102 protein-coding genes, 4 tRNA genes, 1 pseudogene and 1 riboswitch (1 of these 108 running past the window's edge) are annotated in these 114,085 nt (G+C 70.8%); of the genes and pseudogenes, 60 read left to right on the forward strand and 47 right to left on the reverse strand.

What is annotated here, in order from left to right:
* On the forward strand, positions 1-34 hold the end of the coding sequence (locus ACIRR8_RS03145; RefSeq protein WP_404058299.1) for a hypothetical protein. It extends 542 nt beyond the left edge of the window; 34 of the gene's 576 nt are visible here — the last part of the coding sequence; its start codon lies off the left edge, out of view; it ends in the stop codon at positions 32-34.
* A 9-nt stretch (positions 35-43) separates the two neighbouring features.
* Here the strand turns inward: ACIRR8_RS03145 and ACIRR8_RS03150 are convergent, their stop codons facing one another.
* Both ACIRR8_RS03150 and ACIRR8_RS03155 read right to left on the reverse strand, forming a co-directional pair.
* The gene (locus ACIRR8_RS03150) at positions 44-940 is read right to left on the reverse strand and encodes a spermidine synthase (protein ID WP_404058301.1); all 897 of its coding nucleotides are present in this window, start codon (positions 938-940) and stop codon (positions 44-46) included.
* Between the two features lie 95 nt (positions 941-1,035).
* On the reverse strand, positions 1,036-1,491 hold the full coding sequence (locus tag ACIRR8_RS03155) for a hypothetical protein (protein ID WP_404058303.1): 456 nt from the start codon (positions 1,489-1,491) through the stop codon (positions 1,036-1,038).
* A 278-nt stretch (positions 1,492-1,769) separates the two neighbouring features.
* On the opposite strand from ACIRR8_RS03155, the gene ACIRR8_RS03160 reads away from it, so the two are divergent.
* Positions 1,770-3,128: a tetratricopeptide repeat protein gene (locus ACIRR8_RS03160; RefSeq protein WP_404058305.1), complete on the forward strand. Its 1,359-nt coding sequence runs from the start codon at positions 1,770-1,772 to the stop codon at positions 3,126-3,128.
* Between the two features lie 241 nt (positions 3,129-3,369).
* Here ACIRR8_RS03160 and ACIRR8_RS03165 read toward each other — a convergent pair whose 3' ends face one another.
* Positions 3,370-3,969, reverse strand: a complete 600-nt coding sequence (locus tag ACIRR8_RS03165; RefSeq protein WP_404058307.1) for a histidine phosphatase family protein — start codon at positions 3,967-3,969, stop codon at positions 3,370-3,372.
* Positions 3,970-4,208: 239 nt separating this feature from the next.
* On the opposite strand from ACIRR8_RS03165, the gene ACIRR8_RS03170 reads away from it, so the two are divergent.
* The 7 genes from ACIRR8_RS03170 (at position 4,209) to ACIRR8_RS03200 (ending at position 10,706) form a co-directional block, all read left to right on the forward strand.
* Entirely contained in the window at positions 4,209-5,198 is a 990-nt protein-coding gene (locus ACIRR8_RS03170; RefSeq protein WP_404058309.1) for a phosphatase PAP2 family protein, read from the forward strand.
* A complete protein-coding gene (locus ACIRR8_RS03175) occupies positions 5,086-6,342 on the forward strand; it encodes a hypothetical protein (protein ID WP_404058719.1) in 1,257 nt (418 codons plus the stop codon). Before ACIRR8_RS03170 ends, ACIRR8_RS03175 begins: the two co-directional genes overlap by 113 nt.
* Complete coding sequence (locus ACIRR8_RS03180) at positions 6,333-7,949, forward strand: hypothetical protein (protein WP_404058311.1); 1,617 nt, start codon at positions 6,333-6,335, stop codon at positions 7,947-7,949. Before ACIRR8_RS03175 ends, ACIRR8_RS03180 begins: the two co-directional genes overlap by 10 nt.
* Positions 7,950-7,992: 43 nt before the next feature.
* Entirely contained in the window at positions 7,993-9,327 is a 1,335-nt protein-coding gene (locus tag ACIRR8_RS03185; RefSeq protein ID WP_404058313.1) for an AAA domain-containing protein, read from the forward strand.
* A gap of 109 nt (positions 9,328-9,436) precedes the next feature.
* Positions 9,437-9,781 (forward strand): hypothetical protein, encoded by a 345-nt coding sequence (locus tag ACIRR8_RS03190; protein ID WP_404058315.1) that lies wholly within the window; start codon positions 9,437-9,439, stop codon positions 9,779-9,781.
* A 186-nt stretch (positions 9,782-9,967) separates the two neighbouring features.
* Complete coding sequence (locus ACIRR8_RS03195; protein ID WP_404058317.1) at positions 9,968-10,642, forward strand: bifunctional DNA primase/polymerase; 675 nt, start codon at positions 9,968-9,970, stop codon at positions 10,640-10,642.
* A tRNA-Lys gene (locus ACIRR8_RS03200) sits at positions 10,633-10,706 on the forward strand. The genes ACIRR8_RS03195 and ACIRR8_RS03200 overlap by 10 nt, the downstream gene beginning before the upstream one ends.
* Positions 10,707-10,768: 62 nt before the next feature.
* Here ACIRR8_RS03200 and ACIRR8_RS03205 read toward each other — a convergent pair.
* The gene (locus tag ACIRR8_RS03205) at positions 10,769-12,010 is read right to left on the reverse strand and encodes a M6 family metalloprotease domain-containing protein (RefSeq protein ID WP_404058319.1); all 1,242 of its coding nucleotides are present in this window, start codon (positions 12,008-12,010) and stop codon (positions 10,769-10,771) included.
* Positions 12,011-12,414: 404 nt separating this feature from the next.
* Between ACIRR8_RS03205 and ACIRR8_RS03210 the strand changes: the two genes are divergently transcribed.
* A complete protein-coding gene (locus ACIRR8_RS03210) occupies positions 12,415-14,328 on the forward strand; it encodes a putative bifunctional diguanylate cyclase/phosphodiesterase (RefSeq protein WP_404058321.1) in 1,914 nt (637 codons plus the stop codon).
* A gap of 28 nt (positions 14,329-14,356) precedes the next feature.
* On the opposite strand, the gene ACIRR8_RS03215 is transcribed toward ACIRR8_RS03210, so the two are convergent.
* Together ACIRR8_RS03215 and ACIRR8_RS03220 are read right to left on the reverse strand one after the other, a co-directional pair.
* Positions 14,357-15,484 (reverse strand): LLM class flavin-dependent oxidoreductase, encoded by a 1,128-nt coding sequence (locus ACIRR8_RS03215; protein WP_404058323.1) that lies wholly within the window; start codon positions 15,482-15,484, stop codon positions 14,357-14,359.
* Positions 15,485-15,644: 160 nt separating this feature from the next.
* Positions 15,645-16,412, reverse strand: a complete 768-nt coding sequence (locus ACIRR8_RS03220; protein ID WP_404058325.1) for a decarboxylase — start codon at positions 16,410-16,412, stop codon at positions 15,645-15,647.
* 237 nt (positions 16,413-16,649) lie between these two features.
* Between ACIRR8_RS03220 and ACIRR8_RS03225 the strand changes: the two genes are divergently transcribed.
* From ACIRR8_RS03225 to ACIRR8_RS03255, 7 genes are all read left to right on the forward strand, one after another.
* Positions 16,650-17,633 (forward strand): D-2-hydroxyacid dehydrogenase, encoded by a 984-nt coding sequence (locus ACIRR8_RS03225; protein WP_404058327.1) that lies wholly within the window; start codon positions 16,650-16,652, stop codon positions 17,631-17,633.
* A 148-nt stretch (positions 17,634-17,781) separates the two neighbouring features.
* Positions 17,782-18,684 carry an ectoine/hydroxyectoine ABC transporter substrate-binding protein EhuB gene (gene ehuB, locus ACIRR8_RS03230; protein ID WP_404058329.1) on the forward strand — a complete coding sequence of 301 codons (903 nt, stop codon included), beginning with the start codon at positions 17,782-17,784 and terminating at the stop codon, positions 18,682-18,684.
* A gap of 18 nt (positions 18,685-18,702) precedes the next feature.
* Positions 18,703-19,434 carry an ectoine/hydroxyectoine ABC transporter permease subunit EhuC gene (ehuC, locus tag ACIRR8_RS03235; protein WP_404058331.1) on the forward strand — a complete coding sequence of 244 codons (732 nt, stop codon included), beginning with the start codon at positions 18,703-18,705 and terminating at the stop codon, positions 19,432-19,434.
* The gene (gene ehuD, locus ACIRR8_RS03240) at positions 19,431-20,072 is read left to right on the forward strand and encodes an ectoine/hydroxyectoine ABC transporter permease subunit EhuD (RefSeq protein ID WP_404058333.1); all 642 of its coding nucleotides are present in this window, start codon (positions 19,431-19,433) and stop codon (positions 20,070-20,072) included. Before ehuC ends, ehuD begins: the two co-directional genes overlap by 4 nt.
* A complete protein-coding gene (gene ehuA / locus ACIRR8_RS03245; RefSeq protein WP_404058335.1) occupies positions 20,062-20,907 on the forward strand; it encodes an ectoine/hydroxyectoine ABC transporter ATP-binding protein EhuA in 846 nt (281 codons plus the stop codon). Before ehuD ends, ehuA begins: the two co-directional genes overlap by 11 nt.
* A 167-nt stretch (positions 20,908-21,074) precedes the next feature.
* Positions 21,075-21,833 carry an IclR family transcriptional regulator gene (locus tag ACIRR8_RS03250; protein ID WP_404058338.1) on the forward strand — a complete coding sequence of 253 codons (759 nt, stop codon included), beginning with the start codon at positions 21,075-21,077 and terminating at the stop codon, positions 21,831-21,833.
* A gap of 62 nt (positions 21,834-21,895) precedes the next feature.
* A tRNA-Lys gene (locus tag ACIRR8_RS03255) sits at positions 21,896-21,969 on the forward strand.
* A 160-nt stretch (positions 21,970-22,129) separates the two neighbouring features.
* Here the strand turns inward: ACIRR8_RS03255 and ACIRR8_RS03260 are convergent.
* The 3 genes from ACIRR8_RS03260 to ACIRR8_RS03270 form a co-directional block, all read right to left on the reverse strand.
* Positions 22,130-22,720 carry a lytic polysaccharide monooxygenase gene (locus ACIRR8_RS03260; protein ID WP_404058340.1) on the reverse strand — a complete coding sequence of 197 codons (591 nt, stop codon included), beginning with the start codon at positions 22,718-22,720 and terminating at the stop codon, positions 22,130-22,132.
* A 223-nt stretch (positions 22,721-22,943) separates the two neighbouring features.
* On the reverse strand, positions 22,944-24,782 hold the full coding sequence (locus tag ACIRR8_RS03265; protein WP_404058342.1) for an SPFH domain-containing protein: 1,839 nt from the start codon (positions 24,780-24,782) through the stop codon (positions 22,944-22,946).
* Positions 24,783-24,869: 87 nt separating this feature from the next.
* A complete protein-coding gene (locus ACIRR8_RS03270; RefSeq protein WP_404058344.1) occupies positions 24,870-26,162 on the reverse strand; it encodes a peptidoglycan-binding protein in 1,293 nt (430 codons plus the stop codon).
* A gap of 219 nt (positions 26,163-26,381) precedes the next feature.
* Between ACIRR8_RS03270 and ACIRR8_RS03275 the strand changes: the two genes are divergently transcribed.
* From ACIRR8_RS03275 to ACIRR8_RS03285, 3 genes are all read left to right on the forward strand, one after another.
* A tRNA-Lys gene (locus tag ACIRR8_RS03275) sits at positions 26,382-26,455 on the forward strand.
* 402 nt (positions 26,456-26,857) lie between these two features.
* Positions 26,858-28,759, forward strand: coding sequence for a glycosyltransferase (locus ACIRR8_RS03280; RefSeq protein ID WP_404058346.1), 1,902 nt, complete (start codon positions 26,858-26,860; stop codon positions 28,757-28,759).
* Complete coding sequence (locus ACIRR8_RS03285) at positions 28,756-30,783, forward strand: galactose oxidase-like domain-containing protein (protein ID WP_404058348.1); 2,028 nt, start codon at positions 28,756-28,758, stop codon at positions 30,781-30,783. Before ACIRR8_RS03280 ends, ACIRR8_RS03285 begins: the two co-directional genes overlap by 4 nt.
* Before the next feature lie 43 nt (positions 30,784-30,826).
* Here ACIRR8_RS03285 and ACIRR8_RS03290 read toward each other — a convergent pair whose 3' ends face one another.
* The 11 genes from ACIRR8_RS03290 to ACIRR8_RS03340 form a co-directional block, all read right to left on the reverse strand.
* Positions 30,827-31,876, reverse strand: a complete 1,050-nt coding sequence (locus ACIRR8_RS03290; protein ID WP_404058350.1) for a glycoside hydrolase family 6 protein — start codon at positions 31,874-31,876, stop codon at positions 30,827-30,829.
* A 337-nt stretch (positions 31,877-32,213) separates the two neighbouring features.
* Complete coding sequence (locus tag ACIRR8_RS03295) at positions 32,214-32,873, reverse strand: class F sortase (RefSeq protein WP_404058352.1); 660 nt, start codon at positions 32,871-32,873, stop codon at positions 32,214-32,216.
* Position 32,874: 1 nt separating this feature from the next.
* The gene (locus tag ACIRR8_RS03300) at positions 32,875-33,441 is read right to left on the reverse strand and encodes a hypothetical protein (RefSeq protein WP_404058354.1); all 567 of its coding nucleotides are present in this window, start codon (positions 33,439-33,441) and stop codon (positions 32,875-32,877) included.
* 150 nt (positions 33,442-33,591) lie between these two features.
* Positions 33,592-34,398, reverse strand: a complete 807-nt coding sequence (locus ACIRR8_RS03305) for an HAD-IIA family hydrolase (RefSeq protein WP_404058356.1) — start codon at positions 34,396-34,398, stop codon at positions 33,592-33,594.
* A gap of 74 nt (positions 34,399-34,472) precedes the next feature.
* Positions 34,473-36,017 (reverse strand): alkaline phosphatase family protein, encoded by a 1,545-nt coding sequence (locus tag ACIRR8_RS03310; protein WP_404058358.1) that lies wholly within the window; start codon positions 36,015-36,017, stop codon positions 34,473-34,475.
* Positions 36,018-36,185: 168 nt separating this feature from the next.
* The gene (locus ACIRR8_RS03315) at positions 36,186-37,250 is read right to left on the reverse strand and encodes a 2-aminoethylphosphonate ABC transporter substrate-binding protein (protein WP_404058360.1); all 1,065 of its coding nucleotides are present in this window, start codon (positions 37,248-37,250) and stop codon (positions 36,186-36,188) included.
* Positions 37,251-37,295: 45 nt separating this feature from the next.
* Positions 37,296-38,093, reverse strand: a complete 798-nt coding sequence (locus tag ACIRR8_RS03320) for an ABC transporter permease (protein ID WP_404058362.1) — start codon at positions 38,091-38,093, stop codon at positions 37,296-37,298.
* The gene (locus ACIRR8_RS03325) at positions 38,080-38,961 is read right to left on the reverse strand and encodes a 2-aminoethylphosphonate ABC transporter permease subunit (protein WP_404058364.1); all 882 of its coding nucleotides are present in this window, start codon (positions 38,959-38,961) and stop codon (positions 38,080-38,082) included. The genes ACIRR8_RS03320 and ACIRR8_RS03325 overlap by 14 nt, the downstream gene beginning before the upstream one ends.
* Positions 38,954-40,051, reverse strand: a complete 1,098-nt coding sequence (locus tag ACIRR8_RS03330; protein WP_404058366.1) for an ABC transporter ATP-binding protein — start codon at positions 40,049-40,051, stop codon at positions 38,954-38,956. Before ACIRR8_RS03330 ends, ACIRR8_RS03325 begins: the two co-directional genes overlap by 8 nt.
* The gene (locus ACIRR8_RS03335) at positions 40,048-40,761 is read right to left on the reverse strand and encodes a phosphonatase-like hydrolase (RefSeq protein ID WP_404058368.1); all 714 of its coding nucleotides are present in this window, start codon (positions 40,759-40,761) and stop codon (positions 40,048-40,050) included. The genes ACIRR8_RS03330 and ACIRR8_RS03335 overlap by 4 nt, the downstream gene beginning before the upstream one ends.
* Positions 40,762-40,766: 5 nt before the next feature.
* Complete coding sequence (locus ACIRR8_RS03340) at positions 40,767-41,891, reverse strand: TIGR03364 family FAD-dependent oxidoreductase (protein WP_404058370.1); 1,125 nt, start codon at positions 41,889-41,891, stop codon at positions 40,767-40,769.
* Positions 41,892-42,176: 285 nt separating this feature from the next.
* On the opposite strand from ACIRR8_RS03340, the gene ACIRR8_RS03345 reads away from it, so the two are divergent.
* Together ACIRR8_RS03345 and ACIRR8_RS03350 are read left to right on the forward strand one after the other, a co-directional pair.
* The gene (locus ACIRR8_RS03345) at positions 42,177-43,169 is read left to right on the forward strand and encodes a dihydroxyacetone kinase subunit DhaK (protein ID WP_404058372.1); all 993 of its coding nucleotides are present in this window, start codon (positions 42,177-42,179) and stop codon (positions 43,167-43,169) included.
* Between the two features lie 43 nt (positions 43,170-43,212).
* Positions 43,213-43,890, forward strand: a complete 678-nt coding sequence (locus tag ACIRR8_RS03350; RefSeq protein ID WP_404058374.1) for a DAK2 domain-containing protein — start codon at positions 43,213-43,215, stop codon at positions 43,888-43,890.
* An 18-nt stretch (positions 43,891-43,908) separates the two neighbouring features.
* Here ACIRR8_RS03350 and ACIRR8_RS03355 read toward each other — a convergent pair whose 3' ends face one another.
* The 4 genes from ACIRR8_RS03355 to ACIRR8_RS03370 form a co-directional block, all read right to left on the reverse strand.
* A complete protein-coding gene (locus ACIRR8_RS03355) occupies positions 43,909-44,637 on the reverse strand; it encodes an HAD family hydrolase (protein ID WP_404058376.1) in 729 nt (242 codons plus the stop codon).
* 638 nt (positions 44,638-45,275) lie between these two features.
* Positions 45,276-46,055 (reverse strand): GntR family transcriptional regulator, encoded by a 780-nt coding sequence (locus ACIRR8_RS03360; RefSeq protein WP_404058378.1) that lies wholly within the window; start codon positions 46,053-46,055, stop codon positions 45,276-45,278.
* Between the two features lie 64 nt (positions 46,056-46,119).
* Entirely contained in the window at positions 46,120-47,241 is a 1,122-nt protein-coding gene (locus ACIRR8_RS03365) for a peptidase (protein ID WP_404058380.1), read from the reverse strand.
* A gap of 150 nt (positions 47,242-47,391) precedes the next feature.
* Positions 47,392-48,009: a TetR/AcrR family transcriptional regulator gene (locus ACIRR8_RS03370; RefSeq protein ID WP_404058382.1), complete on the reverse strand. Its 618-nt coding sequence runs from the start codon at positions 48,007-48,009 to the stop codon at positions 47,392-47,394.
* A 73-nt stretch (positions 48,010-48,082) separates the two neighbouring features.
* Here ACIRR8_RS03370 and ACIRR8_RS03375 point away from each other — a divergent pair, with 73 nt between their 5' ends.
* The 11 genes from ACIRR8_RS03375 to ACIRR8_RS03425 all read left to right on the forward strand — a co-directional run bounded on the left by ACIRR8_RS03375 (position 48,083) and on the right by ACIRR8_RS03425 (position 59,364).
* Complete coding sequence (locus ACIRR8_RS03375; protein ID WP_404058384.1) at positions 48,083-49,060, forward strand: DMT family transporter; 978 nt, start codon at positions 48,083-48,085, stop codon at positions 49,058-49,060.
* A gap of 281 nt (positions 49,061-49,341) precedes the next feature.
* Positions 49,342-50,307: a hypothetical protein gene (locus ACIRR8_RS03380; RefSeq protein WP_404058386.1), complete on the forward strand. Its 966-nt coding sequence runs from the start codon at positions 49,342-49,344 to the stop codon at positions 50,305-50,307.
* Between the two features lie 143 nt (positions 50,308-50,450).
* The gene (locus ACIRR8_RS03385) at positions 50,451-51,437 is read left to right on the forward strand and encodes a hypothetical protein (protein ID WP_404058388.1); all 987 of its coding nucleotides are present in this window, start codon (positions 50,451-50,453) and stop codon (positions 51,435-51,437) included.
* Positions 51,438-51,499: 62 nt separating this feature from the next.
* Positions 51,500-53,062, forward strand: coding sequence for an S-methyl-5-thioribose-1-phosphate isomerase (mtnA, locus tag ACIRR8_RS03390; RefSeq protein ID WP_404058390.1), 1,563 nt, complete (start codon positions 51,500-51,502; stop codon positions 53,060-53,062).
* On the forward strand, positions 53,059-53,730 hold the full coding sequence (gene mtnB / locus ACIRR8_RS03395; RefSeq protein ID WP_404058392.1) for a methylthioribulose 1-phosphate dehydratase: 672 nt from the start codon (positions 53,059-53,061) through the stop codon (positions 53,728-53,730). The genes mtnA and mtnB overlap by 4 nt, the downstream gene beginning before the upstream one ends.
* Positions 53,727-54,305 (forward strand): 1,2-dihydroxy-3-keto-5-methylthiopentene dioxygenase, encoded by a 579-nt coding sequence (locus ACIRR8_RS03400; RefSeq protein ID WP_404058394.1) that lies wholly within the window; start codon positions 53,727-53,729, stop codon positions 54,303-54,305. The genes mtnB and ACIRR8_RS03400 overlap by 4 nt, the downstream gene beginning before the upstream one ends.
* Positions 54,302-55,012 (forward strand): acireductone synthase, encoded by a 711-nt coding sequence (gene mtnC, locus ACIRR8_RS03405; protein WP_404058396.1) that lies wholly within the window; start codon positions 54,302-54,304, stop codon positions 55,010-55,012. The genes ACIRR8_RS03400 and mtnC overlap by 4 nt, the downstream gene beginning before the upstream one ends.
* Positions 55,009-56,181 carry an aminotransferase class I/II-fold pyridoxal phosphate-dependent enzyme gene (locus tag ACIRR8_RS03410; RefSeq protein WP_404058398.1) on the forward strand — a complete coding sequence of 391 codons (1,173 nt, stop codon included), beginning with the start codon at positions 55,009-55,011 and terminating at the stop codon, positions 56,179-56,181. Before mtnC ends, ACIRR8_RS03410 begins: the two co-directional genes overlap by 4 nt.
* 55 nt (positions 56,182-56,236) lie before the next feature.
* Positions 56,237-57,028, forward strand: coding sequence for an S-methyl-5'-thioadenosine phosphorylase (locus ACIRR8_RS03415; protein ID WP_404058400.1), 792 nt, complete (start codon positions 56,237-56,239; stop codon positions 57,026-57,028).
* 87 nt (positions 57,029-57,115) lie between these two features.
* Positions 57,116-58,324 carry a methionine adenosyltransferase gene (gene metK / locus ACIRR8_RS03420; RefSeq protein ID WP_404058402.1) on the forward strand — a complete coding sequence of 403 codons (1,209 nt, stop codon included), beginning with the start codon at positions 57,116-57,118 and terminating at the stop codon, positions 58,322-58,324.
* Positions 58,325-58,380: 56 nt separating this feature from the next.
* On the forward strand, positions 58,381-59,364 hold the full coding sequence (locus tag ACIRR8_RS03425; protein ID WP_404058404.1) for a carbohydrate kinase family protein: 984 nt from the start codon (positions 58,381-58,383) through the stop codon (positions 59,362-59,364).
* 106 nt (positions 59,365-59,470) lie between these two features.
* On the opposite strand, the gene ACIRR8_RS03430 is transcribed toward ACIRR8_RS03425, so the two are convergent.
* Together ACIRR8_RS03430 and ACIRR8_RS03435 are read right to left on the reverse strand one after the other, a co-directional pair.
* Positions 59,471-60,817: an AMP-binding protein gene (locus ACIRR8_RS03430; RefSeq protein ID WP_404058406.1), complete on the reverse strand. Its 1,347-nt coding sequence runs from the start codon at positions 60,815-60,817 to the stop codon at positions 59,471-59,473.
* Positions 60,818-61,498: 681 nt separating this feature from the next.
* Positions 61,499-62,131 (reverse strand): TetR/AcrR family transcriptional regulator, encoded by a 633-nt coding sequence (locus ACIRR8_RS03435; protein WP_404058408.1) that lies wholly within the window; start codon positions 62,129-62,131, stop codon positions 61,499-61,501.
* Between the two features lie 80 nt (positions 62,132-62,211).
* Here ACIRR8_RS03435 and ACIRR8_RS03440 point away from each other — a divergent pair, with 80 nt between their 5' ends.
* Positions 62,212-62,691 (forward strand): hypothetical protein, encoded by a 480-nt coding sequence (locus ACIRR8_RS03440; protein ID WP_404058410.1) that lies wholly within the window; start codon positions 62,212-62,214, stop codon positions 62,689-62,691.
* 14 nt (positions 62,692-62,705) lie between these two features.
* Here ACIRR8_RS03440 and ACIRR8_RS03445 read toward each other — a convergent pair whose 3' ends face one another.
* On the reverse strand, positions 62,706-63,812 hold the full coding sequence (locus ACIRR8_RS03445; RefSeq protein WP_404058721.1) for an ROK family protein: 1,107 nt from the start codon (positions 63,810-63,812) through the stop codon (positions 62,706-62,708).
* Between the two features lie 149 nt (positions 63,813-63,961).
* Between ACIRR8_RS03445 and ACIRR8_RS03450 the strand changes: the two genes are divergently transcribed.
* Entirely contained in the window at positions 63,962-65,092 is a 1,131-nt protein-coding gene (locus ACIRR8_RS03450; protein ID WP_404058723.1) for a Gfo/Idh/MocA family oxidoreductase, read from the forward strand.
* Positions 65,089-65,568, forward strand: coding sequence for a heme-degrading domain-containing protein (locus tag ACIRR8_RS03455; RefSeq protein ID WP_404058412.1), 480 nt, complete (start codon positions 65,089-65,091; stop codon positions 65,566-65,568). Before ACIRR8_RS03450 ends, ACIRR8_RS03455 begins: the two co-directional genes overlap by 4 nt.
* A gap of 84 nt (positions 65,569-65,652) precedes the next feature.
* Here the strand turns inward: ACIRR8_RS03455 and ACIRR8_RS03460 are convergent, their stop codons facing one another.
* The 4 genes from ACIRR8_RS03460 to ACIRR8_RS03475 all read right to left on the reverse strand — a co-directional run bounded on the left by ACIRR8_RS03460 (position 65,653) and on the right by ACIRR8_RS03475 (position 68,786).
* Positions 65,653-66,513, reverse strand: a complete 861-nt coding sequence (locus tag ACIRR8_RS03460; protein WP_404058414.1) for a fumarylacetoacetate hydrolase family protein — start codon at positions 66,511-66,513, stop codon at positions 65,653-65,655.
* A gap of 160 nt (positions 66,514-66,673) precedes the next feature.
* Positions 66,674-67,444 carry a YidC/Oxa1 family membrane protein insertase gene (locus tag ACIRR8_RS03465; RefSeq protein ID WP_404058416.1) on the reverse strand — a complete coding sequence of 257 codons (771 nt, stop codon included), beginning with the start codon at positions 67,442-67,444 and terminating at the stop codon, positions 66,674-66,676.
* A 139-nt stretch (positions 67,445-67,583) separates the two neighbouring features.
* Positions 67,584-67,919, reverse strand: coding sequence for a DUF6412 domain-containing protein (locus ACIRR8_RS03470; protein ID WP_404058418.1), 336 nt, complete (start codon positions 67,917-67,919; stop codon positions 67,584-67,586).
* Positions 67,920-67,997: 78 nt separating this feature from the next.
* Complete coding sequence (locus ACIRR8_RS03475; RefSeq protein WP_404058420.1) at positions 67,998-68,786, reverse strand: class E sortase; 789 nt, start codon at positions 68,784-68,786, stop codon at positions 67,998-68,000.
* Positions 68,787-69,000: 214 nt separating this feature from the next.
* Between ACIRR8_RS03475 and ACIRR8_RS03480 the strand changes: the two genes are divergently transcribed.
* From ACIRR8_RS03480 to ACIRR8_RS03520, 9 genes are all read left to right on the forward strand, one after another.
* Positions 69,001-70,005 carry an SEC-C domain-containing protein gene (locus ACIRR8_RS03480; protein WP_404058422.1) on the forward strand — a complete coding sequence of 335 codons (1,005 nt, stop codon included), beginning with the start codon at positions 69,001-69,003 and terminating at the stop codon, positions 70,003-70,005.
* Positions 70,006-70,111: 106 nt separating this feature from the next.
* A complete protein-coding gene (locus tag ACIRR8_RS03485; protein ID WP_404058424.1) occupies positions 70,112-70,540 on the forward strand; it encodes a very short patch repair endonuclease in 429 nt (142 codons plus the stop codon).
* Positions 70,541-70,784: 244 nt separating this feature from the next.
* The gene (locus ACIRR8_RS03490) at positions 70,785-73,337 is read left to right on the forward strand and encodes a Z1 domain-containing protein (protein WP_404058426.1); all 2,553 of its coding nucleotides are present in this window, start codon (positions 70,785-70,787) and stop codon (positions 73,335-73,337) included.
* Positions 73,334-74,359 (forward strand): PD-(D/E)XK motif protein, encoded by a 1,026-nt coding sequence (locus ACIRR8_RS03495; RefSeq protein WP_404058428.1) that lies wholly within the window; start codon positions 73,334-73,336, stop codon positions 74,357-74,359. Before ACIRR8_RS03490 ends, ACIRR8_RS03495 begins: the two co-directional genes overlap by 4 nt.
* Complete coding sequence (locus tag ACIRR8_RS03500; protein WP_404058430.1) at positions 74,356-76,350, forward strand: hypothetical protein; 1,995 nt, start codon at positions 74,356-74,358, stop codon at positions 76,348-76,350. The genes ACIRR8_RS03495 and ACIRR8_RS03500 overlap by 4 nt, the downstream gene beginning before the upstream one ends.
* 62 nt (positions 76,351-76,412) lie before the next feature.
* Positions 76,413-77,243, forward strand: coding sequence for a hypothetical protein (locus ACIRR8_RS03505; RefSeq protein ID WP_404058432.1), 831 nt, complete (start codon positions 76,413-76,415; stop codon positions 77,241-77,243).
* Positions 77,243-79,030: a DUF6339 family protein gene (locus ACIRR8_RS03510; RefSeq protein ID WP_404058434.1), complete on the forward strand. Its 1,788-nt coding sequence runs from the start codon at positions 77,243-77,245 to the stop codon at positions 79,028-79,030. Before ACIRR8_RS03505 ends, ACIRR8_RS03510 begins: the two co-directional genes overlap by 1 nt.
* 9 nt (positions 79,031-79,039) lie before the next feature.
* The gene (locus ACIRR8_RS03515; protein WP_404058436.1) at positions 79,040-80,386 is read left to right on the forward strand and encodes a DNA cytosine methyltransferase; all 1,347 of its coding nucleotides are present in this window, start codon (positions 79,040-79,042) and stop codon (positions 80,384-80,386) included.
* Between the two features lie 220 nt (positions 80,387-80,606).
* Complete coding sequence (locus tag ACIRR8_RS03520; protein WP_404058438.1) at positions 80,607-81,623, forward strand: endonuclease/exonuclease/phosphatase family protein; 1,017 nt, start codon at positions 80,607-80,609, stop codon at positions 81,621-81,623.
* Here ACIRR8_RS03520 and ACIRR8_RS03525 read toward each other — a convergent pair.
* Complete coding sequence (locus ACIRR8_RS03525; protein WP_404058440.1) at positions 81,603-82,637, reverse strand: hypothetical protein; 1,035 nt, start codon at positions 82,635-82,637, stop codon at positions 81,603-81,605. The genes ACIRR8_RS03520 and ACIRR8_RS03525 overlap by 21 nt on opposite strands.
* 514 nt (positions 82,638-83,151) lie before the next feature.
* On the opposite strand from ACIRR8_RS03525, the gene ACIRR8_RS03530 reads away from it, so the two are divergent.
* A complete protein-coding gene (locus ACIRR8_RS03530) occupies positions 83,152-83,388 on the forward strand; it encodes a hypothetical protein (protein WP_404058442.1) in 237 nt (78 codons plus the stop codon).
* 76 nt (positions 83,389-83,464) lie between these two features.
* On the opposite strand, the gene ACIRR8_RS03535 is transcribed toward ACIRR8_RS03530, so the two are convergent.
* Both ACIRR8_RS03535 and ACIRR8_RS03540 read right to left on the reverse strand, forming a co-directional pair.
* On the reverse strand, positions 83,465-85,642 hold the full coding sequence (locus ACIRR8_RS03535; RefSeq protein ID WP_404058725.1) for a discoidin domain-containing protein: 2,178 nt from the start codon (positions 85,640-85,642) through the stop codon (positions 83,465-83,467).
* Positions 85,643-85,891: 249 nt separating this feature from the next.
* Positions 85,892-88,111: a discoidin domain-containing protein gene (locus ACIRR8_RS03540; RefSeq protein WP_404058444.1), complete on the reverse strand. Its 2,220-nt coding sequence runs from the start codon at positions 88,109-88,111 to the stop codon at positions 85,892-85,894.
* A 246-nt stretch (positions 88,112-88,357) separates the two neighbouring features.
* Here ACIRR8_RS03540 and ACIRR8_RS03545 point away from each other — a divergent pair, with 246 nt between their 5' ends.
* The 5 genes and pseudogenes from ACIRR8_RS03545 (at position 88,358) to ACIRR8_RS03565 (ending at position 93,647) form a co-directional block, all read left to right on the forward strand.
* Positions 88,358-88,951, forward strand: a complete 594-nt coding sequence (locus ACIRR8_RS03545) for an ArsR/SmtB family transcription factor (RefSeq protein WP_404058446.1) — start codon at positions 88,358-88,360, stop codon at positions 88,949-88,951.
* 88 nt (positions 88,952-89,039) lie between these two features.
* Positions 89,040-90,341 carry an MFS transporter gene (locus ACIRR8_RS03550; protein WP_404058448.1) on the forward strand — a complete coding sequence of 434 codons (1,302 nt, stop codon included), beginning with the start codon at positions 89,040-89,042 and terminating at the stop codon, positions 90,339-90,341.
* 110 nt (positions 90,342-90,451) lie between these two features.
* A complete protein-coding gene (locus ACIRR8_RS03555) occupies positions 90,452-90,904 on the forward strand; it encodes a carboxymuconolactone decarboxylase family protein (protein WP_404058450.1) in 453 nt (150 codons plus the stop codon).
* Between the two features lie 103 nt (positions 90,905-91,007).
* Positions 91,008-92,225, forward strand: a complete 1,218-nt coding sequence (locus ACIRR8_RS03560) for an MFS transporter (RefSeq protein WP_404058452.1) — start codon at positions 91,008-91,010, stop codon at positions 92,223-92,225.
* Positions 92,226-92,481: 256 nt separating this feature from the next.
* Positions 92,482-93,647: pseudogene (locus ACIRR8_RS03565) on the forward strand (alanine--tRNA ligase-related protein).
* A 30-nt stretch (positions 93,648-93,677) separates the two neighbouring features.
* On the opposite strand, the gene ACIRR8_RS03570 reads toward ACIRR8_RS03565, so the two are convergent.
* On the reverse strand, positions 93,678-94,229 hold the full coding sequence (locus tag ACIRR8_RS03570) for a hypothetical protein (RefSeq protein ID WP_404058454.1): 552 nt from the start codon (positions 94,227-94,229) through the stop codon (positions 93,678-93,680).
* A gap of 281 nt (positions 94,230-94,510) precedes the next feature.
* On the opposite strand from ACIRR8_RS03570, the gene ACIRR8_RS03575 reads away from it, so the two are divergent.
* Together ACIRR8_RS03575 and ACIRR8_RS03580 are read left to right on the forward strand one after the other, a co-directional pair.
* Entirely contained in the window at positions 94,511-94,819 is a 309-nt protein-coding gene (locus ACIRR8_RS03575) for a hypothetical protein (RefSeq protein WP_404058456.1), read from the forward strand.
* A gap of 102 nt (positions 94,820-94,921) precedes the next feature.
* A complete protein-coding gene (locus ACIRR8_RS03580; RefSeq protein ID WP_404058458.1) occupies positions 94,922-95,755 on the forward strand; it encodes a hypothetical protein in 834 nt (277 codons plus the stop codon).
* Positions 95,756-95,936: 181 nt separating this feature from the next.
* Here the strand turns inward: ACIRR8_RS03580 and ACIRR8_RS03585 are convergent, their stop codons facing one another.
* Positions 95,937-97,466 carry a DUF445 domain-containing protein gene (locus ACIRR8_RS03585; RefSeq protein ID WP_404058460.1) on the reverse strand — a complete coding sequence of 510 codons (1,530 nt, stop codon included), beginning with the start codon at positions 97,464-97,466 and terminating at the stop codon, positions 95,937-95,939.
* A gap of 97 nt (positions 97,467-97,563) precedes the next feature.
* Between ACIRR8_RS03585 and ACIRR8_RS03590 the strand changes: the two genes are divergently transcribed.
* Entirely contained in the window at positions 97,564-98,805 is a 1,242-nt protein-coding gene (locus ACIRR8_RS03590; protein WP_404058462.1) for an SGNH/GDSL hydrolase family protein, read from the forward strand.
* 131 nt (positions 98,806-98,936) lie between these two features.
* Here the strand turns inward: ACIRR8_RS03590 and ACIRR8_RS03595 are convergent, their stop codons facing one another.
* The 4 genes from ACIRR8_RS03595 to ACIRR8_RS03610 form a co-directional block, all read right to left on the reverse strand.
* Positions 98,937-99,653 (reverse strand): DUF1707 domain-containing protein, encoded by a 717-nt coding sequence (locus ACIRR8_RS03595; protein ID WP_404058464.1) that lies wholly within the window; start codon positions 99,651-99,653, stop codon positions 98,937-98,939.
* A gap of 122 nt (positions 99,654-99,775) precedes the next feature.
* Entirely contained in the window at positions 99,776-100,792 is a 1,017-nt protein-coding gene (locus tag ACIRR8_RS03600) for an ATP-binding cassette domain-containing protein (protein WP_404058466.1), read from the reverse strand.
* 20 nt (positions 100,793-100,812) lie between these two features.
* Positions 100,813-101,691: an ABC transporter permease gene (locus ACIRR8_RS03605; RefSeq protein WP_404058468.1), complete on the reverse strand. Its 879-nt coding sequence runs from the start codon at positions 101,689-101,691 to the stop codon at positions 100,813-100,815.
* Positions 101,684-102,484, reverse strand: a complete 801-nt coding sequence (locus tag ACIRR8_RS03610) for an ABC transporter permease (protein WP_404058470.1) — start codon at positions 102,482-102,484, stop codon at positions 101,684-101,686. Before ACIRR8_RS03610 ends, ACIRR8_RS03605 begins: the two co-directional genes overlap by 8 nt.
* A 219-nt stretch (positions 102,485-102,703) precedes the next feature.
* Between ACIRR8_RS03610 and ACIRR8_RS03615 the strand changes: the two genes are divergently transcribed.
* Positions 102,704-105,118 carry a transglycosylase domain-containing protein gene (locus ACIRR8_RS03615; protein WP_404058472.1) on the forward strand — a complete coding sequence of 805 codons (2,415 nt, stop codon included), beginning with the start codon at positions 102,704-102,706 and terminating at the stop codon, positions 105,116-105,118.
* Between the two features lie 21 nt (positions 105,119-105,139).
* On the opposite strand, the gene ACIRR8_RS03620 is transcribed toward ACIRR8_RS03615, so the two are convergent.
* From ACIRR8_RS03620 to ACIRR8_RS03630, 3 genes are all read right to left on the reverse strand, one after another.
* Entirely contained in the window at positions 105,140-105,460 is a 321-nt protein-coding gene (locus ACIRR8_RS03620) for a DMT family transporter (RefSeq protein ID WP_404058474.1), read from the reverse strand.
* A 42-nt stretch (positions 105,461-105,502) separates the two neighbouring features.
* Positions 105,503-105,561: riboswitch (guanidine-III (ykkC-III) riboswitch) on the reverse strand.
* Between the two features lie 55 nt (positions 105,562-105,616).
* Positions 105,617-105,919: a co-chaperone GroES gene (locus ACIRR8_RS03625; protein WP_203611033.1), complete on the reverse strand. Its 303-nt coding sequence runs from the start codon at positions 105,917-105,919 to the stop codon at positions 105,617-105,619.
* Positions 105,920-106,097: 178 nt separating this feature from the next.
* A complete protein-coding gene (locus tag ACIRR8_RS03630; protein WP_404058476.1) occupies positions 106,098-106,412 on the reverse strand; it encodes a DUF3618 domain-containing protein in 315 nt (104 codons plus the stop codon).
* A gap of 143 nt (positions 106,413-106,555) precedes the next feature.
* Here ACIRR8_RS03630 and bcp point away from each other — a divergent pair, with 143 nt between their 5' ends.
* From bcp to ACIRR8_RS03650, 4 genes are all read left to right on the forward strand, one after another.
* Positions 106,556-107,023 (forward strand): thioredoxin-dependent thiol peroxidase, encoded by a 468-nt coding sequence (gene bcp / locus ACIRR8_RS03635; protein WP_404058478.1) that lies wholly within the window; start codon positions 106,556-106,558, stop codon positions 107,021-107,023.
* 223 nt (positions 107,024-107,246) lie between these two features.
* Positions 107,247-108,743: a glycine betaine/L-proline transporter ProP gene (gene proP / locus ACIRR8_RS03640; protein ID WP_404058480.1), complete on the forward strand. Its 1,497-nt coding sequence runs from the start codon at positions 107,247-107,249 to the stop codon at positions 108,741-108,743.
* A gap of 111 nt (positions 108,744-108,854) precedes the next feature.
* On the forward strand, positions 108,855-109,850 hold the full coding sequence (locus ACIRR8_RS03645; protein WP_404058482.1) for an HNH endonuclease: 996 nt from the start codon (positions 108,855-108,857) through the stop codon (positions 109,848-109,850).
* Between the two features lie 63 nt (positions 109,851-109,913).
* A tRNA-Leu gene (locus ACIRR8_RS03650) sits at positions 109,914-109,997 on the forward strand.
* A gap of 64 nt (positions 109,998-110,061) precedes the next feature.
* Here the strand turns inward: ACIRR8_RS03650 and rdgB are convergent.
* The 4 genes from rdgB to ACIRR8_RS03670 all read right to left on the reverse strand — a co-directional run bounded on the left by rdgB (position 110,062) and on the right by ACIRR8_RS03670 (position 112,406).
* Positions 110,062-110,664: an RdgB/HAM1 family non-canonical purine NTP pyrophosphatase gene (gene rdgB / locus ACIRR8_RS03655; protein ID WP_404058484.1), complete on the reverse strand. Its 603-nt coding sequence runs from the start codon at positions 110,662-110,664 to the stop codon at positions 110,062-110,064.
* 32 nt (positions 110,665-110,696) lie between these two features.
* Complete coding sequence (locus ACIRR8_RS03660) at positions 110,697-111,086, reverse strand: hypothetical protein (protein ID WP_404058486.1); 390 nt, start codon at positions 111,084-111,086, stop codon at positions 110,697-110,699.
* Positions 111,087-111,208: 122 nt separating this feature from the next.
* On the reverse strand, positions 111,209-111,946 hold the full coding sequence (rph, locus tag ACIRR8_RS03665; RefSeq protein ID WP_404058488.1) for a ribonuclease PH: 738 nt from the start codon (positions 111,944-111,946) through the stop codon (positions 111,209-111,211).
* A gap of 226 nt (positions 111,947-112,172) precedes the next feature.
* Entirely contained in the window at positions 112,173-112,406 is a 234-nt protein-coding gene (locus tag ACIRR8_RS03670; protein WP_103532506.1) for a PTS glucose/sucrose transporter subunit IIB, read from the reverse strand.
* Positions 112,407-112,627: 221 nt separating this feature from the next.
* Between ACIRR8_RS03670 and ACIRR8_RS03675 the strand changes: the two genes are divergently transcribed.
* On the forward strand, positions 112,628-113,887 hold the full coding sequence (locus ACIRR8_RS03675; protein WP_404058490.1) for a PTS transporter subunit EIIC: 1,260 nt from the start codon (positions 112,628-112,630) through the stop codon (positions 113,885-113,887).
* Positions 113,888-114,085 lie beyond the last annotated feature (198 nt).

Below are 114,085 nucleotides of genomic sequence, written 5' to 3' on the forward strand. Positions count from 1 at the left end.
GACGCCGCCGACGGTGCAGGTCGTCGAGCCGTAAGCCGTTCGCTCAGGGATTCTCGAAGACCGACGGCGGCGGTGCCGGTGACGGTTTGGCCGCCGCGTCCGTGACGACCGTCGCGCCGCCGGTGAAGTCCGTGAGCGCCCGCCCGTGTTCGACCCGGCCCGGGTGCGGGTCGCTCGCCACCCGGCGGGTGAACTCGGCGACGGGCAGCGGCAGCGCGGAGGCGAGCAGGACCCCGTTGCCGAAGCGGCGGCCGCGCCAGACCACGGGGTCGGCGGCGAGCGCCAGTTCCGGGAAGACGGCGGCTGCGGTGGCCACCTGGCCGCGCAGGTACGCGAGCGGCGGACCGTCGGCGAGGTTGGCCGCGTACTGGCCCGAGGGCTTCAGCACCCGGGTTACGTCGGTGAGGAATTCGGCGGAGGTCAGGTGCGCCGGAGTGCGGGCGCCGCTGAAGACGTCCGCGATGACCAGGTCCGCCCAGCCGTCCGGCAGCTTGGCGAGCCCCGCGCGGGCGTCCATCGCCCGGACCCGGACGCGGGCCTGCGGGTCCAGCGGGAGCCGGTCGCGGACGAGCTGGACGAGCGCCGCGTCGACCTCCACGACCTGCTGGGTGGAGCGCGGTCGGGTGGCGGCGGTGTACCGGGCGAGGGTGAAGGCGCCGCCGCCGAGGTGCAGGACGTGCAGGGGCTGGAGCGGGGGCGCGGCCAGGTCGATGATGTGGCCGAGCCGGCGCTGGTAGGCGAAGGAGAGGTGCGCCGGGTCGCCGAGGTCCACGTGGGACTGCGGGGCGCCGTCGAGCAGCAGCGACCAGCCGTCGGGGCGCTCCCGGTCGGGTATGAGCTCGGCGCGACCGCCGTCGACGGGGCCGGAGAAGGGTTCGCGCTCGCTCCGGCCCGCGCCTCGACGCTCCTTCTTGCCGCCGGCCGCTCCTCGACGTGCCACGTGCGCTGGTCCTTGCTGGTGGGGGCCCGGGATACCGGCAGCGGCGGAGGTCTCCGCCCGTCCGGCCATTATGGGCTGCGGTGGCGGATGCCGGCTCAGTTGCAGCCGTCGGCCGCCTCCAGCAGGCGGGCCGCCAGGTCGAGAGCGGCGCGGAGGGCGGCGGGGTCGGTGACCGGGGCGTCCTCGGCGGGCGGGAGCAGCCAGCCGGAACCGGCGGCGGGGGGCGGGCCCGCCGGGAGGCGCAGGCCTCGGCCGTCGGTCCGCGTACAGGCGCTGCCCGGTACGTCCCAGGCGTCGGCCGTGCCCGGAGGGACGAGGAAGCCGAGGGTGTCGCAGGCGCCGTTGTGCAGGACCGGGCCGACGGCCTCCTGGTCCCGGCCGCGGCGGAGGATGTCGACGGCCTCCAGCCCCTGGCGGGCGGGGACGGTGACGAGGTCGCAGGACTGCTCGGCCGGCGCGGGCGCCGGTGCCAGGTCCTTGGTGGGGGTCGTGGTCGTCGTCGGGTTCGTCGCGGTCGTCCGTGAGCCGGTCTCCATGCCGATGTGCAGCAAGGGAACCCCTCCTCTCATCGCCGAACGGAGCCACACTCCGTCTCCACATGGACCAACGGTGGCGGAGCGTCAAGGGCTACGGGAGCGGACCGCCGCAAAGGGTGGCAGTTCATGGCGGATCGCGGGCGATATGAACGCATATGCGAGGAATCGCCGCGTGTGTTCCCGGTCACAGCAGGTACGTTCTTGCTCCGCCGGGACGCGGAGAGCAGGGCCCGGCTCACACGACTCGCACCGCTTGCACCACGTGCACCGCTTGCACCAGAGAGGGGCCGGCCATGGTGTCGACAGGGGCAGTTCCCAACCTCGTCTTCCGCCAGCTGCGCGGACAGCGCTCCGCGGGAGAGTTCGCGGCCGCCGTCCGCAGAGCGGCGCGCGAGATCGGTGAGCAGGTCGCGTGCGACGCCCGGTACATCGGCCGCGTGGAGTCCGGCGAGATCCGCTGTCCCAACTACGCGTACGAACGGGTCTTCCTGCACATGTTCCCCGGCACCTCCCTGGCCGACCTGGGGTTCTCGGCCCGCGAGAGCGTACGGGGGCGGGGTGCGCGGGTCGTCTCGGAGCCCGCCGTGCCCCCCGCGCCTGACGCGTCCCACCACACCGACGAGGAGAGCGACGTGCTGCGTCGCGTGTTCATGATGGGCGGTACGGCCACGGTGGCCGCCGCCTCCCTGGGGCTCGGCGGAACGCCCGCCTCCGCCGCCAGGATCTCCCTGCCCGCGCAGCGCCGGGTAGGCGAGAGCGAGGTGGACGCCGTCGAGCAGGCGGTACGGCGGATCCGCGTACTGGACGACCGGCACGGCGGCGACGGGCTCTACCGGCAGGCGGCACGGCCGTTGAAGGCGGCGTACGAGCTGCTGGACGCCGGGACCACGGCGCGCCGGGCGACGGCGGACCGGCTGCACGCGGGCGCGGGTGAGCTGGCCATCTCGGTGGGGTGGCTGGCCCATGACTCCGGGCGGTTCGACGACGCCCGCTCGCACTACGCGGAGGCGCTGGCGACGGCGCGGCTGGCGGGCGACGCGGGTCTTGAGGCGCACGCCTTCTGCAACACGTCGTTCCTGGCCCGGGACGCGGGGCGGCCGCGTGAGGCGGTACGGGCGGCCGAGGCCGGACAGCGGGCGGCCCGCACGCTCGGCTCGCCCCGGCTGCTGGCGCTGCTCGCGCTGCGGGAGGCGGGTGGCCGGGCGGGGCTCGGGGACCGTACGGGGTGCGACCGGGCGATCGGGCGGGCGCGGGCGGCGTTCGAGCGGGGGCCGGCGGGTGGTGACCCGGAGTGGATGAGCTTCTTCCGGGAGGCGGAGCTGGAGCTGCTGGAGGCGCAGTGCTGGTCGGCGCTGGGCGACTGGTCGCGGGCGGCGCGGCACGGGCGGCGGGCGGCGGCGCTCCAGGACGCGCACTTCACCCGGAACCTGGCGCTGTACCGGGCACAGCTGGCGGGGGATCTGGCGCGGGCGGGGCGGGTGGAGGAGGCGGCGGCCACGGGCCACCAGGTGCTGGACCTGCTGGACCGGGTCCAGTCCTCGCGGATCCGGGGGATGGTGGCGGGGGCGGCGCGGGTGCTGGAGGCCCGGGCGGGTGGAGGGTCGGCGGCGTCGTCGTTCCTTACCCGCCACCGGGAGTCGTTGCCGGCCTGAGGGGGCACCTTCTGCCCGTACCGGGGCATCTTCAGCCCGTCCGGGGGGATCTTCAGCCCGTCCGGCGCTTGAGGACGGAACCCTTGCCTGGGTGAGTGGGCACCCTTTCGGATCCCGTGGCGCGGGAGAGCCATGCCTGCACCCGGCACGTGCTCGGCGGTTCCGTCCTCAAACGCCGGACGGGCTGGCATGGCGCACGACCTCCGCCGCGTACAGGAGCTGAAGTGGGCGCCGGACGGGCTCAGAAGCCCTCCAGGTGCCCCGTGTCGTTCCAGCGTTCCATCGCCGGCGCACCGTACGCCCACCCCAGCACCGACAGTGACGTCGGCTCCAGGCGCAGGCGGGCGCCGAAGGCGATGTCCTCGCCCAGCCAGCGCGCCCCGAGCACGCGCAGGATGTGGCCGTGGGCGAAGACCAGCACGTCACGGTCGGCCGAGCGCGCCCAGGCCACCACCTCGTCCGCCCGGGCGGTGACCTCCGCGAGGCTCTCGCCGTCCGGGACCCCGTCGCGCCAGATCAGCCAGTCCGGGCGGTCCGCCTTGATCTGCGCCGGGGTCAGCCCCTCGTACGCCCCGTAGTCCCACTCCATCAGCGCGTCCCATGCCTCCGCCCGCTCCCCGAACCCGGCCAGCTCGCAGGTCTCGGAGGCCCGGACCAGCGGGCTGGTGCGGACCTCGACGCCGGGCAGGCCGGCCCACGGCGCCCGGTGCAGCCGTTCGCCGAGCAGCTTCGCGCCCTCACGGCCGGTGTCCAGGAGCGGGATGTCCGTCCTGCCGGTGTGGTTGCCCTGGACCGACCACTGGGTCTGGCCGTGCCGAGCGAGCAGGATGCGCGGTGCCATGGAGGCTCTCCCTGGAACGGTGGTGCTGGGCCGTCCATCATCCCGTACCGGGTCGGAAGGCAACCTCCGGGGCTGTGGCGACGTCCCTCTCTGCGCAGCCCTCCGCCGCGGTACCGGAGCCATGACGGGGCAGGCTGCGTGGAGGGCGCCCTAAGGGGGCCCCGGGGGAGCGGGCGGCCGACCGCCGCCTTACGGTTGAACGTCCGCCGTCGGCCGCATGAACATGGGGGAGCCACCGGATGCCGCACGCCACCGCCCTGCCCGCGACCGGTCACCGGCCCCGCTGGTGGACGGAGCTCCCACTCATCGCGGTGGTGTACGGCCTGTACTCTCTGGGCCGCCTCCTGGTGCGCGGAGACGTGTCGACGGCCGTCGACAACGGCCTGGCGATCCTCCGCTTCGAACAGGCGCTGTATCTCAACGCCGAGCACCCGCTGAACCGTCTCTTCACCAGCACCCCGTCCATCGGCATACCCGCCGACTTCGCGTACGCGTCCCTGCACTACCTGGTCACTCCGGCGATCCTCATCTGGATGTTCCGCCGCAGGTCGGCCGCGTACCGGGCGGCCCGGGTCTGGCTGATGAACTCGACCCTGCTCGGCCTGATCGGCTTCACCCTGGTGCCGACCTGCCCGCCCCGGCTGCTGGACGCCGGTCACGGCTTCGTGGACACGATGGCGCAGTACAGCGCGTACGGGTGGTGGGGCGCCGGCGCGAGCGCCCCGCGCGGGCTGAGCGGGATGACCAACCAGTACGCGGCCATGCCGAGCCTGCACGTCGGCTGGTCCCTGTGGTGCGGCGTCCTGCTGTGGCGCCACGCCAAGCACCCGCTGCTCCGGGCCGCCGGCGTCGCGTACCCGCTGATCACCACGATCGTCGTCATGGGCACCGCCAACCACTATTTCCTGGACGCGGTGGCCGGCGCCGCCGTGATGGGGCTCGGAGCCCTGCTGACCAGGCCGGTCATCCGGCTGGCCGACCGGGTGAAGGGCCGGCTGCGGACCGCCTTCGCCACCGTCCGCACGGCCTCCGAGCCCGTGAGGTCCCCGATTGTCAGTGCCGGATGCAAGACTTCCGCGGGTGAGCGAATCCCCGGCCAGCGGACCTCCTCCGCAGATTCCCCCGACGCGGCAGCCGACGGCGCGGGTGCAGGCAGAGCGACCGGCGCAGGTCCGGGCGCAGCGACCGGCGTCTCGGCCAACGACGACGCTCCGGCAGCGGCTCGCTGAGCTGCGCGGCCCCTCCGTCGCACCGCACCCGCTCGACGCCCGCGCGCTCGCCGCTCTCGCCGCCAACCCGGGCTGCAAGCGCCGCGCCCTGCTCGACGGCGCCGGGGTCGACAAGGGCGTGCTGGCCGAGGCGCTCGGCTCTCCCGCACCCTTCGGGCAGTCGCAGTTCGCCTTCATGCGGGGCAACGCGTTCGAGGCGAAGGTCAAGGCGGACGGCGGCGCCGAGCTGCTGCGCCTGCTGTACGAGCGGCTCGGCGGCCCCTCCCCCGCTCCCGGCCCGGACGCCGCCACGCCCGATCTGAGCGCCGCGGGTCCCGAGGGCCGCGCCGCGCGCACCGCGCTCGCGCTGCGGGAGGCGACGGCGGCGGGCGGCTGGGCGCTGCTGGACCACCCGATGCTGGCCCTGGAGGTGGCGGGCTCCCCGGCCTATCTGGAGCCGGACGCGGTGGTGGTGCATCCCGACGGCCGCTGGACCGTGGTCGAGATCAAGTCGTTCCCGATGATCGACTCCTCCGCCGACGCCGCGAAGGTCGGCGCCGCCGCCCGCCAGGCCGCGGTGTACGTGCTGGCGCTGGAGCGGGTCGCCGCGATGACCGAGGGGGCCGAGGTCGGCCACCAGGTGCTGCTGGTCTGCCCGAAGGACTTCTCCAACCTGCCGACCGCCTCCGTCGTCGACGTACGCAAGCAGCGCGCCGTCACCCGCCGCCAGCTGACCCGGCTGACGCGTATCGAGGACATCGCCGATGCCCTTCCCGAGGGGACGACCTTCGACCCGGCGTGCTCGCCGCGGGAGCTGGAGTCCGCCGTCTCCTCCGTCACCGCCGCCTACGCCCCCGAGTGCCTGGCCGCCTGCGAGCTGGCCTTCCACTGCCGGGCGCGGTCCCGGGCCGAGGGTGCGGTGGAGACGCTCGGCCGGAGCGTGCGCGGCGAGCTGGGCGGGCTGACCACGGTGGCCGGGGTGCTGGCCGCCGCCGCGGGCAAGGAGGGCGACCCGGCCGACCCGACCGTGGCAGCGCTGCGCCGGGCCGCGGCGCTGCGGGCCGAGGCGCTGGAGAGCGCGGCGGCCCTGCGCGCCCACGCCCCGGACGACGCGGCGGCCGTGCGCGGACAGGCTGCGGAAGAGGCGGGCGCCGCATGTCGCTGATCACCACGCTCGCCCGGCTGGAGGCGGTCGACTCGGGTCGCGCGCAGCCGCTGGCCACCGTCCGCCACCGCCACCTCACCGACCGCCCGCTGGTGATCGTGCCGCTGACCACCGCCGGGGAGGCCGGAGCTCCGCTCGGCGCCCTGGTCGGCACGGACCGCGACCAGCCGCGCCTCCTGGCCGTCGCGCAGCCGCGCGACCGGGACCTGCGGTTCGCGTTCCTGGCCGAGCTGGCGGAGGCGGTGCTTCCGCACATCGAGGCGTACGCGGACGTGGTCGAGCCCGCCGAGCGCAACGAGACCGATCCGGCGACCGGCAAGAAGACCAAGGTCGAGGTCGAGCTGTGCACGGATGCGCCGCAGCTGATCGTGCCGAGCCGGGCGGGCATCGAGTTCGTCCGCCTCCTCGGCCGCTCGATGCGGTTCCGCCGGACCGCGGAGGACGACCCGGAGACACCGTATCCGGCCCCGGCCCGCGTCCCGCTGCTCGGCCGCTGGCTCACGCACTACGGCGAGCGGGCCCGGGTCCCCGGATCCTCGCTGCTGCTGGCCGCCACGGACCTGCTGAACCGGCACTGGGCGACCGGCCAGAGCAGCCTGGAGGACCAGCACCTGGGCGCGCTGCTCGCCTGGATCGACCCGCCGGGCGGCGCGTCCGGCGCGGAGGCCGCCCTCGCCGCCGAGCTGGGCCGCGACCAGCACGGGCAGCTGCTCTGCCCGCCCGCCGGGCCCGCCACCGACCCGGACTTCGACAACCGGCTCCTCGCCCCGGCGATCGAGCGGTACGACCGGGCCCGTCAGGCGTTCGCGGCGGCCGAGGACGGGCTCGCGGCGGACGGGCGGCTCGGCGAGCTGAGCAAGGCCGAGCGCGAGATCCGCTCCCTCCTCGCCAACGTCACGCTGCCGACCTGGGACAAGGTGTGGCAGGGCCTGGACCTGCTGCGCGAGCTGCCGGAAGGATCCCGGGCCGAGGACCGCTGGACCCGCGACCGCTGGTCCTTCACCGCCCACCGGGACCGGGTCAGCTCCGGCGAACCGCCGCAGCCGCGCCGCGACGACGCGGTGACGGCCGCGCAGAAGCTGGCCTCCCGCGAGACCGCGCAGGCACAGCTGGAGGCCCAGGAGGCGCTGGACGATCCGCTGGTGCTGGCGGGGCGGCGGCTGGCGGGCGAGGCGTTCCTGGCGGAGGTGACCGGCGTCGAGATGGCGTACACCGAGTCCAAGCGGCCCTCGCCGCGCCCGCTGGTCACCCTCCGCACGGACGAGCGGCCGCATCTCGGTGAGCGGACGAAGGTGTACCGCTCGCTGGACGGCAAGCCGCAGACGGCGGAGTTCGTACGGTCCGAGGAGGACGCGGACCGGGACGGCGAGATCCTGATCGTGCTGCGGATCATGGACCGGATGGGCCGGGGCAAGGAGCCCGCGCCCGGTTCGCTGCCGGAGTCCGGCGAGCGGATCGCCTGGACCCTGTTCGAGCATGACCAGCGCGGCGGGCCGAAGCTCCCGGACCCGGAGGAGACCCCGTGGACCCACGGCGGCCCGCCCGGCGCGGACGCGGCCCTGCGCGCCGAGCACCCCGACCCCGTGACCCCGGAGGACCTGCTGTGACCCCGACCCCCGCCTCGCCCCCGGCCACCTCAAAGGCACCGCTGTGAGGACCGGCTTCGACCCCGGTGCGGAGGCGGCGCGGGCGACCGGCGCGATCCTCGACGACACCCTGCGCGGCAGCAGCAGGGGCATCGTCGTGGACTCACCGCCCGGCGCCGGGAAGTCGACCCTGGTGGTCCGGGCGGCCCTGGAGCTGGCCGCCGCCGGGCACCCGCTGATGGTGATCGCGCAGACGAACGCGCAGGTCGACGACCTGGTGGTGCGGCTCGCGGAGAAGGACCCGGAGCTGCCGGTGGGCCGGCTGCACAGCAGCGACTCCGACCCGTACGACAAGGTGCTCGACGGGCTGGACAACGTCACGAAGTCGGCGAAAGCGGCCGATCTGGCCGGGCTGGACATCGTGATCTCGACGGCCGCCAAGTGGGCGCACGTGAAGAACGTGGAGCCGTGGGGGCACGCGATCGTCGACGAGGCGTACCAGATGCGGTCCGACGCGCTGCTGGCCGTGGCGGGGCTGTTCGAGCGGGCGCTGTTCGTCGGGGACCCGGGGCAGCTGGACCCGTTCTCGATCGTGGGCGCGGACCAGTGGGCCGGGCTGAGCTACGACCCGTCGGCGAGCGCGGTCTCCACACTGCTCGCGCACAATCCGGAGCTGCCGCAGCACCGGCTGCCGGTCTCCTGGCGGCTCCCGGCGTCGGCGGCGCCGCTGGTGTCGGACGCGTTCTACCCGTACACGCCGTTCCGCAGCGGTACGGACCACGGGGACCGGAAGCTCTCGTTCGGGGTGGCCTCGGACGGGTCGGGTCCTGACCGGGTGCTGGACGAGGCGGCGGAGGCCGGGTGGGGGCTGCTGGAGCTGCCGGCCCGGCACACCCCGCGTACGGACCCGGAGGCGGTACGGGCGGTGGCGCTGGTGGTCCGGCGGCTGCTGGACCGGGGCGGTGTGGCCACCAGCGAGCGGGCGGAGCAGCCCGTTCCGGTGACGGCGGACCGGGTGGCGGTCGGCACGGCCCACCGCGACCAGGCGGCGGCGGTGCGGGCGGCCCTCGCGGACCTCGGCGTCACCGGGGTGGCGGTGGACACGGCCAACCGCCTCCAGGGGCGCGAGTTCGACGTCACGGTGGTCCTGCACCCGCTCTCCGGCCGCCCCGACGCCACCGCCTTCCACCTGGAGACGGGCCGCCTCTGCGTGCTGGCCTCGCGCCACCGGCACGCCTGCGTCGTGGTGTGCCGGGAAGGGGTGGCGGACCTGCTGGACGAACACCCGTCGACCGAGCCGGTGCAGCTCGGCGTCACGGTGAAGTTCCCGGACGGCTGGGAGGCCAACCACGCGGTCCTGGCCCACCTCGCCGAGCACCGGGTGCGGTGGAGGCCGTAGCGGAACCCCAGGACGACAGGGTCCGGGCCCCGCAAGCCCTCCGGCCCTCTTGCGCCGGGTTGGACAATGGAGGGTGGCCGTCCGGGGCCGCCAGAGGGAGGAACAGCACATGACACAGTCCGAGCGGAACGAACGGCAGCGGCTGCGCCCCGCGCCGCTGCTCTTCGAGCCGTCGGAGGCGGTGGCCGATCCGGAGCACTTCTTCGACCTGGAGTCGATGGACGACCCGCGTGAGCTGCTGGCCCGGGCGACCGAGTTGACGCAGGCCTTCCGCGCGGCGACGGACCGCTCGGTGGAGTTCCAGGCGATGGCGGCGGCGCAGCTCGCCGATCCGCGCCGGTTCGACCGGCTGACGGCGGCGGATGTCGCGGAGCGCGCGGAGTGGACCGAGGACTACGCGAAGAAGATGATCGAGTTCGGACGGTCGCTGCTGGACTCGTCCTCCACCGCCTGAGCCCCAGGTGTACGGCCCGGGTGGATGAGCCTCCGGCGTACGGCCCGGGCGGAGGGCGCTCCCAGGCCGGAGGTCAGGTCCCGTGGCATATTCCGGGTGGGCAAGATACTCCTTCCCCTCCCACCCTGTCCCGGTTTCCCGCAACTCTCGGAATCAGCTCCGTCACTCCCGGTAGACCTTTTCTCCATGAGCGCTTGGCTGAAAGACGAAACGACCCTCCAGGCCGGCCCCGCCGCGCCCCACGCCGTCGACATCTTCGCCCTGCTGCGGGACCAGACCGGAGCGCACGCCGCGCAGGTGACCGCCGCCGGCGCCGCCTGGCTGGCGGGCGCCTCCGCCTACCCCCGCTCCACGCTCGCGCAGTGGGAGGAGCGCCCGGCCGCGCCCGGTGTGCTGCCGTGCGGCTCGCAGTTCGACGTCGTGAACGTACCGGCGGTGTTCGGGCGGCGGATGGTGGAGCGGCTCTGGGCCGAGGGCCCCGGCACCGGTCCGGTGGCGGTGCACCGGGGCCGGATGCTGCTCTTCGCCGCCCCCGGGACGGCCCAGCGGCTGCCGTCGCTGCTGGCCTGGGAGGAGTGGGGTTCGGGCAGCGGTGCGCAGCGTGGCGAGGTGCCGCCGCTGCTCTGTCACGGCACCGGCGACGCCGTCACCGTACCGCCGCTGACCTGCCCGTCCGGTGGTTCCGGGCCGCGCTGGCTGGTGGCTCCGGACACCCGCGCCCCGTGGCTGCCCGGACCGGATGTGCTGCTCTGGGCCTGTGTCCGGGTGAGCCGTTCGGCGGTGGCCCAGAGGTCCGGGCATACGATTTTTCCTCGGGCCGATCAGGGTGCTAATGTCTACGACGTCAGCAGGCGCCGTTAGCTCAGTTGGTTAGAGCAGCTGACTCTTAATCAGCGGGTCCGGGGTTCGAGTCCCTGACGGCGCACCGACGGAAGAAGCCCCTCGCGGAAGCGGGGGGCTTCTTCGTGTCTCCGTGGCGTACGCGGCTCAGACTCCGGCCGTGATCCGTACCGTCCAGGAGCCGGACGGCGTGCGGCCGGCGACCTCCACGCGGGTGCGCTCGCCCGGCACGGTGTAGGTCTCGCCCTCCAGGAGCGGGGCGTCGGCGAGCGGCGGGTAGACCGAGCGGTCCCAGCAGGAGCCGGTCTCCGGATGCGTGTCGATCACCTCGACCGGGCCGCCGCCGGAGGCCGTGGAGCCGCGGACCCGGTAGATCAGGATGCCTTCGGTGCAGGTGGAGCGGTCGTTTCCGGTGGCGCCGCGGGCCTCGATGGCCAGGACGCTGTCCTCGCCGGTCCGGACGACGGCGAGCCGCGTCCCGATCGACCCGCCGGGCACGGGCGCGGCGGCGATCGGTTCCAGGGTGAGATCGGCGGAGCCGCGTACGCAGACGACCTGCGGCCCGCCCAGCCAGCCGAGCTTCCACTTGTGCCAGCCGAACAGGTCGGGCGCCAGGCCGAACTGGCTGCCCATGACGTCCCAGTCGCCGACGTAGGTGTCCCAGTCGCCCTTGCCGTCGGTGGGGCGGTGGTAGAGGTCGGCCAGGTCGAAGACGTGCCCGGTCTCGTGGGCGAGGACGTTGCGGTCCGGCGGGTGCTGCTCGAACACGGTGACGACCCGGCGGATGTCGGTGCCGTCGGCGCGCAGCGGCCGGTCGAAGTTGACGACCTTCGTGGCGTCGGAGTCCACACCCGGCGCGTCCGGGTCGGCGACCAGGTAGACGATGTCGTACGCCGAGAAGTCGACGTCCTTGTCGGCGGCGGCGATCGCGTCGCGCAGGTAGGCGGTGCGCTTCCTGGCGTCCCAGTCGCGCTCTATGCCGTACCAGGTGGAGGCGCGGGGCATCGGGGTCCAGCTCCGCTGCGGGTGCGGGCGCAAGGTGAATCTGCCGTAGCTGGCGCGCTCGAAGAAGCGGGTGGTGGCCGGGAAGTGGTCGGCCGTGAGCACCTCGGGGGCGAGGGCGGGTTCGGCGTCCGGGAACGACAGGAAGATCATGACCGCGTCGAGGTGGCGGTCGGGCTGCGGGTAGGCGCCGTTCCAGCTGTCCAGGCCCAGCGAGTGGTGCGCCTGCGTCCTGCGGAGCTCGCACGGGGCGGCGTCCCGTACGGCGGCCGCGGCAGGTCCGGCGACGAGCGAGGTGGCGGCGAGCGCCAGAAGGGAGGTCAGAGCGGCCGCGAGACTGCGCAGCTTCAACCGCTCCGCTCCCCCGGGCTCGGGCTCACGCTGCACATCGACCTCCGGATGGGGAACGCGGTACGTGTCGTCCACCCTGTGCCGGTTCGGGCGTATGCGTCCTGTTGTGCTGCCCCACACGGGTCACAGGAGCCCCACGGGTCGCAGGTTCGACCGCTCGACGCCACCCGACCCCCGACCTTCACGGAACGTGACCATCGGTCGGATCGGCACCCGGATGCAACAGAACCGCTCAGAAACCATCAGGAGCGGGCAAAGCGGAACGGCGCAGACCGGCCGTTCGCACAACCAGTGGCCGGATGCGAGCTGGAACGCCCGACGCGCCACCCTCTATGCTTCACCACGCTTTCCCGCGTGGATCGGGCCCCTTCACGGGTTCACCACCCGGTGCCCTGTCCGACCCCACCTGTTCACGACAACCTTCACAGCGGGAGCGAGCGGTGAGCGGAACCTCCGAAGGGCCCAGGGCCCCGGCAGGCACATCCCCGGATGCCGTGGCCCCACCGGTCACGGAGCGTCATACGGCACGTCGGGCGCCGGCGCGTACGGCACCGCCCGCCGAGCCGCTCCGGGACCCGGCGGACACCGCCGCCGCCGAGCTGCGCGACCACCGGGCCGCCTTCAACGCCGCCACGCTCCCGATGGCCGTCGTGGACGGCCGGGGCGGACGGATCGTCCGGGCCAACGACGCCCTCGGCGGTCTCCTCGGTACGACGGCGGGGTCGCTGGCCGACCGGCAGGCGTGCGAGCTGGTGGACCTGGCCTCCGACGACCGCACCTGGCACGCCTACCGCGAGGTGCTCCAGGGCCGCCGCTCCCGCTTCCGCTGCACCCGCCGCCTCAAACATCCCGACGGCCGCACGCTGTGGGCCGAGGTCACCGTCGTACCGATGACGGGAACGTCGGCGGAGGAGCCCGCGCGGGTCCTGCTGACGGTGGCCGACATCAGCGACCGGCGCGAACTCCAGGACCGGCTGCGCCACCTCCAGATGCACGACCCGGTGACCCGGCTGCCCAACCGGACGCTGTTCTTCGAGCGGCTCTCGGTGGCCCTGGAGACGCCGCCGTACCAGGACGACTCGATGCTCCCGCGCCACGGCCGGATCGGCCTCTGCTATCTGGACCTGGACGGCTTCAAGGCCATCAACGACACACTCGGCCACCGGATCGGCGACCGGCTGCTGGCCGCCGTCGCCGGACGGCTCAACGACTGCGCCGAGAGCGACGCGAGCCGCAGCCCGGGCGGCAGCCGGCTGGTGGCGCGGATGGGCGGCGACGAGTTCGCGATCCTGGTGGAGGACTCCGGCGGTACGGAGGCACTCACCGAGCTGGCCCGCTCGGTGCTGGCCGCCCTCCAGCACCCGTTCGACCTTGCCGGACACCGGCTCTCCGTCTCCGCCTCGATCGGCGTGGTGGAGCGGCCGGTGGCGGGCACCTCGCCGACCGGTCTGATGCAGGCCGCCGACACCACGCTGTACTGGGCGAAGGCCGACGGCCGGGCCCGCTGGACCCTCTTCGACCCCGAGCGCAACGCCCACCGCATGACCCGCCAGGCCCTCTCCTCCACCCTCCGGCCCGCCGTGGAGCGCGGCGAGTTCACGCTGGAGTACCAGCCGCTCGTCGGCATGGCGGACGGAGTGGTGCGCGGCGTGGAGGCGCTGGTGCGCTGGAACCACCCGCAGTTCGGGGTGCTCTCGCCGAATCGGTTCGTCGGGATCGCCGAGGAGGACGGCTCGATCGTCCAGCTCGGCCGGTGGATCCTGCGCACCGCGTGCCGCCAGGCGCGCCGCTGGCAGCTGGACCACCCGGACGAGCCCGCGCTCTTCATCAGCGTCAATGTCGCCGTACGCCAGGTCTGGGACTCCGACCTGGTGGCGGACGTGGCGCAGATCCTCAACGAGACGGGCCTCGCGCCCGGCCTGCTCCAGCTGGAGCTGACCGAGTCGGCGGTGATGGGCTCCGGCGGCCGTCCGCTGCGCGCGCTCCAGGCGCTGAGCGACATGGGCGTACGGATCGCCATCGACGACTTCGGGACGGGGTATTCGAACCTCGCCTACCTCAGCCGGCTGCCCGTCTCCGTACTGAAGCTGGACGGGGCGTTCGTGAAGGGCTTCCGGTACGAGGACGGTGCGCATCCGAGCCCGGCCGACGAGACGATCGTGGAGGCGATGGTGCAGCTGGCGCACCGCCTGGGCCTGACCGTCACCGCGGAGTGCGTGGAGACGGCCGGGCAGGCGGAGCGGCTGCGCCGGATCGGCTGTGACACCGGGCAGGGGTGGCTGTACTCGCGGGCCGTGGCGCCGGAGCTGATCGCGGCGCTGATCACGGCCCGCCCGAGCGCCGAGACACCGTAGGCAGGGGGCGTCTTGTGCGGCTGACGGCTCAGGCGCCGCGCGGCAGCCCGTACGCGTCCGCGATCAGCTCGTAGCTGCGCAGCCGGGCCTCGCCGCCGTGCGCGTTGGCGGTGATCATCAGCTCGTCGGCGCCGGTGCGCTTGGCCAGGTCGTCCAGGCCGGTGCGGACCTCGTCGGGGGTGCCGTGGACGACGTTGGCGAGCCAGCCGTCGACGAACTCCCGCTCCATCGGCGAGAAGTCGTACGCGGCCGCCTCCTCCGGACTCGGGATCAGCCCGGGACGGCCGGTGCGCAGCCGGACCATGGAGAGCGCGCCGGTCAGCACCTGGCGGCGGGCCTCGCGCTCGTCGTCGGCGGCCAGCGCGGAGACGCCGATCAGGGCGTACGGGGCGTCCAGCACGGCGGAGGGCCGGAAGGAGCTGCGGTACAGGTCGAGCGCCGGGATCGTGTTCTGCGCCGAGAAGTGGTGCGCGAAGGCGAACGGCAGGCCGAGCGTGCCGGCCAGCCGGGCGCTGAAGCCGGAGGAGCCGAGCAGCCAGACCGGCGGCCGGTGCGCGGACTGCACCCCGCCGTCGGCGGTCGCCTGGACCGGACCGGGTACGGCGTGGATGCGGGCGTAGGGATGTCCGTCCGGGAAGTCGTCGTCCAGGAACCGGATCAGCTCGCTGAGCTGCTGCGGGAAGTCGTCGGCGCCCTCGTTGAGCCGGTCGCTGCGGCGCAGGGCGGCGGCCGTCGCGCCGTCGGTGCCGGGGGCCCGGCCGAGGCCGAGGTCGACGCGGCCGGGGGCCATCGCCTCCAGCGTGCCGAACTGCTCGGCGATCACCAGCGGGGCGTGGTTGGGCAGCATGACGCCGCCGGAGCCGAGCCGGATGCGGTCGGTGTGGGCGGCGATGTGGGCGAGGATCACGGCCGGCGAGGACGAGGCGACCCCCGGCATGGAGTGGTGCTCGGCGACCCAGTAGCGGTGGAAGCCACGGCTCTCGGCGAGCTTGGCGATCTCGACGCCGGTGCGCAGGGCCTGGGTCGCGGTGCGGCCCTGGCCCACGGTCACCAGGTCGAGCACGGAGAGCGGTACGGGGGCGGTGCCCGCCGCCGTACCGCGGATTCCGTCGCCGCTCGTCCCGTCGCCCGTGTTCCCGCCTCGGATCTCGTCCACGTGTCGGCCCTCTCCCGGTGGTGCTCGTCGTCCGTACGCGCCATCGGAGGCGTACGCATATCGGGGAGATCCAACAGGAGGGAGTCTCCGCTTATTCCGGGCGCTGTTCCGGGAACTCTTCCGGGCGCTGTTCCGGGAGGACCGTCAGGGGCGGGCCGGGCTACTCCCGTACCTCGATGCCCTTCGGCTCCACCGCGCCCGGTGCCGGACGGCGGGCGGCGAAGAGGGTGCCGAGCGTCGGGGCCCAGACGCGGCGGTCGGTCAGCCGCAGGCCCTCCCAGACACTCACCTGGCTCGCCGTGAGGACCGGCTTGCCGACCGCCTCCTCCAGCTCCGGGATGGACACGGCCGTGTGCAGCGCCGCGTCCGGGAGCAGCAGCACCTCGGCGTCCGGATGGTCCGCGGCGAGGGCCAGCTCCCTGACCTGCTCCGGCCCCAGCCCCGCGACCTCGGCGTCCGTGGCGAGACCCGCGCTGTGCGAGGCCACCACCTCCACGCCGCCCGCCACCAGGAACTCCGCGACGAGCACGGTGATGTCCTCCGGCCAGGCGGCGCCGACCGCGACCCGGGACGCGCCCAGCTCCCGTACGGCGTGGACGAAGCCGAAGCCGGTACTGGAGGCGGGCAGGCCCGCGCTCCGGGCGAGGGTGGCGATCTGGTTGTGGGCGCCGGCCCAGCCGTACACGAAGCTGCCACCGGGGCTCGCCCAGACGAGCGCCTCCGCGCCCGCGAGCCGCAGCTCCTCGGTGCCCTCGGCGAGCCGGTCCGGCGCACCGGACTCCAGCAGCGAGCCGCGCCGGTAGGAGTCCTCGGCCACCTCGGTGGAGAACAGCGGCAGCCTGATGTCCGTGTCGAGCGTGATCTCGATCCGCGGGAAGTCGTCCTCGGCGGCGTGGCCCGGGTAGAGAAGTCCTACGGTCGTGGTCATGTTCACCCTTCCTTCGCGTCGGACGCCGAAAGCCACTGGTGCCCCTGGCCCTGTCAATTATTCCCCCGGTGGCCCGCCGACGGCGGGTCGGCGGGACGCGCCACGGGCCGTGTTGACGGGCGCGGGGGCGGCTGCGAGCGTGGTCGGTACGGAGATCATGGTCCTGCCTGTACCTACGCCGGCCTGCGCAGTCGCGGACCGAGCCGGCCTGCGACGTTGCGGAGTGATGAGCCACCGATGCCGGAACCCGTCGTTCTCGTCCTCGACGCCGATCCCTCCCCGCGCCTCGGCCGGCTGACCGGCCGGGCCCGTGTGGTGCGCACGGACGCGGCGGGGCTCGCGGCCCGGCTGCCGGACGCCGATGTGCTGCTGGTGTGGGACTTCACCTCCGACGCGGTACGGGGGGCCTGGCCGGGTCCGGGGACGCGGCCGCGCTGGGTGCACACGGCGAGCGCCGGGGTGGACCGGCTGCTCTGCCCGGAGCTGGTGGCCTCCGACACCGTGCTGACCAATGCGCGGGGCGTCTTCGAACGACCGATCGCGGAGTACGTGGCCGGGCTCGTGCTGGCCTTCGCCAAGGACCTGCCCACCACCCTCGCCCTCCAGCGGGAGCGGCGCTGGCACCACCGGGAGGGGCAGCAGGTGGCCGGTACGCGGGCGGTGGTCGTCGGCGCGGGCCCGATCGGGCGCGAGATCACCCGGCTGCTGCACGGCCTGGGCGTCCAGGTGGCGCTGGTGGGCCGGACCGCCCGGCGCACGATCCACGGCGTCGAGGACCTGGACCCGCTGGCGGCGCGGGCGGACTGGGTGGTCTCGGCGGTGCCGCTGACGCCGTCGACGTACGGCATGTTCGACATCCGCTTCTTCGGGCTGCTCCAGCCCTCGGCCCGGTTCATCAACGTGGGGCGCGGCGCGAGCGTGGTGCAGGCGGACCTGGTGTCCGCGTTGGAGCGGCGCTGGCTGGCCGGGGCGGCGCTGGACGTGTTCGACGATGAACCGCTGGGCGAGGACAGCCCGTTGTGGGACGTTCCGGGGCTGCTGGTCTCGCCGCATCTGAGCGGGGACACGGCCGGCTGGCGGGACCGGCTGAGTGAGCAGTTCGTGGCGATGTACGGACTATGGGCGGATGGTGGCCCGTTGCCCAACGTGGTGGACAAGGAGCGGGGTTACGTGCCGTCCACCGACAACTCCGCAGAGGAAGAAGGCTCCTCACCGGAGTGACCTCGTCACCCTCCGCCCGCACCAGGCCACGGGAAGGTCACCCTCCGGCCACCGTTCGATTACATGGACCGGCTTCCTGCATAGACGTACGGGATCGGGCAGGCGCTCACCCTGTCCGGACTGTCCGACCTCCAGGAGATCGCGAACCATGGCTGACTTTCCTCACCTTTCCCGCCGGGGCTTCCTCAACCGATCGGCGGCCGTGGGAGGCCTGCTGGTCGTTCCCGGGCTCCTGACCGCCTGCAGCAAGACCGACGCGGGCGCCGCCACCGGCGCCGGAGCGCTCGACAAGCTCCGCGAGCAGGGCTTCGTACGGGTGGCGTACGCCAACGAGGCGCCGTACGGGTACATGGAGGGCAAGGAGCTGAAGGGCGAGGCGCCCACACTGCACCGGGAGATCTTCAAGGCGCTCGGCGTCGAGGAGCTGAAGCCGACGCTCTCCGAGTGGGACGGGCTGATTCCGGGGCTCCAGGCGGGTAAGTACGACGTGGTGAGCGCGGGTATGGCCATCACGCCGGAGCGCTGCGGCAACGCGATCTTCTCCGAGCCGGAGTTCATCTCGCCGACCGCGCTGATGGTGCGGAAGGGCAACCCGAAGAAGGTCACCGACCTGGAGTCCGCCAAGGAGGCCGGGATCACCATCGGCGTCATGTCCGGTGCGGTGGAAGGCGGTTACGCCAAGGGCGCGGGCATACCCGAGGGCAAGATCAAGACGTTGCAGAAGCCGCAGGACGGGGCCGACGCGGTGAAGGGCGGCCGGATCGACGCGTTCCTGCTCACCGGCATCTCGCTGCGCTGGCTGGCGAAGACCAACCCGGAGACCGAGGTGACCGAGCCGTTCGTGCCGCAGATCGACGGCAACGCGCAGTTCTCGCCCGGTGGCGCGGTGTTCCGCAAGGGCAACGAGGACCTGCGGGACTCCTTCAACCGCGAGCTGAAGAAGATCGTGTCGGACCGCTCGCGCTATGTGCAGCTGCTGGAGCCGTACGGGTTCGGGGAGTCGGAGATCCCGCCCGTCGACCTGAAGACCGCGGATCTGTGCAAGGGCTGACGGGGCGGACGCACACGCATGAGTGACTTCTTCTCGCTCCTCGCCGAGGAGTTCCCGCAGGTCCGGTCGGGCCTGTGGGTGACGCTCCAGGCCACGGTCCTGGGCGCGCTGCTGGCCGGGGTGCTGGCCTTCGCGCTGGGACTGATGGCGGGCAGCCGGCTGCTCCTGGCCCGTGGGTTCTCCCGGGTGGTCGTGGAGTTCTTCCGTGGTACCTCCCTCTACATCCAGCTCTTCTGGCTCTACTACGCGATGCCGCTCGTGACCGGCTACGAACTGACCCCGGTGGTCTGCGGAGTCGTCGCGTTCGGCCTCAACTTCGGTGCGTACGGCGCTGAAGTGGTGCGCGGCGCGATCAACTCCGTACCGCGCGCGCAGTACGAGGCGGCCATCGCGCTCAACCTGTCGCCGTCCAGGCGGCTGTGGAAGGTGATCCTGCCGCAGGCCTGGGTGCAGATGATCCCGAGCTTCACCAATCTGCTGATCCAGCTGCTGAAGGCGACGCCGCTGCTGTGGCTGATCTCGGCGGCCGATCTGATGACGGTGGTCCAGACGCTGCGCGACCGCACCGGTGAGACCCTCACCGCCTATCTGACCCTGCTGGCCGCCTACTTCGTGCTGGCCTACGCCCTGACGATGCTGATGAACCTGCTGGAGCGGAGCGCCAAGCGGCGGCTCGGCCTGGACACCGGCGCGACGAGCCTGTTCAAGAGCCGCAGCGCGACCACGGCCGCCGCGGGAGGTGCCCGGTGAACGGTTTCGACTGGAACGCGGTCCAGGATTCCCTGCCGCTGCTGCTGGAGGGGTTCCGCGTCACGCTGCTCGCCACCGTGCTCGGCACGCTGGTGGCGGCCGTGCTGGGCCTGGCCGTCGCGGTGGCGGGACGCGCGCCGAGCAGGTTCGTGACGGTCCCGGTGCGGGCCGTCACGGAGTTCGTCCGCTCCACCCCGCTGCTGGTCCAACTGGTGGGTGCGGCCGCCCTGTTCAACACGGTCGAGCCGCTGTACATCGGTATCGCGGTGCTCGGCGTCCACTACGCCGCCTACACCTCCGAGGTCTACCGGGCCGGGATCGACGGCGTACCGAAGGGCCAGTGGGAGGCGTGCCGCGCGCTGTCGCTGCCGCCCCGGCGCACCTGGCAGGCCGTGATCCTGCCCCAGGCGGTGCGCAACGTGCTGCCCGCCCTCGGGAACTACGCGGTCTCGATGTTCAAGGAGACCCCGTTCCTCGCCGTGATCACGGTGCAGGAGATGGTCTTCGAGGCCCGGAAGTACGGCGCCGACAACTTCGCGTACACCGAGGTCTTCACCCTCGCCGGCCTGATCTTCCTGGTCGCGAGCTACCCCACGTCGCTGTTGATGAGAAAGCTGGAGAAGCGCCTTGGCCACTGAACCCCTGCCCCTGCAGAAGACGGAGGCCCCGGCTCCCGAGGACGCCGTCCCGGCGGCCGGGAGCACGGGCGAGCCGCTGGTCCGCTTCGACAAGGTGGTCAAGCGGTACGGCGACCATGTGGTCCTGGACCAGCTGGACTTCACCGTGGACCGCGGCGAGCACGTCACCCTGATCGGGCCCAGCGGCTCCGGCAAGACCACGATCCTGCGGCTGCTGATGACGCTGGAGAAGGTCAGCGACGGCGTGATCTGGGTCGACGGCTCGCCGCTCTCCCACGTCCGCACCCCGGACGACGGACTGAAGCCGGCTGGTGAGAAGCAGCTGCGGGAGTCCCGGAAGAAGATCGGGATGGTCTTCCAGCAGTTCAACCTCTTCCCGAACATGAAGGTGCTCCAGAACATCACCGAGGCGCCGGTCAGCGTCCTCGGCAAGGAGCGCGAGGAGGCCGAGGCCCGGGCCCGGGAGCTGCTGGAGCTGGTGGGGCTCTCCGACAAGGTCGACGCCCACCCCTCCCAGCTCTCCGGCGGCCAGCAGCAGCGCGTGGCGATCGCGCGGGCGCTGGCGATGGAGCCGGAGATCCTGCTGCTCGACGAGGTGACCTCCGCGCTCGACCCGGAGCTGGTGGCCGGCGTGCTGGAGCTGCTCGGCGACATCGCGCGGAACACCGACATCACCATGGTCTGCGTGACCCATGAGATGAACTTCGCCCGGGACGTCTCGGAGAAGGTCCTGATGTTCGACGCGGGCCGGGTCGTGGAGTCCGGGACGCCGGAGAAAATCTTCTCCGATCCGTCGCACGAACGTACGCGCGAGTTCCTCAACGCGGTGCTGTGACCTCGGAGTTGCCTGTCCGGTCATGACGCTGGCATATGCCAGAAGGGTGCGCCCCTGCTGACAGGGCCGGGGTGCCCCCGCCGACTGGTCAACTGCCACCCCGAAAGCGCGGCCCGGCCGCTATCGTGGGGCCGAAGCTTGCGGTCACAACCTTGTAGGGGGACACCGTGGCGTTGAAGCCCGAGCCGACCGCACCGTTCCACTCGGTGCAGTACGCCCTGCGCGTGCTCGAAGCGGTCTCCCGGCACGGCGACGGTGTGACCGACGCGCAGATCTCCCGGGAGACGGGCCTGCCGGCCGGCCACCTCGCCCCGCTGCTCCTGACGCTGCGCCGCGAGGGCTACGTCGAGCAGATCAGCGACGGCGCGTACGTCATAGGGGCCTCGCTGCTGCTCCTCGGCTCCGGCGCGGCCCGCCGCCAGGCCCTGGAGGGCCGGCTCCAGCAGGCGCTGGACCAGCTGCGCGACTCGGTCGGCGCCGCCGTCTACCTCAGCCGGTACGTGGACGGCGAGATCAGCGTCACCCAGGTCGCCGACGGCCCGCTCACGCCGGCGGTCAACGAATGGGTCGACTTCCGCTCCTCCGCGCACGCCAGCGCGGTCGGCAAGTGCCTGCTGGGCCAGCTCGACCACGAGGCGCGGCGCGACCACCTCTCCCGGCACAAGATCGCCCGGCTCACCTCGCGGACGATCACCAGCGAGAAGGTGCTCCTGGCCAAGCTGGACGCGCAGCCCGCCACGGTCCCGGTGCTGGACCTCCAGGAGTACGCGGTGGGCACGGTCTGCGCGGCGGTGCCGCTGACGGCCGGGGCCACCGCCGGATGCCTGGCCCTGTCGCTGCCGGTCGAGGACGCCCACCGGCTCCGCGAGGCGGCGGACACGCTGAACCGGCGCGCGGCTCCGGTGCTGCTGTCGCTGGCGCTGTAGAGCCCCTGGTCGGGGGTGTCATCAGCACCCCTGAGGACCAGGTATTATTTTCGAGTCAGCAGGCGCCGTTAGCTCAGTTGGTTAGAGCAGCTGACTCTTAATCAGCGGGTCCGGGGTTCGAGTCCCTGACGGCGCACGACACATGCCTGTGGGCGGTCTCCTTCACGGAGACCGCCCACAGTGCTGTTCCCGGCCCGGTTCAGCAGCCGCCCACCGCAACGGCGGCCCCGGCTCAGGGCCGCCGTGTCGAGCCACAGCGGAAATCCACAGGCGCCCTACGGGCTACCCGCGGGTGATCAGAACCTCACGTCCGAGCACGCGTAGAACGCGTTGGTCGTGTCCGCGACGTTCCACACGGCGAGGATGATGTGCTTGCCGCTCTTCTGGGTGGGGATCGTGCCCTGGTGGGTCAGCGTGGCCGGCGGCTGCTGGTTCCCGTACGGCACGGTCATGAAGGGCTGCGATTCGAGCGCGGCCCGGGTGAGCGGCTTGGTGGAGTCCCAGCCGTTCTTGGTGATGTAGTAGCGGAAGTCGCTGGTGGAGTGGCGGGCGGTGAACTGCCAGCGGAAGTTGTAGCCCTGTCCGCCGGTGACCTGGGTGGCGGGCCAGTTGCCGCCACGCGGGTCGTCGAGCTGAGCGAACTGCCCGTTGCCGCCGGAGCAGATCTTGCCGTCGGCGGGACCCGAGGCCGGGAAGCCCTTGGGGCCCTCGACGCTCTGCGGCTCCCACTGGATGTTGCCGCAGCCCGTGACCGTGCCGTTGGCACAGAGTTTCTGGCGGCTGATGGGGGTGTCCGTGTAGCCGTGGCTGCTGGCACTGGTGGTCGCGAGTACGGAGACGCCCGCTATCGCCAGGCCGATCACGGCCGCGCTTGCCTTTTTCCGCATTGCTGTCGCTCCTCTAGAACGTGGGGGAGGTTCCATGAGCATTGCTCGACATGCTGCGCGCTTGGTGCGTGGTGGGTGGGTACTGCGGTCTAGACCAAGTCTTAGATTATTGACGCCGCATGAACATGTCCAGACCAATGAGCATCGGATTCGGGAGCGGCCGAAGGGGCCCGGAGTGAAGTCTCCGGGCCCCTTTGACCATTGACGCGGCGCTGATCATCCGTCAGGCGCGGTCGCCTCCGCCGGTGCGGCCGGTGTAGAAGGCAACCGTCAAGTCCTTGACCAGCGCTTTACGTTCGTAGTCGTCGAGGTCGACGATGCCGCGCGTGGTGAGCCGGTTGACGGTGTCGTCGACCGCGTCCACCACCGAAGTCAGCACGCTGTCACGGTGCCTGGCGTCGATGGCGGCGATCCGCCGCCGCTGCATAGCCGCCGCGACCTCGGGCGCGTACTCGATCCCGGTCGGCTGCGCCGAGTACACCTCCACGCCGACCGGCTCGCAGTCCGCCTTGAGCATCCGGGTCAGCGCGTCCCCGACGGCCTCCGCGTTACGGAGGGTGGGGGCGTCCTCGTGGAAGGCGTCGGCGGGCAGCTGCGAGAGGACCCGGGCCATGGCGGACTCGACCTGAGCGCTCAGATACGCCTCGTGGTCCTCGATCCCGAGGGCCGCGCGCACGGTGTCCTTGATCCGCCAGACCACCAGGACCACGACCCGCAGCGCGGTGCCGTTGGCGTCGACGGCGGGGAGCGGTTCGCTGCGCCAGTGCCGCAGGCGTACGTCGACACGGCGGCGCAGCAGCAGGGGCGAGACCCAGACCAGGCCGGTGCGGCGGACGCTGCCGCGGTAGTCGCCGAAGAGCGTGAGCACCCAGGCGTATCCGACGCGGCCGCGGCCGAGGCCGCCGAGGGCCAGGACGATCACGGTGACCAGGACGGCGAGACCGGCCCAGACGCCGGCGCCGATGCCTTCGTACGGGCGGGGGGCGAGGCCGACGGCGCTCTGCGCGGCGGCGGGGAGGGCGCCGCGCCACCAGAGGAGGGCCAGAACGCCGAGGAGTCCGGCGGCTCCGGCGAGCAGGGCGGCGTAGCCGGGGAGGGCGGGGCCGGGACGCTCGACGAGGCGCGGGTCGGCGAGGGGGGCGGGACGGGTGGGGGGCTCGACGCGGGGGTGCGGGGAGCGGGGGCGGGGGGTGGTCCTGGCGGTGGCGGGGCGGGCCACGGTGGTGGGGAGGGCGGTGGGTTCGGGCTGCTCCGGGTCGTCCCGGAAGAGGAGGTGTACGGGGATGGCGGCGGTGGACTCGGTGGCGATGACGGAGTGGCGGCGGGGAGAGGGCGGGGGCTGGGGGGCGGGTACGGAGACGGAGACCGTGGCGGAGGTGGCGCGGGCGCCGTCGGCCAGGTCCAGGACGAGGTCGAGGCCCTTGAGCGCGGCGTTGTCCGTGTTCCTGGGCTTTGCCTTGTCCGTGCCCTTGGGCTCGGCGTTCTCCGTGTCCTTGGGCTCGGCCTGGTCCACGTGTGCGGCGGGGGCCGTGTCCTCGGGCTCGGCCTGGTCCGCGTGTGCGGCGGGGGCGGGGACCGGGCGGGGGCCCGCCTCTTCGCCGTACGCCGGGAGCGGGGTCCACTCGGCCGAGAGGTCCGTCCTCGGACGGCGGACGGGCCGGGAGTGCGGGCGGGCCGGCTGAAAGTGCTGCGGGGGCGGGGTGAACTGGTCCAGGTGGAGACCGCGGCCCGGGTGGTCCAGGCTGACCAGCTTCAGCGGGGGCGGTGCGCCGGTCTCGTCCGCCGCGGCCTTGGGGGCCGGGGCTCCCGTCTCGTCCGTCGCCGCCTCCGGGGCCGGCGCAACGGTCTCGCCCGCCGCCGGGGCCAGGTCGTCACGGTCCCCCGGAACCCCCGGGCCCCCCTCCCCCGCCGGCGTCTCCTCCCTCCGGCGGAACAGGGGCGGTGGGGTGACCGGTGACGGTTGGTGCAGGGCCACGCCGTCCACCAAGGGCATCGGGGTCTCGCCGCCGGAGGGGCGGGGGTCGTGATCGGTCAGCGGGTGGGGGTTCTGGTCTGGGGTCACCGGTTCCCGGTTCCTTTCCGTCATCCGTCGAGTCCGTCGGTTCCATCGGGTCCGTCGGGTCCATCGGGTCCGTCAGGTCTTCACGCCTCAGGCGAACAGGCGGCGCCAGGTCTCCGGGCCCGGGTGGCCGTCGGCCTCGGCGCCGCGCCAGCCCTGGGCTCGCTGGAACGCCTCGACGTTGCGGCGGTCCGCCTCGGTCCAGCGGGGGTCGGGGCCCGACACGTAGTGCTTGCCGTATCCCTTCTTCACCAACTGCCTGCCGAGCCGCTCGACATGGCTGTTGGACCGACCCGGCTGGAAATAGCCGCGCCCGGGGAAGACCACCGCGGTGTTCGGGCTGCCGCCCGTGGTCGCGGCCGGGATGTCGCGGCCCGCTCCCGTGGTCAGCAGGCGCCAGGTGTCCGGGCCCGGGAGGCCGTCCGCCTGCGCCCCCTTCCACCCCTGGGCCTGCTGGAACGCCTGCGTGGCCCGCCGGTCGGCCGCGCTCCACACCGGGCCGGGGCCGACCTCGTAGAACCGTTTTCCGCCACGGGCCACCAGCATCTCGCCGAGCCGGGTGACGTTCGCGTTGTTGGCGCCGGGGCCGAACTGGCCCGCTCCGGGGAAGGCGGTGTCGGAACCCGAGCCGGGTGAGCCGCCGCTGACGCCCTTGTAGCGGTAGGCGACGTACCGGTCGGAGTTGTTCCAGTACGCCATGGGCGTCGACTGCTTCCGCGTCTTCGGGCGCGCCTGCTCGTAGGCAATGTAGTGGGTGCGCGTGTGGTCGCTCCAGCCGCCGAAGATCGTGACGTGGGAGCCTTTGGAGGGGTCGGCCGGGTTGTGGAAGAGGAGCATGTCGCCGGGCTGGAGGTCGGCGCGGGCGATCCGGGTCCCGTAGTTCGCGAGGCTGCCGGTCCATTCGTTGGTGCCGAGGTTCCAGGCCATCGAGACATAGCCGGAGCAGTCCTGCCGGTACCCGTCCGACCAGTACTTCTCCATGCTGTACGGGACCTTCGCGGCGACCCACTGCTTGGCCCGGTTGATGATCTCGGCCCGGGTGGTCTTGCGCAGGACCGCGCTGTCCGACGGCGGCCCGGAGGCACCGGACCCCTTCAGCGGGCCCTTCTCGCCCTGCGGGGTGTCCGGTACGGGGTCGGGGTCCTCGGTGATCCGGGGGGCGCCGGTGCGGTGGCCGGCGGCGGCCGCGGCTCCGGCGGCCCCGCAGGAGAGGGCCACCCCGGCGGCGGTGGCCAGGACCAGGGCGCGGCGCGCGCCGTGCGCGGCGGGGTGGCCGCCGTACCGCAGCGCGACCGCCCGCGCGGCGGTCCGCCGCCGCAGGGCGCACCCCGCACAGGTGCAGTCGATGGCGGGCTCGTACTCCTCGAAGACCGGCACAGTCATGCGATTCCCCTCCGCACTCGTCACTCGTCACTCGTCACTCGTCACTCGTCACTCGTCAAGATCTTTGGGCGCAACGCGACGGGCGTCAGTGTCTTAACTCTCCCGACATAAGGCATTTTGACTGACCAATGAGAAAAAACGACCATCTGACAAGGCGTGGCGGCAGGTAAATGGTCCGGAGCACCTGCCGGAGTCGGGTAGAGTTCTCCAGGTCAGCAGGCGCCGTTAGCTCAGTTGGTTAGAGCAGCTGACTCTTAATCAGCGGGTCCGGGGTTCGAGTCCCTGACGGCGCACGCACCATCAAGGCCCCCTCACCGAGCGTGAGGGGGCCTTGATCATTCCCTGGTTCGCGACCACCGACACCGGATCGACGGCAACACACGGCGACGACAGAGGTGCGGAGAGTTGCGGAACGGCGGCAGGGCGGCTCCGGGGCGCTCGTCGCCACTTCGTCACGCCCCTGCCACAAGGGCTGCACAAATCGTACACATCGTCGAAAAATAGCCCGTTCCGCCCTTGCGAAGGCCGTCGTAGTCGGACAATCTCTTCGGAAGCATTCAGCTCCACGGGGACGGCTCATCCATACAGTTGGATGAGCAGAGCGTGATGTTCCGTTTGTGCGCCGCGGGTCGGGAACCACCGGGCACCGAGTGACCGACCAATCACGCACCAGCGTGCGTGCGGGGGGATGGCCCATGACGTCGACGCCGTCAGGCGACCGGCAGGAGAACGATGCTTCGCGGACCACGCAGCTCCGGACCGGGCAGCAGGCCCGGCAGCCCCGCAAGGAGCTGCCGCGCTACGACTACGAGCACTACAGCCGGCTGGCCGGTCCGCTGACGCAGCCGCCCGCGGACAAGCCGTACAAGGTGCGCTACCGCTCGCTGATATCCCAGGAGCCGCACCGCGTACGCGCGGCGCTCCTGCTCGGTGCGGCTCCGCTCGTCTCGCTCGGCCTCTTCGCCTGGCTGATGCAGCCCGGCCACTGGACGGACCGCGACCCGAACCTCGACGACGATCTGCTGCTGGCCCTGGACATCGTCATGCTGGTCTCGATCGGCCTGATCGAGCTGTTCCGTACGCTGAACGTCCTCTCCAACGCGCACGCCACCCTCGTCGCCCGCGACCCGGTCCCGGTGGTGCCCGAGAGCGGCACGCGCGTCGCCTTCCTCACCTCCTTCGTGCCCGGCAAGGAGCCGCTGGCCATGGTGACCAGGACCCTGGAGGCGGCCGTGAGGATCCGCCACCGCGGTCCGATGCACGTCTGGCTGCTGGACGAGGGCGACGACCCGGCCGTCAAGGAGGTCTGCGCCCGGCTCGGCGTCCACCACTTCTCCCGCAAGGGCGTGGCCCGCTGGAACCAGGCGAAGGGCCCGCACCGCGCGAAGACCAAGCACGGCAACTACAACGCCTGGCTGGACGCGCACGGCGGCGACTACGACTTCTTCGCCTCGGTCGACACCGACCACGTCCCGCTGCCCAACTACCTGGAGCGGATGCTCGGTTACTTCCGCGACCCGGACATCGGCTTCGTCATCGGCCCGCAGGTCTACGGCAACTACGACACCTTCGTCACCAAGGCCGCCGAGTCGCAGCAGTTCCTCTTCCACGCCCTGATCCAGCGCGCCGGCAACCGCTACGGCGCGCCCATGTTCGTCGGCACGAGCAACGCGGTACGCATCTCGGCGCTCAAGCAGATCGGCGGCCTGTACGACTCGATCACCGAGGACATGGCCACCGGCTTCGAGATCCACCGCCACCGCAACCCGCACACCGGCAACAAGTGGCGCTCGGTCTACACCCCGGACGTGCTGGCCGTCGGCGAGGGCCCGACCGCGTGGACGGACTTCTTCACCCAGCAGCTGCGCTGGTCGCGCGGGACGTACGAGACGATCCTCAAGCAGTACTGGCGCGGCTTCGGCACCATGCCGGCGGGCAAGCTCTTCAACTACACGATGATGATCATCTTCTATCCGATGTCGGCGCTGAACTGGATCCTCGCGGCCCTCAGCTGCGCCCTGTTCCTCGGCATGGGCGCCTCGGGTGTCCAGATCGACCCGGCGGTCTGGATGATGCTGTACGGGAACGCCTCCGCGCTCCAGATCGGCCTCTACGTCTGGAACCGCCGCCACAACGTCTCGCCGCACGAGCCCGAGGGCTCCGGCGGACTGGCCGGCATGCTGATGTCCGCGCTCTCCGCGCCGGTCTACGCGCGCTCGCTGATGGACGCGGCGCTGCGCCGCAAGAGCTCGTTCGTGGTGACGCCCAAGGGCGACTCCTCCAGCCCGGACACCCTCTTCGGCACGTTCCGCATCCACCTGTTCTTCGTCTTCGTCTTCGGCGCCTCGGTGATCTCCTCGTTCTTCTTCGGCAACAGCCATCCGGCGATGCTGACCTGGGCCTCGCTCGCGCTGCTGATCACCGTCGCGCCGATCGTCGGCTGGCGCCACACGGTCCGCTCGGAGAAGAAGCGCCGCGGCCGGCGCCGGGCCGGGCCGCCCGGACCCCGGCCGCCGACCGGACCTGAACCGGATCCGCCCGGATCCGGCTCCGACGACCAGACCATGAAGATCATCCTGAGGGGACAGCAGTCATGACCAGCCGATCGGGCCGCGGTGCCCGCCGTGCCGCCGGACCGGGCGGCCGCCGATCAGGAGGCAGGACGGCAGGCCGCCGCTCGGGCGCCCGGGCCCGCCGCTCCGGTCTGCGCACGCGCCGGTTCGCGATCGGCACGGTCGCCGTGCTCGCGCTCGCCGGGGCCAACGGGCCGTGGCTCTACCGCTTCACCACCGAGCGCTACCACCACTACACGATCAACACGCAGTCCTACAAAGAGGCCAACGGCCACTGGGACTTCCTGGACATCCCCGCCGAGTTCCGGGTCAACGCCGTGCACGCCGCACTGCTGCGGACCGGCAAGGTGCTGCTCGTCGCGGGCTCCGGCAACAACGAGAAGAACTTCGACGCGAAGAGCTTCCGCTCGATCCTGTGGGACCCGAAGACGAACGTCTTCAAGGACATCCACACGCCGAAGGACCTGTTCTGCGCCGGCCACACCCAGCTGCCCGGTGGCAACCTCCTCATAGCCGGCGGCACCAAGCGGTACGAGAAGCTCGGCGGCGACGTGACCAAGGCGGGCGGGCTGATGATCGTCCGCAACGAGAACCCGCGCAAGCCGATCACCCTCCCGGCCGGCACCCGGTTCACCGGCAAGGAGAGCGGCAAGACCTTCATCTCGCAGGACCCGCTGCTGGTGGAGAAGGCCACCAAGGTCTTCGACAGGAAGACCGGGGAGTACCAGCGCAACGAGGCGGGCGTCGGCCGTATCTACGTGGAGGCCGAGAAGTCCGGCCGGAAGCACGAGACCGGCACCGAGGACAACTACCGCATCTCGGGCCTCTCCACCGAGGACACCCGCAACGTCTACGGGATCGCGCAGAAGCTGGCACTGGACAAGAAGGACTTCCAGGGCATCAACGACGCCTACGAGTTCGACCCCGTGGCGGAGAAGTACATCCCGGTCGACCCGATGGACAAGGCCCGCTGGTACCCCACGCTCACCACGCTGGCGGACGGCAAGGTCATGGCCGTCTCCGGGCTCGACGACATCGGCCAGATCGACGTGGGCAAGGCCGAGATCTACGACCCGGAGAAGAAGTCGTGGGCGCCCAGCGGCATCGTCCGGAAGTTCGCCACCTACCCGGCGCTCTTCCTCCTCGACGACGGCAAGCTCTTCTACTCCGGTTCCAACTCCGGCTACGGCCTCCAGAGCGAGGGCCGCACACCGGGCATCTGGGACGTGAAGACGAACGACTTCCAGGAGATCCCCGGGCTCGTCGACGCCGACCAGATGGAGACCTCGGCGACCGTACGGCTGCCTCCGGCCCAGGACGAGAAGTTCATGGTGATCGGCGGCGGCGGGGTCGGCGAGTCGGACAAGTCCACGCCGAAGTCCCGGCTGGTCGACCTCCGGCAGAAGAACCCGGAGTTCACCGAGGGCGCCTCGCTGGACAAGGGCACCCGCTACCCGAGCGCCTCGCTGCTCCCGGACGACTCGCTCCTCGTGGCGGGCGGCGCCGGCGACTACCGGGGCCGCGGCGCCTCCGATGTGCTGGAGGCACGGCTGTACGACGCGAAGAGCGACACGTACCAGCGGGTCGCCGACCCGGCGGTGGGCCGCAACTACCACTCCGGGTCCGTGCTGCTGCCGGACGGCCGGGTCATGATCTTCGGCTCCGACCCGCTCTACCTGGACAAGATCAACACCCGTCCCGGCACCTTCGAGCAGCGCATCGAGATCTACACCCCGCCCTACCTCTACCGGGACGGCCGGCCGGAGCTGACGGCCGGGCCCAGGAGCATCAGGCGCGGCGGGACCGGCATGTTCACCACGCGGCACGCCTCGAAGATCACCTCGGCGAAGCTGATGCGGCCCTCGGCGGTCACCCATGTCACCGACACCGACCAGCGGTCCGTCGCACTGGAGCTGGAGAAGTCGGCGGACGGCATCACGGTCACCGTGCCGGAGAACCGGGCGCTGGTGCCGTCGGGCTGGTACATGCTGTTCGTCACCGACGAGAAGGGCACGCCGTCCGAGGGGACGTGGGTGGAGGTGCCGTAGGCGTACGTACGTGGGGGCGGAGGCCCGCACGTACGCTCGCCGTCTACTCCGTGGCGCGGGCCAGGCCGAGTGCGTACTCCGGCCACCACTCGCCCGCCTTCGGTCCGCCCTTGCAGTCGCCGTCGGACTCGCCGGGCCGCTTGATCCACAGGTAGGCGTCGACGCTCTCGTCGCCGGTCCTCGTCGTCGGCGGCTCGCCCAGCGCGCGGCCTGGCGGGTTGCACCAGGTCTCGGCCGGGTCGCCGCCCTCGTACGGGCCGTTGCCGTTGCGGCTGGTGTCGATGACGAACGGCTTGTTCCCGACCTTCGCCGACAGCTTCTTGCCGAACTCCGTACTGACCGCCGTCGTGCGGAAGTTGGAGACGTTGAGCGAGAAGCCGTCCGCCTTCTCGACGCCCGCCCGCCACAGCGGCTCGTGCAGCGCGTCCGGCGACTGCCAGCCCGCGTTGCCCGCGTCGATGTAGACCTGGGTGGCGGGCTGCCGCTTCAGCCGCTCGACGGCACCCTTGAGCAGCTCGTACCGCTCGTCGTGGTGCTCCTGCGGCGTGCAGCCGTCGACCAGGTGGAGAAGTGCGTCCGGCTCCAGGACCACGGTCGCCTGACGGTCCCCGATGCCCTTGGCCACCCCGTCCACCCAGGTCCGGTAGGCGCCCGCGTCGGCGGCGCCGCCCTTGGAGAACTGGCCGCAGTCGCGGTGCGGGATGTTGTAGAGGACCAGCAGCGCGTACCGGTCGGCCTGGGCGGCCGCCTCGGTGACCCGCCGCGCCTCGCCCTCCGGGTCGTCCGGGCCGATCCACTCGCCGACGGGCTGCTCGGCGATCTTCCGGACCAGGTCGGCCTTCTCCCGGTCGCCGTCCTTCTCGTACGCGGCGACCTGCCGGGCCGCCGTGCCGTCCGGGTTCACCCAGTACGGGTCGTCCGCCTTGGGCCGCTGTCCGACGACCGGAGTGCCGCCGTCCGTGCCGCCGTCGCCGTCGCCGGAGCAGCCGGACAGGAGAAGGGCGGCGCAGACCGCCGCCGCCGTACCGGCCGACCTGAGGCCCGCCGCCGCGCGCCCGCGCGCCCGGGACCGGCCGGTGCAACTGCCGTACATCCACTCCCCCTTGGGTGCACCCGCCCGTACCGTTCGCACGGGTCGCACCGATGTGCTGCCGGGTCCCGGCCATCCTGGCACAGCGGACCGGCCCGTCCGGTGAGGGTGTCGACGCTCTCCACGGTCACCCGGGGGCACCGGGTTCCGGACACCCTGTTCGAAACCGGCGCCCGGGGGTACCCGTTCCCCTACAGTGGCGGCAGAGATCGACCCCGTACCGCACGGACCTCCCGTACCGCGCCGGGCAACTCCCGCGGCCCGGTGCACGCGGTCGAGGCCGGCCCGGTCGGCGCGTCCCCCGCGGGGCGGGCCGGCCGGGCCGGATGTTCTTCGCCCGTTACGTGTCGCGCACTCCCGTGAGGTAGGCCGAGACGACCACGTTCGCGGTGTACGAGCGGGACTTCTGGTCGTACTTACCGCCGCAGGTGATCAACCGCAGCTCCGCCCGGCCGTCCACGCGGGGCCCGTACGCCTTCTCGGCGTCGAAACGTTCGCGGGTGACGACCTGGACGTCGTCCACGGTGAACTCGGCGACGCTGCCGTCCTCCCGGACCACCTCGACCTTCTCGCCCGGCCGCACCGCGCTGAGCCCGTAGAAGACGGCGGGTCTGGTCTCGGTGTCGACATGGCCGACGAGCAGGGCCGCTCCTTCGGCGCCGGGCCGGATGCCCTTGCCGTACCAGCCGGCCGTCTGCGGCAGGTCGTACGGCGGTGGGTCGATGGCCCCGTCCTTGTCCAGGCCGCGCGGGACGACCGGCGCGTCGATCCCGACAGAGGCGACCTCGACGCGGCGCGGCGCGGCGCCCTGGTCCGGTTCGTGGGCCGGTGGCAGCGGGATTCCGAGCGGGCGGCCGACCGCGGCGACGTCGCCGGTGGTCGGGGCCGACAGCCCGCCGGCCACGTCACGCCCGTAGAGCCAGAGGCCGAGCAGCAGCACGGCCCAGGCCACTCCGGTGAGCAGTCGCCCGGTGCCTGCCGGGCGGGCGGGGGCGGACATGTCAGTCCGTGGCCGCGTCGCGGCGGCGGCGCGAGGTGCGCAGCGCGACGGCCACGGAGGCGACGGCGGCGAGGACGAGGCCGGTCACCGCGTGCCGGAGGCCGGGGCCCTCGGACTCGGTTCCCCGCTCGGCGAGGGTGGCGGTGCCTCCGCCGCCCGCCTTGACCGGGGCGACGGGCGAGGGCCGGGTGTGGTGGATGACGGTGAGGGTGCCGGTGGCCTTGCCCCTGCCGTTCTCGCACGTCACCCAGACGTCGTAGGTGCGGGGTTCGGCGTCGGAGCGGATGGTGGCCTCGGCGAAGAGTCCCTTGTCGTCGGCGGGGCGGAAGCGGGCGACGGAGGCGAAGGCGTCGGAGTTGCCCTTCGCCTCCCGGCCCCTGCCGCAGGCGTCGACCCAGAGTTCCACCTGCCCGCCCGGGGCGATCGTGGACGGGGTGACCGAGACGGTGCCGGATCTCCGGTCGTCGTCGCCGGCCCGGGCGGCCGGGGATGCCTGTGCGGCGGGCACGGGCAGGGCTATGAGCGCGGCCGCCGCTGCGGCACAGAACGTGATGGGCGTGGAACGCATCGTGAACCTCCTACGGGAAGGTTCGGCCCTGCGTCCCGGGCCCGCATCCGCAGTCCTCCATTCGAGCGACAAGCAGGCGGCTGCGGATGCGGTTCGCGCAGGTCAGGTGAGGCGCGGGCCAGGTGAGACGCAGGCCAGGTGAGACGCGGGTCAGCTGCGGTCCGCCTGGTCGGGCAGATCGATGAGGTCGACCAGGTCCGCGATGGAGTCGACGATGTGGGAGGGCCGGAACGGGTAGCGGTCGACGTCCGCGAGGCCGGTCAGACCGGTGAGGACCAGGAACGTCTGCATCCCCGCCTCCAGTCCGGCCAGCACGTCGGTGTCCATCCGGTCGCCGATCATGGCGCTGGTCTCGGAGTGGGCGCCGATGGCGTTCAGCCCGGTCCGCATCATCAGCGGGTTGGGCTTGCCCGCGAAGTACGGCTCCTTGCCGGTCGCCTTGGTGATCAGCGCGGCGACCGACCCGGTTGCGGGCAGCGGGCCCTCGGCGGACGGCCCGGTCTCGTCCGGGTTGGTGCAGATGAAGCGGGCGCCCGCGTTGATCAGCCGGATCGCCTTGGTGAGCGCCTCGAAGCTGTACGTACGGGTCTCGCCGAGCACCACGTAGTCCGGGGCGTGGTCGGTCAGCACGTACCCGATGTCGTGCAGCGCGGTGGTGAGACCGGCCTCGCCGATGACGTACGCCGTGCCGCCGGGGCGCTGGTCGTCCAGGAACTGGGCGGTGGCGAGGGCGGAGGTCCAGATGTTCTGGACGGGCACGTCCAGGCCCATGCGGGCGAGGCGGGCGTGCAGGTCGCGCGCGGTGTAGATGGAGTTGTTGGTGAGGACGAGGAAGGGGAGGCCGGAATCCCGCAGCCGCTTGATGAAGGCGTCGGCGCCGGGGATCGGGATGCCTTCGTGGATGAGGACGCCGTCCATGTCGGTGAGCCAGGAAGTGATCGGCTTGCGGTCTGCCATGTGCGGGAACTCCTGCCGTGCGTACTGCGTGCTGGGGGTGCCCGGACCACGCCGTCCCGGCACCCCCAGCATAATTAGGCGGCGCTGATCTTGACCCCGTCGATCACCCAGTACCAGTTGTTGGCGCCCGTGTAGTGGAACCGGAAGCTCACGTTGGTGGCTCCGGCCGGGACGCTCAGGCTCAGCGACTGCGGCTGGGAGATCACGTCCGAGGTGTAGGAACGGACGACGGTCGGGGTTCCGCCGTTCCAGGAGGCGAGGACGCGCGCGCTCTGGCTGCCTTCCTGCCGGTAGAGCGTGGTGAAGTCGAGCGTCACGGAGGACTTGCCGCCGACCGCGTACGCCGGGGTGACGAGCGTGGAGTCGAAGGGGCCGGAGGACGCCTTGTCGTCCCACTCGTCGGAGTCGGCCACCGCGAAGATCCCGCGCGCGCGGACGTTCAGCTCACGGGACTGGTCGCGCTGGCTGCGGCTCCAGAACTCGTCGGTGGCGAAGGACCAGCCGCGCCACTCGGCCACGCCTCCGGTGCCCATCGCCGAGTTGATGACCGACCAGCCGCTGGGCGCGGTGTGGGTCCAGCCGAGGACGCCGGCCGGGATGCCGGTCTCGTCGACGCGTCCGGCGAGCGCCGGGTAGAGCGCCTCGAAGGCGTCGGTGGAGCGCTCCTGGATCGGCTTGCCGTCCAGGCCCCAGGCCGGGTCGGGTGTGACGCCGAGCTGCTTGAAGACGGTGGCGGCGACATCGACGAGGCGGGTGTCGCCGGGCGTGGCACCGGCGGCGATGCCGGGACCCTGGGCGAGGACGAAGGTCCGGCGCTCCTCGATGGAACTGCCGCCGTGGCCGCCGGCGTTGGTGTGGCCGTGGTCGGTGGCGACGATGACCGTCCACCGCTCGGTGGAGTAGCTCGGCCGGGCCTTGATCGCGGCGAGGAAGCGGCCGAGGTAGCCGTCGATGACGTCGATCGCCTGGCGGTACTGGGCGCTGGCCGCGCCGAGGTTGTGGCCGACGATGTCGACCTGGCCGAGGTAGGCGAAGACGACGTCCGGGTTCTGGTTGCGCAGGATCGACTCGGTGTCGGCGGCGATGGTGGCGTCGTGGCCGGTGTAGCCGTCGCGGTCGCCGTCCAGGACGAGCTTGGCGTCGGCGCCGGCCGTGACCGTGCCCTGGGCGTCCAGGGGCTTCCAGTCGACGGCGGCGTACGTGGAGAGCTGCGGCCGGACCTGGGCGAGGCGGGCGAGGAAGCCGGGATAGCGCGTGTAGTTCTTGCCGGCGAAGGAGTTGTCCTTCACGCCGTGCTTGTCGGGCCAGACGCCGGTGGAGATGGTGGACCAGCCGGGGCCGGAGGAGGTGGCGGCCATCGGGTTGGCGTACAGCAGCGAGGTGCCGTACGTGCCGTTGGCCATCATCGACTTGAGGTGCGGGGCGCTCGCGGCGGCGATGACGTCGTGGCGGAGCCCGTCGATGCCGACGACGAGGACCTTGTCCTTGCTGGTGCCGTTCGGGAGCGTGGGCGGGGCGGCGTGGGCGGTGGTGGCGGTGGCGAGGGAGCCGACGGCCGCGACGGAGGCGGCGGCCGCGGTGGTGGCGAGCACGGAGCGCCGGGAGAGGGTTCGGGACACGTGATCCTCCGGAAGGGGACGGTGGCACGGGGCGGGGTGGATGGCGGGGCGGGAACTGCGCGAACTGCCTTCTGGACCAGACCCGTTATGTTCACGAGACAAGGGAGCCGGGTCCAGAGCTGTGCGGGAACAGACCTTCGCAGGAGACCGTGGCCGAGAGATGGCCGGTCAGCTGCCGGTGGCCGTCTTCCAGGCGTCGATGTACGTGTCCAGGTTGGTGCCGATGTCCGACCAGTCCGGCTCGAAGATCTCCACGCCTTCCAACAGGCCTTTCAGCTCACGGGCGTTGGCGTCGGTGGCCTTGATGTCCTTCCGCGCGGCGAACCCTCCGCCGACCGCGCTGACATCGCGCTGGGCCTTCTCGGAGAGGAGGAAGTCGAGCAGCTTCTTGCCGTTCTCGCTGTGTGGCGCCTTGGCCAGGAGCCCGGCCGCGTACGGGAGGGCGAAGCTGGTGGGCTTTCCGTCGCCCTTCGCCGGGAACCAGATGGCGAGGTTCGGCATGTCCTTGGACTGGGCGTAGTTCATCTGGACGTCCCCGTTGGCGACGAGGAGTTCACCCTTGTCGACCTTGGGCGCGAGCTTGCCGGTGGAGGCGGACGGGCCGACGTTGTTGGTCTGGAGCCGCTTCAGGTACGCCATCGCCGGCTCCTTGCCGCCGAAGTCGTGCATGGCCTTGATGAGCACGGCGGTCCCGTCGCCGGCGACGCCGGGCGTGGAGTACTGGACCTTCTCCTTGTACGAGGCGTCCAGCAGCTCCTCCCAGGTACGGGGCGGGGTCTTCAGCCGCTGCTTGTTGTAGATGAAGCCGAAGTAGTTGTTGACGACGGAGGTCCACTTGGCGTCGGGCGCCTTGTCCGCCGCGTCGACCTGGTCGGCGCCCTTCGGCTCGTACGCCGCGAGGAGCCCCTCGGCGTCCGCCTGCTGGATGAAGGGCGGGAGGGTCACGAGGACGTCGGCCTGGGTGTTGGACTTCTCGCGGACGGTGCGCTGCACCATCTCGCCGGAGCCGCCCTCGACGTACTTCACCTTGATGCCGGTCTCCTTCTCGAACTCCTCGAAGACCTTGTCGTACCAGCCGTCGCCCGTCTCGCCCTTGAGGCCGTCGGCGCTGTAGACGGTGACGACCTTCTCGTCGGAGGCGGCGGAGGTGCCGCCGCAGGCGGTGAGGGTGACAGCGGCGAGGGAGAGGGCGCCGAGGACGGCGATGGGCCGGTTGAGGGAAGGGGTGCGCATGGGATGTCTTCTCCTGGAGCGGTTGCGTGAAGGGGTTCGGGGAGGTCAGCGGTAGGAAGCGCGGGTCCGGATGCGGGAGACGGCGCTCAGGACGAGGAGCGTCGTCCCCATCAGGACCACGGCGAGGGCCGCGCCGGTGAAGAGCGAGCCGCGGTCGGTGGCGGCGAAGATCTGCACCGGGAGCGGGGTCCAGTCCGGCGGGTAGAGCATCATCGTGGCGCTCAACTCCCCCATGGACAGGGCGAAGCAGAGCCCGGCCGCCGCTGTCAGCGAGGGCAGCAGGAGCGGCAGTCTGACCCGCCACAGGACGCGGGCCGGGCTCGCGCCGAGGCTGGCCGCGGCCTGCTCGTACATCGGGTCCAGGCGCCGGGCGGCGGCCGAGACGGACTGGTAGGCGAAGGCGGTGACCAGGACGGTGTGGGCGATGATCACGATCCAGCGGGTGCCGTTGAGGAGGACCGGCGGCCGGCTGAAGGCGACGAGCACCGCGAGGCCGACGACCACGGACGGCACGGCGACCGGCAGCATGAACAGCGCGTCCAGGAACCGTTTTCCCCGCCTGCCGAGGGAGTCGGCGGCGAGCGCGGCCCAGCCGCCGAGGAGCAGGGCGAGCACGCCGGCGCAGAGCGCGGTGACCAGGCTGGTGGTGAGCGCCTGGAGGGAGTCGCCGCTGGTCGCGGCGGTGTAGCGGGTGGTGGTCGGGCCGGAGGGGAGGGCGCCGGACCAGTTGGTGGCGAACGAGGCGGCGAGGATGACGAGGAGGGGCACCGCGAAGAGCGGCACGAAGAGGAGCGCGAACGCGGACCAGGTGGCCCACTTTCCCGTACGGCTATGCACCAGCACGACGGCTCACCACCCGGTAGAGGCTGTAAAGGCCCACGGAGAGAACGACGTTGACGACGGCGACGACACAGGCGGCCGGATAGTCCGACTCCAGGATCGCCTTGCTGTAGACGAGCATCGGCAGCGTCGTGACGCCTTTCGCTCCGGTGAACAGGACGATCCCGAACTCGTTGAGGCAGAGCACCAGGACGAGGCTGCCGCCGGCCGCGAGCGCGGGGAGCGCCTCGGGCAGGATCACCTGCCGCACGATCCGCAGCGGCCCGGCGCCGAGCGAGGAGGCCACTTCCAGCTGGGCGGTGTCGAGTTGGGAGAAGGCGGCGAGGAGCGGGCGCATCACGAACGGGGTGAAGTACGTGATCTCCGCGAGCAGGACGCCCCACGGGGTGGTCAGGAAGTGGAAGGGCCCTTCGGCCGCCCCGGTGACGCCGGTCCAGGCGCCGTTGGCCATGCCGACCGACCCGTAGATGAAGAGCAGGGCCAGCGTGATGAGGAAGGACGGGAAGGAGAGGAAGACGTCGATGAACCGGGCGACGGCCTTGCCGCCGGGGAACGGGACGAAGGCGATGACCAGCGCGAGGACGAAGCCGAGGACCAGACAGCCGACGGTGGCGCCGACCGCGAGCCGGACGGTGGTGGTGAGCGCCTCACGGAAGGCGGTGGAGGCGAAGACCTCGGTGTACGGGGTGAGGGAGGCGCCTGTGGTCGTCTCGCCCAGCGATTCCGGGGTGAAGGACTGCCGGACGACGAGGGCCAGCGGGTAGAGGAAGCCGAGCGCGAGGACCAGGACGGGTGGGAGGGCCCAGGCCCAGGCGGGTGTCCTCGCGAGACCTGCGGGCTTCCGGCGGAGGGCCGCGGTGGTGCTAGCCACTGGCCACCTCCCGCTCACGTGCCGCGCCGGCCGGGAGCAGCACCGCGTCCTCCGGTGCGAAGTGCAGGGTGACCGGGTCGCCGAGCGCCGGAGGATCGCGCAGCTCACGGAGGTCGGCCATCAGCGGGTGGCCGCCGACATCGGCGTGGACGCGGTGGGTGGAGCCGCGCCACTGGACCTCGGTGACCGTGCCGGTGAGCGCGTTGGGCCCGGCGCCGAGGCCGACGAGGTGCGGCCGGACGCAGAGGGTGGCGGTGGCGCCGGAGGCGGCGGCGTGGGTGGTGACGTCGAGGGCGGCGCCCGCCAGGTCCACGCGCCCCGGTCCGGTGACGGTGACCGGGAGGAGGTTGGCGTTGCCGACGAACGAGGCGGTGAACTCCGTACGAGGCCGGCGGTAGAGCTCCTCGGGGGTGCCGCAGTCCTGGAGGCGGGCGCGGTCCATGACGGCGATGCGGTCGGCCAGGGTGAGCGCCTCGACCTGGTCGTGGGTGACGTAGAGGATGGAGACGTCAGGCAACTCGCGGTGCAGCCGTGCCAGTTCGGCGAGCATGCCGGAGCGGAGCCGGGCGTCGAGCGCGGAGAGCGGTTCGTCCAGGAGGAGGACGCCGGGGCGGATGGCCAGCGCGCGGGCGATGGCGACGCGTTGCTGCTGGCCGCCGGAGAGCTCGCGGGGGTAGCGGGTGGCGTACGCGGCCATGCCGACGAGTTCGAGGGCCTCTGCCACCCGTCCGGCGATCTCGGCCTTCGGCGTGCGGTGGGCCTTGAGGCCGAAGGCGACGTTGTCCTTGACCTTGAGGTGCGGGAAGAGCGCGTACTGCTGGACGACCATGCCGATGCCGCGCTGGTTCGGGGGCAGTTGGGTGACGTCGCGGCCGCCGATGAGCACCCGCCCGGAGACGGGCCGGACGAATCCGGCGACGGCGCGCAGGGCGGTGGTCTTGCCGGAGCCGGAGGGCCCGAGGAGGGCCATGACCTCGCCGGGTTCGACGGTGAGGTCGAGCCGGTCCAGGACGGTGTTCTCCCCGTACGCGACGCTGACGCCGTCGAACCGGATGCCGCTGGGGACGGTGGCCACGCTTGGGGGGTTCATGCCTCGGCCCGCGCGATGAGGTCCGGCAGCTCGGCGACGGACCCGAGGACGTGGGTGGCGCCGTGCCGCTCCAGCTGGCCGGCGTCGTGGGCGCCGGTGAGGACGCCCGTGACGAGCCCGGCGCCGGAGCGTGCGCCGCTGAGCATGTCGTACGAGGTGTCCCCGGCCACCACGATCCGCCGCACGTCGTCCACCGCACCCGTGCGCAGGAAGGCGGCCAGCACCATGTCCGGGAAGGGCCGGCCCCGGCCGCCCGCGTCGGCGGGGCAGAGGGTGAGCGGGACCAGGTCCTGCCAGCCGAGGGCGGCGAGGATGGCGTCCTGGGTGGTGCGGGCGAACCCGGTGGTCAGGACGGTGGTGCGGCCTTCGGCGGTGAGCCGCTCGATGGCTTCGCGCGCACCGGGTATCGGGGCGATACGGCCGCCGTCGACGAGGTCTCCGTACGCCTCCTCGAAGGCGGTGTTGGCATGCCGGGCCTTCTCCTCGTCCCCGAAGAGGTGCCGGAAGACGGAGATCTTGGACTCGCCCATGGTGGCTCGTACGTAGGCGAGTTGGCGCTCGTGCTCGCCGGATCCGGGGCGCACGCCGAGGCGTTCGGCGGCTGCGGAGAAGGCCTGCTCGACGAGGCCGCCGTCGGCGACGGTGGTGCCGGCCATGTCGAGGACGACGAGGTCGAAGCGGTTGTCGGTCTCAGGTGTCGCTGAAGTCATCTTGTTCACCAGCCCAGTTGGTCAGCGGTCGTTTCGGCGATGGCGGGTGAGCACGTCATGCCGCGCCCGCCGGGTCCGGTCACCAGCCAGACCCCGTCGGCCACCTGCTGGCGGTGGACGACGCGTGAGGTGTCGGTGCACTGGGCGTAGACGCCCGCCCAGCGGTGCCTGATGCGCGGCAGCGGCCGGCCGAGGAAGGCCTCGACGACCCGGGTGAGGTGTTCGTACGGCTCCTCGACGGTGTCGAAGGCGAAGGGGTGCTCGTACTCGTGGGTGTCCCCGATCGTCAGCCCGCCGTCGCTCCGCTGGACCATGAGGAGTTGCATGCGGTGTTCGGCGGCGACGGGGTCCTGGGGCTGGTGGGCGTTGAGGGCGTCGAGCGCGTCGCCGCGGTAGGCGGGGTAGTAGCGGAAACTGTCGGCGTCGGCGACCGAGGTGGTGAGGGGCTCGCCGAGCGGGTCGGTCTGCATCATCTGGAGGCGGACGCGGCGCACGGGCAGCGCGGGCCCGGCCAGTTCGCGCACCAGCCCGCCGAGCCAGGCACCGGTCGCGAGGATCACGGCGTCCCCGGTGTGGATGTCACCGTGGTCGTCGCGCACGGAGGCGGTGCCGACGACGTCGCGGACCTCACGACCACCGAGAAAGGTGTACCGCCCGGAGGCCAGCAGCTCTGCTTTCAGAGCGAGTTGGGCGGTGCGCGGCTCGACCGCCGCGTCCCGCTCGCACCAGAGCGCGGCGGTGAAGGTGCCGCGCAGGGCGGGGTTGAGGGCGCGGGCCTCCTCGGCGGTGAGCAGCTTGTAGCCGCGCGCCGCCGCGTCGGGCCTGGCGAGCGCCGCCTCGGCGACGGCGACCTCGGCCCCGGTCCGCAGCGGAGTGAGCGAGCCACAGGCCCGGAACCCGAGCCCCGGCACCCGCCGCCCGATCCCCTCCCACAACTCCCGTGCCCGCAGAGCGGTTTCCAGCTCCTCGCCCCCGGCCCGGCCACTGACCCAAATCTGTCCGAAATTGCGGAGCGATGCCCCGCGCGCCTCGCTCTCGCGCTCGATCTGTACGACCTCGTGGCCGCGGCTGACTGCGTGCCAGGCGTGCATGGTTCCCACCACGCCGGCTCCTACGACGATGACTCTCACGGCGGCCACGCTCCTCGGGTCGGGTGTCCCGGACACATCCGGTCGACAACGGGATGGTGAACGACCCTCCAAGTTTGGACTAGACCCGTTACCTTTTCGTTATCTAACTCTCAGGCACGATGCCGTCTCGACGGGCGGAAGAAGGGGCTGACACATCGGCATGCGAACTCATATGCGGTATCCCCTCGGACTTGCGCGGCACCTGCTGCCATCGCAACCTGGTGAAACCGTGTCCGCCCTGCGGCCCGTCGGTCCGCTGGTGCGCCTGGATATCCGAGGAGTGAGATGTCCGCGTACTTCGAGACCGCCACCGGTGACCTCGCCGCCGAAGCGCTGCGCTCCTTCGCCGATGTCCACGGGGAACTGGTTTCGGCCCCTCCCGGGTTCGGCTTCCTCACTGCGCGCGACACCTCCGAGACGCGCGCCGTGGGCCTGCTCTCCGGCGGGGGATCGGGTCACGAGCCTCTGCACTGCGGGTATGTCGGGCGGGGCATGCTCGACGCCGCTGTTCCCGGACGGGTGTTCGCTTCTCCGCACAATCGGCAGGTGTACGAGGCGTCTCTCGCGGTCGCCCGTCCGGGCGGGGTTCTCCATCTGGTGAAGAACTACACCGGCGACCGCATCAATTTCGGCATCGCCGCCGAGCGCCTGGCCCACCAGGGCATACCGTGCGCCCGTGTCCTCATCGACGACGACCTCGCCTCCGACGCGGCGGAGATCGCCGCCGGGCGGCGTGGAACGGGTGGCACCGTTCTGGTGGAGAAGATCCTCGGCGCCGCGGCGGACACCGGCATGGGACTCGCCGAACTCCGGAGTCTGGGCGAACGACTCGTGGCGCGTTGCCGTTCACTCGCCATCGCCACCTCCGCGCACACGTCTCCCGCCACCGGGGAACCCGCCTTCACCCTGGACGCGGGCCGGCTGGAGTACGGGGTGGGCATTCACGGTGAACGCGCCAGTTCGACCACGCCTCGCCGGCCGCTGCCCGACCTGGTCGAACGGATGACGACGGAACTGCTCGGTGCGCTGCCCGCCGACACTCCGGTGATATCGCTGGTCAACGGCCTCGGCGCCACCACTCTGCTCGAGCTGTACGCGGCACACGGGCAGCTCGCCCACAAGCTGCGGGATGCCGGGGTGCCACTCGTCCGGAGCCTGGTCGGCAACTACATCACCTCTCTGGACATGCGCGGTTTCTCCATCACCCTGATGGCCGTCGACCCTCAGGCCCTCAGCCTGTACGACGCACCGGTCCACACCCCGGCCCTGCGCTGGTGAAGAGCGGCCCCGTTCCACCGCAGCCGACACCGAGAGGATCCCCATGACCGAGCCTGCCAGCAGCGCTCACTTCACCTTCGGCTGGATGCGGCGTTTCGCAGAAGCGGCCCACCGCGGTGAGCCCCTGCTCACCGCTCTTGACCAGGAGGTCGGCGACGGAGACTTCGGAGCCAACCTCACCGCCGGGGTGGACGCCGCCCGGGCCCGCTGGGATCGGCTCCCGGACCCGGGCTCCGATCCCTCCGCACCGCTTCTGGCCACGGCTGAGGCCTTTCTCGACGAGGTCGGCGGTACGAGCGGCCCCCTCTTCGGCCTCCTGCTGCAGTCGTTGGCCGCGGCGATCACCGAGGGCGGGCTCACCACCGCCGCGCTGGCCGACGGTTTCGCCGGCGGCCTCGCCTCGATCCAACGCGTCGGAGACGCCCGGCCAGGGGACAAGACCCTCGTCGACGCCCTGGCCCCCGCCACCGACGTGCTGCGCTCGACCACCCCGAGCACCCCCGCGGCCGACGCGCTCGCGATCGCGGCCGAATCCGCGTGGGACGGGGTGGCCGCGACCGCGAGGCTCCGGGCTCGTATGGGGCGCTCCAGTTACCTCGGTGGACGCACGGAGGGCATTCCCGACCCGGGGGCCGTCGGCGTCGCCCTCCTGCTGACCTGCGCCCAGCCCGGGACTCCTGACCTCGGCGCACGCCTGGACACCGTACGCGCCACCGGCTGAGTCAGCGCGCCCCCGCCGCTACCGGGCCCGCACCCAGTCCAGGTCCAGCAACTCGGGGGCGTGGAGGGTGGACACCCAGAGATCGACCGTGCTTTCCCGGCCGTCGCCGGGCGGCTTGCCGACCCCCACCACGCGTAGCCCCGCCCGGCGGGCCGACTCGATGCCCGTGAACGAGTCCTCCACGGCCAGCGTCCGATCGCTCCGGGCGCCGCACAGCCGTGCGGCGGTGGCGTAGACGTCCGGCCATGGCTTGGGCCTGATGGGCTCCCCGCCGTCCGGGCTCCTGGTGGCCGCACCGGTCGTTTCCGGGTCGCCGGGGACGACGATGTGACCGAAGTGCGACAGCAGGCCGGCCTGCTCCAGACTCCTCTCCACCACCGCGAGGGGGCAGTTGCTCGCGACCGCCAGGGGAAGGCGGCCGGACAGGTTCCGGACGAACTCGGCCGCTCCGGGCATGGTCACCGGGTCATCGGCGACGCGCTCCATGAAGTGGGCGAGCAGCGACTCGGTGAGCTCCGGTGCCAGGTCGGGCTTGTCGGCCTCCTCGGCCATCATGCGGCCGCAGTCGAGGTAGTGGACTCCCTTGGCGCGTTCGGCGAACCCCGGCGCCGGCCGCAGACCGAAGTCCCGGAAGGCCTGGCCTCGGGCATCCTGCCAATGCTGTTCGGTGTCCATGAGAGTGCCGTCGCAGTCGAAGACGACGGCTTCGGGGGACCAGCCGTGAAAGGGCTGCTCTGTGATGGTCATGGGTGGACCACTCCTGAGGGAAATGCGATCCGGCATGACGCGGGACCGCGGACCGTGGGGGGCGCCACTTCGCATGCGTTTGCGAAGCTCCTCACACTGCCCTCTGCGACCTGCAGTCGGGCGCGGAACATAAACCGGCTCATAGGCCGTCACGCAGAAGTGGCGTCACCGAGAAGCTATTCACTTTCGCGCAAGCCACGCAATCACCGGCTTGGCCCCTCGACATTCACGCGATAAATCCGCTAGGGGAAAGCGGGGGAGCGATCGGCAACGTGATGATTTCACCGACCAACTGCATTCACCGGAGGCCGCGTTGAGGAAACGCAACCCGATCGAATTGCCTCGATGGACGCATTCGCCCATTCAGCCAGGTGGCCGGAAACAGACGATTTACACCTCTTGATGCACTCTAAGGTGTGCACGCTCGAAAGAAAGTAAGGGGATTTACCCTACCCACCTCTTCTTTTACCAGCGTACGCGGAGCGCACATTATTGCCCCGGCGCGCGCCGGGGCTCCACGCAGGCGCAAAAAAGGCACACCCTTGAGAAGGGTGCGACCGGGCAGTCAACTGCTCGACGAACTCTTGGGCGTGCGGCGTCGAATGTATGAAAAGACCGTCCGGCGGAGACGTGCTCGGCTAGGGCTCTTCACGTCGAGCGGGCTTTCCCAGGTGCGTGGTGAAGGAGAACCGGTCTCCTCGGAACAGCGTGCGCACCCGCTCCAGCGGCCGGCCCTCCGTGTCCCGGGAGAGGCGGTGGAGGAGCAGCATCGGCAGAGCGGGCGGGGTCCCGATGAGCAAGGCCTCGCGGGGGGTGGCGAGGACGGTCTCGATGCGTTCGTCGGCGTCCCCGAAGTCGATGCCGAGCCGGTCGCGGAGGTAGGCGTAGAAGGAGGAGTCGGGGTCGAACTCGACGTCCAGGCGCGGGAGTCGGGCGACGCGGACATACGTGCTCTCCAGCCCGACCCGCTCGTCGTCGGCGAGCAGCACGCGCTCCAGGTGCCAGACCGGTTCACCCGGCGCCACCGCGATCTCGGCGGCCAGCGCGTCGGGGCAGGGGAAGCGTTCCAGGCCGATGAGGTGGCGGCCGGGGCGCCGGCCCTGGCGGCGGACGCCTTCGGTGTAGCTGGCGAGCGAGAGCGGCTGCTCCAGCTTGGGCCCGGCGACCACGGTCCCGCGCCCCTGCCGCCGCAGCCGCCCTTCCAGCAGCAGTTCGCGCAGCGCCTGCCGTACGGTCTCGCGCGATACCTCGTGGCGCAGTGCGAGATCCCGCTCGGTGGGCAGGAGCCCGCCCTCGCCCAACTCGTCGATGAGCAGCGAGATCCGGGCCTTGACCGCGTAGTACTTGGGGATGCGGCCGTGCTCCGGGATGCCGGAGCGGATCGGTGCGCCAGGTGCCTGGTCGTTCGGGTAGTCCACCGCCCGATGGTGGCAGACGGAGGTGAACGGCCTGGCGGGGGTGGTGGTCGGACCGGGGTGGTGTTCAGTCCAGGCGCCGGCGCATCCGGCGGCCCTTCGCCATGAGCGCGCCGCCGCAGAGGACGAGCGCGGCGGCGACCGCTCCGGCCCACGGCAGCAGCTCGGGCCCGGTGCGGGCGAGTTCGGGGAGCGGGCGGCCGTCCGTGTAGTGGGGCGGGCGCGGGGGCCGCTCCGCGTCGCCGCCCCGGGGAGGCGCCGACGATTCCGTACGGGGTTCCGTGCCGGGTTCCGTACGAGGCTCCGCGCCGGGTTCCGTACGGGGAGGGGAGCTGGGGTCCGGTGCGGGCTCCTTGCCGGGGCCGGTGTAAGTGGGTACGGGCGCGGCGGAAGGCGTGGGCGCGGCCGAGGTCGTGTCCGTACGGGGGCGGGGCTCGGCGGGCACCTCCGTACGGCCGCCGCGGTCCTCCTCCGTGGCCTCCGGTCGCGGGTACTCGCCGGTGACCCCGTCGACGATCACGAACCGGTACGCCCCCGACTCCCCCACCCAGTCCCCGTCCTCGCGGCCGCCGCCCTTGGCCTTGTCCTGGTGGTGGCGCTGGACGACGGCGGCGTGGGCGGTGACCCGGCCGGGGCCGGCGGCGGAGGTGAAGGCCATCCGGACCCGAACGCTGACGGTGGCGCCGGCGGGGACGGTGAACCCGGGGAAGTCGTCGCCGGCGGTGGATCCGGGGGCGCCGCCGAAGACGCCGATCTGCTCGTGGCGGTCGGTGGTCTCCCAGGTCACGCGGTGTTCGGCGCCGGGGCGGCCGGCCTCGGAGAACGTGAGCCGGATCTGGTCGGCGGTCAGCTCGCGGTCCTCGTCGTTGACCACGAGCACCGGGTGCAGGGCGTGGCAGGCGGTTTCGGTGGTGTTGGTGAGGTCGAGGAACCAGGTGCGGTGGCCGCCACCGGAGGCGTACGTCTTCGGGGCGTCCTGGATCCGGGTCTCGATCGGGAACTCCTTGGCACCCGGATCACCGCAGGCGGGCTGCTCGTCGGCCGTTAAGGAGGCGGAGGCGGTCGCCGCAGGGAGGGCTGCGGCCTGCGGACCGCCCAGGAGCGCGGCGGGCACCGCGATCCCGGCGGCCAGCCCGAGGGCGGCGAGCGCCCGGGCGTCACGCAGCCGCGCGCGGGAGGTGGGGGACATGGCGGGGCCCTTCGCTGCTCGCGGACGACCGGGGCGGCGGCCACCGGTGGTGTCCTCCGACGCAAGCACGCGCGCGCGGACCCAGAGTGTCGACATGCCGACACTCATTCATACGATCACCCGACCGGTGGACTCACTCCGCCGCACATCTCAGCCGCGCGCCGCCTGCTCCACCAGCAGCTCCGCCATTTCCTTGGCCCGCTCGGCGGCCCGGCTCACGGACCGCATCGAGTTGGCGATGCAGGCACCCTCGTGCAGGATCAGCAGCCGCCCGGCAAGACTCTCGGGATCCGCCACACCGACCTCCGCGGCCAGGTCCTCCAGGTAGGAGAGGAGCCACGCCTTCTGATCCCGGGCGATCTGCTGCCCCGGATGATCCTCGGGGAGCTCCACGTAGGCGTTGACGAAGGCACAGCCCCGCGGGTTCCGCTCACTCATCCAGTCCCGCAGGGCATCGAAGGTGGAGAGGAGCTTGTCGGCGGCGGAGCCACCGGAGTCGTTGACGTGCTTGACGAGCGTGGACCGCCACAAGCCGTCCCGCGCACGCAGGTAGGCCAGGATCAGGTCCTCCTTGGAACCGAACCGGTCGTACAGGGTCTTCTTGGTCACGCCCGCCTCTTCGGCGATCAGCTCGACGCCGACAGCACGGATCCCCTGCTCGTAGAAGAGCCGCGAGGCCGTCTCCAGGATCTTCACACCGGCCGGAGTCAGGTGCTGCACACCACGCCCCTTGCCGCCCCGGCCGATGGTCACTCTGCGTTCTGTCACACCTTGACGGTACACCCAGCGGTATGGTTACGTCAGGTGCTATACCGGTATGTTTACTTCTAGGGAGCGGCGCGTGAACGGAATCCGCACGGCCCTGCGGGGTGGGCCGGTCATCGCCTTCCTGTTCGTCATCATGTGGAGCTCCGGCTTCATCGGCGCGGGCCTCGGAACAGCCGTCTCCAGCGCGGTGACGATCCTGATGTGGCGCTTCATCACCGTGGCCGCGATTCTGCTGGTCCTCCAGTTCGCGATCAGGAAGCACCGCATGTCGCCGCGCGAGGTGGCCGTACAGGCACTGCTCGGCCTGTTCTCGCAGAGCATCTACCTCTACAGCATGTTCGGCGCGGTCCAACTGGGAGTGACCAGCGGCATCGTCTCCCTGATCGACGCCCTGCAGCCCATCTGCGCAAGCGCCCTCGCCGGGCTGCTACTGAGCGAGCGGACCTCCACACGACAGTGGTGGGGGTTGGGCGTCGGCCTCATCGGCGTCACCGTGGTCATCAGCGGCGATCTGGGCCTGCGCGAGACCGTGCCGGCCTGGGCGTACCTCATCCCGTTCATCGGGATGGTCGCCTTGACCGTGGCCACGGTCATCGAACGCAAGGTGGAGCCGCAGGCCCCACTGATGGACGCGCTGGCAGTCCAGTGCGGCGCGAGTGCGGTCTTCTTCACCCTGGTCGGCTTCAGCACCGGACAAGCCGCCGCACCCACCGACCCCCAGGCATGGCTCGCCATCGCCTGGCTCATCGGCCTCTCCACCCTGGGCGGATACGGGCTGTACTGGATCATTCTCCAGCGACGCGGGGTCACCTACGTGAGTTCGCTGATCTACCTGACCGCACCGGCGACGCTGATCTGGGGCTTCTTCATGTTCGGCGACGCGATCAGCCTGCTGAGCGGCATCGGCATCGCGATCTGCCTGGCCGGGGTCGCGGTCGTCCACAGCCGGCAGGCAACGACTTCCACGGGACCGGCAGGTGCGGAACCCCCGCCCCTGAAGGAGGCTCCGGCACGGCCGGACACCGCCCGGCACCCCGTACAGGAGCCGTGACGGCGGCGGCCGCACAGCGCGACACCTCACCCACTCCGCCGCGCACCTCCGGCCCGGAACGCACTCCCACCTCGAACGTCCGGAATGCGGAAAGACCTGACCGATACCAGGCCGGAGCACGTTCACATTCCAGTGGCCGAGCGGCGTGAAGACACCCTGAGCGAGTCACGCACAAGGAAACCAGGAAATCCCTTGACACCGGCTCGATCACATTCATACCTTGTAGCCACACCGGTCAGTATACCTAGCCGCTCGCCACCCCTGTCGAAGGAGATGTGCGCATGACGGATAGCTTCTCAGGTGCGACCAAGAAGGGGACCATGGAGCTCCCCCGGACGGCAACCGGATTCGACCAGCTGGCACACGCAATTCGCGCACGTAAACCACGGTACGACGGAAAAATCTCGTCGGAACCTCGTTGGGAAAGCGCATTCGTACGGCAGGAGATAAGCCACCCGGTCATCAAGCTTCAGGAATTTGGCTACCGCGCCGAAGAGCTGAACCGAGGGTACGGAGTCATCGACGACACGGCGGTGGCGGGTCCGACACAGCTCCTCACGCCGGAAGGGGTTTTCCGCCTCAAGGACGTGTGCGACAAGCTGGAGGCCTACGCGGCCGGCAGCGAGTTCATCGTCACCCGCCGGGTACGCAGCGCCGACCTGATGTCGCCGTTCATCAACAACATGATCCGGGACCGGGCCTTCCTGCTCGCCTGCTCACGGATGGTCGGTGTACCGCTGATCCCGCACCCGCTGCGCACCCCCACCGTCCAGATCAACTACTTCGAGGGCCGCGAGACGGGGGACCGCGAGATAGCCAAGTGGCACCGCGACGGCATGGACTACGTCTTCACCATCCAGCTCAACGAGGGCGGCGAGTACGAGGGCGGCCGGTTCACCTACTTCAAGGGGCGGACCGACGAGTTCGAGGGCATCGGCGGGGACGACCCGCGGATCGTGGAGGCGGACTGCGACGCGCTCGGGGCGACGCTGTTCATCCACGGAAGCCACCTCTTCCACGCCGTCACGCCCGTGACGGCCGGCCGCCGGGTCACCTTCGTCCTCTCGCTCTTCTGCCCGTACTTCTCACGCCAGGACTCCAATACTTTCTGGCATCTGGCGGGTGACGACGGGATCCCCGCAACGATTCCGAACTGGTTGCGCCTCAAGTGGCCCACTCGGAATCCCGCCATGGACTTCAGCCTGCGAGCAGGAAGCCCCATGATTTCCTGGGAAGATCTCCAGTAGATTTCCCTCTCCTCACCTCACCACTCGTGCACCAGGGATCATCAAACGCCTTTTCGGGGGGCGGTTTCCCCTGCCCGAAAAGAGTCACATTCGACATCTCGGAGGAAATCCCCATGGCTCAGCAAGTCATCGATAGTCCCCTTATGCAGAGCGCGAACCTGGTCGACCACATACGTGGCGGACTGGCTACCTACCTCCGGGTGCCGGCCCAGAACATCTCCATTCCGCAGAACGTCGACAAGTACCATGACAAGAACGCTCCGGAGAAGTCGGATCCGGCGCTTGAGGAAGTCTTCCGCCTCATGTGGGCGCTCAACGAGCGAGGACTCTCCGACCAGGAGATCGGCAATACGGCGCTGCGGACCCGGTCCCTGACGACCGCCCTGGACCACGTGCTGGGAGACATCGTCGACGAGCTGGGCGGCGCCCCGCTCCAATACACGGAGCTCGGGCCTGAACCGGTCAAGACCAAGTACATACTGCGGGGGCTCCAGGACCGCGGCCTGGACATCAAGCAGTACAACGGCGTCGACATCAACCCCGCCTCCCGCGAGACGATGCGCACCGAGCTAGCCTCCGTGCTGCCCGCCGACCGCTTCTCCTACCAGCAGACGCTCTTCGAGGAGCTCGGCGACCGCGACTACCGCGTGCCCGGCGTACGCAATCTGGTGACCATGCTCGGCTTCGAGGAGGGCAACGAGCACCCGGCGGCCATCGACGAGATGCTGGACCGCATCCTGGAGCCCGGAGATCTGTTCCTGTCCGAGATGCAGATTCTTTCCGAGAGCGGCTGGCACCCGATCTTCAACTTCTACCAGAACGACCTGATGCGCCGGTTCTCCAAGCTCGCGCTGGACCGCAGCCGGCCGAACGTCGACTCCGAGTACGGGGTCTATCTCGTGCCCCTCTCCCTCGGCACGGACGGTGCGCCGACCATGGCCGCGGTGACCGCGGAGCGCATCCGCGGCTCCAAGGCGGACGAGGACAGCATCTTCGTCACCAACTACTGCCTGAAGTTCGCCCTGGATGAGTACCGGCATCTGCGGGAGGGCTCCGGCCGGTTGAAGGTGCTCGCTCAGCGCACGACGGCGGACGGCTCCGTGGTCTTCCAGCTGACCCAGAAGCTCTGACGAACACCGTTTTCGGCCGGCGCCCGCAGAGCGGGCGCCGGCCCTCCACCGGGAGCACCCACGTGTCGCGATCACTCGACTGGGACGACGACCATCTGCGGCTGACCGACCAGCGCGCTCTGCCCGCGTCCCACCACCACCTCCATATCCGTACCGTCGACGAACTGCTGGAAGCCATCAGCGTGCTGGCCGTCCGAGGCGCACCCGCGCTCGGAATCGCCGGCGCCTTCGGAGTGGCGCTCTCCGCGCTGCACCACACCACCGCGCAGGGCCTGAACACCGCGGCGGTACGAGCCGACGCCGACCGGATCGCCCGCGCCCGGCCCACTGCGGTGAACCTGTCCCGCGGCGTCGCACGCGCCCTGTCCGCACTCGACCGGGGGGCGGCGGCCGTACTCGCCGAGGCCCTGGCCCTGCTGGAGGAGGACGAGCAGATCAATCGCGCGGCCGCACACCACGCCGCCGACCACCTGCTGGCCCTCACCGGACGCCGGCCGTTACGGATCCTCACCCACTGCAACACCGGCAGTCTGGCGACCGGAGCATGGGGCACCGCGCTCGGAACCATCCGGGACCTGCACGCCCGCGGGCTGGTCGAGGAAGTGCTGGCCACCGAGACCCGTCCGCTTCTGCAGGGCGCCCGGCTCACCGTGTGGGAGTTGCAGCGCGAAGGCATCCCCGTGCGTCTGTGCACCGACACGGCCGGGGTCTCCGCTCTGCGCGAAGGGCTGATCGACGGCGTACTGGTCGGCGCGGACCGGGTGACCGCCAACGGCGACGTAGCCAACAAGATCGGCACGTACCCGCTGGCCCTCGCGGCCGATCGGCACGGCGTTCCGTTCATCGTGGTGGCACCGCTGTCCAGCGTGGACGAGTCGATCCCGGCCGGCGACGGCATCGCCATCGAACAGCGTGCCGCCGAAGAGGTCACCACCCTCGGCGGCCAACGGACGGCGCCACCGGACACACGTGTCTACAACCCGGCGTTCGACGTGACCCCGCACGACCTGATCAGCGCGGTCGTCACCGAAAGCGGTGTGCGGACCGCGTCGGAGCCGGTACCCGCACCACTGGCGACGCGACTGGCCGCGGAAATCGCCGTGGAGAAGGACTTCCCCTCCCCCGGTGTCCTCTTCCAGGACCTGGCAGGGATCTACCGCAGTCCCGGGCTGCTCGGATCGGCGGCGCGGGAGATGGCCCGCCGGAGCCGCGGCGACCACGACGTCGTGGTCGGGGTGGAGGCGCGGGGGTTCGTCCTGGCCGCCGCGGTCTCCTCGTACACCGGTCTCCCGCTCGTACTGGCCCGTAAGCCCGGCAAGACCCCGGGAAAGCCGCGAGCCGTCTCCTACCGGAGCGAGTACTCCACCGACACGCTGGAGATACCGGAGAACGCGCTGAAACCGGGGGACCGGGTCCTTCTCGTCGACGACGTGCTGGCGACGGGCGGGACCCTCGAGGCCGCCGCGACACTGGTCCACGGCTGCGGAGGGACCGTCACCCGGTGCGCCGTTCTCAGCGAGATCTCCGAATTGGGCGGGGCGGCACGGCTGGCTCCGGTTCCCGTCGACGCGCTGGTGCGCACGCTCCCGCCCCCCGGCTCCACACCTGAGGGAGAACGACCGTGAAACCCCTGTTCATCTCCGAGGAGACGGAGACCTTCCGTGCCGATCTTGCCGCCACCGCCCGCTCGCTGTACGAGCAGGGCTGGATGCCGGGCACATCGGGGAACCTCTCGGTTCGCAGCGGCGAGGCCGTACTGATCACCGCCAGTGGCCGGAGCAAGCGGACCCTGTGCGAGCACGACACCGTCCTGGTCGACCCCGACGGCGGATCGCCGCTGACCGGGGAGAGTGAATGGCCCTCCGCGGAGACGTCGATCCATCTGGCCGTCTACCGCGGCCTGTCGGACGCCTCCGCCGTGATCCACGCGCACACCCCGTACGCCACTGCTCTCGCCACCCTCGCCGGAACCGGCGAGGGTGGCGGCCGGGTTGTCTTCGAGGAACTGGAGCTGGCGAAGGGGCTCGGCGTCGCCGACCCGCTGCGCGTCGAGCTTCCCGTCCTGGCCAACTGGACCGATGTGCAACGCATCGCCGCCGACGCGGCGGCGCATCTCGATCCGATGCCCTCGAACCTCGCCCCGGCCCTCCTCGTCGAGCGGCACGGCGTGACCGTTTGGGGAGCCACCCTCGACCAGGCCCGCGACCGGCTGGAATGTGTCGAGGAACTGAGCCGTCTGGCCCTCCTGACCGCTGACCGCTCCAACCCGACCGCCCTGGGGGCGAACCGATGACACTGCTTCAGATCATGCCCGAGAGCGCGCCGGAGACCGTCGTTCTCCGCACGGAGGACATCGACGTCATCAGTGCGGAACTGGCAGGTGTGGGGGTACGGATCGAACGGTGGCATACCGATGCCCGCCTGCCCGCCGACGCCGATGACCATGCCGTCATGGAGGCGTACCGGCGTCCCGTCGACCGGGTGATCGCCGAGGGCGGCTACCGACTGGTCGACATCGTCCGGATGGTGCCCGACCCCGCCGACCCCGCGTGGCCGGAACGGGCCCGCGCGGCTCGGGAGAAGTTCCTGGAGGAGCACTTTCACGACGAGGACGAGGTCCGGTTCTTCGCAGCCGGATCCGGCTGCTTCTACCTCCACGTCGAAGGGCGGGTCTACGCGACGGTCTGCACGGCCGGCGATCTGCTCTCCGTGCCGAGGGGCACGGTCCACTGGTTCGACATGGGCAGTCGGCCCCACTTCACCGCGATCCGCTTCTTCCAGGAGGAGGACGGGTGGATCGGCAGGTTCCTGCCGGACAGCATCGCCGCGCGTTTCCCCGGCCTCGACGAGCTGATGGCGCCCGTATGACCGCCCGTACGGAACAGACCGTCGTCCTGGACATCGAGGGCACCACCAGTTCCGCGAGGCATGTGCACGAGGTGCTGTTCCCCTACGCCCGGCAGCGGCTGGCCGGATGGCTGGAGGCCCACCTCTCCGAGACACGGGTGCACGCCCTCCTGGACGAAGTCGCGAGGGCCGCGGGCTCCGGCTCCCTGGACATACGGACGGCGGTTCGGCTGCTGGAGCAGTGGTCCGACGAGGACCGCAAGGAGGCGCCGCTGAAGACCCTCCAGGGCCTGATCTGGGCCGAAGGGTATGCGAGGGGCGAGCTGACCGGGCACGTCTACTCGGACACCGTCGATGCGCTGGACCTCTGGAACGGCCGTGGAGTACCGGTGCACGTCTACTCCTCCGGTTCCGTGCTGGCCCAGAAGCAGTGGTTCGCCCACACCCCCTACGGCGACCTCCGCGGTCGGCTCGGGCACCACTTCGACACGGTCAACGCCGGTCCGAAGACAGCCGTGAAGTCGTACCGGACAATCACGGAGATGCTCTCCGTACCCGCCACCGGGATCCTGTTCGCGTCCGACAGCCCGGCGGAGCTCGAGGCGGCGGCCACGGCCGGCTGGCGTACGGCGCTCGTGCGGCGGGCGGGCGGGACAGCACCGGAGGCACCGGGCGCGCGGCGGATCCACGGCGACCTCCTCTCCGTTGCACGCGGAGGGACGGGATGACCCTCCCGGCCGGTACGCGCACGGCGGGCCGAGCGGCCGGACTCGGTCCGTCGGTGTTCGCCGAGATGACCGAGCTGGCCGTGCGTACCGGCTCCGTCAATCTCGGGCAGGGGTTTCCCGAGACCGACGGACCGCCCGCGATCCTGGAAGCCGCCCGGCAAGCGGTCCTGGGCGGCTCCAACCAGTACCCGCCGCTCGGTGGGACCCCGCGTCTACGCAGAGCTGCGGCCGCCCAGCGCGAGAAGCGGTACGGCACCCCCTATGACCCCGATACGGAAGTCGTCGTCACCAGCGGCGCGACCGAAGCGATCACCGCCGCCGTGCTCGCCCTGTGCGGGCCCGGGGAGGAGATCGTGTTCTTCGACCCCTCCTACGACTCCTACCCGGCCGCCGCCGCACTGGCGGGCGCGGTCTGCCGGCGGGTGCCGCTGCGGCCGAGCCCGGACGGCTTCTCCTACGATCCCGCGGACCTGCGGGCTGCCGTGACCCCGGCGACACGCGTACTGCTCCTCAACACCCCGCACAATCCGACCGGCAAGGTCTTCACTCACCAGGAGCTCGCCGACATCGCCGACGTGTGTGTGGATCTCGACCTCGTCGCCGTCGTGGACGAGGTGTACGAGTACCTGGTCTACGACGGTCTGGTCCATCGTCCGCTCGCCTCGCTGCCGGGAATGGCCGAACGCACCCTCACCGTCTCCTCGGCCGGCAAGACGTTCAGCCTCACCGGCTGGAAGGTGGGGTGGGCCTGCGGCCCGGCGGACCTCATCGCTGCCGTCCGGTCCGTCAAGCAGTACCTGACCTACGCCACTGCGGCTCCGCTGCAGGACGCCGTGGCACTGGCTCTGGAGAGTCACGAACCATGGGTCACCGCCCTGCGCCACACACTCTCGGGCAACCGGGACACCCTGGCACGGGCTCTGGGCGTGGCCGGCCTGGAGGTGGTACCCGCCCAGGGGGGCTACTTCCTCCAGGCCGCCGTGACGGCGGGCGGCCCGGACGCCGCGGCGTACTGCCGTGCCCTGCCGTACAGCAGCGGCGTCGTCGCCATCCCGACCGGAGCGTTCACCGACGGCTCCGGACGCTACGGCGACCTCGTGCGCTTCTCGTTCTGCAAGACGCCCGGCACGCTCGCCGAAGTGGCGAAGCGGCTGACATCCCGCGTCTGATCCCGGCATCCGGTGCCGGTGCGCCCGCCCACCCCTGATCCCGCTCGGAGGCACCATGACCACCCCTGCCCCAGCCGTCGCCGTCATCGGCGGTTCCGGCTTCTATTCCCTGCTCGACGACGCCCGGGAAGTACGGCCGGACACCCCGTTCGGCCCGATCAGCGATCCGATCACCGTGGGCACCCTGGGACGACGCACGGTCGCCTTCCTTCCCCGCCACGGCAGGAACCACCAGTTGCCACCGCACCGGGTGAACTACCGGGCCAACCTGTGGGCGCTGAGCGAACTGGGCGCCACCCGGATCGTGGGAACGGGCGCCGTCGGCAGCCTGACGAACACGATCCCGCCGGGCAGTCTGGTCGTACCCGATCAGCTGGTCGACCGGACCGGTGGCCGGCCGCAGACCTACTTCGACGGCCCCGACGTGGCCCACGCGTCGTTCGCCGACCCGTACTGCTCGCAGGGGCGCGCCGTGGCGCTGCGGGCGGCGGACGGGGCCGGCTGGAGCGCGGTGGACGGGGGCACCCAGGTCGTCATCCAGGGGCCGAGGTTCTCCACCCGCGCCGAGTCCCGCTGGTTCGCTGCCCAGGGCTGGTCCATCGTGGGGATGACTGCCCATCCCGAGGTGGTGCTGGCCCGCGAACTTGGCCTGTGCTACGTCCCGTTGTGCGTGGTCACCGATCTGGACGCCGGAGTGGCGGAGGGCACCGGTGTCACCCAGGACGAGGTCATGGCCGCATTCGCCAAGAGCACCGCACGGCTGCGCGATGTCCTCATCGCGACGGTCCGGGATCTGCCGGACCGCCCCTCCTGCGCGTGCCGCGCGCTGCGCCCCGAAGCGCTATGACGGGCCGGGCCGACAACACCCCCGCCGGACAGGGTCCGCGCGCACGACGACGCCCTTCCGACCTCTCGCCAAGGAGCTGACGCACTCATGTCCCCTCGTCTCTTCACCTCCGAGTCGGTGACCGAAGGCCATCCCGACAAGATCGCCGATCAGATCAGTGACACCGTGCTCGACGCCCTGCTCGCCCAGGACCCTTCCGCCCGCGTCGCCGTGGAGACCCTGATCACCACCGGCCAGGTCCATCTGGCCGGCGAGGTGACGACCACGGCCCACGTACCCATCGCCCGTCTGGTGCGCGAGAAGATCCTGGAGATCGGGTACGACGCGTCCGTGAAGGGGTTCGACGGCGCGACCTGCGGGATCTCCGTCTCCATAGGCGCCCAGTCCCCCGACATCGCCCAGGGTGTCGACACCGCCTACGAACGGCGGGTCAAGGGCAAGGAGGACGACCTCGACCGGCAGGGGGCCGGCGACCAGGGCCTGATGTTCGGCTACGCCACCGACGAGACACCCGAGTTGATGCCGCTGCCCATCGCCTTGGCGCACCGGCTGTCCCGGCGCCTCGCCCGCGTACGCAAGGACGGGACGGTTCCTTATCTGCGCCCCGACGGCAAGACGCAGGTGAGCATCGAGTACCGGGGAAGCCGCCCCGCCCGTCTGGGCACGGTGGTCGTCTCCTCCCAGCACGCGGGCGACGTGGATCTCGGGACGCTGCTCGCCCCCGATATCAGGGAGCACGTCGTGGAGGCGGAGCTGCGGCAACTGGCCGAGGACGGCATCAAGCTGGACACGGAGGGACACGAGCTACTGGTGAACCCGACCGGCCGCTTCGAGATCGGTGGCCCCATGGGGGACGCCGGGCTGACCGGTCGCAAGATCATCATCGACACGTACGGTGGCATGGCCCGTCACGGCGGCGGCGCCTTCTCGGGCAAGGACCCGTCCAAGGTCGACCGCTCGGCGGCCTACGCGATGCGCTGGGTCGCCAAGAACGTGGTGGCCGCCGGACTCGCCGCCCGGTGTGAGATCCAGGTCGCCTACGCCATCGGCCGGGCCGCTCCGGTGAGCCTGTTCGTCGAGACCTTCGGAACGGCCACGGTCTCCCAGCAGACGATCGAACGGGCGGTCTCGGACGTCTTCGACCTGCGGCCGGCCGCGATCATCCGGGACCTGGACCTGCTCCGCCCGATCTACGCCCGGACTGCCGCCTACGGTCACTTCGGCCGTGAACTGCCCGATTTCACCTGGGAACGCACCGACCGGACCGCCGCGCTGCGTACGGCCGCGGGCATCTGACCCCCAGCCGTCGAACCGGCCGGCACCACCGGTCCGCATCCGAAGGAGCAGACACCGTGCGCATCGCCATCACGGGTTCGATCGCCACCGACCACCTCATGACGTTTCCCGGCCGGTTCGCCGAGCAGTTGCTCGCCAAAGAGCTGGACCACGTCTCGTTGTCCTTCCTGGCAGACGATCTGGAGGTGCGGCGCGGCGGTGTCGCCGCAAACATCTCCTACGGACTGGGGCTGCTGAAGCTCCACCCGCTCCTGGTGGCATCGGCGGGCACCGACTTCGACGACTACCGGGCATGGCTCGACTCGAACGGAGTGGATACCGGCCAGGTCCGGGTCAGCACCACGCGTCGGACGGCACGATTCATCTGCACGACCGACGAGGACCACAACCAGATCGCCACCTTCTATCCCGGGGCGATGGCGGAGGCCTCGATGATCGACCTGACCACCTGCGTACGCCGGGCCGGCGGCGTCCAGTTGGCCGTCATCGGACCCGACGACCCGGATGCCATGATCCGGCACACCACCGCGTGCCGGTCCATGGGCCTGCCGTTCGCGGCAGATCCCTCGCAGCAACTGGCACGACTGGGCCGGGCCCAGGCCCGCTGTCTGGTGGACGGTGCCCGCTACCTCTTCACCAACGAGTACGAGGCGCAGCTGCTCCTGGAGCGCACCGGCTGGACCGAAGACGACGTCCTCCGCCGTGTCGGCATGTGGCTGACCACCCGGGGCAAGCGGGGTGTGACGCTCTCCACCCGGGGTTCGGCCCCCAGGGTGGTCCGGGCCGTGGCCACCGATACGGCGCTGGAGCCCACCGGAGTCGGCGACGCGTTCCGGGCGGGCTTCCTGGCCGGGCTGGCGTGGCGGCAGCCGGAGGAAGTGGCGGGCCGCCTCGGCTGTGCCATGGCCACTGCCGCCTTGGAGGCGGTGGGTCCGCAGGAGTACACCATGAGCCCGGCCCAGCTCCGGGAAAGGACGGACCGGGCCTACGGACCGGACGCGGAGAGCGCCCGGCTGCTCAGCGGGGGGCCGACGCGCTGAGTCGGCCGGGGTCGGCGTCCACCCCGAGAGCGGCCGTGCCGCGCCCCGGCCGACGGACGCAGGCCGCGTACGAGAGGCCGGCTCGTCCCGGCCCCGGTCGGAACGCTCATACGGTCGGGCGCGCGCCCCGGAGCAGAACGCCTCCATCCGGCGTGCGGCGCCCGTACAGCCCGGTGGGCACGGTGTCGGTCCCGGGCCTCCGTTGCGCCTTCCCGAACCGGGCGGGACCTGGCACTCCGAACTCGGGCCACCGGATCAGGTCCAGCCATACCGTCCCCGCCTCGGCCGGGGCCCCGGTGACCGGCGCGACGATGCGCAGGCTGTGGCCGGGAAGGGCGGTCGCACGGATCTCTCCGTCGGGCCGGTGTTCGCCGGGCGACGTCATCAGCGCCGTCGTGGTCTGCCCGTGCCGGAGCCCCCAGCGGATGTCCGGGTGCACTCGGGACAGGATCGCGGCACTCCCTGAGGCCCTCTGCCCGGCCGTACCGGCGGGCGCCGCGGCAGCCGAGCTGATCAGCTCCAGGTCCGGGGACGGCCGGCCACCCGACGCCCCGTCGAGCAGCGTGGCAGGAACGTAGGCCCGCCGGGCGCCCACAGCGCGCGCCCGCTCCACGACGTCCACGACCGACGTCTCCCGCTCCCCGCCGATCAGCACCGTGGTGGATCCTGCGGTCAACGGACCGAGCACGCTGAAGCACAGGTGCTCCATCGAACCCGCCCGTGCCGCACTGACGAATCGGTCCCCGGGGCGCAGTCCGGTGAACCAGAGGTCGGACAGACGGCCCACGCAACAGGCGTACCGGGAGTGCAGCCAGCCGCGCAGCCTCCCACTGCTCGTGCCCACACCCTCGCACTCGAACAGGAAGGGATCTCCCGGACGGGACATGGCACGGGCCTGAGGACGCAGGGGGTGTTGGTGGGCGTTCTCGTACACGGCCCAACCCGCTACCCGGCCGCCGACCGTCACCCCCGTCCAGACCGAGGAGGGCCGCATCTCCTGGGCAGTCCGCGGTTGGGCGATCACCACGGTGGAACCGGAGAAGGCCATGACCTCCAGCAGGTCGCCGCCGCGCACCCCGGGGAGCACCGGCACGATCACCGCTCCCAGCCTCAGTGCCGCCACATGGATCTCCCACAGTGCGGCACTCTCGTCGAGCGCGACCACGACGCGCGTCCCACTCCCCACTCCATGCCGCACAAGCCAGCCGGCGACGCGATCGGAGTGCTCGCGCAGAGTGTCGTACGAGAGGGTCATGAGCCCGCCATGGCGGTCGTGCCACATCAGCGCCGGGTCGTGGTTCCCTCGGGCGACCTCGTCGAACCAGTCACGGGCCCAGTCGAAATCCTCCGTCTCCGGCCAGAAGAAGTCGTGACCGGACGCCGCGTCCCCTGAGCCGAGTCCCTTGAATATGCCCTGCCGGACAATCTCGAATGTCGAGCCGACCTTGCTCAACGTGTCTCCCAGCCGTCGCAGAGGTGATACTGCACTGCTCACTGGCATCGAACCTAGAGGCACCACACATCGCGAACACCTTCCCTGGCCATGTCTCGGCCGAGCCCGCGTGGGATCTTTGGCATATGCACCATAAGCCGATGCGGCCGAGCAGCCATTAGCCGCGCACTTCGAGCCAGGCTCGTCACGGCACGCGAACAGTCAGTGCGAGTTGGCACCCCGAAGTGGCTGATATTCACCGCCCGCTCCCACGCTCCCACGCTGGGGTGACCGCAGATTCCACCGCATATTTCCGGCGCACTTCTTCTGGCGACTGGACCCGCGACAGGTAACCATACAGGTGGGTATACTCCAATCATGGCCCGTTATCACGCTCCACCGTGATGGCCGAAGTCGCCTGGAGGCATTCCTCGTGAAGACGTTCATGCGCCGCACATGGCTCCTGCTCAGGGATATCGCGCACGGAATCAACGCAGGCCACGCGATTCGCCACGGAGCGCGGTCCGTTCCAGCGCCTCCGCCCCGAAACCTGGCCCCGCGCTCGGGGAGGGAGTCCGCGGTGCAGGCGCGGCCGACGACTTCCCCAACAGCCCTGGGCCGCACGGCACAAGGAGGCTGAGCCCCACCCGGGGCCCCCTCACCGCGCCACCCCCGAGTCTCAGGCAGCCCCGGTGGGACGGCCTACGCCCCCGCCGAGTTCGGAGGCGCAGGGTCCAGCAGCATCGCCCCCGACACCAACGCGCGGGCGGCATCGGCGAAATACCGCTCGTCGGCGTCCGGAGCGAGGCCGAGGAGGACGCCCTGGCTGAGGCCGATGAGTACGGCCCGCAGTGCCGTGGTCAGGCGCTGGGCCTGGCGCCGCGTCACGGTGGTCCCACCGTGCGGCCGGCCGGTGAACAGGGCGATCAGCCGCTCCTCCTCCGCCCGGACCGATGCGGCGAACCGGGGTCCCACCTCCGGGTCGTGCAGCGCCATGTCCAGCAGCGTGAACTGCAGTGACTGGTCGGCCACCGCGTCGGCGACGTCACAGCTCCGCCGGTAGTACCGGGCGAAGGCCTCCACCGCACCCACCAGATCCGCGTCGGCCGGAACCGCGCGCTCGATCTCCTCGTAGTGCGGCTGGAGGTAGTCGGTGACCAGGGCGCCGAGCAGCCCGCTCTTGCTGCCGAACAGCGAGTAGACGGCGCCCGTGGTGAGCCCGGCCCGCTCGGCGATCTCGTCGAGCTTGGCGCGGTGGCCGTCCCGGGAGACGACGTGGAACGCGGCGTCCAGCAACGCACGGCGGTTGCGCTCCTTGGTTTCAGCTCTCGTCATTCTCATAATTCCGTTATTCTAGTAACTGGATTACGGAAAGCGGGTTCGGCACACAGCTTCAGCTTCAGGGAGGAACGCTCATGGCAGGCATGCTCGCAGGGGCCATCGGTGACGGCGTCTTCAAGGTGGTGCTCGGCGCCGCCTTCGTCATCGGCAGCGCGCCCTTCGGTGATCTGCTCGGTGTGCCCGTCCCGCTGATGGCCGTCTCGGGCCTCGCGCTGCTGATCGGCGGCGCCATCGAGGTCAGGTACGTCCGCCGCCGCCCGATGGCCACCTGCCTGCGGCTGATGATCGCCTACGACATCGGCTGGGTCGTGGTGAGCGCCGCCGCCCTGGTGGTGGCGCGGCAGGGCGGCACGGCCGGCGGCGAGCTGTGGATCGCGTACCTGACGGCGGCTCCCCTGGTGATGGCCGCCCTGCTGGTACGCGCGCCCGCCACCACCTTCGTACGGCAGTCGATCCCGGACACGCCCGCAGCCACATCCATAGGGCCGTCGGCTCCGAACGCGCCCGCAGCCACATCCGTACGACCGTCGGGTTCGGACACACCCGCAACCTGACCGGACCCGGCCCCCTACCCCCGCTCCCCCACCCGCCCGAACACCGGCGCGAGCACCAGCTGCGCCGCGCCCTCCGCCACGGGCCGGTCGCCGCCTCCCGCCACGGTCACGGTCACCGTGTCTCCGCCGCCGCCCCGGGCGGCCCGCTCCTCGATCACGGCGCGGACGCCTCGTACGTACGCGTCCTCGTCGGCCGCCACCGTCCGGCCGCCCAGCACGACCCGGTCGATGTCGAGCAGCCCGACGAGGTTCGCCGCGCCCGCGCCGAGGACCCGGGCCGCCTCTGCCCGGTCGCCGCGGGCCTCGGCGGCCAGGCAGAGCGCCTCGATGCAGCCGCGTCCGCCGCAGCCGCACGGGGGTCCGTCCAGCTGGAGGGTCTGGTGGCCGAACTCGCCCGCCCCCGTCCGCGCGCCCCGGTGCACCTCGCCGCCGAGGACGAGGCCGGCGCCGAGCCCCGTACCGAGGTGGAGGTAGGCGAAGTCGCCCGGCGGTTCACTCAGGGAGAGGGTCAGGGCCGCGGCGTTGGTGTCCTTGTCGACGGTGACCGGGAGGCCGGTGCGTGTCGCGAGGGCGTCGCGCAGCGGGAAGCCGTCCCACCGCGGGAAGCCGGTGACCCGGTGGAGTACGCCGTCCCGGTGGTCGAGCGGGCCGGGGACGGCGACGCCCAGACCCAGCACCGGCCGGTGCGGCTCGGCCGCGCTCAGGTCCCGTACGGCGTCGGCCGCGGCGGCCAGCACCTGCTCCGCCGGGGCGCCGAAGTCGAGCGGGGCCGTGGTGACGGCGACCGGGCGCCCGGCGAGGTCGACCAGGACGGCGGTGAGCCCGTCGCGGTCCAGGTGGAGGCCGACGGCGAACTGCGCGTCGGGGACGAGCCGGAGCACCGTACGGGGTTTCCCGCCGGTGGAGGGCCGCAGGCCCGCGCCGGCGGCCAGGCCCTCCGCCCGCAGCCGGGCGGTGATCTTGCTGACGGCCTGCGGGGTGAGGCCGGTGCGCTCGGCGAGCTCCAGCCGGCTGATGCCCTCCGCCCCGGCCGCCCGCAGCAGGTCCAGGACCAGCGCCGCGTTGTGGTGGCGCAGCGCCGGCAGGTTGACCCCGGCCTGGGCCTTCGTGCGGCCCGGCAGATTGACCTCGGCCTGACCCTCCGTGCGGCCCGGCAGGTTCACCTCGGCCTGGGTCCTCGTCCGGCTCCCGTTCAACGGTCCACTCCCCTTCACCCGCCCATTGTGCCGGTCGCTTGCACTTTGGCAACAGCGTTGCTTAAGTGGAATCCATGGTTGCCAACGCTCCTCTCCGCGTCGCCCTCGTCGGCTACGGCCTGGCCGGATCCGTCTTCCACGCCCCGTTGATCACCGCGACCGAGGGCCTGCTCCTCGACACGGTCGTCACGGCGAACGAGGAGCGCAGGGCCGAGGCCCGCGCCGCCTACCCGGAGATCCGGTTCGCCGCCTCGCCGGACGAGCTGTGGGAGCGCGCGGACGAGCTGGACCTGGTCGTCATCGCCTCCCCGAACAAGACGCACGTCTCCCTCGCGACGGCCGCGCTCAAGGCCGGGCTCCCCGTCGTCGTGGACAAGCCGATCGCCGGGACCGCCGCCGAGGCGCGCGAGCTGGCGGCGCTGGCGAAGGAGCGCGGGCTGCTGCTCTCGGTCTTCCAGAACCGCCGCTGGGACAACGACTTCCGTACGCTCTCCGCGCTGATCTCCGGCGGGGAGCTGGGCGAGGTGCAGCGCTTCGAGTCCCGGTTCGAGCGCTGGCGGCCGCAGCCGAAGGGCGGCTGGCGCGAGTCGGGCGACCCGGAGGAGATCGGCGGTCTGCTGTACGACCTGGGCAGCCACGTCGTCGACCAGGCGCTGGTGCTGTTCGGGCCGGCCGTGCAGGTGTACGCCGAGTCCGACGTACGGCGTCCGGGCGCGGCGGCGGACGACGACACGTTCATCGCGATCACGCACGCGAACGGGGTCCGCTCGCACCTGTACGTCAGCGCCACCACGGCCCAGCTCGGCCCGCGCTTCCGGGTGCTCGGCTCGGCGGCCGGCTATGTGAAGTACGGCCTGGACCCGCAGGAGGCGGCCCTGCGCGAGGGCAGGCGCCCGGGGTCCGGCGGTGAGCCGTGGGGCGAGGAGGTGGAGACGCTGTGGGGCCGGCTCGGCTCCGGCGAGTCCCCGCTGACCGGCGGCGGCGCCCCGGTCCGCACGCTGCCCGGCGACTACCCCGCGTACTACGCCGCCGTCACCGCCGCCGTGCGGGGCACCGGCGAGAACCCGGTCACCGCGCTCCAGGCCGCCGCCGCGCTGGACGTACTGGAAGCCGCACGCCGCTCGGCCCGCGAAGGCGTCTCCGTAACCCTTCTCCCCCACCCCGACGAGGCCCGGTACGCCTCGGGCGAGGAGCACCGCGCATGACCACCACCTCTCCCACCATCTCCGAGCTGATCGCCCAGGAACGCCGGCTGACGCTCCCGCACTTCTCCTACGACGACGCGTTCGCGCTCGGCAGTCTGCTGGTCGCGCTGGCCCGGGAGCGGCACGCGCCGGTGGCGATCGACATCCGGCGCGGGCCGCAGCAGCTGTTCCACGCGGCGCTGCCGGGTTCGAGCGCGGACAACGACGCGTGGATCGACCGCAAGCGCGCGGTGGTCGAGCGGTACGGCGAGAGCTCGTACCTGGTCGGCAGCCGGTTCCGCGCGAAGGGCACGACGTTCGAGGAGTCGTCCCGCCTGGACCCTGACGCGTACGCCGCGCACGGCGGTTCGTTCCCGATCGCGGTGGAGGGCGCGGGCGTGATCGGCACGGTGACCGTCTCGGGGCTGCCGCAGGCGGAGGACCACGCGATGGTGGTCGAGGCGCTGGAGCAGTTCGCGGCAACGCTGGAGGCGTAGCGGCATACGCGCGTACGGGGTCGGGGGGCCGCTCCCGGCCCGTACTGCTCCCCGGGAGGGCTCCCGACCCCGTACGCTCCGGCTTTACGCCCCCTTCAGCTCCTGCCGCTGCCGGCCGAGCCCCGCCACCTCCAGCTCCACGACATCCCCCGCCCTGAGGTATGGCTTCGGCTCGGGCTGCCCCATCGCGACCCCGGCCGGCGTACCGGTGTTGATCACGTCGCCCGGGTAGAGCGTCATGAAGTGGCTGAGGTAGCGGACGACCTCGCCGACCGGGAAGATCTGGTCGGCGGTGGTGCCGTTCTGCTTCAGCTCGCCGTTGACCCAGAGCCGCAGCGGCAGGGCCTGCGGGTCCTCCACCTCGTCGGCGGTGACGAGCCAGGGGCCCAGCGGGTTGAACGTCTCGCAGTTCTTGCCCTTGTCCCAGGTGCCGCCGCGCTCGATCTGGAACTCGCGCTCGGAGACGTCGTGCGCCGTCGCGTACCCGGCGACATGCGCGAGCCCCTCCTCGGCGGAGGACAGGTAACGGGCGGTGCGCCCGATGACGACGGCCAGCTCGACCTCCCAGTCCGTCTTCCGGCTGCCGCGCGGCACGAGCACGGTGTCCTCCGGCCCGACGACGGTGTCGGGCGCCTTGAAGAACAGGATCGGCTCGTCCGGAATGGCCGCCCCGGTCTCGGCGGCGTGGTCGTGGTAGTTCAGCCCGATGCACACGATCTTGCCGATCCGCCCGAGCGGCGGCCCGACGCGCAGCCCCGCCGGGTCGAGGGCGGGCAGCGCGCCGGGGCTGTCGGCGGCCGCCCGCACCCGGGCGAGAGCGGAGGCGTCGGCGAGCAGATCGCCGTCGATGTCGGGAACGACCCCCGACAGATCACGCAGAGTCCCGTCGCGGTCGAGAAGCGCGGGACGCTCGGCGCCCGCCGTACCGACTCGAAGCAGCTTCAACGGTCCAACTCCTCTTGTTCGAGGTGAGGCCCTCCGGCGGGTTGCGGCCGACAGAGGGCTTGGCTGATCCTCCAAGAGTCGCGAACACTCCGCAAGACCTCGTTCACACACTGGACCGGCACGTTCGCCGACCCGACTACGCCGCTTCGGCCATGGCGTCCTAGGCCGCTTTGGCCATGGCGTCGCCGGGCACGGGCACGTCCCGGTAGAGCCAGGCCCGCTCCAGGGCGGTCCAGGTGGTCGTGGTGACGACGTACAGGGCGGCGGCGAGCGGGACGACGGCGACGGTGATCAGGGTGGCGAACGAGAGCAGCGGCATCATCTTCATCATCGCGCCCATACCGGGCACGGCCTGCCCGTCGGGCCCGGTGGCGGGGACCACCGGATTGGCGGCCATCTGCCGCTTGGTACGTCCGTAGCTGAAGGTGGCGACGGCGGCGACGAGCGCGAAGAGCCCCAGATAGACGAGCCCGTGCGGTCCGAAGACGCCGCCGGCCGCGAGGGCGTCGTGCCAGCGGCCGCCGAGCGGGGCACCGAGGAGGTCGTGGCCGAGGAGCGCGTTGGGCTCGCCGCCGATGGAGCCGCTGGAGAAGAGGTGGTAGAGGAGGAAGAACGCGGGCATCTGGAGCAGGCTCGGCAGGCAGCCGGAGAGCGGCGACACCTTCTCGGCGGCGTGCAGCTCCATGATCGCCTTCTGCATCCGCTCGGGGTTCTTCCCGTGCTTCTTGCGGAGCTCGGCGATCTGCGGCTGGAGCCGCGTACGGGCCTTCTGGCCCCGCGCGGCGGCCCGCGAGAGCGGGTGGACGGCGAGGCGGACGAGCGCGGTGAACAGGACGATCGCGGCGGCGGTGGACGCGCCGTGGAACAGCGGCTGGAGCAGCTCGGCGAGCGAGCCGACCAGGCTCGCGAAAGCGGACATGAAGGCGGACATGGATGAGCCCTCCGGGGGTCTCGTCGTGCCGGGAGAAGGACGTACGAACGTGGTGTTCGGTACGCGGCATGACGACGGCCGGCGCGGGGCGGGGCACTACGGGTTCGACGTGCGGAACGTGCGGGAGTGCCCTGCTGCTCTACGCGGCGGCGGCCGTCAGGAGGGCGTGCCCGGGCGCTCGGGGCCTGGTGCGGCCACGGGCGTCAGGGTCGCGCTGTGGCAGGAAGGCGGTGCGCTTCTCCCGGTCCCTGATCGCCGTACGGACCCGGGTGCGGGGCACCGGGGGCGCGCAGCGGGCGCTGATGACGGAGCAGGCGAGGAGCGCGGAGCCGGCCGCGGCGGTGGCGGCGAGCGCGACGGCGGCGGAGAGGCCGCCGCCCTCGGCGAGGACGACCTCGGCGAGGAGGAGGACGAGGAGACCGACGGGCCGGAGGAACCGGGCGAAGGCGCCGCGCAGCCGGTTGGTGCCGGGCATGGGCGTCTCCTCTCCGTACGGCAGTCGTTCCTTTCGTTATACACGATGATCGGACCGCGTCCGGTTGCGTTCGAGGCCTCAGCGAGGCCGCATGGCGGTGAGCTTCCCCCAGACGACGAGCCGGTAGCGGGAGCTGAACTCGGGGGTGCAGGTGGTGAGGGTCAGGTAGTAGCCGGGCTCGCTGTACCCGGCCGAGGTGGTGATGTTGGAGCGCGGCACGGGCGCGACGACCCCGCTGTCGGAGGGCGCGGTCCGGGCGAGGGTCTGGTCGACGGTGTACGTGTACACGGCGTCCCGGGTCTCGACGGTGATCCGGTCACCGGGCCGGAGCCGGTCGATGCGCCGGAAGGGCTCGCCGTGGGTGTTGCGGTGCCCGGCGAGCGCGAAGTTCCCGGCCCGCCCGGCCTGCGCGGTCCGGGTGTAGTGCCCGACGTACCCGCGGTCGAGGACCCCGCCCTTGCTGGTGCCCTCGGCGACGGGGGCGGTGAGGCCGATACGGGGGATGCGGAGGACGGCGTAGGCGTGGTCCTGGTCACGGCGGGGGGTGGGTTTATCGGCGGGAGGCGCGGGATCGACGGAGGGCGGCGCGGGCTCAGGCACCACGGGATCGTCGCTCCGGGCGGCCGGCGGGAACGGGTCCGGAGGAGGGGGCAGGCTCCACTCCCGCTGAAGGGCCTGAACAGTACGCCCGGCCTCCTCACGCGCCTCCCGGTTCGTCCACCACAGCTGATGGACGACGAGGAGGAGCAGAACGACGCCGAGCGTGACGACGAGCTCGGCGGATCCCCAGAGCCCACGCGCGAGAAGGTTCCGCCCCCGGCGACCACGACCGCCCCCGCGAGCCCGGCCTCTTCGCCACCACGCCATGCGGGGGCTCCCGTCCTCGATCACGCTCGTGTCCCCACCCGGCGGGCACGATAGAAGCAACCCGCGGAACTCTCCATACCTGTCGGCAGATTCCGCTCCCCACCGACCGCCCTTACCGACCGCGCCCTCCGACCCCCGCACCGCCGACCCCGCTCCCGGCCCGGCTTCCGACCTCTCCTCCCGACGGCCGCGGTCCGGCAGTACCGTGTGATCCATGCGCCCCGATACGCCTGCTGACCACACCACCGAAGCCGAGCGCCTGCTCCGCACCGCGGCGCAGTACCCCGAGGACCAGGAGCCGCTGGTCCTCCAGGCCGCGGCCCATCTGGAACTCGCCGGTGACCGCGCCCGCGCGAGCACGCTCTACGACGACCTGCTGGCCGCCCCCGAGTCCACCGCCGAGAACCCGCACCTGATCAAGGCCCTGAAGGCGTCCAACCTCTGGGAGTACGGACACGAGGCCGAGGCCCGCGCGATCATCGAGGGCATCCGCGCGGCGGGCCCGCTGGACGCGGCGCCCTGGCAGGTCGCCGCGGAGACGCTGGAGGCGCACGACGAGCTGGAGTCGGCGCACGACTTCTTCTCGACGGCGCTGACGCTGCTGCTGGCCCCGGGCGAGGAGGTCCCGTACGCCGTGCAGTCCCTGCTCACGGGCCGCCACCGGGTGCGCAGACTGCTGGCCCTCCCCCATGACGCCTGGGACGAGCTGGCCGGCGCCCTGCACACGGCCCCGGTCCCGCTGGACGAACTCCACGACCCGAAGCGCCTGTGGTCGCTGGGCTCCTCGGACCCGGCGGAGCTGAAGGCCGAGATCACCCGCCTGCGCGCGGAGCTGGGCTCCTACCGCACGGCCCTCTCGCGCCCGTTCCCGGTGGCGGTACTGCACTGGCCCGAACAGGAACTCCGCGAACTCCTCACGACGTACCCGGAGTTGACCGAGGAGTACGTGGACCACGCGACCCACCTGTCCCGCGTGGAGGCATCCCTACGCGACCTCCACGCGGCGGGCACCCCGAACCTGGGCATCGTCAGGGGCACGGTCCCCTCGTACGAGGCCTTCGCCGCCTCCGAAGCCACCTCCCCCACCACCCCGTCCCTCCTCCCCCAATACGCCACCACCCTCGCCGCCCGAGGCCGCGCGACGCCCTGGCCGCCTTCGCGGACGGCGGCTTGCTGGTGCGGGTCGGGGGAGGGGTATGGGGGGTGCCACGGGGTCTGAGCGTGCTGTGTGACGGCCGGGCCCGCCCCACGCAAGGGTCCGGGCCGTCACCCGGCCCTCGTCGATCACCGATGGCACCGAGGCAGTTCATAGGACACTGGAAGTAATGAGCACGGCCAAGCCTTCATCCCCGAGCGTGTCCGCCCGCATGAGCCGCCAGGCCAGGCGCGACACCGCACCCGAGGTCGCGGTGCGCAAGCTCCTGCACGCGGCCGGCTACCGCTTCCGCGTCAACGCACGGGTGCCGGACATGCCCCGGCGGACCATGGACATCGCCTTCACCCGGGCCAAGGTCGCCGTGATGATCGACGGCTGCTTCTGGCACGGCTGCCCCGAGCACGCCACACACCCCAAGGCGAACGCTCAGTGGTGGCGGGAGAAGCTGGACCGCAACATGGCCAGGGACCGGGAGACGACAGAGCATCTGGCTGCGGCAGGATGGACCGTACTGCGATTCTGGGAGCACGAGGCGCCCCCGACAGCGGCGAGCAGGATCACAGCCACATTGGACTCGATCGCAGCCGAGCGCGGCTGAGGCGATCGGCCTGACTCACGCCAGGCCTCTGTCTGATTGACGCAGCCACGTTGATTGCCCCGCGGCCCCTCAAGCTCTCCGCAAAGGTTCCGCTTTCACTTATCAAGGCTTCACTCACCCAATAGAGTGTGGACGTCACACAGGGACATGGCCTCGGCCACTTCCCTGCCATGCCCATGATCCGAGGATGCGGAGCATTGCGGCGGGTTGCCTTCAGCGGAAGAACGGGGAACGGTCGAACATCATGACCGACGACATCGACGCGAACTACGACACCTTCAAGGCATTGCTGGATTCGTTCCCCCCCGCAGAGGCAGTGAAGCGGCTGGAGCAGTTCGGCGTCAGCCACGAAATCGTCGAACAGATTCGCGAACGCCACGAACAGCAGGCTCTCCGCATCAAGGAGCTCGAAGAGCCGCGTGCGGTCGTGCGGGACAACCGCGTCACCTGGTACACGGGCCCCCAGCCCAAGGACAAGTGTTGGCCCGCAGTGGGCGAGATGCTTCGCAAGGACGGCTGGTCAGTCCCCGCGATCAGCAGCCTCGACGATTCCTCGAGTCGCGTCCTGTCGCTGTTGAACCATCCGAAGGAGAAGTCGTTCTCGACACGGGGGCTTGTCGTCGGCCACGTACAGTCGGGCAAGACAACCAATTTCACCTCGGTCATGGCGAAGTCGGCTGACCGCGGATACAAGTTGTTCATCGTCCTGGCGGGCATCCATAACGGGCTCCGACGTCAGACACAGGCCCGCCTCGTACAGCAGCTCGTCGAACCGAATCCCGCCCTTTGGTCTCAACTGACCGGCCTCGATCGTGACTTCACTCCGATGGAGAACCCGGCCGCCTATTTCGGCAAGAGCAACAAGACGCATGTGCTGTGCGTCGTGAAGAAGAACGCGACCGTCCTCCGCAAATTGGCCAAGTGGCTCGACAAGGCGTCGGACTATCTGGCCGACTGCCCGGCGCTCATCATCGACGACGAGGCCGACCAGGCGACTGTGGAAACCAAGTCGATCAACCCCCTGATTCTCAACATCATGGGAAGCCTCCCCCGCTCCGCCTACGTCGGCTACACCGCTTCGCCGTTCGCGAACCTACTGATCGACCCGAGCGCCGAGAATCTGTACCCGAAGGACTTCGTCGTCAACCTGGCCAAGCCCGAAGGGCATTTCGGCACCGAGGTGCTGTTCGGACGTTACGCTCTCGACGGCGACGACCCGGAAGACGTCGATGACGGATCCGACATGATCCGCTCCGTTCCCCAGACGGATGTCCCGGCGGTCCGCCCTTCCACACGCGCCGAAGTGGACGGCTTCGAACCGGTCATCACCGACACGCTGCGCCGCGCTGTCCAATACTTCTGGATGGTCGCCGCCGCTCGACGGGTGCGCCAGGTCGGAAATGCCCACAACACCATGCTGATTCACACCAGTGTGAACACAACGGTGCACAACAGCTTTCGCAGGCCGCTGGAGCGTCTTCGCGCCCGCACCGCACAGTCCCTGTCGGACAGAGATTTCCAGCAGGACCTGCGTGAACTGTGGGACGCGGAGACCGCGCGCGTGCTCGCCGAGGACTTCGGCGAGACCAAAGTGACTTTCGATCAGCTCGCCCCGGAACTGGCGGGAGTGATCGACCGCTGCCGGATCATCATGGACAACTCCAGCAGCGAAGACCGTTTGGACTACGAGAACGGCCCGGTCACGGCGATCGCCGTCGGGGGCAACACCCTCTCCCGGGGGCTGACGCTGGAAGGCCTCTCCGTCAGCTACTTCGTCCGTGCCGTCTCCGCCTACGACACCCTCCTCCAGATGGGGCGCTGGTTCGGGTTCCGCAACGGCTATGCCGACCTGCCGCGCATCTGGATGACCGACGAGTTGGCCGAATGGTTCAGGCACTTGGCCACGGTGGAGACCGAGATGCGCCGCGACATCGACGTCTACATGACCGAGGCCGAGAGTCCGCTCACCTTCGCCGTACGTCTGCGCACACACCCCGCACTTCGCGTGACCGCGGCTGCCAAGATGCGGGCCGCTGTCACCGCCGCGTCGTCCTACGGTGGCAAACGAGTGCAGACCCACTTCTTCCACACCGATGCGGCATGGCTGCAGAAGAACATCGATGCCGCACGTCACCTGGTCACGTCATCGCTGGCAACCACTCGACAGGTGGATGAGCAGCTGCATCTCGGTCGCTACGTATTTCGCGATGTACCCCACGACGTCGTGACCGAATTCCTCTCGACCTACCGCTTCCACGAGCGATCCCCTGAGAACGACGGGAAGTTGATCACCGAGTACATCAAGAAGCGGGTGGCGGCCGGTTCTCTGCGTCGATGGAACGTGGCGATCGTCGGCACCCCTGCGAAGCAGGACGGCAACTTCGCCTTCACCCCCCAGGTGACCGTCGGCCGCGTCAACCGTGCCCGACTGGTTCTGTCCAACCCCACCCCCGATTTCGCCGACATCAAGACCCTCATGAGCCGGCGGGATGCTGCGGTGGACCTGGCGGGCGACACCGCGAAGCTGACGGAGAAGGAGATCATGGTCGAACGCCGCAAGCAGCTGCCCGACACCGGTCTGCTCGTCCTCTATCCCATCGACAAGGTGTCGGAGCCGAGCCAGACGAAGAAACTGCGTGCTCCGCTGAACGCCGAGGAGCATGTGATCGGCGTGGGCATGGTCTTTCCCACCCCGAGAAACGGTGACAGCGAGGTCGAGGGATATATCTCCGCCGATCTGTCCAATGTCTCGATCGAGGAGGAGGACTACAGCGCCTTCGATCAGGAGGAGGCGTGAGTGACGAGGCACTCCGCAGGGTCGTCGAGGACAACTGGAACGCTCTCGAGGCTGAACGGACGACAACGGAACGGAGCCTGCGCGTCGCCCTCCTGCCGGTGGATACCAAGGAGGGGCCGTTGGTCGCGGCAGTCGACCACGACGGGGACCGGCACCTGCTGGTGCCCGTCCCCGCGAACCGGAAGATTCGTAGCAGCCCCGACGGTCCGGTCCTGCGACTGAGCAAGCGTGCTCTCGAAGATGCTGACACCTACCAGAACTATGCTGACCTGACTCTTCTGCAGAGCGACTTCAGCGACCTGTTCACAGAGCTGTGCGTGGATGTGCTGGATGCGACACGTGGCTTGCCCCACTCGCCGGTCAAGGCGATGTACGGCGTACTCGACCGCTGGAAGGCGCTCTTCCGGACACAAGGTCCCGTGCTCGCACCCGAGCAGGTTGCTGGCCTCTTCGGTGAATTGCTGGTTCTGAGGCGGCTGCTCGAGAAGGATCCCAGCGCGTATCGCCTGTGGCGTGGGCCGACCGGCTACCGTCACGACTTCTGGGGCGGGAGTACCGCCGTCGAGGTGAAGACCAGCACCACCTCCGAAGGGCGACGGCCTCGCGTTCACGGCCTGGACCAGTTGGAAGCCCCTGACGAGGGAGACCTCTGGCTCGTCTGGATCCGACTTCAGAGGGTTGTCTCGGCAGACGTAGGAACCGGTTTCACCGAGTTGATCCGACACGCACTCGATCTGTGCGACGACGAGCGAGCGCTCCTCGACCTGCTGGCGGAAGCCGGGTACCGCCCGGCCGACGCCGACCTCTACCGGGAAGTTCGCTACAGCGTCGGCGAAGAACGTTGGTACAGGGTCACGCCTGACTTCCCGAGCCTCACCGGGCAAACGCTCGCCTCGGCCGGCGTGACGGTATCGGCGCTCGATGTCACTTACTCGATCGACCTGTCCGGCGAACCTCCTTTCCCACTGGACGCCGATCAGGTCGATTCCGCGCTCGGTCGCCTGACCCAGGAGCCGGCGTGACGGCGCCTCGCTGGTTCTCCCAGCCTTACCCACCGGAGGGCGCGAGCGCGGCCGAAGGGATCCGCAATCAGCTCGGACGACCGGAACTCGATCTACTCACCATCCTGGTACGCGAGTCGGCCCAGAACAGCTGGGACGCCCGCATTCCGGACCTCCCCGATCCCGTCGACTACCGCATCGACATGAGCACCGTCAGCCCCGCCCACGCAGGCGCCTGGCGCGAACTTCTACTCGCCGGAGCCCCCTCCCAGCGGGAGAACTTTCCGCTACGCGAGGTCCTGAGGCGCGGATCCATCCGCGTCATGGCCGTGTCCGATCGTGGCACCCGAGGGCTCGGCGGCCCCACCCGCGCGGACTCCTTCGCGGCCGAGCGGGATTTTGTGTCCTTCATCCGTAACATCGGCGAACCTCGTGACACAGCGCTGGGCGGCGGCACCTACGGCTTCGGCAAGGGAATCTTCTACGTTCTGTCCAACACCGGCACGATCCTGGTGCATTCGCGCTGCCGCACGGCACAGGGCGGCTACGAGACCAGGCTCATCGGCTGCACTCTCTGGAAGAGCTACGGTGCGAAAGAGGCGGACGGGCATCGCCGTTACACAGGCAGGCATTGGTGGGGGGACAACTCCGGCGGCGTCGTCGAACCGCTGACCGGACAGGAAGCGGACAGCGCGGTTCGGAGTCTCGGGCTCCGTCCTTTCGGGGCGGAGGAGACCGGCACCACGGTCGTCGTCATCGATCCGGCACTGGACGGCCTCACACCCACCGCAGCCGCCGACTATCTCGCCGACACCATCGCCTGGCATCTCTGGCCGAAGATGATCTCGACGAACGGTCGCCCCGCGGCCATGCGGTTCTCCGTCTCCTGCGACGGTGACAACCGCCCGGTACCCGATCCCCGTGAGACTCGGCCGCTCAACATGTTCGTAGCAGCATACGAAAAGATGACCGGCCCCGACGGCGATCGCCTCCACTGCAAATCTCCCAAGCGCTTCCTGGGGCGCCTCGGGTTGGAGAAGCGCATCATGCCCATCCTGGAACCGAGCCGCGCTTCCCGCATGGTCGGCGTCGAGGACATCGTTCACCACGTATGCCTGATGCGCCCCGCCGAACTCGTGGTCACCTACCGGCCGGGCCCGAAACCGCCGAGTGTCAACCAGGGGTACGCCGGGGTCTTCCGGGCGGATGAGTCCATGGACGAGGTCTACGCCAAAGCCGAGCCTCCCACGCACGATGCCTGGAACCCTCAGTCCCTCGAGAGACCCGAGAGCACATTCGTGCACACAACCTTCCGACGCATCGGCGAGGCCTTGGAAAGTCTGCTCTCCCTCGGTGGCACCGCACGTTCCGGATCCAGCAATGTCGCCTTGGGCGCCGCCAGTTCGTTCTTCTCCGGATTGGTGGGGGGCACATGGGGCATCGGCGGAGCCACGGCCTACTCGAAGCCCGGTGCCACCAGCCCACACCACAGGCGAAAGGAGAGTGGCGGTGACCTGCACGATGAGCCGCCGAGCACGTGGCAGCCCGCTTCGGAGGGACACCAGACCGGTTCGTCGAGCGCCCCTGATGGGGCCGATACGGACAGCCAATTCGGTACGGGCCATCAATTCTCCCCCGTCGCCCCTGGGGCACAGGGACTGTCGACGCCGAGAGGGCGCCCACGCGTCCAGTATGTCGGCGATCCCTACTACGAGGATCGTGGAGCGGTCACACTTCTTGTCCAGAACTTCCGGCTCCCTGTGCCCGGCCGCCAGCAGGTCCACGCAGACCTCGCCGTCACTCTGCCAGGCACCGCAGGGCGTGAGACGGACCCGCCCATCGGTGCAGGCATGCCCGAACTTGTCGGCTGGGAGGACGGCGATGGGCGGGTACACGAGCCCACCACGATCGAGGTCGAGGGCGGAGAGTCCCTCTGGCGTGTGCTCGTGCTGCCGGCACCCGACACGATGACGGAGATCGCGGTCAAGGTGCAGGCGGTGAAGCCCTCTTGACTCGTCGAGTTCTTCCCTACCGCACGCCCTCCGAGGAGGTCGTAGCCGCCGAGGACTGGCACTTGGTCACTCCGGACGGCGACATCGCCGTCCCCGACGCGTTGCCGGACTGGGACTACCGGATGGACCTCCACCTACGCAGGCTCCTCCGGGTCGACCTGGACCGGGCACGTAAGGAGTCGGGGCTCCCCGCTGATGCCCCATTGCTGCTGTCCGTCGTGTGGACAGCCACCGGATCCGGTCTCAGCGGTCCGGCACGGCATCTGCGACTGCCGCAAGAGGGGATCGTCCCGGTGACGATCGACTGCGAACTGCACGGTACGGATCTGGGTGGGCTCCTTCTCCTCGACACTGCTGTCGTCCTCGCCGAGCGGCGCCCCGATGCCCGTCCTTCCTCGCCCAGGCGGGCAGGCTCCATCCTCTGGAGCGATCGAAGGGCCCTGCGTCTCCAGGGGGATGCTCCGCAATTCCCGATGGCTGTCATCGACTTCGGCCTCACGTCCTTCCCCGACAACGCTGCCTGGCATCTGCAGATCAGCGGCAGCCTGGAAAGCGCGACCATGGGCGCTCTCCTCCTGCTCATCAATGAACGCAACACCATCACGGCCACAGCCTTCGAGAACGCGGGCAAACCGCGGCAGATCGATCGCCTCGTGCTCTCTGCCGTGTACGCGGATGCCGCACGGCTCATGGTGGAACACGTGCTGAGTCAGGAAGATTTCTCCGAGGAATCGGATTATCCCGACGACTCTCTCGGCGCGACAATGCTGAGCCTTTTCGACAGGCTCTTTCCGGACCAGCCGATCACCGACATCCGCCTGCGCCAACGTCAGTCACCGTCTCTGTTCGCCTCGGATCTGCAGGCGGCAGTCAAGATTTTCGAGGTGTCGTGATGAGCTTTCTCTACCCGCGGCTGCTCTCCGACCGTGCCGCACCACTGTTCAGCGAGTACCGACATCTTTCGATCTCCGAGCTGACCGAGCGGGTGGCCTTCGCCCATGAGTCGTCGGTGTACGTAGCCACAGGCGGCGACCGCGTGACCGCAGACCAACTGCGGGAGCTACGCGGAGGTGTACTGGTGCTGGCCGCACGTGCGGGCTTCCCTGACGACTCCGACCGCATGCGCAACGCCGAGTTCGACCTCGCCCTCGCCGCGCTTCTGCACTCCGAGATGGGCATGGTGCCCGCCGAGGCCGCCGCCCGTGACGTCTGGGCGTTTCTGGCTCTGATCGTCCTCCCGGACGTCGCATTCTGGCGCTACCCGCACCCTCCGAAGGACCGCATTCTCGGTACGGACCTCACCAGGCACGTACTCGGCCGTCTCTGGTGGCGGGCCCAGCTCGTACGTTCCCCCGCCTCACCGGAACCGTACGGTGCCCTGAAAATTCTCGGTGAGGCCGCCTTCGACCAGATCTACGCCCGGCGTGCCGCACTCGGTGGCAGTCCGCACCTCGTGCGATCCATTCTTCGGGTCTGGGATGCTCTGGACCTGGAAGGGCTGAACGAACGTGAAACCCTCCGCGACTTCCTCAAACGACTACTCAGGCTAGCCCCGTTCGTTCTATTCGACGCCGTCGAGGAAGAGGCACTCGATGACGAGCTACGCGCAGTTGCTCAGCAGTCGGTAGACGCGCAACGAGAACAACATCCCAGGATCGCGGAGTCCACGAGATCGGAAGAGCTTCCGGCAACTTACCGATCGACGGCGACGGAGACAGTGCCGGCGCATGGTCACCCACTGCGGTTCGTAGAGGTCTGCGCCGGGTGCGGAGCCCAAGCGCTCGGGCTCGAAAGAGCGGGTTTCGAACCCGTGCTTCTCATCGACAACAAAGCGGACGCCTGCTTCACCATCGAGAAGAACCGCCCCGACTGGGACATCCTTTGCATGGATGTTATCAATTTCCGGGTGTACGAGCGCCAAGAAATCATTGGAATCGACCTACTGAGCGCAGGCCTCCCCCGGGTGAAGCCGACGACGGCGGACCTGAGTGACGGCTCCGACGAACGCGGGGTTCTCAGGAAGACGGTCGAGCTGGCTGCCGTCATCAGGCCGAAGGCCGTTCTTCTCGAGAATGTGCCTGACCTCGTAGAAAGCCCCGGCTTCGAACTGGACCGATCCTGGATCACGGAAGCCCTCACGCAAGCCGGCTACCAGTGCCACTGGGCCGTTCTCAACGCCTCCGACTTCGGGGTCCCGCAGAATCGTCGTAGCGGCTTCCTGGTCGCCCTGCGGAGCCCTTACAGTGACCGTTTCTCATGGCCTCGGCCGTCCGGCATGGTGCCGCCGACCGTCGGTGCGGTACTCGGCCCAACCATGGCCGCAGACGGCTGGTCGGGGGCGAAGCGATGGGCCGAACACGCGGACCGCATCGCACCGGCCCTGGTAGGGGGCTCGGACCGACGCGGCGGAGCCGACCTGGGGCCGACCGGTAGCAAAAAAGCATGGGAGGCCCTCGGAGTGAACGGCAACAGCCTCGGCGACGCGCCCCCCGGGCAGGATTTCCCGCCGGACGCCCTGCCCAAGCTCACGGTCGAGCAGACAGCTCTGATCCAGTCGATTCCCGAGGACTGGCAGTTCGCGGGCGGCAAGACGTCCAGGTACCGGCAGATCGGGCATGCGATGCCGCCACCGCTGGCACATGCCGTCGGTGCGGCGCTGGCAGCCGCTCTGCGAAGCTAAGATCGCCCCATGCGTACGCCCCGCCCCGTCGTCCCCGAGCCTGTGACCGTTGTTGACCTGTTTTCAGGGTGCGGGGGCTTCACGCAGGGATTCCACGAGTTCCGCCCGGAGGGGGCGCCGGAGGACGCCGGCCCGTACTTCCGCAGCGTGGCGGCCGTTGAACACGACGCTTCCGCCGCGGCCACCTACGCGGTCAACTTCGGGGCCGGTCGCCGACACAGGAACATCCCAGCAGCACGGGTCCACCTCGGAAACATCGAGGACTGGACACCCGCAGCCGACGAACGGGATGCGGACGTCGTCGTCGGAGGGCCACCCTGCCAGGGCTTCTCCGCCCTCAACCGAGACAAAAAGGGCACGGAGCGCAATCGCCTCTGGGAAGAGTACGTTCGGGTGGTCGAGGAGATCAAACCGAAGATCTTCGTCATCGAGAACGTCGATAGATTCCTGAAGTCCGACGAATTCCGGAATCTCCTCAAAGAGGTGCGCGCCGGTGGCCGTCTGGCGGAATATCGTCTGGTTGACCCGCCGGGCCACGTTCCCTCCGACTCCGAGGAGCGCAAGACAAAGCGGTACCTCCTCAACGCCGCCGACTACGAAGCGGTGCAGGCCCGACGGCGCGCCATCGTCATCGGCGTACGAAAAGACGTCGAAAACGGCCGCACAATGGCTTACCCCGAACCGACGCGCACCCGGCCGCCCCGTCGCGCAGCGGCGCAGGCGTTGGACGGAATTGAGAAGGCACTGCCTTACTGGCGCGCAGTGGATGAAGTCTTCGACGAAACCCGCCGGCGGGAACCGCTGGGCACAGAGCTTCCTGAATCCAAGGCCTACGTCGAAGATGTGAACATTCGCGTTCTGGGTGTCTTCACCACGCAACACCTGCACTTCGGCCGCAATCCAGAGCCGCTGTCGCGCGCCCGATACAAGGCGATCCCGCCAGGGGGCAACAGGAAGAATCTTCGCGAAAAGTGGTTCACAGCGGATGAGGCGGGAAATATCCAGATCTTCGACGAGGCGAAACCGAAGGGCGTGAAGACTTCGGTTTTCTACCTATCGACCGAGAGCTGGGACAATCACAACTCGGGCTCCGGAGATGTGATGGGTCGACTACGCCTCGGCGAACCTTCGGTCACCATCCGAACGGAATTCTTCAAGCCGGAGAAGGGTCGATATCTCCACCCGACGGATGCACGCCCCATCACCCATTACGAGGCGGCTCGCATTCAAGGATTTCCACGTGACTTCAAGTGGTGCGGATCCAAGACTGATATTGCCCGACAGATCGGCAATGCTGTGCCGATCCCGCTGGGAAAAGCCATAGCATCCGCGATCCACGCCTTCCTGCGGGACTGATTCCGACTCCCTGGCGAGCAAAGTGTGAAGCGTGCCGGCTTCGGCGCTCCCATCGACTACCTCTTCGTCATCGCCACCTGCCGCGCCCCACTGCTGAGGCTTACGTGCTGCCCGGAGCTTGCCGCCCGCGTGGCCCGAACCTCACAAGCTCCCCCAGAGATCGGAACCTGATTCCCCTGGAAGCTCGTCCCGAGAGACAAGGCTGAATGGACGGGACGACATGGTGGAGCGGGCGGACAACGGTGTGACGACGAGGGCTGGGAAGCCGGGGGCGCTGGTCGGCGAGGGACGGCGCGGGATCGTGGTTGCCGGGCTTGCCGTCGCCGCCGCCGGAGTGCTGAGTCTTCATCGCGCGATCCCCAACTCCCCTGGCCGCATCGGCAGTCTGGTCGAGTCCTTTCTCCCGTGGGTCGGCGTGGCCGTCGTCCTGCTGGTCATCGTCGAGCTCGTCCGGCGGTCCGGGGTCGCCCTCGTGGCCCTGCTTCTGCCCGTGGGTGTCTGGGTGGACAGCTTCGGTGGGTTGCTCCTGCCTTCGGCCGGCGCAGGGGGGCGGGAGCTGGTCGTCGTGCAGCACAACGTCAGTGACGTGAACCTCGATCCGGCCGGGACCGCCCGGGCGCTTCTCGCCGCCGGGGGTGATCTCGTTGCGTTGCAGGAGGTGGTCGTGCCTGCGGTGGGTGTGTACGAGGACGTGCTCGGGGCGGAGTATCCGCATCACGTCGTCCACGGCACCGTGGGGCTCTGGTCCAGGTATCCGATCCGCACCGATCAGGTGGTGGATATCCGGCCTCGCGCGTTCGAGGCCGGGTGGAGTCGCGGGTTGCGGGCCGTCGTCGAGACTCCGTACGGGGACGTTGCCGCGTACGTTGCCCATCTGCCCTCCGTACGGCTCGGGGCCGGCGAGCTTGCCTCCTCCGCGCGGGACGAGAGCGCGCGGATGCTCGGGGACCTCGTCCGGGGCGAGGAGGTGCGGGCCGTGGTCCTCGTCGGGGACCTCAACGGCACCGTCGACGATCGTGGGCTGGAGCCGTTGACCTCGCAGTTGAACGTGGCCGAGCGCGGGTTCGCCTTCAGCTTTCCCGCCGGCCTTCCGGTGGCCCGGATCGACCAGGTCCTCGCCCGTTCCGCCACCGTCCGCCACATCCGTACGCTGCCCGCCACCGGCAGCGACCACCTGCCCGTCGCCGCCCGCGTCAGCTTCAGTCCGCTCCCGGCCTCAGGCCGTCCTGCCGCGTAGCGCGTCCGCCTTCGCCACCGCCACGACGCGTTGGCGCCAGCTCATGTCCGGCGGGAAGTCGTACGTGTCCATGTCGGCCATCCAGCTCCCGTAGGCCGTCGCCCTGCGGCATTCCGGGCACTCCGTCTCGTCGCCGAGCGGCCGGAACATGTGCTCCTCGGCACTCTCGGCCGTGCACGCGATCAGGGCGCGCACCGGCGGGGGCGGCGGTTGCGGGGGCGCGGCGGGGGCGGACGGCACCGGGCACTTGGTGGTCAGGCGGTGGCGTAGGAAGCCGAACGCCGAGCGGACGCCACCCTTGGGAGGTGCGGCCAGCAGGGCGTGCCGCAGCTCCGACTCCGTCACGCCGCGCTCCAGCCACTTGGCCGCCTTCCCTGCCAGGACGCGCGCCTCGCCCACCCCTAGCAGCAGTTCGCGGCGGGAGTGGCGCAGCGAGAGCAACACCCGCTCTGCCCGCCATAGTTGTGAGGAGGGGGGAGGTGCCTGCCCACCCGGGTCGCCCTCCTGTTCCGGTTCCCGAGGCGATTCCGGTTCCGGTTCCCGAGGCGGTTCAGGAGCGGGAGGCGGTTCAGGTGCCGCATTCGGGGCCGCCGGTTCGGTGGGTTGGTTGGCGGGATTGTTCTTCTCATCGTGTTCTTCCTCAGGTCCATAGCCGCCGACCGGCCGAGAAGTCGGCTCACCGACCGCCGGGAACCGCGCACCCGGCGGCGGGCAGGGCGGCTGTTCGGGGCGCGCCAACTGCCCGGCCTCCGGCGACAGCTTGGCGCGTACCGAAACGGCCTCATCCCGCGTCAGCGGCGTACTGCTGAGGAGTTGTTCCGTCGTCCAGCGGCCGCCGCCGCCCTGAGAACGCCACTCGTGGAGATAGCCGTTCTCGGTGAGTTGCTTCTTGGCCTGCTGGTACGAGCGGCCCTTCATGTCGAGCTTCCGGGCCAGTTCGCCCAGCGGGCGGTCGGTGCCGGAATCCTGGAGGCCCTGGACGTACAGGAGGAGGATCTTGGCGTCGCTGTTCATCCGGCGCGAGCGTACGACGGAGTGCGGAGCCTTGGTCCAGCCCGAAGGGGGCGCGATAGCATGACGCAGCATTTCTGGTGGGTCCTGTCCACTGGGGGTGTAAGGCCCTCGGTGGGTGTTGTCGCACCTCCGGGGGCCGCCCTTCGAACGCGGGTGCGCACTGAGGGTGATGGCGCCGTCACCGTATCCCGTTCGGGCCATCGGCCTCCACGCGTACATGCGTTCGGCCTGTACCCCTGTTCCGCTCGCACTTGAGGTTGCCGCTGCGTCAGGCCCTGGTGTCGCGGCCACAGCCCGGAGTGGCGGTGACGAGGCCTCCGGCGCGGAGGAAGGACGACAGGGTGATGAGCGACATGGTGACGACCGACCGGCCGGAGAATCTGTTCGAAGGGACCGCCGCCGACAAGGCCGCGGTCCCCCAATGGCTCGCAGCTCAGGGGCATGACGTGCGATGCCGAGTCCACACCGCGAGACCGGACGGTTAAACGGTGATGAGCGGGCAGGAGGAACCGTCGTGAGCACTTCAGTGATATCCGCGACCACGCCGATCTACGACCTCCTCGTCCAAGAGCGCGGCGACGCTCCGGCCGAGGCCCGCATCGCCGCCCAGCAGACCCAGGACGAGGCACGGCAGGCACTGGACTGGAGCAGTGTGCGCATCGCCGCTGCCCGGCGGGAGGAGCGTCCGTTCTCGGCGTTCGGCGAACGTTCCAGGAACGGTGAGGAGCGGGTGCGGGCCCTGCCGATGTGACGGCCGCCGTGTGGGTGCGGACGCGCTGCGGGGGCCGCTCCGCCGCCGCGGAACAGCCCCCTGTGGAACGCTCCGATCAGCTGTAGATGCCGAACTCGTGCAGCGAGTAGCCCCAGCCCGTGCCCCGGGCCGTCAGGTGGAGCCGTACGTGGCGGGCCGTTTCGGTCAGCGCGATGGTGTCCACGTCACCGTTGCCGGTCGTCGTGGTGTAGACCGTACGCCAGGACGTGCCGTCGTCCGAGACCTGGACCTCGTACGACCTCGCGTACGCCGGGTCCCACACCAGCTGGAGGTTGCGGACCGGCGTCCGTGCGCCGAGGTCGACCGCTATCCACTGCGGGTCGCTCCAGTCGCTGGCCCAGCGGGTGTCGAGCCGGCCGTCGGTGGCGCGCTCCGGCGGGCACGGGCAGTCGCCGTACGAGGCCTGTGAGCTGGAGGCCGTGGTGCGCTTGCCGAGCGCCACGTTGGTGCCGGTCATCGGCGGTGCGACGACCTTGACCGACTTCGTCTCGATGCCCGCGTTGCCCTTGCCGTCCTCGGACTGGATGTAGACCTTCCACACGCCGAGCTTCTCGGGCGCGGTGACCGCGAACGTACCGTTGCCCGTCGACCTGAACCGCGCCGGGACGAGTGCCTTGTCGCCGGTGGCGTAGTTGCCGCTGAGGAAGATCTTGTGCGTCAGCGGGTCGTTCTCGGGGTCGCGGATGTCCGCGCGGACCGTGAACTCGCCGCCCGCCGGGGCCGATCCGGCCGGCGTCACCGTCATGTTGCTGATCACCGGCGGCAGGTTGTCACCGGCGTTGGAGCCCGTGTACGCCCTCTTCACCGAGTAGTACGACAGCCGCTTCAGGCCGTCCGGGATCAGGTTGAACCACACCCCGCCGAAGTCGTGCTCCAGGCCGTAGTGGAAGAGGGTCGCGCCGAGCGCCACGCCCCGGTGGCCCATGGTGCAGTCCCAGGCCTTGGTGTAGCCGTCGCGCTTCTGTACGTCGGTGGGCTCCTCGGGTACGCCGTTGGCGTCGTCCGGCACCTCCCACTCACCCGCCGGGCCGGTCTCGGTGATGATGTACGGCTTGGTGTAGCCGCCCTCCACCCAGTCCTGGCGGACGCCGCAGATGTCGCCGTACGCGTTCATCGAGTACAGGTCCAGGTCCGGGGCGTTGCGCTTGTAGTACGGCCAGGCGCCCGTCCACGCGTCGGTGGAGGTCACCGGGTGGTCGGCGTCGATGGCGTGGATCCTCTTGGCCGCGTCGTTGACGAAGCTCGTGTACGCGTTGCGCTGCGCCTCCAACTCGGCGCCGCTGTAACAGTTCTGGAGGCCGAGGACCGACTCGTTGCCGACGTTCCACATGAGGGTCGCCGGGTGGTTCTTGTACGTCTCGACCCACCTGGCGATCTCGGTGAGCATCGTCGACTTGTACGCGGCGTCCGTCACGTAGTTGACGCAGCCGCCGCTGCCGGGGCCGCCACCGGGCTGGAGCCAGAAGCCGTTCATGACGCGCAGGCCGTTGGCCGCGGCCGCGTCGAGAAGGGGCTTCGTGCTGGCGTCCGTGCCCCACGTGCGGACGGTGTTGACGCCCATCGACTTCAGGTCCGGCATGTAGCGCGGAGCGTCCGCCATGGACGGGCCCCAGGTCAGGCCCTTGACCGTGTACGGCTGTCCGCCGACGGTGAGCTGCCACGCGCCCTGACCGCCGGTGACCTTGACCGCGCCTCCGGTCGGGGGCGGCGGGGTGTCACCGAAGGTGCCGTAGACCTGGAACTCCCAGAGCGAGTAGCCGTAGCCGCCTGGGCGGGCGGTGCCGAGCATCCGGACGTAACGGCCGGAGCCGGCGAGCGCCAGGTCGTCGGTGCCGCCGTCGCCGTCGGTGACCCTGCGGATCGTGGTCCAGTCGGTGCCGTTGTCGCTGGCCTGGATCTCGTACGCCTTGCCGTACGCGCCCTCCCAGGTCAGCACGGCGCGGCTCAGGTCGGCCCGCCGGCCGAGGTCGATCCGGATCCACTGCGGGTCGGACCACTGGCTGGCCCAGCGGGTGGAGGTGAGGTTGCCGTCGACGGCCTGCGCGGCGGAGAAGCCGTCGCCTTCCTGCGAGGAGGCGGTGGCGGTCTTGCCCTGCGAGATGAGGGGGTCGGCGGCCCGCGCCTCGGTGGGCGCGGCGATGACGGTGAGGGAGGAGGCGAGGAGGGCGGCGAGGGTCAGGGTGAGCGCGGGTCTGCGGAGGGACGGCAGGGCTGGTCTGCGGAAGTGGGGCATGGCTGGCATTGCGGCTCCTGAGGGGAGGGGTGAGGGGGAGGGAAACAAGAGGGACGGGACTGGTGCGGGTACGCGGACGGCCGCCGTCGGGGAGGACGGCGGCCGTCCGTGGAGAGAGCCGGGCGAGTAAGCGGGGAGCTGCCCCCGGGCCGGGGTCAGGCCCGGCCCGGGGAGTCGTCCCAGGCCGACGGTCAGGCCCAGCCCGGGCAGTCGTCCTCCGCGGGTCAGTGGTTCACCGCGGGGGACGGATCAGGGGAAGGAGACGACCATGGACGGCACGGTGGAGGTGCCGGCCGGGACCGTGGAGGCTCCCGTGTTGTTGATGACGTGGTTGTAGTGGCCCATTCCGCCGAGCGACACCACCAGCAGGCTGTGGAACTTCACGCCCGGCTTCACCGGGGCCTTGAAGCCGTGGTCTTGGCGGATGGTGGGATCGACGTTGTAGTTGCAGTAACTGCCCATCCCCCAGCCCTCGTGGACATTGACCGAGTCGTCGACCCGGTAGGCCGCGAAGCCCTTCGTGTCGCCGTTCTGGATGGCGGACTGGTTGGGCGCGTCGTAGGCCTTCTCGTTCTGGTAGAAGATCGTCCGGCCGCGCTCGCCGTACCACTCGACGTCGTACTTGTTGAAGTGCTCCACGAAGAGGCCGGTGGCCAGCACGTCGTCGCCGTAGACCCGGACGCCGTAGTCGGCGCGGTTGGTCTCCCAGCCGACGCCCTCACCGTGGTCGGCGCGCCAGACCCAGGTGTGGTCGATGATCACGTCGTCGCTGTTGACGACGATGCTCGTGGTCGCCTTGCCCGCGCCCGCGCCGCCGATGCGGACGTAGACGTCCTGGATGGAGGTGGGGTTGGCGGAGTGGTCCGCGGAGGAGTTCTGCGGGCCGAGCTCAAGCAGGGTCGGCGAGTTGACCCTACCGGCGTCGATCAGGAAGCCGGCCAGCTTGACGCCGTCGACGTCGGCGACCTTCATCGCGGTGACGCCGTTGTCCGGGATGATCGTCGCGAGGCCGAGGCCGAGGACGACCGTGTTGGCGCGGTTGACGTTGATGGTCTGGTCGACGTGGTAAATGCCGGGCGTGAAGAGCAGGTTGAGGCCCTGGGACAGCGCCTGGTTGATCGTGGCGGCGGTGGCGCCGGGCTTGACGACGTAGAACTGGTTCAGGTCGATCGACGTGCCCTGCGGGGTGCCGTTCCAGGAGACGCCGCGCGCGTTGGTGCGCTTGGCGGGGACGAAGACCTTGTACGTGTTGCCGTCCAGGTACAGGAACGGCTTCTCGCGGGAGATCGGCGTGGTCTGGAGCGTGGTGTAGCGGGGCTCCGGGAACGAGGTGGCGGGTGCGCCCTCGACGCCGGAGAAGGTCTGGTTCCAGACGGAGTTGGACCAGCCGCCGATCGAGCTCTCGCGGGTGTACCACTGCTGCTGCGAGTAGTTGCCGACCTGGCCGTCGATCTTGGAGTCGGCGATGTAGCCGCCGCTGGCCCAACCGTAGCCGTCCGGAGCCAGGTTGAGGCCGCCCTTGACGTGCATGCGGCGGAAGGACGCGGCCTGGGAGACAGCCCAGCGGTTGGTGCCGCTGACCGGGTTCAGCGCCAGGTTCTCCGCCGAACGCCAGAAGTTCTGTGTCGCGTTGCCGTTGAACCAGCCGGCGTCGACGGTCACATCACCGTTGATGGTGGTGTCGTCGGGCTTGAGGCCGAGGCCGGAGATCGAGGTGTAGAAGCCGATCTGGGCGTTGAGGTTGTTGTAGGTGCCGGGCTTGAAGAGGAACTGGTGCCGGCCGTTGCCGAAGTGCGATGCCTCCTGCTGGCGGAACACCTCGTCCAGCTTGCCCTGGATGTTGGGCGTGGAGGGGTCGAAGACGTGCACGTTCGGACCGAGGTCGCCGCCGCCGGGCAGCTGCGGGCCGCCGGTGCCGCCGGACTCGCCGTAGACCTTGAACTCCCAGAGCGAGAAGCCGTATCCGGTACCGCGGGCGGTGCCGTACATCCGGACGTATCGGGCCTCACCGCTGATGTTCACGGTGTTCGTACCGCCGGTGCCGGTGGCGGTCTGGTAAGCGGTGGACCAGGTGGAGCCGTTGGTCGACAGCTCGATGCGGTAGCCCTTGCCGTACGCCGCCTCCCAGTCCAGGACGACCTGGCTGACCTGAGTGGTCGCGCCGAGGTCGACGCGGATCCACTGCGGGTCGGAAGCGGCGCTGGACCAACGGGTGTTGGCGTTGCCGTCGACGGCCGCGGTGGCCGGAGTGCCGTAGTGCTCCTCGCTGGAGGCGGTGACCGGCTTGCCCTGGGAGAGCAGTACGGGTGCGGCCTCGGCCTTCGTGGCGGGGACGAAGGCGAGAAGGGTGGCGGCCAGGGCGGTGGCCATCGCCGCGACGATGCCGCGGGTCACCGGTCTCGGTCTGGGGGTACGGCGGCCGGTGCCGTAGGACACCGGGGCCGCTGGGGATATGCCGACTGCGGGCATGCGGGTGCTCCTCGAAATGGAACTACGATGGGAGAGCGCTCTCCCGGAACCTTGCCCGCCGCGTCGGTCACGGTCAAGAATCCTGACACGACTTTTCTTTCGGCTTGGATTAAGTCAATGCCCCCGTACGGGAGCTGACGGCTGGTCAGGCAGCTCCGGGCGGGCATCCCCGACGGGCACCCACCAGCCCCCCGAAGACAGGAAAGACTTATTGCGCAACTAATCTTTCGCATCTACGGTGGCCGCATGCCGTCCCAGCGCGAGCCCGAGCAGATCACCGACCTCTCCCGGCTGAAGGCCTTCACCAACCCACTGCGGATGCAGCTCTACCGACTGCTGTACGCCGCCGGGACCGCGACCGCCTCCCAGCTCGCCGAGCAGGTCGATCAGGCCCCGTCGCTGGTCAGTTACCACCTGCGCAAGCTCGCGGAGCACGGATTCGTGGCCGAGGCGAGCGGGCACAGCACGGACGGGCGCGAGCGGTGGTGGCAGGTGGCGTCCGAGAAGGGGTGGGGCTTCCGCGACGCGGACTTCACGGGTACGCCGGAAGGAGCCGCCGCCGTCGGTGCGGTGCTGCGCTCCATCCTCGACAACCGCTCCGCGCAGTACCGCACTTACCTCGACCAGAGCGCCGCCTGGGGCGAGGAATGGACCGACGCGGCCTTCAGCTCCGAGTCGCTCATGACCCTGACATCCGCCGAACTCACCGAGATGAGCGATGAGTTGCAGGCCATCACACGGCGGTGGCGGGAGCGCGGCAAAGCCGCGCGGGAAGCCGGCGACACCGAGGGGCGCGAGCACGTGTCCGTGCACCTGTACGGCTTCCCGTTCCGGCCCTGAGCCGGGTACGGCTTCCCGTTCCGGCCCTGAGCCCGGTACGAGTTCTCGTTGCCACCCTGAGCCCGGCCCTCTCACCCAGGGAGACTCCGTGTCCGCAGCAGAGACCGCCTCACCCGAGAGCCTCGCCGCGCACCGGCCCGCTCACCGCGACGCCAACGTCCTGCGCTGGCTCGCCGCGTACACCGCCTCGCTCATCGGTGACGGCGTCTACTTCGTCGCCCTCGCCTGGTCGGCCCAGAAGGTCGCCGGGCCCGCCGAGGTCGGGCTCGTCATGGCCGCCGGGGCGATTCCCCGGGCGCTGCTCATGCTGGGCGGGGGCGTGGCGGCCGACCGGTTCGGGGTGCGCCGGATCGTGATCGGCAGCGACGCCGTACGGTGCGTCCTCATCCTCGCGGTGGCGGCCGGGGTCGCGCTCACCGCGCCCGCGGTGTGGATCCTGGTGGCGCTGGCCCTCGCGTTCGGTGCGGTCGACGCGCTGTTCGTCCCCGCCGTCGGGGCGCTCCCACCGCGCATCACCACCCCGGACCAGCTGGCACGCGTGACCGGCATGCGCACGTTGTCGATGCGGGTCAGCCAGATCAGCGGCCCGCCGCTGGGCGGCCTGGCCATGGGGCTCGGCGGCGCGCCGGCCGCGTTCGCCGTGGCGGGGGCGCTGTTCGCCCTGTCGCTGCCGTTCCTGCTGACGGTACGGCTGCGGCCGTTGGATGTACCCGGCCCGGATGACGTACGCGATGAGGTGGCGGCGCCGGCCACCGGGAGCGCCTGGCAGGACCTCCTCTGCGGCCTGCGTCACCTCCGCCGCCACCCTCTCATCGGCCCGCTCATCGCGGTCATCGCCATCAGCGAGCTCGGGCTCACCGGGACCCTCAACGTCGGCATGATCCTGCTCAACGGCGAGCGAGGCTGGGGGCCTTCGGGGTACGGGTGGATCATCAGCGGGTTCGGGGCGGGGGCCACGGCCGGGGCGATCCTGCTCACCGTCGCCGGACGGCTGCCCCGGGCCGGGCTGGCCCTGGCCGGAACGCTGCTCGTGGGGTGCGCGGGCGCGGCCGCCATCGCCCTGGTCCCGACGCTGCCGCTCGCCGTGGCGGTGGCTCTCGCCACGGGCCTGGCGATGGGCGTCTGCGGCACGTTGGGCAACGCCCTCGTACAGACCGCGGCGGACCCCGCGTACCTGGGGCGGGTCACCTCGGTCGTGATGCTCACCTCGGTGGGGCTGGCGCCGATGAGTTATCCGGTGGTCGGGGCGGCCATCGGGGCGTGGGGGTCCGCACCGGTCTTCGTCGGGTGCGGGGTGTTCGGGAGCGTGGGCGTGGTCGTCGCGCTGGCCTGCGGGACGGTGCGGAGGGCCGAACTCCCGGGCTCGCGCCCGCGCCCATCGAAGGCGTGACGAGGTCCGGCCGGGCGGTGCCGCAGGACCCGGGCTCCTGCGGATTGACCCACGTTTCCGGCCTACGAATGCACCCTGCCCCAGGTCGCTTCCGTGCCTACGGTCCTTGCATGACCACGTTCCAGGTGCCTCAGCGCATGAACTTCTCCGCCGTCTCCCCCAAGGTGTTCAAGGCCGTCCTCGCCCTCGACGCCGCCGCCCGTGAAGGGCTCGACCCCGTCCTGCTGGAGCTGGTGCAGATCCGCGCCTCGCAGGTCAACCGGTGTGCGTACTGCATCGATTACCACGTCTCCGACGCCCGCACGGCCGGCGAGACGGAGGAGCGGATCCATCAGCTGGCCGCGTGGGAGGAGTCGAGCCTGTTCACCGAGAAGGAGCGGGCCGCGCTGGCTCTGACCGAGGCCGTCACCGTCCTGCCCGGCGGGGTGTCGGACGCGGTGTACGAGGAGGCCGCGCGGCTCTTCGAGGAGAAGGAGCTGGCCCAGCTCATCGCGCTCATCCTCACCACCAACGCGTGGAACCGGATGAACGTCACCACGCGCAAGACGCCCGGTACCGAGTAGCCGGCCGGCCGATCCTCCGGGTGGACGGTGGCTGCTTCCGTACCGGCCACCGCCCACCCCCTGCCGCCGGACCGACCCCTCCGTGATGAAGGGCTGCCCCCGCATGACCACCGTCGAGACCGGTAAGTCCGCTGAGTCCGCCGCCGAGCCCGGGCGTTCAGCCGTCAAGGGCTGGCTCGCCGTGCTGGCGGTGACCCTCGGCATCTTCTCCCTGATGACCTCCGAGCTGCTCCCCGTGGGCCTGCTCACGCCCATCGGCACGGCCCTCGACGTGTCCGAGGGCACCGCCGGGCTGATGGTGACGGTGCCCGGCCTGGTCGCCGCCGTCTCCGCGCCGGTGGTCACCGTGGCCACCGGACGCGTCGACCGCCGTGTCGTCCTGGTGGTCCTGATCGGCCTGATGGGCGCGGCCAACCTGGCGTCCGCCTTCGCCACCAGCTTCACGGTGGTCCTCGTCGCCCGGTTCCTGATCGGGATCAGCGTCGGCGGCTTCTGGTCCATCGCCGGCGGCATCGCGCTGCGGCTGGTACCGGCCAGGCATGTCGCCCGGGCCACCGCCGTCATCTTCGGCGGGGTGGAGACCGCGTCCGTCCTGGGCGTGCCGATCGGGACGTTCCTCGGGGATCTGAGCGGCTGGCGTACGGCGTTCGGTGCCGTCGGCATCCTCGGACTCGCCTCCCTGACCTGCATGCTCTTCCTCATGCCGAAGCTTCCGGCCGGGCAGACGATCACGTTCGCGGCACTGCCGAAGGTCTTCAGGAGCAACGCCGGTCTCCGCATCGGCATCGCGCTCACCTTCCTGGTCATCACCGGCCACTTCCTGGCCTACACGTTCGTCCGGCCGGTCCTCCAGGGCGACGGGATCGGTGACAGCTCGGTCGGCGTGCTGCTGCTGACGTTCGGAGCCGCCGGTGTCTGCGGCAACTTCATCGCCGGAGCGCTCGTCGCCCGGCGGCTGCGGCGCTGTGTCATGGGCATCTCGGTGGTCCTCGCCTCGGCCATGACCCTCCTCGCGCTCGTCGACACCGACGCCTTCTCGGCGGGCGCCCTCCTGGTGCTGTGGGGCCTGGGCTACGGCGCGGTGCCGGTCACCTTCCAGACCTGGATCCTCGACGCCGCCCCGGACGCCACCGAGGCGGCCACCTCGCTGTACGTCTCCGCCTTCAACCTCTCCATCGCGCTCGGCGCCCTCTTCGGCGGCTTCGCCGTCGACGGCATCGGCACGACGAGCGTGCTGTGGCTCGGCGCCGGCCTGGCCGTCCTGGCCCTGTTGGTGGTGAGCGGTGCCGGGCGGGGTGACAGGGCCGAGCCACCGCTGTAGCCGGGGCCACCGCCGTAAATGCGCGTGCCGGAACGGGCCGGGGCGCGTTACCGTCGTACGTATGAACGTGATCGGCTCCCGTACCACCGCGACCGCGCGAGCGACCAGCTCGCCGGTTGCCGCCGCCTGACCTTCTCTCCCCCGGCGACCGGAAACGGTCCGTCGGTGGTGCCGTGGCCCTTCGAGCCCGGCCGGGTGACCGCACGGTCCCGTTCTCCGGTGCCTCCACCCGCTGCCCCGCGAAGGAGCCACCCCCATGCGTACCGAACAGCTGGCCCGCACGTTCATCGAGTACTACGAGGAACGCGGCCACCACCGGATCACCGGATCGACACTCCTGCCGCCGCCCGGCGACCCCGTGCTCTTCACCACCTCCGGCATGCACCCGCTCACGCCGTACCTGGAGGGCCGGGCCCATCCGCTGGGGCGGCGGCTCGTCAACGTGCAGCGCTATCTGCGGACGACCGATCTGGACGAGGTCGGGGACGCCACGCACCTGACCGTCTTCGAGATGCTCGGCACCTGGTCGCTGGGCGACTACGGAGGGCCGCTCAGCCTGGAGTGGGGGTACGGGCTGCTCACCGAGGGGTTCGGGGTCGATCCCGGGCTGTTGTACGCCACCGTTTTCGGCGGGGATGAGCGGACCGGGCCGGACACCGCCTCCGCCGAGCTGTGGCAGCGGCTCGGCGTTCCCGTCGAGTTCACCGTGGAGGACAACTGGTGGTCGAACGGGCCGGTCGGACCGTGCGGGCCCGACTCCGAGATCTTCCATGGAGCGGTGACGGCCCGCCCCGGTCGACGCCCACCCGCGACGACCGCTGGGTCGAGATCTGGAACCACGTGACGATGACCCACCGCCGGCTCGGCGACGGGTCCCTCGTCCCCCTCCCGCAGCGGAACGTCGACACCGGACTCGGCCTGGAGCGGCTGGCCTCGCTGCTCCAGGGCAGGCAGTCGGTCTTCGACGGCGACGTCTTCGACCCCTGGCGCCGGCTCGTACCGGGCCTGTGGAGCCTGGACGAGCCGTCGCTGCGCCTGGTCTGCGACCATCTGCGCTCGGCCGTCGTGATCCTCGGCGACGGCGTGCGTCCCGCCAACACCGGGCGGGGTTACGTGCTGCGCCGTCTGGTACGACGGGTCCTCACCGTGCTCCGGCGCGAGGACCCCTCGTACGGGGTCGGTGACCTGCCGGAGGAGCTGGTCCGGCACACGCTCGACCACTTCCGGCAGGAGATCCGCCCCGGTGACGTGCTCCGGATGCTGCGGGAGGAGGAGGACCGGTTCCGGCGGCTCCTGGAACGCGGGCGGCGCGTACTCGCCCGGCCCCGGTTCCGGGGTCCGCTGGCCGAGGAGGACTTCCACCACCTCCACGACACCCATGGGCTGCCGCGCGAGCTGATCACGAGTCTCCGGGAGGAGTGAGCAGGCCGGCGCCCTCCGCCTCCGGCCGCCTCAGCGGTAGTCGTCCGGGTGGTCCTGCATCCAGGTGTTGATGCCGTCGCGGGTCCCGACGATCTCGGAGAAGTGCTTCTCCAGGTGCGGCGTCGACCGGTCCTCGCCCAGCTTGCCGAACAGGACCTTCATGTCCGCGAGCGGCTGCTTGAAGTGGCCGGGCCCCTTCGGATCCGCCCGCATCGCCTCGTCCAGCTCCGTAAGCTCCTGGGTGACCCGGCCGAGGAAGTACGCGCAGTCCCCGGCGCCCGGCGTACAGGTGTCGTTCAGTGTGGCCTGGAGGGTCGCGAAGGCGTCGCGTACGAGCTCGGGGGCCGGTTCGGCGGGCGCGGTCGGCTCCTCCGTGGCCTCGGCCGCCGCCTGCTCGGCCTGGTCGGCGTTCTCCACGGAGTCGGCGTTCTCCGCCGGGCCGGCCGGCGCCGTGGCGGACGGCTCCGCGCGGAGGCCGCCGTCGGTCTGCGCCTGGGTGCAGGAGACCAGCGCGGCCGCCGCCAGGACGGCAACCGCCGTGGCACGGAAGCCTGTTGCGGTGGTGTTCGTGGCTTTGCTCATGCCGCTTCGGGCAGTCGTACGTACGGACATGAGGCCCCCCTCGTCGTCATGGGTCCAGACCTTATACCGCCGCCTCCGGGCCCACCTGGCCCACCTCCGCCAGGAACGCCGCCAACTCCCCGTACACCGCCGCGCCCTCGCCCAAGAACTCGATCAGCGTCGTGCCCGTTGCCGTGTGATGCCCCCGTGCCCCGTCGGCGGCCGCCCGCCGGCACGGCCGCACCAGAGGCTAGCCTCGGTCAGGACACCGATACACGGACAGGAAAGCGATGGTGGCGGCGATGGCGAAGGTTCCGGCAGCGGCGGTGGCGGCGGGCGGGCTCGTCGGAGGGTACGGCGTCGCCCGGTGGACCGGGAAGCGTCCGCTCGGCGGGGTCGCGCTCGCCGCCGCCGGGTCGCTCGCCGCGTACGAGTGGAACCGGCAGGCCGGACCGCGTGCGGCAACCGCGCTGACTCTCGCGTACGTCGCCGCCTTCGCCGGGTCGCACCCGCTCGCCAGGAAGGTCGGCGCCTGGCCCGCCGTCTTCGCCGTCGCCGGTGGCGTGGCCGCCGCCTCGTGGGCCGTCACCCGGAGTGGGCCGGACCGCTGACCCGGTAGGCGCAAAGCTCTCCAACCGGACGGGAGTTGGTGTCATCCTGGGTGGGCAGGCGGTGGTGCCGTCCGCCGCCGGGCGGGGATCGGGGGATGACACGTGATCGGTTTCCTGGCGGAGTTACCGGCCTTCACCGCCTTCGCGGTGGTCTGGGGCAGCGCCTTCGGGCTGTTCATGACATGTTCGCTGCTCCGCCTCGGCTACGAGCTCCGGCGTGACCGGGTCATCATGCGGCGCTTCCTGGGCGCCGGTGCGGACGCGCCCGTCCTCGCCGCGTACCACCTCGGAGGAGAGGCGGCGGCCACGCGGACCGGGATACTGGTGCTGGCCCGCCGGCACGGGCACTCACCAGAGCGGGAGCATCGGGCGCGGTCGCGGCCCGAACCGCTGCTCGCGGCGCTGCGGACGCCGGTCCGTGGGGCAGCGGAGGCCGGAGAGCCGCACTCGGTCCGGCGCGTCCGGGAGTCGGGCGGCTACGTCACCTTCCGCTCCGAGCTGCGCGAGGCCGCCGAACACCGCCTGCCACGGCGGCGGACGCGGTATGTGCTCGACCGCGTGGCCGCGTGGGCGGCCGTCTTCGGCCTCGCCGCCGTCCTCGTGTACGGGATCGGGTTCTACGTCCGGCAGCCCGAAGCCTCCGGTCTCTGGTTCATGATCGCCTTGGCCGTGCACGCTCCGGCGGGCATCTGGATCGGGATGACCGACGGCCAGGGCGGCCGGTTCGCGGCTCCGCAGTGGCCCGAGTTCGACGCGCTGTGCCGGCGCCTGGTCGAGAAGGAAGAGGCCCGCGCACCCCGTCCGCTCCGGGCCGAGAACGCCGAGGCCGAGCAGCCCGCGAAGCCCCCGGCCTCCGGCTGGGCCGGTGACGGCGGTGTCGGCGCGAGCAGTTCGTGCGGCGGAGGCTGCGGAGGCGGGTGCGGCGGCGGGGTGTGAAGGACCGGGGCGCCGGGGTCTTTCGAGGACCGGACGCCCCCGCTCGCCCGGAAAGCGCGCCGCCGCGTTGAACACCCGACGCCCCGCCCCCGTACTACCGGGCAACTCCCCCGTGCAAGCCGGGTGCGTACCCGTACGACAGGACGGGTACGCACCCGGAAACCTCGGCCGGGAGTCGGGATCAGCCGCCCAGCGCCCGCGACACCGTATGGATCGCCAGCCCCGCCAGCGCGCCGACCACCGTGCCGTTGATGCGGATGAACTGCAGGTCACGGCCGATGTGCGCCTCGATCTTCTTCGACGTCTGGTCCGCGTCCCAGCTCGCCACCGTCTCGCTGATCAGCGACGTGATCTCGGCCCGGTACCGGGTGACCACGTAGACCGCCGCGTCCTCCAGCCAGCCGTCGACCTTGCGCTGGAGTCGCTCGTCACCCGCCAGCTTGGCGCCCAGCGACATCAGCGACGCGCGGGCCCGCAGCCGGAGTTCGCTGCGCTCGTCCTCGGCCGCCGCGAGGATCATCGTACGGACGGAGGACCACGCCGAGGCGATGACGTCCTGCACCTCGCTCCGGCCCAGGACCTCCGACTTCAGCCGCTCCACCCGGGCCCGGGTGTCGGCATCGCTCTGGAGGTCGGCCGCGAAGTCGGTCAGGAACGTGTCGATGGAGGCGCGTGCCGGGTGGCCCGGCATGTCCCGCATCTCCGTGACGAACCGCAGCAGCTCCTTGTAGACCCGCTCCCCGACCCGCTTGTCCACGAACCGCGGGGTCCACCCCGGCGCCCCGCCCTGCACCGCGTCCATCACCGAGTCGCCGTGCTCCACCAGCCAGTCGTGCGCCCGTACGCAGACGAGGTCGACGACCTTGCGGTGGCCGCCGTCCTCCACCACCCGCTCCAGCATCTTGCCGAGGCCGGGGCCGACCTCCACCGCGTTGGCCCGCCGGGTGATGGCCTCGCCGACGACCGCCTGGACGTCGGAGTCCCGCAGCACCGTCAGCGCGCCGCGCAGTGCCGTCGCCAACTCGGCGGTGACCCGGTCGGCGTTGGCCGGCTCCGCGAGCCACGCACCGACCTTCCGGCCGACCTCCAGAGCGTGAATTCGGTCACGAATCACGTCTCCGGAGAGAAAGTTCTCGCCGACGAAGGAACCGAGGGACTGTCCTAGCTGATCCTTCTTGGTGGGGATGATGGCGGTGTGGGGGATGGGCAGACCGAGCGGGCGCCGGAAGAGCGCCGTGACGGCGAACCAGTCCGCCAGAGCGCCGACCATCCCCGCCTCGGCAGCCGCCGCGACGTAGCCCGGCCAGCCCTTCACCCCTGAGTGTTCCGCCCAGGTGGCGAGGACGTAGACGAGCGCGACGAACAGGAGGAGGCCGGTCGCCGTGAGCTTCATCCGCCGTACGCCGCGCTGTTTCTCCTCGTCGGCGGCGGTGTACGCGAACGAGGCCAGCGGGCCGGGGCCGGGCGCGTCGCCCTTCCCGGTACGGGAGCCACCGCCCGTCGCCCCGGTGCCGGAGCCCCCGCCCGTCTCTGCCGGGCCCAGCTCCTTGCGGGCATCGGTCCGTGCTCCGGACGCCGGTCCCCCGGAGTCCGGGTCCTGCCCTGACTGCTGCACCGCGTCCTGCTCTCCGGAACCGGTCGGTCCCATGCGCTCCACCCGTCCCACCCGTTCCAGCCGTCCACATACGCCTCGCCCCCGCGACGTACGCATTGTCCCTACTTCCCCTACTCCCGGGGCGCATGTCGAGTTCCCCGCGGCCTGCCGCATCATGGGACCAGCACGATCATCACAAGGAGAAACACCGCCCATGCCCAGGCGCCAGCAGTACGCCCTGCTCATCGCCCTACTGGCGGGCACCGCCGTACTCGCCGTCGCCGCCGTCCTCGGCACGACGCCGTTCACCGGCCCGGCCGCCGCCCCGCTCCCGCCGGCCCAGACGCAGGCGGCGGCCCGCACCCCGGTCGCCCCGGCCAACGCGGGCGGGAACTGGGTCGCCACCTGGACCACCGCGCCCGTCGGCGCGGAGCCGGACGCGGACCACGGGTTTCCCGGCAGCACCATCCGTAACGTCGTGCACACCAGCGTCGGCGGGGACGCCGCCCGGATCACGCTCTCCAACCTCTTCGGCACCGCGCCGCTCCTCGTCGACCAGGCCACCGTCAACACCCGGCCGGTGACCTTCGGCGGCGCCGCCTCCGTCACCGTCGCGGCGGGCGGGCAGGTCGTCAGCGACCCGGTCGCCGTGCCGGTCGCGCCCGACGCCGACCTCCGGGTCGACTTCCGCACCCCGCGCGCGAGCGGCCCGGTCACCTACCACCCGAACACCCACCAGACGTCCTCCCTGTCCGACGGCCGCACCACCTGGTCCACCACCAAGTGGCGCTACCTCACCGCCGTGGACGTCCGCAACGAGGCCGTACCCGGCACCGTCGTCGTCATCGGTGACTCCCTGACGGCCGGCAGCGGCTCCACCACCGACGCCAACTCCCGCTGGACGGACGTCCTCGCGGACCGCCTCGGCGGCCGGTACGGGGTCGCCAACGCGGGCATCGCGGGCAACCGGCTCCTCACCGAGGGCTCCGCGGGCCAGGCCGGGACCGTCCGGTTCGAGCGGGATGTGCTCTCGGTCGCCGGGGCGCGCACCGTGATCGTCGCCCTCGGCATCAACGACGTGCAGCAGGCCCCGCAGGAGCCCGACGCCGGGCGCATCGTCGCCGGCCTGCGCACCCTCGCCGAGCAGGCGCGGGCCCGCGGGCTGACGGTCGTCGGCACGACCCTGACCCCGTTCGAGGGCTTCCCCACCTGGACGCCCGAGCGCAACGCCGTACGGCTCGCGGTCAACGAGCAGATCCGGTCGGGGACGGTGTTCGACGCGTACGCCGACTTCGACGAGGCGGTACGCGACCCCGCCGCGCCGAACCGGGTGGTGGCCGCGTACGACTCCGGCGACCACCTGCACTTCAACGACGCCGGGTACCGGGCGCTCGGCGAGCGGGTGGACCTGACGTCCTTGGAGCGGGCCCGCACGCCGAGGTCCGACGAGCTGTGAGGTGACGTACGGGTAAGGGGTGGCGTGGACCCCCGCCCGGACGCCCTGGCCAGGCGCTCGGGCCGGACGCCCTGGCCGGGCACTCAGTCCGGGCGCGCGGGCCGGCCCGTAGGCGCGCCGTCGGCCGCCGCTCAGCCCAGCTCCTTCCGCCCGCCGCCGCCGGCTCCTCCGTCCGGGCCCTCAAGCCGCCGCCGCTCGCGGGCCGCCCGCTCCGCCTCCCCGGCCTCCTTCAGGCGGCGGCGCTCCGCCTTCGTGCGCTTGCGCTCCACGCCGACGCCGCCCATCAGGGCCAGGCCGGTGATCGTGACGCGCGGGGCCTGCGGCGCGGTCTCGCCGTCCTCGTTCCGGCCCTCGCCGAAGCCGCCCATGATGCCGACGCCCCGGACGTCCACGTTCAGCTCGGGCGGGGCCGTCACATGGATGCCGCCCATGATCGCGAAGCAGCGGATCACCACCTCGCGGTCCTCGAAGTCCGCCTCGCGCAGGTCGATCTCGCCACCGCCCCAGAACGCGAACGCCGTGAACTTGCGGGCCACCGTCCAGCGGCCCCGCCGGTTGAAGCCGCCCCAGAACGCGAACCCGCCCTTGGAGGTCGGTGTGGAACCGATCCGGGCCGGCCAGTCGGTCGCCGACCCGCGCCCCGGCGCGGGCGCGGAGGAGCCGACCGGGGCCACCGCCGTGCCGGATGCCGGGAGGTCGCTGACGAGCGGCTCCAACTCCCCGTGCGTACGCGCCTTGTAGGCCGTGTCGAGGCGCTGCTCGAACTCGTCCATGTCCAGCCGGCCCTCGGCCACGGCCTCTCTCAGCAACTCGGCGATCCGCTCACGTTCAGCATCGGATGCACGCATCTCCGGACGTTCACTTGTCATATCGCGCACCCTATTGAACGGACCCGTTCCCGGCACAGACCCGCAGGGCACGCGGGTCCACGCGTCGGCTCCCGAGGAACGGCCCGCGGTCTGCCCACGGCCTACGGCGCCGCCTCGTACATCCTCGCGATCACGGCCTCGATGTCCGGCTCCCGCACCGACAGGTCCATCAGCGGGTACTCCGCCGCGATCCGCGCCACCAGCGGAGCGGCCGACGCGGAGGCGGGGAAGGCGAGCCACTGGCGTACCCCCTCCACCTTCACCGCCCGCAGAACCGGGCCCGCTCCCGGCCCGGCCCCCTCCGACTCCAGGGAGATCGGCGGGAGTTCGCGCTCCAGGTCCACCACCAGCATCCGCTCGCTCTCCCCCACCTCATGGAGGCCGGCGAGCGAACCGTCGTACATCAGACGGCCGTGGTCGATCACCATCACCCGGCGGCAGAGCTGCTCGATGTCGGTCAGGTCGTGCGTCGTCAGCAGGACCGTGGTCCCGCGCTCGGCGTTCAACTCCTGGAGGAACTGCCGCACTTTGGCCTTGGAGATCACGTCGAGGCCGATCGTCGGCTCGTCCAGGTAGAGCACCTCCGGATCGTGCAGGAGAGCCGCCGCGATGTCGCCGCGCATCCGCTGCCCCAGGGAGAGCTGGCGTACCGGCACCTCCAACAGCGCTCCCAGGTCGAGCTGTTCGACGCAGCGGTCCAGGTTCTCGCGGTAACGGCGGTCCGGGATGCGGTACATGCGGTGCATCAGCCGGTACGAGTCGCGCAGCGGCAGGTCCCACCAGAGGGTGGTCCGCTGACCGAAGACCACACCGATGCGGTGCGCGAGGCGCGTACGTTCCCGCGACGGGTCGATGCCCGCCACCCGCAGGTGGCCGCCGCTCGGCGTGAGGATGCCCGTCAGCATCTTGATCGTGGTCGACTTGCCGGCCCCGTTCGGGCCGATGTAGCCGACCATCTCGCCGCGCGCGACCTGGAAGCTGATGCCGTCCACGGCCCGCACCTCGTGCCGCTCCCGGCGCAGCGGACCGGCCTTCCGCCGGACCTGGAAGACCTTCTCGACACCGTCGAGGGTGATGAAGCCGCCCCCGCTCCCGGTCTCTTCCGCGAACCCGTCCACCGTCTTCCTCTCCCTCTCCCTCAACTGCCCGTACTCCGGTAGGTCCGCAGCGCCGCCCGCCACGCCAGCCCGGCCAGCGCCCCGAACGCCACGGCCACCACCGGCGACAGGAACGCCACCCACCGCGGAAGGTCCAGCGGATACTCCCGGCCCAGCACGTACAGCGTCGGCAGCCAGCTGACGAAGGCCAGCGGGACCACGAACGTCACCCCGCGCACCAGGTCCTTCGCGAAGATCGTCGGCGGGTACTGGAGCAGCGTCGCCCCGCCGTACGTGAAGGCGCTCTGCACCTGCGAGGCGTCCTGCGCGACGAACTGGAACGCCGCCCCGGCCACGAAGACCGCGCCGAAGACCGCCGCACCGCTGATCACCATCACCGGCAACATCGCCACCTTCAGCGGCGTCCACGCGATGTCCAGCGTGACCAGCGCGTAGACCAGCACCGCGAGCCCCTGGAGGATCCGACCGATCCGGCGCAACGCGAACCGGTCCGCCGCCACCTGCGCCAGCACCGGGACCGGGCGTACGAGCAGGGTGTCGAGCGTGCCGTCCCGGACCCGGCGGCCCAGCCGTTCCATCGACCCCAGCAGCAGGTCGCACAGGCCGAACGCCGTCGCCGACACCCCGTACAGCAGGGCGATCTCCGGGAGCGTGTAGCCGCCCAGCGCGTCGACATGGGTGAACATCAGCACGATCGTGAGGAAGTCGAACGCCGTCACCGCGAGGTTCCCGAACGTCGTCATCACGAACGAGGCCCGGTACGCCATCGTCGAGCGCACCCACATCGCCACGATCAGCCCGTACGCCCGCAGCCCCTCCAGCAGCCGCGGCCGCTCCTCGTACGCGAAACCGGCCGGCTCCCGGCTCTCCTCCGGCCGCACCGCCACCGTCTCAGCCACCCTGCACCACCACCCTCCTCGTCGCCACGGACTGGAGCAGCCGCCCCGCCAGCAGCAGCGCCACCGCCCAGGCCCCCTGGAACGCGTACGCCTCCACCAGCCCCCACCCCGTGTGCTTGCCGAGGTACACATCGGCCGGGATCTGGAGCAGCGAGGACCACGGCAGCATCCGGGCCACCTCGCCGAGCAGGCCCGGGAAGAGGGGCAGCGGCAGCAGCATCCCGGAGAAGAACAGCCCCAGCAGCCAGGCCATCTGGCTCGCGCCCGCACCGTCCAGCAGCCAGAAAGCCGACAGCGCGACCAGGTAGCGCACGGCGAAGCTCACGACGACGCCCAGCAGCACCGAGAGCAGGAACGCCGGCCAGATCCACGCCGAGCCGGGGAGCGCGATGTCGAAGGCGAGCGCCCCCGCGAGCATCGGCACCACCCCGCGCCCCACCAACTGGAACGCCGCCCGTCCCAGGTCTCCCGCCAGCCACCACAGCTGGAGGTCCACCGGGCGGTACAGGTCCACGGCGATGTCGCCGGTGCGGATCCGCTCCGTCAGCTCGTCCTCGAAGCCGCCGCCCATCATCGCGCAGGCCGCCAGGAGGCCCTGCCCGATCCAGACGTACGCCAGCGCCTGGGCCATGTCGTACCCGCCGAGCTGCGGTCTTGCGTGCCACAGGGCGATGTAGGTGTACGCCAGGATGAAGCCGAAGACGGTGTTGGTGAACACCCCCGCGGCCGTCGCCGTCCGGTAGGTGGCGTAGCGCCGGAACCCGCCCGCCGCCACCACTGCGTACAGCCGCACGCCGTCCCCTCTCCCCCGCACCCACCGCCCCCGGAAGGATCCACCCCCGGTTCCGGACACCAAAGCGCACGACCCTAGTGCACGGAAGGAGGCCACCGCGACGGCTTTTCGAGGGGCGCGCAGGCGGAAGAACGGGGGAGATCGGAGGATGATACGAGGGTTTCCCGGCGAAACGGGCACTATGGGTTCACCGACCGCACCCGAGGAGCCCGCACCGACATGAGCGACGAGCACCAGACCTGGGCCCCTCGGGACCCCTCAGCCGCCTCCGCGAGCCCCGGGGCCGCCGAGGGCGCGCAAGGGAGCGCATCCGGGAACGGGAAGAAGAAGGGGCGCACGAAACGCCCCAAGCGGACCGGCTGGCGCCGCCTCGTCCCGACCTGGCGGATGGTCCTCGGGAGCGCCCTGGTGGCCGGACTCCTGCTGGTCGGCGGGTTCTTCGCCGGGTACCAGCTCGTCGACATCCCCGCCGCCAACGCCGGCGCCGACGCGCAGTCCAACGTCTACTTCTACAAGGACGGCACCGTCCTGGCCCGCGACGGCGAGGTGAACCGGGAGAAGGTCAAGCTCTCCCAGGTGCCCACCACCGTCCAGCAGGCCGTGCTCGCCGCCGAGGACCGCGACTTCTACAGCCAGCCCGCCGTCGACGTACGGGCCATGTTCCGGGCCGGCTGGAACACCGTGACCGGCAAGGGCAAACAGGGCGGGTCCACCATCACCCAGCAGTACGTCAAGAACTACTACCTCGGCCAGGAGCGGACCGTCGTCCGCAAGGCCAAGGAGTTCTTCATCGCGATCAAGCTCAACCGCGAGCAGAGCAAGGACCAGATCTTCGAGGGCTACCTCAACACCAGCTACTTCGGCCGCAACGCCTACGGCATCCAGGCCGCCGCCCAGGCGTACTACGGCAAGAACGTCGAGGACCTCACCACCGCCGAAGGCGCGTACCTCGCCTCGCTCCTCAACGCGCCCAGCGCCTACGACGTCGTCGCCCACCCCGACAGCAAGCCCGCGGCCCTGAGCCGCTGGAACTACGTCCTGGACGGCATGGTCAAGGAAGGCTGGCTCGACTCCGGCGAACGGTCCACGACCGAATTCCCGGTCCCCGGCGAGGCCAAGCCCTCCACCGGCCTCTCCGGCCAGCGCGGCTACCTGGTGCAGGCCGTCGAGGAGTACCTCACCGGCAACGGCGTCATCGACGAGAAGACCCTCGCCACCGGCGGCCACCGCATCACCACCACCCTCGACAAGAAGAAGCAGGACGCCTTCGTCGCGGCGGTCAAGGACAACGTGATGAAGAAGCGCAGCGACGACCGCGAGCCGGACAAGAACGTGCGCGTCGGCGGCGCCTCCATCGTCCCGCAGACCGGCGAGGTCGTCGCGATGTACGGCGGCATCGACTACACCCAGCAGTACGTCAACAACGCCACCCGCCGCGACTACCAGGTCGGCTCCACCTTCAAGCCGTTCGTCTTCACCGCCGCCATCGCGGGCGGCTCCACCACCCAGGACGGCCGGCGCATCACCCCGGAGACGTACTACGACGGCACCAACAAGCGCACCGTCCAGGGCCCGCAGGGCTCCACCGGCTACGACCCCGCCAACGAGGACGACGTCGACTACGGGCAGATCACCGTCCGCACCGCCACCGACAAGTCCGTCAACGCCGTCTACGCGCAGATGGCCCAGGACGTCGGCCCGGAGAAGGTGCGCGACACCGCCGTCGCGCTCGGCATCCCGAAGACCACCCCCGACCTCACCGCCTCCCCCTCCATCGCCCTCGGCCCCGCCACCGCCAGCGTCCTGGACCTCACCGAGGCGTACGCGACGCTCGCCAACCACGGCCGGCACGGCCCGTACACCCTCGTCGACAAGGTCACCAAGGACGGCACCGAGATCGAACTGCCCGACCGCGCGACCGAACAGGCCATCTCCCGCGAGGCAGCCGACACCACCACCGCACTCCTGCGCTCCGTCGTCGAAGGCGGCACCGGCTCCGCCGCCCAGGCCGCCGGCCGCCCCGCCGTCGGCAAGACGGGCACCGCAGAGGAGGACAAGGCCGCCTGGTTCGCCGGGTACACGCCCGACCTCGCGACCGTCGTCGCCGTGATGGGCCAGAACCCCGAATCCGGCGTCCAGACCCCGCTGTACGGAGCCCTCGGCCTGGACCGCGTCAACGGCGGCGGCGTCCCCGCCGAGACCTGGGCCGCCTACACCGAAGCGGCCCTGCGCTCCTCACCGGCCCAGGAGTTCGACCTCCGGACGGCCCCCGGCTCCGACGAACCCCAGGAGCCCGGCGAGGACGGAACCGACGGCGTCACCGACCCGGACGCCCCGGACGACACCGACTCCCCCAGCACTCCCAGCACCACAGCCACCCCCTCGGCCCCCACCGCCCCCGCCCCATCCACCCCGCCGGGCAACGGCGACGGCACCACAGGCACCACCGGCGGCACGACGGGCGGAACGGACGGGGGGACGGACGGCGGGACGACGACCGGGGACACCGGCGACGGCGGAACGGGAACCGGCACCGAGGGCGGCACCGACGGAGACAACGGCGACGACGGTACGGGAGCGCTCGGTGGCGGCCTCATCGAAGGAGTCCGCGGCGGCCGCGGACAGGGCGAGTGAGCCCGCCCCTCCGGGCACCCCTCAGTGCCCGGAGGTCGCCTTCAGGCCGACCACGGCCACCAGCAGCAGACAGACGAAGAAGATCCGGGCGGCGGTCACCGGCTCGTTCAGCACGACCATGCCGAGGATCGCCGCACCGGCCGCGCCGATGCCGACCCACACCCCGTACGCCGTACCGATCGGCAGCGTCTTCGCGGCATGCGACAGCAGCACCATGCTCGCCACGATCCCGATACCGGTGAACACGCTCGGCCAGAGCCGGGTGAACCCCTCGGTGTACTTCATCCCGATCGACCAGCCCACTTCGAGCAGACCGGCGACGATCAGCAGAACCCAGGCCATGGAAACCTCCGACGACAACGCGCGAGCGCGTGAACGAACACGGATGCGTCGTCTTTGCCTGCCCGGTACGGCGCGTCTCGTCGGGGTGGTTCCACCGTAGCAAGGAATGGGCGGAGGGCCTGGTGACCATGGTCACCAGGCCCTCCGCCGTACGTCCTACAGATACAGCCCGGTCGAGTCCACCGACCCCTCGAACCGGTCCGCCGCCACCGCGTGCAGGTCGCGCTCGCGCATCAGCACGTACGCCACACCCCGCACCTCGACCTCGGCACGGTCCTCGGGGTCGTACAGCACCCGGTCCCCGGGCTCCACCGTCCGCACGTTCTGGCCGACCGCGACGACGGCGCCCCAGGCGAGCCGCCGGCCCACCGCGGCCGTCGCCGGGATCAGGATGCCCCCGCCGGAACGCCGCTCGCCCTCGGCGGTGTCGTTCCGCACCAGGACGCGGTCGTGCAGCATGCGGATGGGCAGCTTGTCGTCGTCGCGCGGGCTGCCGTGGATCTTGCCGTGGGTGTTGTCGCTCACGCCCGCAACCTACCGCCACCGCTCCGACGCGCACGCCTGAGGGGCCCGTGCGCCCGGCGGAGCGACGGGCTCGTCGCCCGCGGCGCTCGCGGGCCCCGGGCGGACGGGTCCGTCACCCGCGGCGCTTGGAGACCGTGATCAGCCCCACCACGCCCACCACCAGCAGCGCGGCGGGAATCACCCGCTCCAGCCGCGGCGAACCGTCCGCCGCGACGAACTGCGCCTTCACCTGCGACACCGAGCGATTCACCGCGACGAACGCGCGGCCGGCCGTCCGGTCGACGGTCTGGGCCGCCTTGGCCTTCGCGTCGCCGACGATCGTCTTCGGGTGTACCCGCACTCCGATCTCGTCGAGCACCACAGCGAGCTGCTCGCGCCTGCTGATGATGTCCGCCTCGATCTGCGCAGGGGTCCTGGCATCCGACACTGCGCCGCCTCCGTGGTCGTGTCTCCGGTAAACCTTCTTCTGAACCTTCGTCGACAGTCTGTCAGCTCGAACCCCCGCGCACCCGACGGCACCCCTATTACGCTCGGTCCCGTCCGACCCGTGCACCACCCGAGGAGAACCACATGAGCGAGCGACTCAAGCCCGGCGACCCCGCTCCCGCCTTCACCCTTCCCGACGCCGACGGCAACGAGGTCTCGCTCGCGGACCACAAGGGCCGCAAGGTCATCGTCTACTTCTACCCGGCTGCTCTTACCCCCGGCTGCACCAAGCAGGCGTGCGACTTCACGGACAACCTCGACCTCCTGGCGGGCGCCGGCTACGACGTCATCGGCGTCTCCCCGGACAAGCCGGAGAAGCTCGCCAAGTTCCGCGAGCAGGAGAACCTCAAGGTCACGCTGGTCGGCGACCCGTCCAAGGAGACCCTGGAGGCGTACGGCGCCTTCGGCGAGAAAAAGCTGTACGGCAAGGTGGTGACGGGCGTCATCCGCTCCACCGTCGTCGTGGACGCGGACGGCAAGGTCGAGCACGCCTTCTACAACGTCAAGGCGACCGGCCACGTGGCCAAGATCATCAAGGACCTGGGCATCTGACCCGGCCCCTCCCGGCGCAACCTCACCCCGGATGGGCCATCCGGGGTGAGCGGCCCCGGACGCCCTCCCGTACGGAGGCGGACAACGCGCAGCCCGTACGCCTGCCCCGGAACGATGTCGAGATCATGTGACGGACCTCGCATCGGACCGTGAAGTCGGTTTGCGACCGCCACGACCGCGCAGAAGCCTTTCCTGGAACACCCTGCGAGGAAAGGACCCGGCCATGGCGGCCCCCGACCCCCACCAGGCGGCCGACCCCTCAGCGGTCAAACGCCACCCCGCGCTCTTCCGGGCCGCCCGGAAGCGCAAGAACCCGCGGCTGCGCCGGACGGACATCACCGTCACGGACGACGCCGCGGTGAAGCGCGCGGTGAAGGCGGCGTCGCTGGGCAACGCCATGGAGTGGTTCGACTTCGGGATCTACTCCTACCTGGCCGTCACCATCGGACACGTCTTCTTCCCGTCCGGGAACGAGACCACGCAGCTCCTCTCCTCCTTCGCGACCTTCGCGGTGGCCTTCCTCGTGCGCCCGCTCGGCGGCATGTTCTTCGGCCCGATGGGAGACAAGGTCGGCCGCAAGAAGGTCCTCGCGCTGACGATGATCCTGATGGCGGTCAGCACCTTCGCCATCGGCCTGATCCCGTCGCACGAGACGATCGGCATCGGGGCGGCGGCCCTGCTGATCTTCTTCCGGATGCTCCAGGGCTTCTCGACCGGCGGTGAGTACGGGGGCGCGTCCACGTTCATCGCCGAGTACGCCCCTGACAAGCGGCGCGGCTTCTTCGGCAGCTTCCTGGAGTTCGGGACCCTGGCCGGCTACGTCGGCGCGGCGGGCCTCGTGACGGCCCTGTACGCCCTGCTGAACGACGCCCAGATGGAGGCCTGGGGGTGGAGGATCCCGTTCCTCGTCGCGGGCCCGCTGGGCCTGGTCGGCCTCTACCTGCGACTGAAGCTTGACGAGACCCCCGCCTTCCAGAAGCTGGAGGGCGGCACGGCGCACGCGAGCGAGGCGGCGGACGGCGTGGAGGCCACGGCCAAGGGTGACCTGGCCAAGATCTTCCGGCAGTACTGGCCGACGCTGATCCTCTGCATCTGCCTGGTCGGCGCGTACAACATCACCGACTACATGCTGCTGTCGTACATGCCGACGTACCTCTCCGACGAGCTCGGCTACAGCGAGACGCACGGGCTGCTGATTCTGCTCGCGGTGATGCTCTTCCTGATGACGATCATCAGCCAGGTCGGCAAACTGTCGGACCGCTTCGGCCGCAAGCCGCTCCTCATGACCGGCATGCTGGGCTTCCTCTTCCTCTCCCTCCCCGCGTTCCTCCTGATCCGGATCGACGGCATCCTCCCGATCACCGTCGGCATGCTGATGCTCGGCCTCTCGCTGGTCTGCATGCTCGGCACGATGTCGGCGGCCCTCCCGGCCCTGTTCCCGACCCATGTCCGCTACGGCTCCCTGTCGGTCGGCTACAACCTCTCGGCGTCGATCTTCGGCGGCACGACCCCGCTGGTGATCACGGCCCTGATCAGCTGGACGGGCTCGAACCTGATGCCGGCGTACTACGCGATGGCGGCGGCCCTGGTCGGCGTGATCGCGGTGGCCTGCATGAAGGAGACCGCCCAGCAGCCGCTGATCGGTTCCCCACCGTCGGTGGAGACGGACGAGGAGGCGGCGGAACTGGTCCAGGCGCAGGCGCCGGAGCCGAAGTTCTGAGCCCTCCGCCTTGCCTGCCCTCTCCGGATTCTGGACGTAACCATCCGATAAACGGTTCGTTACTCCGTACGAGGCTGCGAACGTGCGGCCGGAATCGGAGGGGGCAGGGACGTGGGGAACAGCCCGTACACGCGGGAGCGGCTGGCGGAGGCCATAGCCGCGTCAACGAATTGGACCGACTTGATGCGTCGGCTAGGGCTGCCGGAGAACGGCGGCAGGCGACGCACGCTCCAGCGGCAGGCGACGGAGTACGGGCTGGACACTTCGCACTTCAAGCAACGGAGCCCGTGGGAGAAGTACCCGGACTCGGCGATCGCAGCAGCGGTGAAATGCTCCACTTCGCTACGCGAGGTCGTCAACAGACTGGGTGCCCCACCGGCCAGCGGCACTCTCTCCCACATCAGCCGCCGTATCGCCGCCGCCGAAATCGATGTCAGCCACTTCCCAGGGCTGAACCGCCCACAACTGGACCTCCCCTTCACCACGGATGAGTTACGGGCTGCAGCGGCGTCGGCCGACAGCATCCGGGGCACAGCACGCAGTCTGGGGATGCCGGACGCCGGCCGCTCACGCTCCGCGCTGGGCAGCCTGCTGCGGAGACGCGGCATCGACATTTCGCACTTTCGCAACGCGCGACTGGCGGTACCGGAGGACGCTCTGCGTCATGCGGTTCCCAGGAGCACCAGCTACGCGGACGTCATGCGAGCGCTCGGGCTCGAAGTCAATGACACCAATCATCGCCGTGTGCGACGCAAAGTTGCCCAGCTGAAGCTCGACACCAGCCATTTCGTCCGACGCTCCTGGTCGACGCAGCGGGTGCCCGAGCCTCGCGCGGTCGCGCCGACCACCCTCGTCGTCAAACCGTCCGGTTCATCCCGCACCCAACGCACGCGACTGCACCGCGCCTTGCAGGAGGTCGGTGTCGCCTACCGCTGCGTGTCCTGCGGCAACCCGGGCGAATGGCTGGGACAATCGTTCACGCTCCAGATCGATCACATCAATGGTGACTGGTTGGACAACCGGGCAGAGAACCTGCGCTACCTCTGCCCGAATTGCCACGCATTGACGGACACGTGGTGCCGTAACCGGCGCCCGAGAAGCCGGTAGAACACCTGATCTCGTATGCACGTACCGTGCGGGACGCCCTCCCGGCTAGCATGGCTGTTGTATGCGGCCGTGTCGGAATTGGCATACGAGCGGCGCTTAGAACGCCGTGGGAGAGATCCCGTGTGGGTTCAAGTCCCACCGGCCGCACAAGAACCGAGAGGGGCCGCCCCCTGGCCAGGGGGCGGCCCCTCTCGGTGTCCGAAGTGGGGTGTCACCCCACCAACTCCCGCACCACCGGCACCAGCGCCCGGAACGCCTTCCCGCGGTGGCTGATCGCGTTCTTCTCCGCCGGGGTCAGCTCCGCGCAGGTGCGGGTCTCCCCCTCCGGCTGGAGGATCGGGTCGTAGCCGAAGCCGTGGGCGCCGGACGGGGTGTGGCGCAGGGTGCCGTTCAGGCGGCCCTCGACGACGCGTTCGGTGCCGTCGGGGAGAGCGAGCGCGGCGGCGCAGGTGAAGTAGGCGCCGCGGTGGGCGTCGGCGATGTCGCCGAGCTGGGCCAGGAGCAGGCGCAGGTTGGCCTCGTCGTCGCCGTGGGTGCCGGACCAGCGGGCGGAGAAGATGCCGGGGGCGTCGCCGAGGACGTCCACGCAGAGGCCCGAGTCGTCGGCGATCGCCGGGTGGCCGGTGGCCTGGGCGAGGGCGTGGGCCTTGAGGAGCGCGTTCTCGGCGAAGGTGACGCCGGTCTCCTTGACGTCGGGGATGTCCGGGTACGCGTCCGCGCCGACGAGGTCGTGGTCGAGTCCCGCGTCGGCGAGGATGGCGTGCAGTTCGGTGATTTTCCCGGCGTTGCGGGTGGCGAGGATCAGGCGCGTCATGCGCCCATTGTCTCCTCCCGCGGCGGGCGGACCTACGGCGTGCAGACCTTGCCGATCTCCGCCGCCGCGTTCGTCACCGGGGTGATGTCCGGGGTGGCGTCACCGCTCTCGATGGACCCGCGCACCTCGGTGACGCCCGCCTGGAGGTCATCCACCGCCTTGGAGAGGTCCGCGTTGTCCGTGGTGTCGTCCAGCTTCTTGAGCTCGCGGTCGATCTCGTCCAGGGACTCGGAGGCCTGGGTGATGTCCTCGGAGGCGTTGGAGACGGCCTGTTGGAGGTTGCCGACGCTGGTGGCGATGGCGTCGGCGGTGCGGACGCAGTCGAGGGCCTTGTCGAGGCCGGCGCAGCCCACGGCGGTGGTCAGCGTGAGCAAGGTGGCGGCGGTGGCGAGTGCGAGGCGTTGGTGGCGGCGCGAAGCCATGGTGCGGTCCCTCCCCGGGGTGGTTACGCGGACGGGCGCACGGTTCGACCCGTGCGCCCGTGCTCGTAACGACGCTCTGTGGTGCGTATTTGGTTGCTTCTTTACCCGGGGAGGGTGGGTCGCTACGCGTTCCGGGTGCTCTCCAGTGCTTCGCGCTGGAGTGCCGCCAGGTCGACGCAGCCCGCGGTGGCCAGGTCCAGGAGCGAGCCGAGCTCCTCGCGGTCGAAGGGGGCGCCCTCGGCGGTGCCCTGGACCTCGACGAAGCGGCCGTCGCCGGTGCAGACGACGTTCATGTCCGTCTCGGCGCGGACGTCCTCCTCGTAGCAGAGGTCGAGCAGCGGGATGGAGTCGACGATGCCGACGCTGATGGCCGCGACGGTGTCGGTGAGCGGCTTGCGGCCGGCCTTGACGATCTTCTTGCCCTGGGCCCAGGCGACGGCGTCGGCGAGAGCCACGTACGCGCCGGTGATGGCGGCCGTACGGGTGCCGCCGTCGGCCTGGAGGACGTCGCAGTCCAGGACGATGGTGTTCTCGCCGAGCGCCTTGTAGTCGATGACGGCGCGGAGGGAGCGGCCGATCAGGCGGCTGATCTCGTGGGTGCGTCCGCCGATCTTGCCGCGTACGGCTTCGCGGTCGCCGCGGGTGTTGGTGGAGCGGGGCAGCATGGAGTACTCGGCGGTGACCCAGCCCTCGCCGCTGCCCTTGCGCCAGCGCGGGACGCCTTCGGTGACGGAGGCGGTGCAGAAGACTTTGGTGTCGCCGAAGGAGATGAGGACTGAGCCTTCGGCGTGCTTGCTCCAGCCGCGTTCGATGGTGACGGGGCGGAGCTGTTCGGGGGTGCGGCCGTCGATGCGAGACATGGGGCCGACCTTATCGGGTGGCGGGCGTGGCTCCATTCGGGTGCGGTGGGCCGGGAGCGGAGCCTGGGAGCGTACGTACGGCGCTGGCTCCGGCGCCCTCGTACGCGCTGCACTCCTCGGGGTCTTCGCACGCGGCGCGGGCTCAGGCGCCCTCGTACGCCGCAGGCCCCGGCACCTGGTGAGGTGCGGGGCCTGCGGTGCGCGGCGGCGGGTTGTCAGCCGGTCGTCACATCATGTCTTCGATGTCGGCGGCGATGGGGTCGGCGTCGGTGCCGATGACGACCTGGATCGCGGTGCCCATCTTGACGACGCCGTGGGCGCCGGCGGCCTTCAGGGCGGCTTCGTCGACCTTGCTGGCGTCGTGGACCTCGGTGCGGAGGCGGGTGATGCAGCCTTCGATCTCGTCGATGTTGTCGATGCCGCCGAGCCCGGCGACGATCTTCTCAGCCTTGGTGGCCATGCCTTCTCCCTGGTTTTCGCGTGCAGACGGGCCGCCCGCTGCGGGTCCGTTTCGTCACGGTAACGCACGGTTGGCCCAACTTCACGGGCGGGTAACCGGACTATCACCAAAGATAACGATCACCGGCGCCCTGCCTTCAGGGCGGGCCCGGACCGTGACGCAACTGGTCTACACCAGTTTCCGACGACCGCCAAACGAGGCTTGTTCCGGGAAGGACGCCGATGAGTTCGAGCGCCGCTGCGGCACCGCAGCCAAAATGGTGGAACGGGCCGGTCCAGGGGTTGCAGAAGGTCGGCCGCTCCCTCCAGCTCCCGGTGGCCGTCCTCCCGGCGGCGGGCCTGCTCGTCAGCCTCGGAAACCTGTTCGCGTCCTATCTGCACGGCGCCTTCTGGGAGAAGACCTCCAAGGTCCTGCTCAACGGCGGCACCGCGATCCTGGACGGCCAGCTGGGCCTGCCGCTGCTCTTCTGCATCGGCGTGGCCATCGGCTTCGCGAAGAAGGCCGACGGCTCCACCGCACTGGCGGCCGTCGTCGGATTCCTGGTCTACCGGGGCGTCCTCACCGCGTTCCCCATGGACGGCACGGTGACGGACGATCTGCCCGCCGGTGAGCCGCAGAACCCGGGCGTCCTCGGCGGCATCCTGATCGGCCTGCTGACCGCGGTGGTCTGGCAGCGCTACCACCGCACCAAGCTGGTGGACTGGCTCGGCTTCTTCAACGGGCGGCGCCTGGTGCCGATCCTGATGGCGTTCCTCTGCGTGATCCTGGGCGTGCTGTTCGGACTGTTGTGGCAGCCGGTGGGTGACGGGCTGACCTGGTTCTCCAAGCAGCTGATCGATCTCGGCTCGTGGGGCGCGGCGATCTTCGGCTTCGCGAACCGGCTGCTGATCCCGATCGGCATGCACCAGTTCCTCAACACGTTCTTCTGGTTCCAGGCGGGTGAGTTCACCGGAGCGGACGGACAGACCGTCCAGGGCGACATCTCGCGGTTCTTCGCCGAGGACCCGTCGGCCGGCCAGTTCACCTCGGGCTTCTTCCCGATCATGATGTTCGGCCTGCCCGCCGCGGCCCTGGCCATCACCCACTGCGCGCGCCCCGAGCGCCGCAAGGAGGTCGGCGGCCTGATGGTGTCGGTGGCGCTGACCTCGTTCGTGACCGGGGTGACCGAGCCGCTGGAGTTCTCGTTCATGTTCGTCGCGCCGCTGCTGTACGGCGTGCACGCGGTGCTCACCGGCGCCTCGATGGGCATCACCTGGCTGCTCGGGGTGCATGCCGGGTTCAGCTTCTCGGCCGGGTTGATCGACTACGTCGTCAACTGGCATCTGGACACGAAACCGTGGCTGATCATCCCGATCGGCGCGTGCTTCGCGGTCGTCTACTACATCATCTTCCGTTTCGCGATCACCAAGTTCGACCTCAAGACACCGGGCCGGGAACCGGAGGAGATCGAGAAGGAGATCGAGAAGGACCTGACGAAGTAGCAGGTCGACGGGGTTTCACCCCGGTCGCGCAAGGCCCTCGGACCGCCCGGTCCGGGGGCCTTCGCCATGTCACCGAACGTGCCGGGTCTGCTACCGCGAATCAGTAGGGAATTGCAGGTTCCTTATCTAACCCTCACCGTGCTAAAACTGGTCTACACCACTGAGTGGTCCAGACCACGGCGCTCTGCCGCAGGGTCT

Origin of the sequence: Streptomyces sp. NPDC101178 (genome assembly GCF_044767965.1) — a bacterium.
GTDB lineage: Bacteria > Actinomycetota > Actinomycetes > Streptomycetales > Streptomycetaceae > Streptomyces.

Coding starts and splice junctions, on each gene's coding strand:
- ACIRR8_RS03290 (WP_404058350.1), bottom strand. CDS start 31,876: ATGTACGGCAGTTGCACCGGCCGGTCCCGGGCGCGCGGGCGCGCGGCG.
- ACIRR8_RS03295 (WP_404058352.1), bottom strand. CDS start 32,873: ATGTCCGCCCCCGCCCGCCCGGCAGGCACCGGGCGACTGCTCACCGGA.
- ACIRR8_RS03560 (WP_404058452.1), top strand. CDS start 91,008: ATGACCACCGTCGAGACCGGTAAGTCCGCTGAGTCCGCCGCCGAGCCC.
- ACIRR8_RS03220 (WP_404058325.1), bottom strand. CDS start 16,412: ATGACCACGACCGTAGGACTTCTCTACCCGGGCCACGCCGCCGAGGAC.
- ACIRR8_RS03485 (WP_404058424.1), top strand. CDS start 70,112: ATGAGCACGGCCAAGCCTTCATCCCCGAGCGTGTCCGCCCGCATGAGC.
- ACIRR8_RS03590 (WP_404058462.1), top strand. CDS start 97,564: ATGCCCAGGCGCCAGCAGTACGCCCTGCTCATCGCCCTACTGGCGGGC.
- ACIRR8_RS03350 (WP_404058374.1), top strand. CDS start 43,213: ATGACCGAGCCTGCCAGCAGCGCTCACTTCACCTTCGGCTGGATGCGG.
- ACIRR8_RS03190 (WP_404058315.1), top strand. CDS start 9,437: ATGACACAGTCCGAGCGGAACGAACGGCAGCGGCTGCGCCCCGCGCCG.
- ACIRR8_RS03285 (WP_404058348.1), top strand. CDS start 28,756: ATGACCAGCCGATCGGGCCGCGGTGCCCGCCGTGCCGCCGGACCGGGC.
- ACIRR8_RS03335 (WP_404058368.1), bottom strand. CDS start 40,761: ATGACTTCAGCGACACCTGAGACCGACAACCGCTTCGACCTCGTCGTC.
- ehuB (WP_404058329.1), top strand. CDS start 17,782: ATGGCTGACTTTCCTCACCTTTCCCGCCGGGGCTTCCTCAACCGATCG.
- ACIRR8_RS03575 (WP_404058456.1), top strand. CDS start 94,511: ATGGCGAAGGTTCCGGCAGCGGCGGTGGCGGCGGGCGGGCTCGTCGGA.
- ACIRR8_RS03535 (WP_404058725.1), bottom strand. CDS start 85,642: ATGCCCCACTTCCGCAGACCAGCCCTGCCGTCCCTCCGCAGACCCGCG.
- mtnC (WP_404058396.1), top strand. CDS start 54,302: ATGACCGCCCGTACGGAACAGACCGTCGTCCTGGACATCGAGGGCACC.
- ACIRR8_RS03480 (WP_404058422.1), top strand. CDS start 69,001: ATGCGCCCCGATACGCCTGCTGACCACACCACCGAAGCCGAGCGCCTG.
- ACIRR8_RS03260 (WP_404058340.1), bottom strand. CDS start 22,720: ATGCGGAAAAAGGCAAGCGCGGCCGTGATCGGCCTGGCGATAGCGGGC.
- ACIRR8_RS03545 (WP_404058446.1), top strand. CDS start 88,358: ATGCCGTCCCAGCGCGAGCCCGAGCAGATCACCGACCTCTCCCGGCTG.
- ACIRR8_RS03615 (WP_404058472.1), top strand. CDS start 102,704: ATGAGCGACGAGCACCAGACCTGGGCCCCTCGGGACCCCTCAGCCGCC.
- ACIRR8_RS03450 (WP_404058723.1), top strand. CDS start 63,962: ATGGTTGCCAACGCTCCTCTCCGCGTCGCCCTCGTCGGCTACGGCCTG.
- ACIRR8_RS03365 (WP_404058380.1), bottom strand. CDS start 47,241: ATGTCCCCCACCTCCCGCGCGCGGCTGCGTGACGCCCGGGCGCTCGCC.
- ACIRR8_RS03525 (WP_404058440.1), bottom strand. CDS start 82,637: ATGAACAGCGACGCCAAGATCCTCCTCCTGTACGTCCAGGGCCTCCAG.
- ACIRR8_RS03585 (WP_404058460.1), bottom strand. CDS start 97,466: ATGCGTACGTCGCGGGGGCGAGGCGTATGTGGACGGCTGGAACGGGTG.
- rdgB (WP_404058484.1), bottom strand. CDS start 110,664: ATGACGCGCCTGATCCTCGCCACCCGCAACGCCGGGAAAATCACCGAA.
- ACIRR8_RS03385 (WP_404058388.1), top strand. CDS start 50,451: ATGCAGAGCGCGAACCTGGTCGACCACATACGTGGCGGACTGGCTACC.
- ACIRR8_RS03315 (WP_404058360.1), bottom strand. CDS start 37,250: ATGCGCACCCCTTCCCTCAACCGGCCCATCGCCGTCCTCGGCGCCCTC.
- ACIRR8_RS03670 (WP_103532506.1), bottom strand. CDS start 112,406: ATGGCCACCAAGGCTGAGAAGATCGTCGCCGGGCTCGGCGGCATCGAC.
- ACIRR8_RS03165 (WP_404058307.1), bottom strand. CDS start 3,969: ATGGCACCGCGCATCCTGCTCGCTCGGCACGGCCAGACCCAGTGGTCG.
- ehuC (WP_404058331.1), top strand. CDS start 18,703: ATGAGTGACTTCTTCTCGCTCCTCGCCGAGGAGTTCCCGCAGGTCCGG.
- ACIRR8_RS03625 (WP_203611033.1), bottom strand. CDS start 105,919: ATGCTGCACGACCGCGTCCTGGTGCGGAACGACACCGCCGAGGGCGAG.
- ACIRR8_RS03345 (WP_404058372.1), top strand. CDS start 42,177: ATGTCCGCGTACTTCGAGACCGCCACCGGTGACCTCGCCGCCGAAGCG.
- ACIRR8_RS03400 (WP_404058394.1), top strand. CDS start 53,727: ATGACACTGCTTCAGATCATGCCCGAGAGCGCGCCGGAGACCGTCGTT.
- ACIRR8_RS03270 (WP_404058344.1), bottom strand. CDS start 26,162: ATGACTGTGCCGGTCTTCGAGGAGTACGAGCCCGCCATCGACTGCACC.
- ACIRR8_RS03380 (WP_404058386.1), top strand. CDS start 49,342: ATGACGGATAGCTTCTCAGGTGCGACCAAGAAGGGGACCATGGAGCTC.
- ACIRR8_RS03160 (WP_404058305.1), top strand. CDS start 1,770: ATGGTGTCGACAGGGGCAGTTCCCAACCTCGTCTTCCGCCAGCTGCGC.
- ACIRR8_RS03515 (WP_404058436.1), top strand. CDS start 79,040: ATGCGTACGCCCCGCCCCGTCGTCCCCGAGCCTGTGACCGTTGTTGAC.
- ACIRR8_RS03660 (WP_404058486.1), bottom strand. CDS start 111,086: ATGGCTTCGCGCCGCCACCAACGCCTCGCACTCGCCACCGCCGCCACC.
- ACIRR8_RS03675 (WP_404058490.1), top strand. CDS start 112,628: ATGAGTTCGAGCGCCGCTGCGGCACCGCAGCCAAAATGGTGGAACGGG.
- ACIRR8_RS03180 (WP_404058311.1), top strand. CDS start 6,333: ATGTCGCTGATCACCACGCTCGCCCGGCTGGAGGCGGTCGACTCGGGT.
- ACIRR8_RS03455 (WP_404058412.1), top strand. CDS start 65,089: ATGACCACCACCTCTCCCACCATCTCCGAGCTGATCGCCCAGGAACGC.
- ACIRR8_RS03415 (WP_404058400.1), top strand. CDS start 56,237: ATGACCACCCCTGCCCCAGCCGTCGCCGTCATCGGCGGTTCCGGCTTC.
- ACIRR8_RS03475 (WP_404058420.1), bottom strand. CDS start 68,786: ATGGCGTGGTGGCGAAGAGGCCGGGCTCGCGGGGGCGGTCGTGGTCGC.
- ACIRR8_RS03435 (WP_404058408.1), bottom strand. CDS start 62,131: ATGACGAGAGCTGAAACCAAGGAGCGCAACCGCCGTGCGTTGCTGGAC.
- ACIRR8_RS03570 (WP_404058454.1), bottom strand. CDS start 94,229: ATGAGCAAAGCCACGAACACCACCGCAACAGGCTTCCGTGCCACGGCG.
- ACIRR8_RS03305 (WP_404058356.1), bottom strand. CDS start 34,398: ATGGCAGACCGCAAGCCGATCACTTCCTGGCTCACCGACATGGACGGC.
- metK (WP_404058402.1), top strand. CDS start 57,116: ATGTCCCCTCGTCTCTTCACCTCCGAGTCGGTGACCGAAGGCCATCCC.
- rph (WP_404058488.1), bottom strand. CDS start 111,946: ATGTCTCGCATCGACGGCCGCACCCCCGAACAGCTCCGCCCCGTCACC.
- ACIRR8_RS03490 (WP_404058426.1), top strand. CDS start 70,785: ATGACCGACGACATCGACGCGAACTACGACACCTTCAAGGCATTGCTG.
- ACIRR8_RS03440 (WP_404058410.1), top strand. CDS start 62,212: ATGGCAGGCATGCTCGCAGGGGCCATCGGTGACGGCGTCTTCAAGGTG.
- ACIRR8_RS03540 (WP_404058444.1), bottom strand. CDS start 88,111: ATGCCCGCAGTCGGCATATCCCCAGCGGCCCCGGTGTCCTACGGCACC.
- ACIRR8_RS03620 (WP_404058474.1), bottom strand. CDS start 105,460: ATGGCCTGGGTTCTGCTGATCGTCGCCGGTCTGCTCGAAGTGGGCTGG.
- ACIRR8_RS03195 (WP_404058317.1), top strand. CDS start 9,968: ATGAGCGCTTGGCTGAAAGACGAAACGACCCTCCAGGCCGGCCCCGCC.
- bcp (WP_404058478.1), top strand. CDS start 106,556: ATGAGCGAGCGACTCAAGCCCGGCGACCCCGCTCCCGCCTTCACCCTT.
- ACIRR8_RS03510 (WP_404058434.1), top strand. CDS start 77,243: ATGAGCTTTCTCTACCCGCGGCTGCTCTCCGACCGTGCCGCACCACTG.
- ACIRR8_RS03465 (WP_404058416.1), bottom strand. CDS start 67,444: ATGTCCGCCTTCATGTCCGCTTTCGCGAGCCTGGTCGGCTCGCTCGCC.
- ACIRR8_RS03225 (WP_404058327.1), top strand. CDS start 16,650: ATGCCGGAACCCGTCGTTCTCGTCCTCGACGCCGATCCCTCCCCGCGC.
- ACIRR8_RS03410 (WP_404058398.1), top strand. CDS start 55,009: ATGACCCTCCCGGCCGGTACGCGCACGGCGGGCCGAGCGGCCGGACTC.
- proP (WP_404058480.1), top strand. CDS start 107,247: ATGGCGGCCCCCGACCCCCACCAGGCGGCCGACCCCTCAGCGGTCAAA.
- ACIRR8_RS03330 (WP_404058366.1), bottom strand. CDS start 40,051: ATGAACCCCCCAAGCGTGGCCACCGTCCCCAGCGGCATCCGGTTCGAC.
- ACIRR8_RS03555 (WP_404058450.1), top strand. CDS start 90,452: ATGACCACGTTCCAGGTGCCTCAGCGCATGAACTTCTCCGCCGTCTCC.
- ACIRR8_RS03355 (WP_404058376.1), bottom strand. CDS start 44,637: ATGACCATCACAGAGCAGCCCTTTCACGGCTGGTCCCCCGAAGCCGTC.
- ACIRR8_RS03470 (WP_404058418.1), bottom strand. CDS start 67,919: ATGCCCGGCACCAACCGGCTGCGCGGCGCCTTCGCCCGGTTCCTCCGG.
- ACIRR8_RS03300 (WP_404058354.1), bottom strand. CDS start 33,441: ATGCGTTCCACGCCCATCACGTTCTGTGCCGCAGCGGCGGCCGCGCTC.
- ACIRR8_RS03595 (WP_404058464.1), bottom strand. CDS start 99,653: ATGCGTGCATCCGATGCTGAACGTGAGCGGATCGCCGAGTTGCTGAGA.
- ACIRR8_RS03520 (WP_404058438.1), top strand. CDS start 80,607: ATGGTGGAGCGGGCGGACAACGGTGTGACGACGAGGGCTGGGAAGCCG.
- ACIRR8_RS03170 (WP_404058309.1), top strand. CDS start 4,209: ATGCCGCACGCCACCGCCCTGCCCGCGACCGGTCACCGGCCCCGCTGG.
- ACIRR8_RS03280 (WP_404058346.1), top strand. CDS start 26,858: ATGACGTCGACGCCGTCAGGCGACCGGCAGGAGAACGATGCTTCGCGG.